Origin of the sequence: Bradyrhizobium sp. 149, from assembly GCF_023073915.1 — a bacterium.
Lineage (GTDB): Bacteria > Pseudomonadota > Alphaproteobacteria > Rhizobiales > Xanthobacteraceae > Bradyrhizobium.
In genome coordinates this window covers 1-115,343 of sequence record NZ_JADPKK010000013.1, presented here as the reverse complement: position 1 = coordinate 115,343, position 115,343 = coordinate 1, and the positions used below count along the sequence as shown (strand labels likewise).

The window sequence follows — 115,343 nt, the reverse complement described above, 5'->3', positions numbered from 1 at the left end:
GATACCATCGGCATCAACCCCTACGATCCGGAGAAGGCCAAGAAGCTCCTCGCCGAGGCCGGCGTTACCACCCCGCTCGAGCTGTCGCTCAAGCTGCCGCCGCCCTCCTATGCGCGGCAGGGCGGCGAGATCCTTGCGGCCCAGCTCGCCAAGGTCGGCATCATCGCCAAGATCGAGAACGTCGAATGGGCACAATGGCTGTCGCAGGTGTTCGCCGGCAACGGTCCGCACAATTTCGATCTCACCATCATCAGCCACGTCGAGCCGTTCGATCTCGTCAAGATCACCGAGCCGGACTACTATCTCGGCTACAACAACGAAGCGTTCAACGCGCTCTACAAGCAGATCGTATCGACGCCAGACGAAGCTGCCCGTGCAAAACTTCTCGGGGATGCCCAGCGCATGTTGGCCACCGACGCCGTCTCCGCCTACCTTTACCAGCCGCAGCTGATCACCATCACCAACAAGAAGCTGAAGGGCGTCTGGAAGGACGTGCCCCAGTACGAGAACGATTTCTCGACGTGGTATTGGGAGTAGGGTCGCGCAGGACGACTGCGAGCTTTCGGTGGCCATCTCTCCCGACGAAAGAGATGGTCACGACGCTGGTCAAAAACAAAACCTGAAAAACAACCCCATGCACAGTAGCCGGGGCTAGTCATTTCAATGGCTTGCGCGTGGCGCGATTGAATGGCTAGCCCGTTGCGGATGCGGTTGACCCGTCGGGCAAAACACTGGAATGATGGCATCATCGAAGGAGGCCGCGCCCGCTCGGCTTGGCGCCGCCCCGACGCTCCCTCGACCTTGAACGTTCGGAACCCTCATGCGTTAGCTCAGCGCAGGATGGCCGCATGCCGTGCGATCCGGCGCGAAGGTGCGGAGTTCGGCTCTTGCTTAAACTGTACAGGTGGCCATCCGACGACTGGCAGAAGATCGGCGCGGAAATGCCGTCCGAGATCATTTGGGCTGATCTCTTGGACGCGACCGCGGAGGAAAAGCAGTTCGTCGAACGGTTGCTCAGGATACGTATTCCGTCCGAGGATTCGCTCAGCGAGATCGAAGCGTCGAGCCGCCTGATCCTCGACAACGGCACGCTCTATCTCAGCTCGCCGGCGGTCCGGCTCAACGAGGACAACGAGGCCGAGATCACGCCCGTGGGTTTCGTCATCGGCCCGCACGTGCTGGTGACGGTGCGCTTCGCGGAGCTGCCGATCTTCGACGAGATCGGCAAGCGTATAGGTTCGGATGACAGCCTGGAGAACGGCATGTGCGTGTTCACCAGCCTGGTCGAGGCCATGGTCGATCGCGGGGCCGATATTCTCGAGCATCTCGGTGCGAAGGTCGACAGGCTCTCGCGGGGCGTCTTCAAGGGCGGGCTCGTTCGCACCAAGCGGCCGGTCCGCTCCAGCCGCAGGATGCGCGAGGCGCTGGAGAACATCGGGGAGCTGGCCGATCGGCTCGCCAAGGCGCGCGATGTCCTGCTTGGCGTCGGCCGCGTGGCCTCGTTTGCCGGCGATGTCGGAAGTGAATGGATTACGGCCGCGTCGAAGAAGCGCCTCGAGGCCGTCTCGAAAGATGTCGCTTCGCTCGGTGACTACGAGACGCGATTGTCCGACAAGATCCAGCTTCTGCTCGATGCCGTGCTCGGCTTCATCAACATCCAGCAGAACGAGCTGTTCAAGATCCTGACGATCGTCTCGGTCGTCGGTGTGCCGCCCACGATTTTGGTCGGAATCTGGGGCATGAACTTCAAGCACATGCCGGAGCTGGACTGGACGTTCGGCTATCCGCTGGCGTGGCTTGCCATCATTGCCAGCGGCGTGCTGCCGCTGATCTGGTTCAAGCGGCGCGGCTGGTTCGAGTGAAGCGGCGGCGCACCGTCCGAAAACGATGCGCCGCTTTTCCGGATCAGGCCGCTTCCGCGGCGGCGTTGCCGATCCAGTCGCGGGCGAGCGTCACGTCGGCTTGCGACAATTGATGGCCCGCCGGCAGGACCCTGTGACTCACACTCGCTCCTGACTCCGACAACAGAGCCGCCAGCCGTGCCGAGTTGTTTGGCGGCACGATCGGGTCGGCCTGCCCGGACAACAGCAGAACCGGCTTGCCGTCGAGTTCGGCCTTGGGCGGATCCGACAGCGGCACCATGGCGCGGAGCAGGATCGCGCCCGCCAGCACATCCGGCTTCAGCAGCAACAGCGCGGCTGCGATGTTGGCGCCGTTGGAGAAGCCGACCGCGATCGGCGCGGCGATGCCATAGCGTTGCCGTGCGTCCGCGACGAAGTCGCCGAGCTCGCGCGCACGCCGGCGCACATCTTCCTCGTCGAAGACGCCTTCAGCGAGGCGGCGGAAGAAGCGCGGCATGCCGTGCTCGAGCACGCGGCCGCGCGGCGAGAGCTGGGCCGAGCCGGGCGAGATCATTTTGCCAAGCCCGAGCAGATCGTTCTCGTCGCCACCCGTGCCGTGCAGCAGCAGGAGAGGAGAGGAGCCCGCGCCGGTCGCGGGCTCGAAACGATGGATGAATGAATTCTCGGTCACGATACCCTCTCTTCTAAATTCGGCAGAACATCCTCGATCTCCTTGCGTTGCCCTTCGAGGAAGCTCGGTAGCTTCAGGTCACGCCCCAGCGTCGCGACGGGTTCATCGACGGCGAAGCCGGGGATATCGGTCGCGATCTCGAACAGCACGCCGCCGGGCTCGCGGAAGTAGATCGAGCGGAAGTAGTTGCGGTCCCTCTGTTCGGTCGGGTGCAGGCCGTGATCGCTTACGAGCTTTTGCGCCATCTTGCCCTGCTCGGCATCGTCGGCCGCGCGGAAGGCGATGTGATGCACGGAGCCGCCACCCTGGTGTCCGCGCAAAAAGCCCTTCGCTTCGTAGATATCGACGACGCTGCCTTCGACGTCGCCCGGCGCCTTGAAGCGGATCACGGAGCCTTCGCGCGCCGCCTCCTTGAAGCCGAACACGTCGGTGAGGACGGCCGCCGTCTTCGCCGCGCTGTCGAGCAGCAAGGTCACGCCGTGGAAGCCGCGGATCGCATGCTCGGCCGGCACATCGCCGTTGCTCCAGCCAGGCTCGCTCTCGGCGCCGGGGACACCGACGAGCGCGAGCGCCATGCCATCAGGGTCTGTGAACGGCAGCACGGACTCGCCAAAACGCTTTTCCAGTGCCTCGTACGCGATCCCCTTCTCGGTGAAACGCTGGGTCCAGTAGCCGAGCGAGTGCTGCGGAACACGGAAGGAAGTCTGATGGGTTTCGCCGACGCCGCGGCGCCCCGCCGGCACGCCGGCCCACGGGAAAAAGGTCAGGATGGTGCCCGGGCGGCCGGTCTCGTCGCCGTAATAGAAGTGATAGGTGCCGGGATCATCGAAATTGACCGTCTTCTTGACGAAGCGCAGGCCAAGATTCCGGGTGTAGAAGCCGAAATTCCTGATGGGGTCGCCGGCGATCGCGGTGACATGGTGCAGTCCAGACATTGTCGTCCTCCTGAATTCGGGAGCGGTCTTGCTCTGGCCGGAAATATCGTTCCGCTTTGGATTGGAGACAATCCATGCAAATATGACGTCTATGTCTACGATTTGGAAACAATCGCCCACGTCGGCCCATGGATAAGGTCGCCAGCCTCCGGGCCTTCGTAAAGGTGGTCGAAAGCGGCAGTTTTGCCGAGGCCGGGCGCCAGCTCAGGCTGTCGCGCTCGGCGATCAGCAAATACATCGCCGACCTCGAGGAGAGCCTCGGCGTCCAGCTCCTGAACCGGACCACGCGCCACGCGAGCCCGACCGAGAACGGCCAGCGCTATTTCGACCGCGCGGTCGTGATCCTGTCCGAGATCGAGGCGGCCGATCAGGCCGTGACGCAAGCCCAGTCGGCGCCGCGCGGCATGTTGCGCGTCAATGCGCCGATGTCGTTCGGCACCCTGCGGCTCGGGCCGGTACTCGCCGATTTCATGGCGCGATATCCGGACCTGCAGCTCCAGATCGTGCTCAGCGACGACCTGCTCGACCCCGTCCAGGACGGTTTTGACGTGACGTTGCGCATCGCGGAGCTGGAATCTTCCAGCCTGATCGCGCGCAAGATCATGCCGGTGGCACGCATGATCTGCGCTTCGCCTGATTATCTCGCACGTCACGGCACGCCACAACATCCGCAGGATCTGCGCGAACATGCGTCCCTGACGTACGGTTTCCTGCTTACGGGCAACCAGTGGAAGCTCACCGGCGCCGACGGCGATCACTGGATCCAGCCGGCCTGGTCGCTCTGCGTCAACAATGCCGAAGTGCTGCGCGATGTCGCGATCAAGGGCAGGGGGCTCGCGCTGCTTCCCGAATTCATCGCGGCCGACGCGTTGCGGAAAGGCGAACTACGCACCGTGCTGGACAGCTATTCTGCGCCGCCGCTCGCACTCTATGCGGTCTATCCGCCGACCCGGCATTTGTCCGTGAAAGTGCGGCTGTTCATCGATTTCCTTGTCGAGCGTTTCGGGCGTGAGGACGAATCTGACGCGCGCAAACGCGCTGAGGGATCAACGGCTGCATGACGTGAAGGCGGTGGAGCCTTCGGTGGACAGGACATCGGCCATCGCCCCTGATCGCTTTTGCTGCCGTTGCAGTGGGCAAAAAAGCGCAGTTTGCCTAACTGTTGTGCACTGCAAGCCTGCAAATCAATCAGTCCAATGATTGATTTCAATATGCATTCCTGCACGACTGATTGCACATCTCGCCATTTTCTTTCGAGCCCCTGAAGCCAACACTTCTCGTGCTCACGGCGAAAGGCGCGCAGCGAGACGCGAAGACCACGAGGATGCCGATGCAACAGATCACCGCGGCGATTTCGAATCCAAAGGTGAAGCGCGCCATCGAACTCGCGATAGGGCCGCTGCTGCTGTTCGCGTTGTGGTGGATCGCCTTCAAGGGGCAGCTGGTCAACAAGGATCTGCTGCCGTCGCCAGTCGACACACTGCGCGATACCGCGGCCATCATCTTCGCCGGCAAGATGACCGGCGATTTCGTCCATACCATCGCGCGCGTCGGCTATTCGACCCTGATCGCCGTGGTTGCCGGTGTCCCTATCGGGATCGTGCTCGGTGCCAGGGCTGCGATCTATCGTTCAGTCGAATTCCTGGTGGACTTCTTCCGCTCCACGCCGGCGACCGCAATGTTTCCGTTGTTCCTGCTGCTCTTCGGCCTTGGCGATTTCGCCAAGATTGCAGTTGCCGCTTTCGCCGCCTGGCTCGTCATCATCTTCAACGTCGCCTACGGCGTGATGAATGCTCGTCAGACCCGCATCCTCGCAGCGCGCTCGATGGGCGCGTCGTCGCTCCGCATTTTCAAGGACGTCATCTTCTACGAAACCCTGCCGCAGACCTTCATCGGCCTGCGTACCGCAGTGTCGCTTGCGCTGGTCGTGATCATCGTCGCCGAGATGTTCATAGGCGCGACCGACGGCATCGGTCACCGCATCATCGACGCGCAGATCTCCTATTCGCTCACGGATATGTACGGCTCCATCTTGATCGCAGGCGCGATGGGATATGGGCTCAATTTCATGCTTCTGATGATCGAGCGTTCGCTCATCCACTGGTCCGGAAAATAGTCCGCCTAATCATACGAGAGGCCATTATGCAGATGAAGAGATTCCTTGGAGCATTCGCAGCCTCCACGTTCCTGCTCGGCGCGACCGCCACACACGCGGCCTGCGACAAGACCGAGAAAGTGACGGCGGTCTGGCTGCCGATCATGCAGACCACCGCCTATTACGTTGCTCTCGAAGAGAAGCTGTTCGAAAAGGCCTGCATCGAGATTGTTTCCACCAAGATGGAAGCGCCAAACCAGATCATCGACGCCCTGATCGCGGAGCGCGCGGATTTCGGTCCGCCGGGCGCGGCGGCCGGCATCGCAATGATCGCGGAGGCCAAATTTCCCGGCAAGCTGAAGGTGTTCGGCCTGCAGGGCGGGGGTATCGCGGTCGATCGCATCAATGACGGCCTGATCGTGAAGCCGGACAGCCCGATCAAGAGCTTTGCCGACCTGAAGGGGAAGTCGCTCGGTCATGTTCCGGGCATTCAGTGGCGCACCATCTCCCGCCACATGGTCCGATCGGCGGGCCTCGATCCCGATACCGACGTCAAGCTGGTCGATCTCGCGGTCGCCATGCAGATTCCTGCTGTGGTCGGCGGAACGGTCGATGCAACGTTGTCGCTCGAGCCGGTCGGATCGATTGCCGTCGCGTCGGGCAAAGCGGCCCGTGCCATGACCAATCCGGTCGCGCGCGTGATTGCGGATCCGTTCTATTCCGGGGCTTCGCTGATGACCACGAAGTTCTTGAAAGAGCGGCCTGACGCAGCGCGCAAGGTGGTCGCCGCCCTCGACGAGGCGACCGACCTCGTGAACGCCAATTTCGCAAAGTACAAGCCGATCCTCACCAAATACACACCCACCAAGGAAGATCAGCTCGAATTCCTGGCGCAGCCTTATCTGCGCGGCTTCAAGGACCTCAACGAGACCGATATGAAGTCGTACCAGGCGCTGGTCGAAATCTTCATCAAGGAGGGAGTGATGGCAGGTCCGATCAACGTCAAGGACAAGGTCCTTGCCAAGTCCGATCTCGGAAATTGAGTGGGCATTCCGATGGGGAAAGTGACCGCGATCCGCAGCGTAGAGCGGCCAGAAGCTGAAGGCCCATCACCTGTCCTGGCGCGCAAACCGCGGCAGGCCTACGTCACCGTGCGCGGACTGAGCAAGAGCTTTCAGGGCACGACGATCTACGACGACTTCTCGATCGAACTGCCGATGGGAAAGTTCATCTCGGTGTTCGGCCCGAACGGTTGCGGCAAGAGCACTTTCATCAACATGATCTCCGGCCTGATGCCGATGGATGCGGGTGAGGTGCTTTACGACGGCCAGACCATCCGCGACACCAGGATATCGTACGTCTTTCAGAACTACAGGGAAGCGCTGTTTCCCTGGATGCGTGCGATCGACAACATCCACTATCCCCTCAAAGTGATCGGGGTGGATCGTAAGGAGCGCCGCCGCCGCGTCGAAAAGCTGCTCGCGGATTTCGATGTGCCGTTCGATCTCAACGCGTATCCCTACACGCTGTCGGGAGGGCAGCAGCAGACGGTTTCGATCCTGCGCGCGCTAGTGACCGAGCCCGAGGTGCTGTTTCTCGACGAGCCTTTCTCTGCCCTCGATTACGAGATGACGCTGTTCATGCGCGAACGGCTGCAGCACATCTTCATGAAGCTGAAGACGACGATGCTGCTGGTGTCGCACGATCTTGAGGAGGCCATACAGCTCGCCGACCAGGTCGTGCTGCTGACGCGTCGGCCGACGCGGGTGGCAGAAATCGTTCCGGTGGACCTGCCCTGGCCGCGCGACCTCGACGTCACCACGGGCGAGGGGTTCATCAACCTGAAACGCCATTGCCTCGACCGCTTCTGGCGGGAAGTCAAGCGGGACTAGTCCGATCAATCTTCGAAACATGGAGACCAACATGACGAAGCGCCGTTTCCGCGCTGCCGCCGTCCAGACGCTCGCCCGATTGGGAGACTTTGACCACAACATCGCGCTGGCCAAGCAATACGTCGAGGATGCGGTGAGGCAGGGAGCCGAGTTGGTGGTGTTCCCCGAATGCATGGACACCGGCTATCTCTTCGACTCCGCCGAGCACTGCCGTGAACTCGCCGAGACGATGAAGGACGGCCCGTTCGTGACTGCGTTGTCCGCGCTCGCGAAAAAGCACTGCATCTACATCGCCAGCGGCGTCACCGAGTGGGATCCGGATAAGGAGAAGATCTTCAACACCGGCATCATGTTCGGCCGAAATGGCGAGACCGTCTGTCATTATCACAAACAGTTCCTTGCCACACACGATCAGAATTGGTTCGCGTTCGGCGAGCGCGGCTGCCCGGTGGTGGATACCGACCTCGGAAAGATCGGCCTATTGATCTGCTTTGACGGCCGCATCCCCGAGATCTTCCGCTCGATGGCGATGCAGGGTGCGGAAGTGATCGTCGACATGGCGAACTTCTTCAGCATGGACCAGGCGGACATGTGGGGCCCAGCCCGCAGCTACGAGAACGGCCTGTGGCTCGTGGCCGCCACCAAGGCCGGCTATGAGCGGTCGATCTACTATCCCGGCGGCAGCATGATCGTCGATCCCAAAGGACGCGTGCTGTCGAAGGTGCCATACGATACACACGGTATGGCCGTGGCCGATATCGATCTCGACGCCGCGAGCGACAAATCGATCTACTCGGCAAACGACAAGATCGCCGATCGCCGTCCCGAGACTTACGGCCTGATGGCGCTGCCTTATGAGAAGACGCCGGTCTACCGGATCGCGGAGCAGCCGCTGATCCCGGCGAAATCGGTTGCCAAAGTCGCCGCCGTGCAGATGCACGTCACCAAGGACAGTCCAGCCGGGGACGTGTTCGATATGATCGATCACGCGGCCAAGCTCGGCATCAAGGTCCTCACACTGCCGGAATATGCATTCTGTCCAACCGCCATTCCGAACGGGGCGGAGGCCGCGGCATTGGCCGACCAAACGACGACCCTGCTGGCGAGGATGGCCGCGATCTCGTCCCGCTACCAATGCCTGATCGCGCTCCCCACGGTAGAGCGCGCCGCAGCCGGACTGTTCGTCACGACGTTCCTGATCGGGCCGGATGGGAAGGAGATCGGGAAGTACCGCAAGACCCATCTGACCGCCGAGGAGCGGAAATGGGCGAGGGCGGGCGACGAATATCCGGTGTTCGAGACCCCGTTCGGCCGCATCGGCATCATGTCTGGCTACGACGCAGTATTCCCCGAGGTCTCGCGTTGCCTCGGCATCGCGGCGGCCGATATCATCTTGTGGCCGGCCTCGCTGCGCGAGCCGTTCGAACGCGAACTGCTGGCTGTTCCGAGGGCCGAGGACAATCGCGTGGCGGTGGTGCTGGCGAACCGCGTCGATTCGCCCTATCCGGGCGGCAGCCTCGTGATTCCGCCGACCGGTTTTCCGCTCTGGGACATCAACGTCGTAGCGCCGCGCGTTCTCAAGCTGGGCGCTGTCATGCCCAAGCACATCGATCTCGCGGTCTGCCGGCAGAAGCTGATGATCCCGAAGGTCGACATGTTCGCCAACCGGCTGGTCGAGACCTACGCCCCGATCATCGCCGCCTGACGGTTGCGGTAGCGCCCGATATGCCCGAAAGTAGCGAGTGTTAGATGCCGAAGCTCGCGAACGGGCATATCAGGACGGCCGAGGTGGCAAAGGCTGCGCGAACGCTGCGTTACAATTGGGACGACGTCATCTTCTTCCTGGAGGTCGCGCGCACCCGCAATCTCGTTCGCGCGGGCCAGAAGTTGAAGGTCGACCACACGACTGTCAGCCGGCGGGTGAGGGAGCTCGAACGCAGCCTCAACACCACGCTGTTCAAGCGCAGCAAGGCAGGCTTTGCCCTGACCGAAGCGGGTGTGCGACTGCTCCAGTTTGCCGAAGGCATGGAGAACAACGCCAACGCCATCATCGAGACCGTGGTCGGTTCCGAGAAGGCGGACGCCGCCGGAGCCGTGCGAATTGCCGCCATGGAAGGCATCGGCAGCATGTACCTGACGAGATGCATGGCCGCATTCAGCAAGGCCTGGCCCTCGATCCAGGTCGAATTGATCACCGATACACGCCTCCTCGACATGACGCGCCGCGAGGCCGACATCTTCATCAGCTTCTTCAAACCAAAAGGAAGGCGGCTCTCGGTCAAGAAGATCGGCGAGTTCAGGAGCTTCCTTTACGCCTCCAGTGGCTATCTGCATCGCACGCGGGCACCGTCCGACCTGAAGGACCTCGACAATCACGACTTCGTCGACTTCATTGACGAACACATCCACATCAAGGAGAACCGCTGGCTGTCCGACATCCTGCGGCCGGCACACGTCGTGTTCCGCAGTACCAGCCTGGTGTCACAATACGTGGCCGCATCGAACGGGCTCGGCATCGCCATGCTGCCGTCCTATGTAGCCGCCCACAACAAGGATCTGCGCCCGATCCTGCCCAGCTATTTTTCCGTCCGCGATATCTGGATATCCGTCCACGAGGACCTGCTGCACATCGCCCGCATCAAGGCTGTCATGGGATTCCTCGAGAAACGCGTCGCGGCCGACGTCGATTTCCTGATGTCGGCGAGCCATCACGCCTAGGTATAAGGCTGTTGCGGGAGGTGCTAACTGACCGAACGCCGCTCGGCGGGCCGAAGCAGATCGTCCAGCGCGCTCATCGAGGCCTCTCGAAGCGCCGCAAGTTCGCGGACGCAGCTCTGGCACTTCGCGGGGGGCATCGTGGCTGCCGCCAGCTCGACTTCGCGGCAGCCCTCGAACAGGCGGACGAGGCCGAGCGCGCTCGCGGCGCTGCCGAGTTGATGCGCGTGACGCGCGAGCTGCGTGTATTCGCCAAGCTCAGCTGCCTTGGCGATGTCCTCGATCAGCTTCTCGCTGGTCTCCTCCAGCAGGTGACGGAGCTTTTCGATTTGCGCGGCGCCCAGCAGTTCCTTCTGGTCGTCGAGGAAGTGCCGGTCGATCAATGCGCCTGCGGCGAGTTGCGCCGCGGCCGGCTCGTTCTGGTGATCGTCCTCGATCGCCTCGCGGAGGGCGTTGATCAGGATCGGCTTGCAGACGATCTTGGCGATGCCTGCGCCCGCGAGCCGCTCGCGGGCGCGGCGCGACATGTCGGCGGTTACCGCGATGATGCGCGGCATCATCGGCAGACCGAGCTTGCGGATTCGCGATGCCGCCTCGACGCCGTCCATGTCGGGCATGTGCAGATCCATCAGGATGATGTCGAACGTCTGGTCGCGCGCGCGAGCGATGGCAGACGCGCCGTTCGTGGCGATGGTCGCGTGGTGGCCGAGCCTCTTCAACATCGCTTCGCCGACCTCGCAATTGACGGGGTCGTCGTCGACCAGCAGCACGCGAAGCTGCCGCGATGGCGGCTGAACCGCGCCTTGCGCGATGCCCGTCGCGGCGAGGCCAAGCGGTATTTCAAGCATGAACGAGCTGCCCGCACCTGGGATGCTCGCCACCGTCAACTCGCCGCGCATCAGGCGGGTGAGGCGCCGCGCAATCGCAAGTCCGAGGCCAGTGCCGCCGAAACGCCGTGCGATGCTGTCGTCGGCCTGGACGAAATCCTCGAAAATCCGCTCGTGCATGTCGGGCGCGATGCCGATGCCGGTATCGCGAACGGTGATGCGCAGCAGGACACGATCGTCATGCCGCTCGGCGGCCGCGTTCAAGCCGATGCCGCCGCGCGGGGTGAATTTGATCGCGTTGCCGATCAAATTGAGCAGGATGCGATTGAGCCGCACCGGATCGCCGTGCACGGAGGTATTGACCGTCGCATCGCAGGCGAGGTCGAAGGTCAGGCCCTTGCTAGAGGCCTGCGGACGCATCAGGTCGGCGGCCGTTTCGATGAGCTGGTCGAGGCGGAAATCGCGGGCCTCCAAAGTCTCGGCGCTGGCCTCGAGGCGCGCATATTCGAGGATGCCGTCGACCAGCGCGATCAGCGTTTCGCCCGATGCGGCCGCGGTCGTCAGGTGACGCCGCTGTGCCTCACCGAGGCTGCCGTCGTCGAGCAGTTGCAGCACGCCCATGACGCCGTTCAGCGGCGTGCGCAGCTCGTGGCTGACGACCGCGAGGAAACGTGATTTGGTCTCGTTGGCCGCTACCGCCGCGCTGCGCGCCCGCTCGGCGGCGTCGTGCTCTGCAAGAGCCTGGTCGCGGGTCTTTTCAAGTTCGGAGGTGCGCTCCATCACCTTGTGCTCGAGCGTCGCATAGGATTCGCGCAAGTGAGCGGCCATCCGGTTGAACTGATCGCCAAGCGCCTCCAGTTCGTCGCCGGTCTTGATCGCGAGCCGCAGGCCGAGGTCGCCGCTGCCGATCCGTCGCGCCCCCTGCGTCAGGATCTGGATCGGCACGGTCATGCGCCGGCTCAGAAAGAGAGAGACCAACACCGCGCAGGCCAGCAAGACGACCAGGAGAAATGTCGCGCGTCCGATCGATGCATAGATCGGCGCATAGGCTTCGGTGAGCGGCAGCTCGACGAACACCAGCCAGCCCAGCGAGGGGACCGTCGCATAGGTCGACAGCACGCGTTGACCGGACAGATCCTCCTTCACCACACCGCCCGAGGGCGGCCCCACGCCATCGAGCGTGGCGCGGACGTCGGCATGCGCGGAGAGATCGCTGCGGCGCAGCGCCCGCCACAAATCAGGATGCGCGATCAAGATTCCCATGCGGTCGACCACATAGGCCTTGCCGGTGTTGCCGACCCTGATCCCGGCGACGAGGTCCCAGATGAAGCGAAGATTGACCTCGGCGACAATCACATTCGGCGTGAGGCCAGTTCCGCGCGTGGCAAGCGTCATGAATGGCTCGGTATCACCAAAGAAGTAGACAGGCCCGTAATAGGCGCGGCTTTCATTGGCGCCGCGGAAGGCCGGCGAAGCAGAGAGGTCGGCATTGTCGCCGACCCTGTCCGCGACACGGCGCGACACGCGCACCTGCTCGCGGCCGCGTGCGTCGAGCTCGGCGAGTTCCGCGATGGCGGGCGAGAGGCGCAGGAGGCGGATGGCGTTCAGACGCTGGTCCTCGTTCGTGGACAGCTCCGGGGGCAAGCGTGAGAGCCATCTGATCTGGTTTTCGATCTGGCCAATGAATTGGCCGATCTGGATGGCCGCGGAGGCGGCCTGCTCGCGCTGGGTCGCCGCCAGAAGCTGCTTCTGCTCGCGATAGGAGAACCAGACATCGAAGCCGGTGTTGATGGCGAGCGCGGCAAAAGCGAGCGCGACGATCGAGTAGAGGTATTTGCGAAACAGGCGGCCGGGAGGCGGCCGTAGATCTCCCTGGTCGATCGTCTCGTTCACTCGCGGATCTCGTCGGCGCGCGCGAGCAGCGTGAACGGGATTGTCAAATCCAGCGCGCGGGCGACCGTGCGGTTGATCAGGAGCTCGTATTTCCGCGGGGATTGCACCGGCAGATCGCCGGCCTTGGTGCCGCGCAGGATGAGATCGACATAATCAGCCGAGCGCACTTCGAGCGTCGGCCCGTAGCTCATCAGTCCGCCCGCATCCATGAAATAATAGAACGGGTAAATCGTGGGCACGCGATATTTGGCCGCCGCGGCCACCGCCACCTGGCGGTGGACCACGAGGAAGCTGTCGACCAGCGCAATCATCGCCGCCTTGGGCGCCTTGGAAAAGGGCCTGACGGCTTCGTCGATGTCCGTTGGCGCGCTGACGGGGGCGGGGACCACGGACACGCCGGCAAGTGCTGCCTCTTGCTCGATGGAATCGAGGAAGAAGCGGCCGCCGCGAGGTGTGGTCGCCGGGTTGTACAGGATACCGACGCGCGCAAGATCCGGCACGGCCTCCCGGATGAGCTGAAGCCATTTGCCGCCCATCTCGGCGCTGCTGTTGGTGAAGCCGGTCACGTTGCCGCCGGGATGGACGAGACTTTCGACGAAGCCGTTGCCGACGGGATCGTTGGCGGTCGCGAACACGATCGGAATGGTTTGGGTGGCTTCCAGGACTGCTGCGGTTTCGATCGTCGAGCCGGTCAGGATCACGTCCGGCTTGAGCGCGAGCAATTCCTGAACCGCGGTTTTCAGTCTATCCGGAGCGCCGAAGGTCGAACGGAGCTCGAAGCGGAAATTGACGCCTTCGACCCAACCTCGCTGCCTCAAGCCCACGATGAGACCACCCAGGCGAGAGGTCGGGCTGTCGATCATGCTTCTTCTGGTCAATTCGTCGTCGAGCGGCAATGCCGTCAGCGATGCCACGACCCGCACGCGATCCGATGTTGCGCCGAGCGCCAGCCAGCCAGCAGCGGTTGTGCTCGCAAGGCGAATGAACCCGCGGCGATCGACCGCGAGAGCGGAAGGCCGTTCGGTCATGAAACCCTTTGCATGATGGCTTGCCCTAGACCGATGCTTAGCGCGAACGGCGGGTATCCACAATTGATGAAAAAATGCGTTTATGAATGCTCATTCGCAGCGTTTGGCAGCCGGATACCGTATTCCTACGCCGCCCAAGAGTCGCTGTTTCGAGCCTTGCCTACTTCGTGACACCTTGTAACGCATTGCGGCGTTGCAACATTCTCGGTCACGGTTGTGATGACGGTTCGGGGAAGCCGATTTCGGAGTTGTCGATTTTTGAAGCGTTGTTTCAAGTTTTTTCCGAAGGTTTTCGATGCGCAAAATTTATCTCGTTCCGACCCTCGTTGGCCTGCTCACCTCTGTCGCGGCCGGGCCCCTTGCGGCCCAGGGCGCCGTGCCGAAGCAGAAAGCTGCGCCGGCATCGAAAGCCAATGCTGCCGGTACTGCTCCCGCAGCAGCCGGTACGCCGGTCGCTGCCGGCGCGACGTCGGCAGCCGCCGCGGAGACATCGTCGCCAGATGACAAGTCCAAGGCGATCGACGGCTTCCGCTCCGCCAAGTTCGGGATGAACGAGGCCGACGTGCGCGCGGCGATAGCCAAGGATTTCGGCGCAAAGCCCGACGCCGTCAAGGCACAGGACAATGCGTCCGAGCTGACGCACAGCCTGCTGTATTCAGCGCCCGAGCTGTTGCCGAACGGCGGCACCGCCGAGCTCTCCTATGTGTTCGGCTACAAGTCCAAGTCGCTGATCCAGATCGGCGCAGTCTGGTCGAAGGGCAGCGACGCGGCGATCACGCCGGAGAAGCTGTTCTCCAACGCCAACATCCTGCGGGCCCATTTCCTCAGCGAGGGCTTCAAGCCCGACTCCATCGCGGTCAACATGCCCGTCAACGGCGGCATCGTGATGTTCCGCGGTAGTGACGCCAAGGATCGCTCGGTCATCCTGCTTCTCCAGGGCACATTCGAGAACAGGGACAACAACCAGCGTGTGCTGACGCCGACCAGCCTGCTGCTGTTCTACGTGGCCGACGCCAAGAGCCCGGACATCTTCAAGCTGCCGCCCGGCCAGTTCTGATGCCGGACGCTTCCACGACATTCTCCCACCCGATTGTGGATCGGCGCCAATGCCGCTGATGAGGATCTGAAATGCGCCGACGGCCTGCAAGGCGAGACAATGACGAGCTGACGCTGCGGGGACTTGCGCGTTTCCGTTCGATGTCACTGCTCTGCGCGATGCAGATGGTCTTCCTGCCGGTCTTCAGTGTCCGCCTGCAGGCACAGCCGGCGAACGCGATCACCCCGGATGGCCGCACCGGAACCAGCCTCCAGACGTCCGGCAGCGTAACCAACGTCACGACGTCGACCGTCTCTGGCAACAATGCCTTCAACTCGTTCTCGCAGTTCAGCGTCGGGCAGGGCAACACCGTCAATTTGCAACTGCCGACCGGCACGCAAAATCTCGTCAATATCGTTCGCGACGCGCCGGTCTACATCAACGGCACGCTTAATTCCTATATGAACGGGGCGATCGGCGGTAACGTCTATTTCGCCGATCCTAAGGGTTTCGTGGTCGGCCGCAGCGGCACGGTCAATGTCGGCAGCCTCAACGTCTCGACGCCGACGCGCGAGTTCACCGACAGTCTGATCGGTGCGGGGGGACAGATCAACGGCTCGGCGGTAGGCAATCTGATGGCGGGGTCGTTTCCAGTCTCGCCTGATGGCAATATCCGGATTTACGGCCACGTTAACGCCATAGATGGTGTCCGCCTGACCGGGCAGAACGTCTTCGTTGGCGGTGGCGCCAGCCAGCGCGACATTGCCAATCTCGATCACGCCGCGAAGTTCGCAGCCTCGGTCAATTCCAAGGGGCTGCGGAGCGCCGCCGCGATTACCGTGCGTAACGGCTCGCTCCACATCGGTGCGGTCAACAACGCCAGCGTCAATGGACGGCTCACCGCGCGCAGCAAGGCCACGATGCCGAGCAACATCACGGTTGTGGCCGGCAACAAAGCCGAACTCGGCAAGAATGCGCGGTTGAGCACGGCGAGCAAGACTGCAGATGCCGGCGGCGTCCTCGTCAAGGCCGGCAACGACGTGACCGTGAAGAGCGGCGCAAAGATCAATGCCAGCTCGAAAACCGGCAATGCGGGCCTGGTCGAGCTGAGCGGAAACGGCGTCATTGACGTGGGCAGCGGCGTTACCATCAACCTCGCCGCACCCAACGGCCGGGCCGGCACGCTGCTGATCGACCCGACCGACGTGGTGATCGGCGACAGCAGCCAGGGCGACACCGGCGTAACCCTCGGGAACACTTCCGTCGCCAACGCCATCGCGGCGCTGAGTGCTGGTGGCACCTATCTGGTTCAGGCCGACAATTCGGTCACGCTGGCCGCGCATGCCGTGATCGATGCCCGCAATCTCGACGCCACCAAGACTCATTCCGTCGGCAACGCGATCAATGTCGAGATCGACGCGCCGACCATCAGCATCGTCAACGGAGCGCAAATTCTCGCCCAGGCGATCAATACTGGTGGAACTAGCTACACCAGCGGCAATGTCACGCTGGCCGCGACGGCGAGCCAGACCCTGATGTCCGGCCACGCGCATGCGACCACGGGCATCACCGTTGACGGCACGATCACCGGCGGCGCGATCTCGATCAGCGCGAGCTCCACGGCGGTCGCGAGCTTCACGAGCTCGCTCGCTTCGACTTTCGCGCTTGTCGGCGAGTCGGTCCCCGGCATGATCCTGGGCCTCAACGGAGGTTATGTCGCGGCGAGCGCAACCGCGACCGTGAACATCAACGGCCATGCCAATATCTCCGGCAGCGGCAACGTCTCGATCAGCGCATACGGGTCCGAGAGGGCCGAGGATCCCGTTATCGCCTCGTCGCTCCTCGGCGCATCGCCGGTCGGCGCTGCGGTCGTGGTCGGTAACATTGCCGGCAACGTAACTACCAATGTGGCAAGCAACGCGACGATCAGCGCGGGCGGCAGCCTCGGCATCAAGGCCACAAACGATGCCACGATGAACGTCACTGCCGTATCGATGACCTCGAGCGCGGTTCTCGTGGCGACGGTAGCCTATTCGACGGCGTCGGTGACGACGGCGGCAAACATCGCGACCGGCGCCCACCTGAGCGTAGGGACCGCGAGCGGATCGACGGGTGGATTCGCGCTGCGTGCGCTGAACAACAACAGCTTCTCGACCTCTGCGACCTCCGTGGGACTGGATAATCCGGCCCTCAACGGCGGCGTCGGCGGTGCCGTCGCGATCAGCAACGTCAACACGTCGGCGACCGCGACCCTCGGGTCATCGCTGGGGTCCAGCACGTCGAACCGGATGAACGGCTCGGTGACGGTCGAGGCGACCTCGAACACCACGTCGAACTCGACGACGTCCTCGACCATCACCGGTACGCCGGCTCTGATTGCCGGACTCCAGGGCGCCCTGGTTGTCGGCACGATGAATCCCAACCTGTTCTCCCAGCAGTTCAGCACGCTGTTCACCGCGGACCTGAATCTCAAGGCTTCGGCGGCGCTTTCGATTGCCAACAGCACCCAAAGCGCAACGGCGGCGATCGCGCAAAATCCGAGCGGCGGCGCGCCGTCGATCTATACGTCAGGCAACGTCGCCGTCATCAGCAACGTGATCGACGTGGGCGTGCGCAGCATTGCGACGGCCTCGGCGATCAGCTCGAGCCCTGTCGACGGCCAATCGACGGCTGTCGCCGCGGCGGTCGCATGGGGCGATTTCACGCATAACTCGAACGCCTATATCGGCGCCGGGACCCTGATCAACGCGCCGGAGATCGGTGTCTCGGCGAACACCTATCTGCCGATCACCAACACCTGGTTGCAATGGGCTTCGCTGACGGACGTGCTGAGACATCTGAACGGCAATCTCGGCGTCGGCGGCAGCATCCTGACCAGCTATGCCAATGCGACCGCGGACGCCGGCGACACCGTCGGCATCGCCGGGTCGCTCAACAATTTCATGGTCCACAACAACACCACGGCGTGGGTTGCGACCGGCGCCAGCCTCACGGCGACCTGCACGGTTGCGAGTTGTGGCAATGGCGCGTGGACGGCCGCGCTCGACAGCGGCGCAACACAGGCCTTTGACGCAACGCTTGCCATCACGGCGAGTGCCTATTCGGCTTCGATCGATGCCGCAGGCAATGTCGGCACGCTCGGCCTGCTTCCGGGCAACACGTCGGGTGGCTCGTCGCTGGGCGGCGCGCTCAACCTTGTGCAGTTCTGGAGCAACACGATCGCGGGCGTGGCGTCGGGCGCTTCGATCGGCGCGACCGACAACATCTCGATCACGGCAACGACGACCGACCAGTTCTTCGGCGTCGCGCCGACGTCCGGCAAGGCGGCCGGCGCGCTGGCGCTGAACGGCATCACGTCGATCGCACTCGTGAACAACACGACGCATGCTTCGATCGGCATCGGCGCCACCGTGTCGGCTCCGACGGTGAATGTGCTCGCCCAGCAGGATCTGTCGATGCTGTCGGTCGCCGGTGCGGTCTCGGCGGGCGGCAACTCGGCCGTCGGTCTTGCAGTCGCCTATCTCGGTGCGACCACGGATACCGCGGCCTATGTCGGTGACAATCGCAACGATGTCCGGCAGGGAGCATTCAATGCGGACGATCCGTTCTCAGGGAACGGCAGTGGTAACGGGTCGGTCACGGCCGACCATCTGGCGATTTCCGCGACCACTGCGGGCCGGATCACCGCGGCGTCGATTGCGGCGGCGATCTCCGAGCCCTCGGTATCGGACTTCGGCACCAAGGCCGGCGCCGTCGGCGCGGCCGCCACCGGCGGAGGCGGCGGAATTTCGACTGCGCTGGCAAAGATCGGCTCGTCGTCGGGCGCCTCCGGCGACGGCTTCACGATCGATCTGGCCGGCAGCTCGTCCATTAGCGACGTGAGCCTTGGTACAACGGCCTCGATCACCGGCGTCACGATCAACCGCTATTCGCCGAGTCCAACGGCCACGTTGGTGGTCCAGGCGCTCAACAACACGATCCTGAGCAACGGCTCAGGTGGCGCCGCCGCCAACCTCGCGGGCGGCGCCGGCTCGTCGAGCGTGGCCATTGACGGCACCATCGCTGCGGCGATCTCGAACAATGCCACCCAGGCGTTCATCTCCAACTCCACGGTCAACAACCAGCAATCCGTAACCGTGCAGGCCATGAACGGCGGATCGGAAATGGTCGTCGCCATCGGCTTGGCTGCGGCAACACAATCCAACGCTGCCTCGATCGCATTGTCCGTCGGCATCATCACCGACAGCGCGCATGCCTACATCGAAAATTCGACGATCGCCGGCGGGAGCACAGGCGTCCAGCGGGCTCTCGAGGTCGATGCCTACCAAACCAGCAACATCGCGATCGGCGGCGGTTCGCTCTATGTTTCCGGCGGACAGGGCGGCTTTGGCGTCGCCATGACCTATGCCTCGATCGGCGATCCCTCGGGCGGCAAGGCAACCGATGCGCATATCAAGTCCACGTCGATCAGCAATTACGACACGCTTCTGGTGCTGGCGGACAATGCCAGCGTCATTGCGGCCGGCGCCGCGTCGGCCGGGGTAGGGTCCAACGGTCTATCGGGTTCGATCGTCGTCGACGAAATCACCTCGACGACGACGGCCTATATCAGCAGCAACTCGACCGTGAACATCAACGTCGGGCGTGTGACCGTGCTGGCGGATAGCGGCGCTGTGTCGGACCTCGACACGGCGCTCGGAAATCTCGTCAGAAAGTCGAACAACAATCATCTCGCATCGGACACGTGCACGGCCGCGAGCGGCAATGGCACGCAAAACTGCATTGATTTCAGCGCGGCGGCGCTCAACGACGGTACGGCGAACGGTCCGGGTGCCAGCATCATCTCTGTTGCGGGCATCATCCAGGCCGGCAAGAACAATGTCGGCGCCTCGATGGTGTACGATACCATCGCGACGACGCGTTCGGCCTATATCGCCAACGTGCTGCTGACCGCGGGTGTTAACGGCGATGTCAGGGTGAGTGCGCTGGATACCACGAAGATCCAGTCGGTCACGATCGGGTTCGGCCTGGCGACCGGTCAGTTTGCCGGCGTCGGCGGCATGACGATCAGCTCGATCGCCAATATCGTTTCGGCGGCTATCGGCAACAACCTGTCCAGCGCGTCACAATCCGCTATCACGGCCAAAAATATTTCGGTCACCGCGACCGACAATTCCAGCATCACCGGCGCCGCCGCCGTCGCTGGCGCTTCGACGCAAGGCAGCGCCGCGGGCCTGGCACTCGTCTACAGCAGCATTGCCAACGATGTCAGCGCCGGTGTCACCGGCTCCAAGCTGACCGCCTCGGGCAACGTCGCCGTCAACGCGAACTCGGACGCCAGCATCTCCACGGTTGCCGTCGGTATCGCGATTTCTTCGCAGATCGGCCTTGCAGGTTCGGTCGCCACCAACCTGATGGGAACCAACGTCACCGCCAGCGTCGCCGGCGGGGCCGACGTCACCGCGAACAACAATGTTGCCGTGATTGCCGGCAATAATGACAAGGCGGGCGTTTTCGCCGGCGCGGTGTCCATCAGCAAAGGCGCGGCCGGCGGCGCGGGCTCGATGGTCACGAACAAGATCACCGGCACCACCGCCGCCTATATCAGCGGGACGACGACGAAAGTGGATGCGCTCGGAACGAGCACGAGCGACGTGCTTTCGGTCAACAGCGGCACGCTCGCGCACGCGATCGATCTTGGCGGCTTCAGCGCGCCAACCGACACCACGCCCGATCTGAGTGAGACCCAGGATAGTGTACGCGGCCTCGCCGTCGTCGCCAGCTCGCATCAGGCCGTCGTCACCAACGTCGCCACCCTGTCTGCGGGCTCGGGCATCTCGATCATGATCAATCCGATCACCAATGTGATGAGCGGATTCACCAAGGCCTATATCGACGGCGCGGCGATCGACACGCGACTGGCAAGTTCGACGCTGTACCCGCAGATCGACGTGGCCGCCAGCAGCTTCTCGTATTCGGGCGCGTTCGGCGCCGGCGTGGTGCCGCCAACCGGAAACGGGGGCGGCGGTGCGACCATTCTCAGCACGACGATGTCTCGTGACACCGAGGCCTACATCACCAATGCGAGCGTTGGTGGCGTGCAGTCGGCGAGCGCAACAGTGGGCGCCGTCACCGTGAAAGCCAATGCCGAGCAGGACGCGTCATCCATCGCGGTCGGCTTCGGCACCGGCTCGGTCGGGCTGAACGTCTTCGTTGCAACCACCGAGGCCTATGTCGACGGCGGCTCTCTCACGGCGTCGTCGCTCGCGGTCGACGCCTACGACGCCACCGGCATCGCGTCTGCTAACGGTTCCGGCGCCTATGGCAGCCAGGCCGCGATCGGCGCGGCGTTCCTGGTCCAGGTCTCGGCAAACCGGACCGAGGCCTATGTCGGCGACGAGTTCCACTATCAGGGCAATGGCGCGGCGCATACGACCGCGGTCAATCTGAGCGGCGCGCTCGACGTCGAGGCAACGACGAAGAACCGCTTCCAGGCCTATTCGATCGGCGGCGCGCTTTCGACCGGCACGGCGGCAATCGCCGGGATGGCCAACATCGAGATCGCCAACAACACCACCATTGCCGGCGTCTACGACACCACGTTGCAATCGCCCACGGGCGGCGCGGCCGGAGCCGTCACCATCAACGCGACCGAGGACGTGGCGATCAAGGAGATCGCCGGCGCGCTTTCGATTGCCGCCAGCGGGTCCGGCGTCGGCGTCGGCGCGGCGGCGAACGTCATCGTCTTCAAGAGCCAGACCATTGCGGAAAGCCGGAACAGCAACCTCAATTCGTCCGGCGCAATCGATGTCGGCGCGCTCAGCACCAAGGAAGTCCTGTCATACGCCGTCACCGCCGGCATCGGCGGCAGCGTCGGCATCGGTGCGAGCGTCGGCGTTATCATCATCGGCACCAACACCGCTGATCCGGATACGCAAGGCGAGCAGACCGGCCAGCTCAATCAGGGCAACAACGGCACCATCGCCTCGGTGAACGCGGGCACCAATTCCTCGCACGGCAGCGACGCGGTCGCGAGCGGCACCTCGGGCAATCCGAGCAACGCCAGCGCAACCTCCACCTACGACGTCAGCACGGTTCTGACGGGCGGCAATGACGGCGTCACCGCCCAGATCGCGGGCGGCAATGTTACCGGCACGCAGGTCAATGTCGCCGCCACCAGCGCCAACGCGACCAAGATGTTCCTGCTCGGCGCCGGATTTGCCAAGAATGTCGGTATCGGTGCCGGCATCGGTTACACCAGTGTCAACAGCAGCGTGCTCGCCAATCTGAGCGCGATCGTTGCAGCGCCTTCCGTGACGGTCGCGGCGCGGGTCAAGGACGCCGACACCGGACCCTATTCGGGCAAGACCGTCGACAGCGAGGCGATCGCCGGCGGTGCAGCGCTCTACTTCGGCGCGGATGCGGCGGTGGCGGTCGGCGACGTTGCCAATACCGTCACGGCGCAGCTCGGCGGCTCCGTGACCGGCACGGGCGGCACCGGCGTCGCCGTCATGGCGATGGACAGCTCGACCCAGAGCGTGACGGCGGGCGGCGGCACCGGCGGCCTTGCGGCCATCGGGGTGTCGATCGCCACCACGGGACGATCCAGTTCGGTTGCCGCAAAGGTGCTGTCAAACGCCACGGTGAATAGCTCGACACTTGCGGTTGGTGCAGCCGAGGCCGGCGCAATGTCCGCCTCGGCGACTGCGGTCGCCGGCGGCATCGTCGCCGGCGACGGCGCAGTCGCGACGGCAAAGGAAAATTCGACTGTTCTGGCCGAGATCGGTTCCAGCTCATCGATCACCACGTCCGCGACCGGCGCCGGCACGCTGGTGTCGGCATCGATTACACCCAACCTTTCGAGCAGAGCGATCGGCGTCGCGGTCGGCGGCGGCGCCATCGGCGTGTCCGTCGCGGAATCGACGGTGACCGCCACCGTCACCGCCGATGTCGGCGACAACAGTACCTTCTCGGGCGGTGCGCTCGGCGTGACCGCCATGGCGCTGGTTCCGACGGGCGGCACGACGACTTATGCCTGGTCGCTCGCGGGCGGCGGCGGCTCGTTGATCGGTGCGCAGGGCAGCTACGCAAAGGCTTCGGAGAACGCGACCGTCAGCGCCTATGGCGGGACAGGAATCCACCTTCCCAACGCCGACGTCGTCATTGCAGCTGAGAACGACAGCAGCCAGTACGCCGAGTCGACCGGTCTCTCGACCGGGTTCCTGGCCATTGGCGCGACCATCGCGCAGGTCTCATCGAGCGCCCACACCCATGCCTATCTGGGGGCTGACGCGGTCACAACAGCGTCCAATACGGGCGTTCTCCAGATCACGGCCACGGGCACGGACACCAATGTCGCCAGCGCGATCGTCGGTGCCGGCGGCACCTATGCCGGCGCCGCGGCGGTCGCGACGACGAGCACCACCGCGGTCACCGACGCCATGCTCTATGGCGAGGCGACCGACAACACGCTTTATTTCGGCGGCCTCAACATCAAGGCCAAGCATACGACGAACTATGCCGGCAGCGGTGACGCCTATCAGGCCTCCGCGGCGGGCGCCTCCGGCGGCAGCGCGCAGAACGACGTCACCTCGACGACCACGGCTGAAATCGGCACGCATCTGATCGTCAACTCGGCCGGCGGCGACATGGTTGTGATTGCGAACGACGTGGTCAACCAGGCTGGTGGCGGCGCACGCTCCGGTTCCGGCGGCGTGTTTGCCGGCGCCGCCGCGCTCAGCAAGTCCAGGGTGACCCAGACCGTCACGACCAACATCGACGCTGGTACGATCCTGAGCCTTAATGCCGATCCGAAGACGACGACGGGCGCGATCAACATCGAGGCCTACAACACGCTGAGCACGACCGACACGGTCAACCTGAGCGCTGCGGGGCTGTTCGCCGGCGGCGGCGCCCAATCCGACATGACGGCGAACGCCACGCTCGCGGTCAACATCCAGGCCAGAGAGCTGTTCAGCGCCGGCAACATCTATATCGGCTCGGCCTCGCGGATGGCGGCAAACAATTACGCCAATGCCAGCCTCTATGGCGCCGTCGGCGGAGTCGGTGCGAGCACCAACGCATGGGTGCATGCAAGACAGACCGTCAATGTCGGCGGCAGCTCGACCGTGGAGGCCTGGGGCAAGATCAACATCGCTGCGGGCCTGGCCGGCGACGGCAGCATCTACAGCAGCGTTGCCGCGAACGCGACGACCGTGGTTTACAACAACACCGTCGTTCCCATCTCCGGGCTCTACCGCGGCACCGCCAATGCCGACGACGATACCAGCCTGACGCTCGCGATCGGCTCGAAGGTGCTCGGCGCCAAGGACATCTCGCTCACCGCGACCCCGGGCCAGGTCACGGCCTCCGGCCTCGGCAGCAACTACAATCCGTACCTTGAGATCTTCAGCGCCAAGAACAGCGACAACCACAGCAACGACAATAGCGGTGGAACCGGCAATGTCGCGCTCAACGGCCTCGTGGTGGCCGGCATCCACAATGACGAGACGATCACGATCGCACTCGGTGCGACCACGCCGACCCTGTCCACCACCAGCACCTACGATCCGCTCTCGCTCGAATACGTCTCCGACGTCAATCATTTCAATCCGGTGATGAGCTGGAACCACCAGAAGATCCAGTACACCATCGTCGGCGGCTTCAATCCCTACCAGACGATCCTCGCCCAACTCGTATCTCTGAGCGGCCTGACGACGACGCAAGTGCAGACCGCGCTTGCGGCCCCGCAGCCCTCGATCACGTTTGGCGGCACCGATCCGACCGGCGATGTCCAGCGTCAGATCAACACCCTGATCCAGCAGGCGCCGTTCGCCGCCAATGCCTCCGGCAACGCCTTCGCCTTCGGCGATATACTGGTGTCGGCCGGCAACGTTTCGATCCTGGCGCAGAGCCTGTCCGGGGCAGGCGGCGCGGGTCTCGTCGCGCCGTCGGTGATCGCGCGCTCTTCGCCCATGATCAAGATCGAGAACCAGGGCCTTGATTTCGTCGCACTGTCGAACCTCACGATCACCAATGTGACGGGGGGGCTGGTCACGCACCCTCAGGTCGACCCGGGATCGTCATCGAACGTGACTTTCACGTCGAACAACAGCGCGACGCCGATCATCGACATTTCGGCGGTGTATAACCGCAAGGACCCCAACACGGGTCTCGGTGTCGACCAGAACGGCAACACGCTGACGCGCACGCCCGACATCTACTTCGACGGCGTCGTCACCAACGAGAACGGCCTGCTCAAGATCACCAATAATCTCGGCAACGTCGTCGCGTCGCAGACGTTCGATGCCGCGACAATCCAGATGGTGGTGCCCAACGGCTCGTTCACCTTCAACGGCGGCGTCGGCAGCATCTTCAGCTCCAATCACGACGTGGCCTCGCAATGGGCCAATACCGAGTACAAGCCGGCCGACAACGACACATTGACGGCGGTGATGGCGGCGACGACCTATCTCGGTGCCTATGGTGCCTACGACAGTGGCGTGCACATCGCATCCGGCGGGAATCACCCGTATTTCTATTATTGCTGCGCCTCCGGCAGCGAGGGCGTCGCCGGTACGGCGAGCAACAGCACCATCTTCACGGCGCGGCTGCTCGATCTATTTTATGACGGCGTTTCGCTCTATTCGGCGATCTTCCTGCCGATGGGCTCGGGTGCGCCGGGCAACGGCAACCCCAACGCCGGCAGCACCCCCAGCGCGTCCACGCTCGCGACGATCGAGGGGCCGACCACGCAGGCCATCACCACCGCCCCATGGGAGCGACACACCTATGACGGCCAGGGCGTCTATAGTGGCTCCAGCCCGTTCAACTGCGCGGGCTGCTCGGCCTACTTCCAGGTCATCAACACCCAGGCCGATGTGATCACGCCGAAGACGGCGAACACGGCGACCAATCCGCCGGCGAATGCGCCCTTCATCATCGGCAAGGCCATCATCCTGTCGGCATCGGTTCTCAACATCAACGGCACGATCCAGAGCGGCTCGAGCAGCAACTATTCGGTCAATATCGGCACCGGCGCGCTGAACGCCATCAACGCTCTCAAGGCCGACAGCACGGCCTTTGGCCAGGCCCAGACCAACGCTCAGCACGGCAGCTATGTGGATTTGACGCAGTATCTGTCCAAGGTGAGCGGCAGCGACGTCCAGGTCGGCGCGAGGTACAATGCCGCCACCGACCAGATCCTTCTCAACGGCGTGGTGCAGGGTTCGGGCGGCTATGTCTATCTGAACGGCAAGATCATCTCGACCTCGACGGACGGCACGCCGCAGGGCAACATCGTCGTCAACGGTGGCGCCGGCACGATCACGGTGAACAATTCCACCGGCATTCAGCTCGTCACCAACACCATCAATACAGGCGTCAGCGCAGCCAGCGTGATCGAGATCGTCGATCAGCTCAAGGCGCAGACGACGTGGTACGTCTACAATCCGGCCGCGCCGGGCGGCCAGCAGGTATCGACGTATCGGACCAACAGCGTCAATGCGAGCCAGTACGACGCCTCGATGCTTGCCGGAACCAGCGGCACGGCCGGCCTGCAGTACGCGACGCGAGCCAACATGTACTACCAGTGGGTCGACACGGCGACATTGGATCGTCCGACGACGAGCACGCAGTTCGACTATGGCTGGCACTACACCTCGCGGGATCCGAACAGCGGCAGCTCCTTCGTCCGCACCACCAGCCTGGTCTCGGACGTGCAGCAGGTCGTCAACGGCGCCACCACGGGCCAATTGCAGAGCACGAACTACCAGGAGGTAGTCACCGCGACCGGTTCGGCGCACGGCGGCGGCGGCAACACGCATCCTGAGAAGTGCTGCGGCGCGGACGGCCAATACAACTGGTACCAGGAGATCTTCGATCATCTAACCTTGACGCTGACCAACACGGTCAAGGCATCCAACCCGATCAACATCCAGTTCAACGGCGGCGGCACCAGCACGGTCGCGGTCACCTCGAACTCCGGCATCGTCGTCAACGGCCCCATCAACAACCTCCAGGGCACGACCTCGGTGGTGGCCACCGGCGCCAGTTCGGCCATTACGGTCGGCGCGAACGCCAACAACCCGGTGATATCAGGCACCAGCGTGACGCTCTCGGCGGCGGGTGGCATCGGCAGCATCGGTGCCGGCGGGGCCCCGGTTTCCGTGCAGGTCTATGGCGGCAGCCTCACCGCCAATTCGATCGACCATGATATCGCGATCGCGGCCGTGGGCTCGCTGTCGATCAACCAGGTCAAGGCGAATTCGACCGTAGCCGGCAACGCGCCGCAGGGCAGCGTCTTCATCTCGGCGACCGGCGACATCAACTCGGCGTCCGCCTACAGCGTCGCCAATCCCGTCGTCGTCGGCAAGAACATCGAGATCAGGTCCACCGGCGGTGCGATTGGCGCAGTGACCGGCGTCAGCAACGGCGCTACCGTGCTCACCAACGTCAATCCGCTGGTGATACAGGCGACGGGTACGAGGCTGGTCGACGGCAGCGTCGACGGCGGTATCCTCAACAGCTATTCGACGACCGGAACCTACATCGTGCAGTCCAAGGGCGATCTGCGGCTCGGCACGGTCGAGTCGAAGAGCGGCCCGGTCTTCCTGGAGGCCGCGGCCTCCGATGGGGCGCAGGCCAGAATATTGAACGGCCTGTCGTCCGGCGGCCTCACCGCCGAACAGAGCGCGCATCTGGCCGACGTCTGGACCAGCCTCGACCTCCTCAGCGGCAACGGCGCAACCGCAGCCGTCAACAGTTACCAGACGATGGTGACTGCGGCCTATAACGACTACTTCCAGCTCAAGAACATCGCCTTCGCGAACGGCAACGCCTATAGCCCGAATTCGGTCGGCCTGACCGTTCTGCGGGCGCAGGTGGCGGCCAAGCTCGGCATCGATCCTTCCGCGGTCTCGACGACGGACATGAAGAACGAGGCCACGACGCGCTTCTTGCAGGACCAGTTCCTGCTCGGCATGATCGACACGGTTCAGGTCAAGGCCTCGCTGACGACATTGCTCGGCACCGCGCCCTCGGACCCGCTGGCGACGCTGTTCGGCAGCACGCTGTCGTCGAACCTGTTCGCCAAATTGTTCGACGGCGTGGCAACTGGCCAGCAGCTCATGCCGAGCAACACCGCCCTGCAGACGGCGCTTGCGACCTACAGCTCGAGCTATGCCTATACGCTCGCTTCGACCGAGAAGCTCTACGGCATGATTACGGCGGGCTCGCAATGGACTCAGAGCCAGCTCGCCTACACGGTCTCGTCTTCAGCCGTCGGTGCACCGCCGCCGCCGATCAGCGAGGACGTCGCGGCCAACATCAAGGCCAGCCAGGTCATGCTGTACACGCCGAACGGCTCGGTCGGCCAGCTGGCGGCGCCGCAGACGTTCACCTTCACGAGTGCCAATGCCTCTTCGCTGACGGCCGCCCAGAAGGGACTGCTCGCCTCGGCCGGTCCCGGACAGCTCGTCGTCAACGCGTCCACCGACGCGACGACCGGCGTCGTCACCTACAACGTCACGCTGTCGCAGCAGAGCCTCGTCATCCTCGACGACCCGGCCGCGGTCACCGCCAAGGCGCTGTCGGAGGTCTATCTCGGCAGCAAGAACAGCCTCGTGCTCGGCGGCATTGCGGCCGCGACCTACGGTCCGATCGCCGCCGCGCAGGCCAACGGCATCCAGATAACCGGTCGCGGTGACGTCAAGCTCGATGCGGTCAGCAGCATCTCCGCGGGCGTGAGCGGCGTGCCGGTGATCTCCGGCGACATTCCGAACCTCTCCCTGATTGCCGAGCACGGCAACATCGGCGGCGCCGGCGCGGCCGGAAGCAACCCGGCGGCCAACGCGAACGCGATCCAGATCGCCTTCACCAACCCGGCCACCGATCACCTCGATCAGGTGTCGTCCGGACTGGGCGTCTATGTGAAGCAGACCACCGGCGACCTCGTTCTCGGTAACGTCTCGGCGACCGGCGCCATCCAGTTGGCCGCGACCGGCAGCATCTATGCCGAGGGTGGAACCAGCTTCGCCGATCGCACGGCCGTGCATATCGTCGGCGCGGATCTCGATCTGCGCGCCGGCGGCGATATCAGCTTCAACGGCTCGACGTTCCAGCCGCTGCAGGTGCAGCTCTCCGGCGCGCTCACCGGCTCCGCCGTCGGCGACCTCAGCATCCTGGCCGCGGCGCACGATCTCGCTGTCGGTGCGACCGGCACCTATGGGATGCTCACGGCGGGCGGCACGCTGACGCTCAACGTGCCGCATGGTGCGATCAGCCTTAACGCGGATGTCAGCAGCGTCGGGCTGATGCAGTTGCTTGCCAATGGCACCGTGACGTTTGCCGCTGGCACCAGCGCGGCGCCGGTGGTGGCCAGCAGCTCCTCGGGCGGTGTGACGCTGGTCGCCGCCTCACTGTCCATGGGCGCCTATGCGGCTGTTGACGCGGCAGGCGTGATCTCCGTGACCACCACGGCCGACGCGACCATCGGCCAGCTCAACTCGTCGCTGTCCTATGCGGCGGCCTCGAACGCGCCATCGGTCGTCGTTACCGCCGGCGGCGTCGCTTCGCTGGGAGCGATCATCGACAACGGCGATGGCCAGACGAAGATCGTCGCGTCCGGCGCGGGCGCCGAAATCGCGCTCGGCGCATCGAACGGCATCGGCAGCGCGGCGGGTCGGTTCGTTCTCAGCGCGGCTCGGCTATCGGCGAGCACGAGCGCCGGCGTCATCTACCTGAACGCTCTCAGCGACACCGAGGCGAGCCTGCTGTCCGCAGTGAAGGGCAGCGTGAACATCATGGGCACTGATGGCCTGACGCTCGACCAGGTGCTGGCGGGTACCGGCACCGGTGCGAGCGGCAGCTTCAGCGCCGTCGCCAACAATGGCAGCATTGTCATCGGAACGGCGGACAGCAGCGGCTCGCAAACGGTCCACGCCAGCCAGAACGTGACATTCAAGTCGCTCGCGGCCACCGGCAACAGCGGTGACATCGGCAACATCACTGTCACGGCTGACAACGGCTTCATCCTGGCGCAGACGGTGGCGTCGGGCGGCGCGACGACACTGGGCTCGGTCTCGGCCAACGGCTCAGCCACGCTGCTTGCCGCCACGACCGTCACCGGCAACACGCTCGCAGCCACCACTGGTGCGGGCCTGTTGACCGCCGGCGGGCCGATCAACTGGAGCGTCCTCAACGCCGGCACGACGCTGGGCGCGACCGCAGGCCAGGGCAGCATCGACTTCAAGACTGCGCAGAGCGGCGGCACACAGACCATCCACGCCCACGATAACGTCACCTTCAACGCACTGACGGCCACCGGCATCAACGGCGATGCCGGCAGCATCAACGTCAATGCCGATAGCGGCTTCATCCTGGCGCAGACGGTGACTTCGGGCGGCGTGCCGACGCTGGGTTCGGTCTCGGCCAACGGCTCGGCAAGGCTGATCGCGGCGGGCACCAACACCGGTCACAATCTCACGGCAACGACTGGCAATGCCGTCTTGAGCGGCACTGTCGTTCATTGGGATAATCTCACGGCCCGCGACACGCTCGGCGTCACCGCGACTGTCGGGGTGATCACCGTTGGCACCGCCATCAGCGGCGGCACACAGACCCTGCATGCCGTCGACGACATCGTCTTCAGCCAGCTCACCACGATGGGCATCCCGGGTGATGCCGGCGACATCGACCTGCGCTCCGATGCCGGTTCGATCCGGGGCGGATCGATCTCCGCCAACGGCGACACGCACTTCGCTTCAGCGGGCTCGGTCTCGCTCGACCGGATCAGGGGCAACACGGTCAAGTTATCCTCGCCAGGTGACCTGACGATCGGCTTCGTCAGCGTGGTCAAGGAGCTCGACCTCGCGGCTGATACGATCAACGTCAACGGCGAGCAGATCCGCTCGACGCCGTCGATCCCGCTGATCATGAACGTGACGGGCTACAACGGCGGCACCGCGACCTCCGCCAACGTCTCGATCGATCCCGACAGCATCATCATCAACCAGTTCAGGGTGGTGGATGCGAACTTCTGGACCGACGCCCACGCCGTCTCGATCCTGAATGGCTATGCGCCGGGTCAGCTCATGCTCACCACGGCAACCCAGCAGGTGCTGCTCAACAACCGTACGCCGGCTCCGTCCAGCTGGCCGACGCTCCAGCTCTACCAGCCGGGCGGCGTGTTCACGATGAGCCAGGTCGGCAGCGCCAATGTCAGCAACGCCTATGTGGTGTTCTACACCGGCGACGTCTCGGCAACCGTGACCAATTACGGGCCGACCCACACCTGCTGCAACGACTTCACCGGCGCCAGCATGATCCGCAACATCTCCGTGGACGGCGAGGGCAGCGAGAGCATCGAGACCTGGCTCGCGAAGAAGGACGGCGGGACGTTCTACCTGCTCGGCCTGTCCGGCCAGGCGCGGCTCGATGCGCTGCTGACGCCGCGGCCGGTCGAGACCGTCGGGACCGGCCCCGCCGTCAACATCGAGGGACTGATCGACATGCGCAAGCTGCGCCGTCAGGGGCAGCACATCGGTCGCCCGGGTTGGAAGGACGCTTCTGTCGAGATGGCGAAGCCGGCCGTCGGCCGTCTTGCACAAGCATGGTAACGGAATTCGGGATGCGAATTTGGGGGGCAGCGTTGGGGGTCGGGCTGGCAGCGTCCTGCCTTGCCTCTGCGCACGGCCAGTCGATCAATCCCGGCGTGATCCAGAACGACGTCGACCGGCAGCGCCGCCAGCTCGAGCAGCAGAGCGCGCCGCCAAAACTCAACGGGCCGGCGGTGATCGGTGGTGAGCGGGAAAAATCCCAGCTCCTCAAGCCGGGCGGGCCGAAATTCCGTTTGCGCAAGGTCGAGTTCGACGCCTCCAAGTTCATCACGCCGGCCGAGCTCGAGGAGATCGCGAAGAAGTACGTCGGCAAGAATGTCGACATCGCCTCGCTGCTGCAGCTCGTCGCCGACATCAACGCCATCTATACCGAGCGCGGCATCGTCACGGGCATAGCGACGCTGCCTGACCAGGATGCCAAGGGCGGCATCGTCCGTGTCAAGCTGACCGAAGGCCGGCTCCAGAAGACGACCGTCGAGGGCAACAAGCAGACCCGCACCGAGTACATCCTTCAGCGTGTGAAGGAGTCCGAAGGTGAGGTCCTCGACGTTCCAAAGCTCAATCGCGATGTGATCTGGTTCAACCGAACCAACGACGTGCAGATCAAGGCGCTGCTGCAGCCCGGCACGAGCTTCGGCCTGACCGATCTCCAGTTCGCCGTGATCGAGCCGCCGGTCGACACCTTGCAGCTCTTTACCGACAATCAAGGTGTTGAGAACACCGGCCGGTGGGAGGGCGGAGCTTTCTACAAGCGCCACGGCCTGTTCGGCGTCGACGACCGCCTGACTTTCTACGGCGTTCGCTCCGACGGCAACCTCAACGGCAATGTTGCCTACAGCATCCCGGTCAATCCCTGGGGCGGCCGCGCCGGCGTCAGCTATACCGAAGGCAAGATCAAGATCATCCAGGGACCGTTCGTCGCGCTCGACGTCACCGGACGCTCGAGCCAGGCTGCGGTCAATTTCAGCCAGCCGATCTGGGTCACGCAGAACTGGCTGGTGCTGCTCAACGCCGCCGAGACCGAAGGCAAGACGGTGAGCCGCTTCGCCACGGTCTCGGTCACCGACGATCACTACGACAAGGCCACGGCCGGCGTCTCCGTGACCAATTCCGGCAATGCCTATTCGATCACGGTCTCGCCCGCCGTCAACTACATCACATGGCAAGACCACGTGCTCGGCAATAACCGCACGTTCAACACCTGTACCGGCTCGTTGTTCGCGACCAGCGCCGCGGGCCCCGCGAATTTCAGCACCAATGTGCTGGCGAGCTGGCAGTACACACAGGAAAAGCTGCTGCCGGGCGACCAGATATTCTCGATCGGCGGTCCGACCACCGTGCGCGGTTATCCCTCCAACTCGGCGGCCGGCGACAGCGGCTATTATTTCAACGCCGAGCTGCACTACAATTGGTCGTCATGGCTCAAGGGCTTTGACACCTACATCTTCACTGACTGGGGCGCGGTGTATTCGACGTTTCCCGGGATCACCGAGCTGGGCTCCATCGGCGTCGGTTTCTCCTGGACCTACGCGTCGTTCATGACGTTCGAGGCAAATTACGCGACACCGCTGAAGATGGCGGTCTCGACCCAGCACCACTACGAGGCCTATGGCCGGGTCATTTTCCGGCCGTTGCTGATGTTCCAGAAACAGGAAATCCCCGCGCCTGTGGCGGCAGTGGCTGGCAGGAGCAAGTCGTAGCTAAAGCTTGCGCCGCCTCTCTCTCCGTCGTCATTGCGAGGAGCTCTTGCGACGAAGCAATCCAGACTTGCTTCCGCGGCAAGATTTCTGGACTGCTTCGCTGCGCCCGCAATGATTGAGAATGGATCTGGAGCCGAAGCTGACTAGCGCCGCAGCGTGAACTCATCCGCGCCGCGCCGGTGCTCCCACTTCGCCTGTTCCAGCTCAGGCTGGTCGCATTCGACTTCCGGATAGCCGATGCAGAGATAGGCGATGAATTTCCAGGTGTCCGGCACGTCGAGAATGGCGTGGATCCGATCCGGACGGAGGATCGATACCCAGCCAAGCCCGATGCCCTCGGCGCGCGCGGCGAGCCACATCGCGGTGATCGCCGCGACCACGGAATATTCCGTCGTCTCCGGCATCGTCGCGCGGCCGAGGCCGTGACCGACGTCGCTGGCCTTGTCGGCGAACACGGCGAGGTGGCCGGGGGCCTGTTCGAGACCCGACAATTTCAGCGTGGCGTAGCGCGCGGCGCGCTCACCGGCATAGGCATTCAGCGCGTCGGCGTTGCACGCCTTGAAGTCGTCGATCACGGCGCGGCGCCGTGCGGCCTCATCGACTGTGACGAAGCGCCAGGGCTGGCTGAGGCCGACCGAGGGGGAGAGACAAGCCGTCTCGATCAGGCGATCGATGGCGCCGTCCGGCAGCGGCTCGCTGCGAAAGCGGCGCACGTCGCGGCGCCACACGAACAGCTCGCGCAAGTGTTGGCGGAACGTATCGTCGAACTCGATCATGATCTCAGCGTCCGATCTGGAAGGCCGCGGCAACCAGCAGGATCAGGATCTCGCCTAGCTGTTCGAACGCGCCGAGGATGTCGCCGGTCTGCCCGCCGATCTGGCGGATGGCAAGTCGTGCCAGTATCAGGCCGGCGAGGGAGAGCAGGATCACGCTGACGAGCGCCTTGCCCGGTCCGAGCGTAAGGGCGAGCGCGAGCGTTCCAACAGCGATGGCGATGGCGACGCTACGGCCCGGCGGTGATCCGGCACTGGCCGACAGGCCGTCAGGTCGCGCGGGGGTGACCAGCGACATGAAGGCCGGCACGCCCGCGCGGGCAGCAGTGTGCGCAGCGCACAGGGCGAGCGCGACCGCCCATGGATTGGCGATCGCCGCGAGCGCGCTCCAGCGCAGGCCGAACGACAGGATCAGCGCACAGACGCCATAGCTGCCGATCCGGCTGTCGCGCATGATCTCGAGCTTGCGCTCGCGCGTGCGGCCGCCACCGAGCCCGTCAACGGTATCGGCGAGGCCGTCCTCATGCAGCGCGCCCGTGATGAGGGCGGTCGCGGCCAAAGCGAGCAGGGCGGCGAGGTTCGGTGTCAATCCGAACCGGCTGGCGATCTTGTAGACAAAGGCCCCGGCGATGCCGACCAGCAGGCCCGCGACTGGGAGGGCCCAGGTCGCGCGCGCGATGGCGCCGTCAGCAGCGGGCTTCGGCGAAGCGACCGGGAGGATCGTCACGAACGATGCCGCCATCCTGAGATCGGCGACGATGTCTCGCAAGAATTCGTTGTGCGGCATCATTTCAGTTTCATCGGCAGGCCCACGACCACAAACTCGACCTCGTCGGCGGCATCAGCGATGATCTGGTTCATGATCCCGGCAGCGTCGCGAAAGCTGCGCGCCAGCGCGTTGTCCGGCACGATACCGAGACCGACCTCGTTGGTGACGAAGACGACGGGGCTGCTCAAGCGGGGCAGGGCGCCGGCAAGCTCCGTCATCTCGCGCTCCCAGTCGCGCTCCGCATGCATGAGGTTGGAGAGCCACAGTGTCAGGCAATCGACCAGCCGCGCGCCGCCACCGTCGGTTGCGAGCAGCGCGGGCACGAGATCGAGCGGTACCTCGCGCTCGATCCAGTCGGTTCCGCGCCGCGCGCGATGCCTGGCGATGCGCGCCTCCATTTCAGCATCGAGGGCCTCGGCCGTTGCGACATAGACCGGCTGCCCGGGAAAGGCGCGCGTGCGAATTTCTGCACGCTTGCTCTTGCCCGACCGTGCTCCGCCGGTGATCAAAATGACGGCCATATAGTCTCCTGTCCGGCCAGCACTAATCACCAAACGCCGCCGAAGACAAAGCCGAAATCCGCCAGCCGGGGGCTTGCGCTCTGGCCGTGGTTTGCGCAACAGGGGCGGGACAGGAGGCAGCTGTGGGCTTTGCGGGCGCGATGGTGGTGGCGATGGCGGTGGATGCCCTGTTGGGCTGGCCATCACGGCTGTTCGCGCGGATCGGCCATCCCGTCACCTGGCTCGGCCGGCTGATCTCTGCCATCGACACCGGCTGGAATCGGCCGTCCGATCCGCCGGCATTTCGCCGCGCCGCTGGTCTCGCCGGTGCGCTCGTGGTGACCGCGTTCTCGGTCGCGCTCGGCTGGGCGCTTCAATCCTTGCTTCCCCCGGGCTGGATCCAAATCGTGCTGGTCGGCGTCCTGGCTTGGCCGCTGGTCGCCTTGCGCTCGTTGCACGACCACGTTGCTGCCGTCGCAAACCCGATGCGGGCCGGTGACATCGCCGCCGCACGCGACGCGGTCTCGCGCATCGTTGGCCGCGATCCCCTGGCGCTGGACGAGGCCGGCATCGCGCGCGCGGCGATCGAGAGCCTCGCCGAGAATGCATCCGACGGCATCGTCGCGCCCGTGTTCTGGGGCGCGGTGTTCGGTCTGCCCGGCATTTTGGGCTACAAGGCGATCAACACGCTGGACTCCATGATCGGCCATCGCTCCGAACGCCACGAAGCCTTCGGCTGGGCCGCAGCGCGCATCGACGATGTCGCCAATTTCGTTCCGGCGCGGCTGACCGGATTCTTGTTCGTGCTGCTGGCCCCACGGCGATCAGATGCGTTGTCTTGCATGACGCGGGATGCACGCCGGCACCGTTCGCCCAATGCCGGCTGGCCGGAGGCGGCCATGGCGGGTGCGCTTGGTGTGCGGCTCAGCGGTCCGCGGAACTATCACGGCAGTACCACGAACGAGCCATGGCTGAATGAAGGTGCGCGCGATCCGCTTGCTGCCGACATCGATCGGGGATTGACGGTTTACCGCCGCGCCATGCTGCTGCTTGCCGGAATCCTTGCGATCCTGGTCTTCGCGTGAAAGAACAGCGCATGCGCGAGCACGGTGGAAATCTCGATCTGGCCCAGCAGCGTTTCGGCGGACGCGCTGAGGACTGGATTGATCTGTCGACCGGGATCAACCGCCTGCCTTATCCCGTAGGCGAGGTGAGCTTGCGCGCGTGGAGTGCGTTGCCGTCGCGCGCCGAGATCGAGTCGCTGCATCAGGCGGCCCGCCACGCCTACCGCACGAGCGCGCCGGTCGTCGCGCTTGGCGGTGCACAAGCTGCAATTCAGCTGCTGCCGCAACTGGCATCGCCCGGCCAGGCGCGCATCCTCGCGCCGACCTACAACGAATATGCCGGCGTCCTCTCGGCCGCGGGCTGGGAAGTAGAAGAGGTCAACGCGCTCGACGCGCTGGCTGGCGCGGACCTCGCCATTGTCGTCAATCCCAACAATCCTGACGGCCGTTGCCATCCGCCAAAGGATTTGCTGGCGCTACTGCCGCGCGTCGGCCGTCTCGTCATCGACGAGAGTTTTGCCGATGTGACCCCGCAGCTGTCGCTTGCATCTGAGCATCGGCCGGGGCTGCTGATCCTGCGCTCCTTCGGAAAGTTTTACGGCCTTGCCGGCCTGCGGCTCGGCTTCGCGCTCGGCAATTCGTCCGACATCGCCAGGCTCGCCGGGATGTCGGGGCCATGGCCGGTCTCCGGAGCGGCGATCGCGATCGGCTGCCGCGCTCTGCGTGACGATGCCTGGGCCGAGGCCGCCTCCGCGCGGCTTGCGCGAGACTGCGTTCGTCTCGACGGAATGGTGCAGTCGCAAGGCTGGACGCTCGTTGGCGGGACGCCGCTGTTTCGTCTCTACGGGATGCTGGACGCGCTTGCCGCACAGGAGAAGCTGGCGCGTAGCCAGATCTGGTCGCGCGCGTTCGCGCGAGAGCCGACTTGGCTGCGCCTCGGGCTTCCGGGCGGCGAATCCGAATGGACGCGCCTGGCCGCGGCTCTAGCGCGCTAGCGCGAGCAGGCCGTCGACGTTGAGATGTTGCTCGATGTGATCGGCGAGGGATTCGAGCGCGCTCTCGACCCTGGCGTGATAGGGCTCGGCACCTGCGGGAATGTCGAGCTTTGTCAAAAATGCCTTGCGGAAATCATCCGACGTGAACAGGCCGTGCAGATAGCTGCCTTGCACGCGTCCGTCGCGTGAGATGGCGCCTTCCGGTTCGCCGTTCAGCTTTGCGAATGGCCGCGCGCGATCCGGCCCATCGGTGCGGCCGATGTGGATTTCATAGGCTTCGATCGGCTGATCCGTCGCGGCATGCACGGCCGCGACGCGCGTCAGCGTCTTCTGCGGGCTCATCACTGTTTCCACATCCAGAAGTCCGAGGCCAGGTGTGTCGCCCGCAGGACCTTCGATGCCATCAGGATCGGTGACGCTGCGTCCGAGCATCTGATAGCCGCCGCAGAGGCCGAGCACATGGCCGCCTCTGCGGTGATGCGCCAGCAGATCAATGTCCCAGCCCTGGGCGCGCAGGAAGGCGAGATCGCCGCGGGTGGATTTCGAGCCGGGGATGATGACGAGGCGCACGTCGCCGGGGATCGCCTCGCCCGGCCGCACCATCACGAGATCGACGCCAGGCTCGAGCTTGAGCGGATCGAGATCGTCGAAATTGGCGATCCGCGACAGCGCGAGACAGGCGATCTTGCATTGGCCGGGCTTGCGCGCATCGCTCAGGCCGAGCGCGTCCTCGGCGGGCAGCTCGCCGGCGCGCGCGAACCAGGGCAGCACGCCAAAGCCGCGCCATGTGGTCTTTTCTTCGACCAGCTTGTAGCCGTCGTCGAACAAGGTGGGATCGCCGCGGAACTTGTTGATGACAAATCCCTGGATCATCGCGGCATCGTCCGGGTCGATCACCGTTTTGATGCCGACCAGTTGCGCGATGACGCCGCCGCGGTCGATGTCGCCGACCAGCACGACCGGCACGCCAGCCTTGCGTGCAAAGCCCATATTGGCGATGTCGGCCTTGCGCAGGTTCACCTCGGCCGGGCTGCCGGCGCCTTCCACCAGCACGAGGTCGGCGCGTGCCTTCAGCCGCTCAAAGCTCTCCAGCACGGCGCCCATCAGCGACGGCTTCATCGCCGCATATTCACGCGCACGGGCAGTCGCGATGCGTTTTCCCTGCACGATTACCTGCGCGCCGACATCGGTTTCAGGCTTCAGCAGCACGGGGTTCATGTCCGTGTGCGGCTCGACGCCGGCGGCGAGCGCCTGGAGCGCCTGGGCGCGGCCGATCTCGCCGCCGTCAACGGTAACGGCCGCGTTGTTCGACATGTTCTGCGGCTTGAACGGGAGCACGCACAGGCCGCGTTTCGTAAAGGCGCGCGCGAGGCCGGCGACGATGAGCGATTTGCCCACGTCCGAGCCGGCCCCCTGGATCATCAATGCGCGCGCCATGGTGCTTTCAGAACTTGGCGTCTTTAGAACTCGACGCCGGCTTGCGCCTTGATGCCGGAGCGGAAGGGATGTTTGACCAGCGTCATCTCGGTGACGAGATCGGCGATCTCGATCAGCTCGTCCTTGGCGTTGCGTCCGGTGAGCACGACATGCATCATCGGCGGCTTCTGCGTCGCCAGGAAATCGACCACCTCGGCGATGTCGAGATAGTCGTAGCGCAGCGCGATGTTGATCTCGTCGAGCACGACCATGCGGAGGTTCGAATCAAGGATCAGCTCCTTCGCCTTCTCCCAGCCGGCGCGCGCGGCGGCGATGTCGCGGGCGCGATCCTGCGTCTCCCAGGTAAAGCCTTCGCCCATGGCGTGGAATTGGCAGAGGTCGCCGAAATGGCCGGTGAGCATGCGGCGCTCGCCGGTGTCCCAGGCGCCCTTGATGAACTGCACGACCGCGCAGGGGAAGCCATGGGCGACGCAGCGGACGATCATCCCGAAAGCGGAGGAGGACTTGCCCTTGCCGGCGCCGGTGTGGACGATGATGAGGCCTTTTTCGCCGCTCTTGGTCGCCATGATCTTGTCGCGGGCGGCCTTCTTCTTCGCCATTTTCGAGGCGTGGCGGGCGTCGTTTTCCTCGGCCGTTTGGGTATCCGGTTCAGGCGTCATCGGATGGGGTCCTTCGGCTTGACAAGAGGCGGCCGGGGGCAAATGGTGGCGCGGCGTTGGTTCCTGTCCTACGACAGGCGAAGAGGGAATGCGATAGGGTCCGAATCAGCAAGATTCGGTTCCAAAATGCAGCCGCCCCCGCGACCGTGACCGGAGAGATGCCCGATGCCACTGATCCCCTTGGGATCGGGAAGGCGGGGATCAAAGGGTGCAAACCCTGCTCCGCAAGCCGGGAGACCTGCCAGCGCGGACGATTTTGGACCGGCGGACGGGGTGTTCCGCGACGGGGAAACGGGCCTTCGCAAGAACGGTTCGTGGGCCTCTTCGCTTCCCGCTGTTTATTCTGGAAGAAGCGATGACCGTCACACTTCATGTCTGCATCACCTGCCGCGCCGGCCAGACGCTTGGCGAGGGCGAGACGACACCCGGCAAGCGCCTGCATGGTGCGATCCTCGAGGCCGGCGTGCCCGACGGTGTCAGCGTGGTTCCCGTCGAATGCCTGTCGGCATGCAACCAGGGTTGCTCGGTCGCACTCAGTGCGCCCGGCCGCTGGTCCTATGTCTATGGCCGGCTGTCGGATGCGAATGCGCACGATGTGGTCGCGGGCGCCGCGGCCTATGCGGCCGCGCCGGACGGCCTCGTACCCTGGCGCAGCCGTCCCGAGATTTTCCGCAAGCAATCGCTTGCCCGCATTCCCCCCATGGCCGTCGTGCCGGAGGCCGCCGAATGAATTCGCTCGCAAAAGTTCCGGTCACGGTCGTCACGGGCTTTCTCGGCTCCGGCAAGACCACGCTGATCCAGCATCTGCTCGCCAACGCGGGCGGCAGGAAGCTCGCGGTGCTCGTCAATGAGTTCGGCAGCGAGGGCGTGGATGGCGAGATTCTGAAATCCTGCACCGATGCGGATTGCCCGGAAGAAAACATCATCGAGCTCGCCAATGGCTGCATCTGCTGCACCGTCGCCGACGATTTCATTCCGACCATGGAGAAGTTGCTGTCCCGGCCGGTAAGGCCCGACCACATCCTGATCGAGACCTCGGGCTTGGCGCTGCCCAAGCCGTTGCTGAAGGCGTTCGACTGGCCGGCGATCCGTTCGCGCATCACGGTCGATGGTGTGATCGCGCTGGCCGACGCCGAGGCTGTCGCCGCCGGTCGTTTCGCGCCCGACCCTGACGCCGTCGAGGCGCAGCGCGCGGCGGACGGAAATCTCGATCACGAGACGCCGCTGTCGGAAGTGTTCGAGGACCAGATCGCCTGCGCCGACATCGTGCTGCTGACCAAGGCGGATCTTGCGGGTGCGACGGGCCTCGAAGCAGCCAAGGCGGCGATCACCAAGGAGATGCCGCGCCGCGTGCCGATGCTGGCGATCACCGACGGTGCAATCGACGCGCGCCTCATCCTCGGTCTCGGTGCTGCCGCGGAGAACGATCTCGCCGCGCGCCCCTCGCATCACGACGGCGAGGAGGATCACGAGCACGACGATTTTGCCTCCGTCGTGATTGATCTCCCTGAGGTCACCGATATCGACGCGCTGGTTGCATCGGTCCAGCGTCTGGCGCGCGAGCAGAACGTGTTGCGCGTCAAGGGCTATATCGCGGTCGCAGGCAAGCCGATGCGCCTCTTGCTGCAAGCGGTCGGTGAGCGCGTGCGCCACCAGTTCGACAAGCCCTGGGGCGCGGGCGCGCGGCAATCAAAGCTCGTCGTGATCGGCGAGCACGGCGATATCGACGAGGCCGCAATTAGAGCAGGACTCGGTATCTGATGCACGTCGTCTTCCGCGAGAGCCGCGGTCTCGAGGAGACCGCGATACCAAGGGACATCGGCCAGGACCCGGCCGATCTCGTGGTGCTCTCGTATTCGGATTCCGATCTTGCCGCGTTCGCGGCCGGCTGGCGCCGCGGCCGCGACACTCTGCCGTCGCTGCGGCTCGTCAATCTCGCAGAACTGCGTCATCCGCTCTCGGTCGACACCTATATCGAGCGCACTCTTGCGCAGGCGCGCGGCATCCTGGTGCGGCTGATCGGCGGTGAATCTTATTGGCCGTATGGGCTCGCGGCCCTGCAGCAACTGGCGAAGGACCGCGGCATCGTGATGGCGGTGCTGCCGGCCGATGGCCGCGACGACACGCGGCTGGATGCATATTCGACCCTGCCGGTCTCGACACTGCGGCGGCTCAAGGTGCTCTGCGACACCGGCGGCCCTGTCGCATCGCAAGCCGCGATCGCGCAGCTTGCGTTGGCCTCCGGTCTCTATGCCGGCCCCGTTATCGGCGAGATGAACGTTCCCGAGATGGGCTTTTACGATCCCGCGCGCGGCGTCATCGCAATGCCGCAGGCCTGCGAAGGCAAGCCGCGAGCGCTGGTGACGTTCTATCGCTCCTATCTCACCGCCGCGGACACCGGTCCGATCGATGCCTTGATTGCCGCGCTGCGTGAGCGCGGGTTTGACGCGCATGGTGTGTTCGTCACCTCGCTGAAGGCTCCGGCCGTTGTGGATTGGCTGCGGACGCAGCTTGCGCAAAACCCTCCGGCCGCGATCGTCAATGCGACGGCGTTCTCGGCGATGGGCGACGACGGGACGACCCCGTTCGATGCCGCATCCTGCCCGGTGTTCCAGGTCGCGCTCTCCACGGCCCGGCGCGAGGACTGGGCCATCTCGCTCCGCGGCCTGTCGCCCGGCGACCTCGCGATGCATGTGGTGCTGCCCGAGGTCGACGGCCGCCTGTTTGCGGGTGTGGTGAGCTTCAAGTCTGCCGCGATGCGCGATCCCGATTTGCAGTTTTCGCATCTGGCACACAGGCCCGATGAGGAGCGCGTGCAGGCCGTCGCTGCGCGCGTTGCGGCCTGGCGGCGTCTTGCGGAGAAGCCGGCCGCCGAAAAGCGGATGGCGCTCGTGCTCTCGAACTATCCGGGCCGCCCGCACCAGATCGCGCATGCCGTTGGTCTCGATGCGCTGGCCTCAGTCGAGGCTTTGGTGCCCGACCTTGCGGAGGCCGGCTTCGAGGTCGCGCCGGTCCATGCGCTCGGCGAGGCGCTGCTCAAGCAGAATTTGAGCTGGAGCGTCGCCGATTACCGCGCGGCGCTCGCGCGCCTTCCGCAATCCTTGCAGGATGATCTCGCGCAAGCCTGGGGCGCGCCGGAGAACGATCCGGGCTGTCGCGATGGCGCGTTCCATTTCGCTGCGATTCAATGCGGCCGGTCGATTATCGCGGTTCAGCCGGAGCGTGGCGATGCGACCACGCGCGATGCCGACTATCACGATCTCGCTCGCACGCCACGCCACGCCTATGTCGCGTTCTATCTCTGGCTCCGGAGGCAGGGCTGCGATGCCGTCGTGCATATGGGCGCGCATGGCACGTTGGAATGGCTGCCCGGAAAATCCGTGGCGCTGTCGCAGGCGTGCTGGCCGGAAGCCCTGATTGGCGATTTGCCGGTCATCTATCCCTTCATTGTCAACGACCCCGGCGAGGCCGCGCAGGCCAAGCGGCGCATCGGTGCAGTCACGATCGGCCATCTGCCGCCGCCGCTGGCAGCATCAGCGGTGCCGGACGGGTTGCGCAGGCTCGAGCAGCTCCTTGACGAGTACTCGACGGCCGATGGCCTCGATCCCGCCCGGCGCCAGCGTCTGATCGCCGCGATCCGCGACGAGGCGCGCGCGGCAGGCCTCGAAGATGATCTTGGCCTCGATGCATCGGCCGCGCCGGCCGAAGCGATCCCGCGGATCGACCGCTTCGTCTGCGATCTCAAGGAAAGCCAGTTCGGCGACGGACTGCACGTGTTCGGCCGCGGCGCCTGCGGTGACGCCGAGCGGGACGCGTTGCGTGCCGCGCTTGCCGGCCGGCGCATCGCGCCGGGGCCGTCAGGCTCACCCTATCGCGGCCGCCAGGACGTGCTGCCGACCGGGCGCAATCTCTTTGCGATCGATCCGCGTGCCGTGCCGTCGCCGTCGGCGCATGCGCAAGGCATCAAGCTCGCCGAAGAGCTGCTGCGCCGCCACTTGCAGGATCACGGCGACTGGCCGAAGGGCCTTGTCGTCGATCTCTGGGGCTCGGCGACGATGCGCACCGCGGGCGAAGAGTTTGCCATGGCGCTGCATCTGGCCGGCCTCGCACCGCGCTGGGATCACGCTTCCGGCCGTGTGACTGGCTACGACATCATCGCGCTCGCCGAGCTCGGCCGGCCCCGCATCGACGTCACGCTACGTGTCTCCGGCCTGTTTCGCGATGTCTTCTCGGGCCTTGCGCAATTGTTCGAGGCGGCAGCCGAGGCGCTGTCGGCGCGCGAGGACGAGGGCGAGGAAAATCCATATCGCCATCGCACATCGCGCGTGTTCGCGCCGCGTCCCGGACAATACGGCGTGGGCCTCTCGGCAATCCCGGACGCCTTCACGCCCGAGACGCGCGAAGCCGCCGGCGAAGCGTGGCTCTCGGCATCGTCGTGGGCGTTCTCGGCCGATGGCGAGATCAAGCTCGATCGTGCCGGTATCGAGAAGCGGCTCGCATCCGCCGATGCTTTCGTGCACGTCCAGGACTTGCCGGAAACCGATCTTCTGCTCGCGGCCGACTATGCCGCGCATGAAGCCGGCATTGCGGCGGCCGCAGCCCATCTCGGCGCAACAGGACCATCGCTCTATCATCTCGACGCAACGCGCCCCGAGCAGCCGCATGCGCGTACGCTGACCGAGGAAATCTCTCGCGTTGTCCGCGCGCGCGCGGCCAATCCGGCCTGGATCGCCGGCATGATGCGCCACGGTTTTCGCGGGGCGGCCGAGATCACGGCAACGCTCGAGCACATGGCCGCCTTCGCGCATCTGGCCGGCGCCGTGCCGCCGCATCTGTTCGACCTCTACTACGATGCGACGCTCGGCGATGACGACGTCCGCGCCTTCATGGCCCGCGAAAATCCGGCGGCACTGGCGGCGATGGAGACGTGCTTCACGCGTCTGCATGAGGCCTCGCTCTGGCGAACGCGCCGCAATTCGATTGCGGCTGCGCTGCGGGAGGCGTCATGAGCGCTACCGTGGTCAAGGGCTGGTGTCCCGGCGCGCTGCGCCCGATGCAATCGGGCGACGGGCTCGTGGTCCGTGTGCGTCCGTTCGGCGGACGCCTCGACGCTGCACAAATCTCCGGACTGGCCCATCTCGCCGAACGCCATGGCAACGGCCTGATCGACGTGACCAGCCGAGCCAATCTCCAGATCAGGGGCGTCAACGAGACCAGCCACAAACTGCTGCTCGACGGCCTTGCGCAACTGGCGCTGCTCGATCCGGATGCTGAGACTGAATCCCGTCGCAACATCCTTGTGACGCCGTTCTGGCGTGCTGGAGACGCGACACAATCGCTCGCCGCCGAGCTCGAGGAGGCGCTCGCTGACAGCAACCTCGAGCTTCCAACCAAGTTCGGCTTCGCGATCGATGACGGCACCTCGCGCGTGCTTGCGGGCGATTCCGCGGACGTGCGAATCGAGCGCGATCGTTCCGGCGGACTGCTGGTGCGGGCTGACGGCGACAAACTCGGCCGCTCCGTCGCGCGTGGCGAGGCCGTGACCACGGCGCTGGCATTCGCCGATTGGTTCGTGATCTCGGGCGGCGCCAGAGGCGGGCGAGGGCGGATGGCCGCGCATCTCGCCACTGGCGCAATCTTGCCGGCGGCATTGCGCGGCGAGGCCGAGCCGGCGCCGATCATGGCTGCGGCCCGTCCCGGCCTCTATTCGCAAGGTGCGATGGTCGGCATCGCCTTCGGACAGATGGCGCATGCGACGCTGAACCAGTTCGCCGGTTGCGGACATGCGCTGCGCATGACGCCATGGCGGATGGTCTTGAGCGAAGGCAAGCGCGCGATGCCGAACGCGACTGGCCTGATCACCGAGGCCTACGACCCTGCGCTGCGCGTCATCGCCTGCAGCGGTGCGCCACGCTGTCGCGAGGCGCATGCCGATACCCGCGGCCTGGCCGCGGCCCTGGCCCCGAACATCGGCGCGGCCGCACGGCTCCACGTCTCCGGCTGCGCCAAGGGCTGCGCCCATTCCGGTGCGGCCGCCATCACCCTTGTCGCAACCGACGCAGGCTTCGATCTCGTGCGCGGTGGGTCGACACGCGATGAGCCCATCCTGCGGGGGCTGAACCGCGACGATATCATTAGAGATCCCTCCATCCTGATGGGGGGCCACTGATGCCGCACGCGTACGAGACCGACGGCGCGGCGATCTACCGGCAGTCCTTTGCGACCATCCGAACCGAAGCCGATCTTGCGCGCTTTTCGCCGGACGAGGAGCAGGTGGTCGTGCGGATGATCCATGCCGCCGGCATGGTCGGCCTGGAGGCGCATATCCGCTTCACGCCCGGCATGGTGACAACCGCGCGCGCAGCCTTGCAGAAGGGCGCGCCGATCCTGTGCGACGCGCGTATGGTCTCCGAAGGAATTACGCGCGCGCGGCTTCCCACAGCCAATGCTGTCATCTGCACGCTGGGCGACGAGACCGTTCCCGCGCTCGCGCAGTCCATGCGCAACACCCGTTCGGCTGCAGCCCTGGAGCTATGGCGGCCGCATCTCGACGGCGCGATCGTGGCTATCGGCAATGCGCCGACCGCGTTGTTTCATCTCCTCAACATGCTGGAGGACCCTCACTGCCCGCGGCCCGCGGCGATCATTGGCTGTCCTGTCGGCTTTGTCGGCGCCGCCGAATCCAAGGCCGCGCTGATGGCCGATTCGCCGGTGCCGGCGTTGACCGTCGAGGGCCGCCTCGGCGGGTCCGCGATCACGGTCGCCGCGGTGAACGCGCTGGCGAGCCGGAGCGAATAGCGATGGGACGCATCATCTGCTGCGGCCTCGGCCCCGGCGATCCCGATATGATGAGCGTGCGTGCCGACCGCACGGTGCGCGGCGCAAGGCATGTCGCCTATTTCCGCAAGAAGGGCCGGCCCGGCCAGGCGCGCCGCATCGTCGAGGGCATGTTGGCTGCCGACGTCACCGAATATCCCATGGAATACCCGGTCACCACGGAGATAGCCTTCGACACGCCTGAATATGTCCAGGTGCTTGCCGGCTTCTACGATGAATGGGCGGAACGCCTGGCGCGGCTGGCGCGCGCGGTCGATGTCGTCGTGCTCTGCGAGGGCGATCCTTACTTCTACGGCTCCTTCATGCATCTGCACACGCGCCTGCAGGGCCGCGTCGAGATCGAGGTGATCGCCGGCATTCCCGGCATGGTCGGCTGCTGGAACGGCGTCGGACAGCCGATCGCGCTCGGTGATGACGTGACGACGGTGCTGATGGGCACGCTCGCCGAGGCCGAGCTCGAACGCCGCATGCGCGATTCCGACGCGCTCGTGATCATGAAGACCGGGCGCAACCTCGCAAAGGTGCGCCGCGCGCTCGCGTCCGCCGGCCGGCTGGACGATGCCTGGCTGGTCGAGCGCGGTACCATGCCGGGAGAGCGCGTGGTGCGGCTCGCGGAGATCGACGCCGCCGACTGTCCTTACTTTGCGATCGTGCTCGTGCACGGCAAGGGCCGGCATCTGGACGCCGCCGAATGAATGGCACGCTGACCATCGCGGGCCTCGGGCCGGGCAGCGACGCGCTGGTGACGCCCGAGGTCTCCGCTGCGTTAGCCTCCGCGACCGACATTCTGGGCTACGCGCCCTATGTTGCGCGCGTGCCGCCGCGGGCAGGGCTGACTTTGCATCCCTCCGACAATCGCGAAGAGCTGCAGCGCGCGAGCGAGGCGCTGCGGCTCGCGGCCGAGGGCGGGCAGGTCGTCATCGTATCCTCCGGCGACCCCGGCGTCTTCGCGATGGCCTCCGCCGTGTTCGAGGCGCTCGAACAGGCGCCGCAATGGCGGGAGCTGCCGATCCGTGTGTTGCCCGGTATCACCGCGATGCTGGCGGCCGCCGCACGCGCCGGTGCGCCGCTCGGTCATGATTTCTGTGCGATCAACCTGTCGGACAATCTCAAGCCGTGGGCGCTGATCGAGAAGCGCCTGCGGCTCGCCGCGGAAGCCGATTTTGCGATTGCGATGTACAACCCGCGCTCGGCGAGCCGGCCGGAAGGGTTTGGCCGTGCGCTTGCGGTGCTGAAGGAGGCCGGCTGCGGCGAACGCCTCGTGATCTTCGCGCGCGCGATCAGCTCTGCTGACGAAAAGATCGGGACCGTCAGGCTGAACGAAGCGAAGCCCGACATGGCCGACATGCGCACGCTGGTGATCGTCGGTAATTCGCAGACCCGCCGGGTCGGCCGCTGGGTCTATGCACCGAGGCAGGTCCGATGACTGAGCCACTGCATGATCTCGTCCACGCTCTCGGCCCGCAATCGTTCCGGCAGTTGCGGCCGCGAGATCATGACCACGGGCAGGCCGAGCCTGCGGGCTGCGTCGATCTTGGCGCGCGCGCCGTCGCCGCCGGAATTGCGGGCGACGATCCAAGTGATGCCCCGAGCGCGCATCATCTCCAGCTCGCCCTCAAGCGTGAACGGGCCACGCGACACGATCACGTCCGCGGCGAAGGGCAGCGGCGCATCGGGCGGATCGACGAATCTCAGTGTGTAGGCGTGCTGCGGCTTGGTCGCGAACGGCGCGATGTGCTGGCGGCCGATGGCCAGGAACACATTTTCCGCCGCCTCGGGCAGTGCGGCGACCGCGGCGCTGACGTCGGCAATTTCGATCCAGTTGTCACCGGGCTCCTTCGCCCATGGCGCGCGCTCCAGCGCGATCAGCGGCGTTCCGGTTTCCGCGCATGCCACGACCGCATTGCGACTCATCTCGGCGGCAAAGGGATGCGTCGCGTCGATCACATGCGTGACGTTCTCGCGGCGGATGTAATCGGCAAGACCGCTCACGCCGCCAAAACCGCCGATGCGAGTCGGCAGCGGCTGGTCGGCGGGCGCGCGGGTGCGGCCGCCGTAGGAATACACGGCGTCAATGCCTGCGCGTGCGATCTCCGCCGCAAGCAGGCTCGCGTCGGCCGTTCCGCCCAGAATGAGGGCGCGCGTCATGGCTGATCCCTGGCTGACCATCATCGGTATCGGCGAAGATGGCCTTGTGGGGCTGTCCGAAGCAAGCCGAAAGGCGCTCGATACTGCCGAAAGCGTCTTTGGCGGTGAACGGCATCTTGCACTTGCCGGAGTAACCGGGCGCGGCCGCGCGTGGCCGGTGCCGTTCGATGCAGATGTCGTGCTGAGCTGCCGCGGTCGCCCGACGGCGGTGCTCGCCTCCGGGGATCCGTTCTGGTATGGCGCCGGCGCGGGCCTCGCCGAAAAGCTGGACGCCGGCGACTGGATCGCGCATTCCGCGCCGTCCAGCTTCTCGCTCGCCGCCGCGCGACTAGGCTGGCGCGTCGAAGCAATTGCCTGCCTCGGTCTCCACGCCGCGCCGTTCGAGCGTCTCGTGCCGCACCTGGCGCGAGATGCGCGCATCATTTGCCTCGTACGCGACGGCAAGGCGGCCGGCGATCTCGCGAAGTGGCTGACGGCGCGCGGTTGGGGTGCCTCGTCATTCTGGACGCTCACCGCGCTCGGCGGGCCGCTCGAAAGTATCAACGAGCATCGCGCCGGTAGTTTTGCGGGTGATCTTGCTGGAAATCTGGTCGCGGTAGCCGTTGAAGCGGCGGGCGCGCAAGGCATTCCCCGCAGCTCGGGACTATCGGACAATCTCTTTGTCCATGACGGCCAGATCACCAAGCGTCCGGTTCGTGCGCTCGCGCTTTCGGCGCTGGCGCCGCGTCCCGGCGAACGGCTGTGGGACATCGGCGCTGGCTCGGGCTCGATCTCGGTCGAGTGGGCGTTGTGCGGCGGGATGGCGATCGCAATCGAGGCGCGCGAGGATCGCACCGCGAACATTGGCAACAATGCGTCGGCGTTCGGGTTGGCACATCGGATCACAGTCATCACGGGAAAGGCGCCCGAAGCTCTGGTTGCGCTGGAAGCGCCGGATGCCGTCTTCATCGGCGGCGGTCTCGACATCGCGATGTTCGACGCCGTCTGGTTGCGGCTCGCATCCGGAACGCGACTCGTAGCGCATGCGGTGACGCTGGAGACGGAAGCGCTGCTGGGCGAGCTGCACCAGCGCCATGGCGGCGAATTGATGCGGGTCGAGATTGCGCATGCCACTCCGCTCGGCCGCTACCGATCCTGGGAGGCGGTGCGGCCCGTGGTGCAATGGAGCGTGGTTCGATGAAGGTCGCCGGGCTCGGATTCAAAAAGGACGTTACGCTGGCCTCGCTGCGTGAGGCGCTTCTGGCGGCCGGCGGTCCCGAAGGCCTCGCAGCGGTGGCGACGGTCAGCGACAAGGCCGACGCGGAGGCGCTGCAGCAGCTTGCGCGCGAGTGCGGCGTGCCGATAAAGGCAATCGGCGCCGAAATGCTGGCCGGCATCGACACGCCGACACAGTCAAAACTCGTCGCGGAAAAGTTCGGGACGGGATCAGTCGCCGAGGCAGCAGCGCTCGCGGCAGCCGGACCTCGCGCGCGGTTGATTGCGACGCGGGTGGTCTCGGAGGATCGCACGGCGACAGCGGCCATCGCGGAAGGAGACGGCGCATGACGGTGCATTTCATCGGCGCCGGACCGGGGGCTCCTGACCTGCTGACCTTGCGCGGCCGCGATCTCATCGCCGCCTGTCCGGTCTGCCTTTATGCGGGCTCGCTGGTGCCCGAAGGCGCCTTGGCGCATTGCCCGCCGAGCGCGCGGATCGTCAACACCGCGCCGCTGTCGCTCGACGAAATCATCGCTGAGATCGCCGCCGCGCATGCCGACGGCAAGGACGTTGCGCGGCTGCATTCCGGCGATCTCTCGATCTGGTCGGCGATGGGCGAACAGCTCCGCCGCCTGCGCGCGCTCGACATTCCCTACACGGTCACGCCCGGTGTTCCGTCCTTCTCGGCCGCCGCGGCTGCGCTGGAGGCCGAGTTGACGCTGCCGGGTCTTGCGCAGTCCGTGGTGTTGACGCGCACGCCGGGCCGCGCCAGCGCGATGCCGGACGGTGAGAAGCTCGCCGCGTTCGCGGCGACCGGCGCGGTGCTCGCCATCCATCTGTCGATCCACCTGCTCGACAAGGTCATTGCCGAGCTGACGCCGCATTATGGTGCGGATTGCCCGGTCGCGATCGTCTGGCGTGCGAGCTGGCCCGACCAGCGCATCGTCCGCGCCACGCTCGCAACACTCGATGCAGCTGTCGGCAGCGAGATGGAGCGTACCGCGCTTATCCTGGTCGGCAAGACGCTGGGCTCGGCGGATTTTTCCGAGAGCCGTCTCTATGCTGCCGACTATGACCGCCGCTACCGGCCGGTCGGCGCCGAGCCGCGCTTTCCGGAGGCGTCGTGATGGCGGCTGGGCTCGTCATCTCCGCGCCGGCCTCCGGCGTCGGCAAGACGACACTGACGCTGGCGCTTGCCCGCGCCTGGCGCAATAGCGGATTGCGGGTGCAGTGCTTCAAGAGCGGCCCCGACTATATCGACCCGGCGTTCCACGCCGCCGCCACGGGAAGGGCTTCTGTCAACGTGGATAGCTGGGCGATGGATCGCGGGACGATCTCGCATCTCGTCAGCCGCGGCACTGACGCCGATGTCGTGCTGGCCGAGGGCTCGATGGGCCTGTTCGACGGCGTGGCCGCGCGCGGCGTCTGCGGCACCGGGGCGACCGGCGACATTGCGGAGATGCTGGACTGGCCGGTGCTGCTGGTGGTCGATCCCTCCGGACAGGCGCAGACGGCGGCAGCGATCGCCGCAGGACTTCGCGACTATCGCGCCGGCGTCCGCCTTGCGGGCGTCGTGCTCAATCGCGTTGCCAGCCCGCGCCATGAAGCCCTCGTGCGGCGTGCGCTGCTGGATGCCGGCATTGCCGTGTTCGGTGCGCTGCCACGCCATGCCGAAATCAGCCTGCCGAAGCGACATCTCGGGCTGGTCCAGGCCGAAGAGCAGGCGGAAATCGGCAAGCTGATCGACGAGGCCGCACGCTTCGTCGCCGAGCATGTCGATCTCGAAGCGGTGCTGCGTTCGGCTGCCACTTGGTCGCCGCAACCTGCCGCAAGCGGCGTGAACGTGACGCCGCCGGGCCAGCGCATTGCGCTCGCCCGTGACGCCGCGTTCTCCTTCGTCTATCCGCATATGCTGGAAGCGTGGCGCGCGGCGGGCGCAGAGATATCGACATTCTCGCCGCTCGCCGACGAAGGTCCTGACGCGAGTGCAGACGTGTGCTGGCTGCCTGGCGGCTATCCCGAGCTGCAGGCCGGCAAGATCGCGGCCAATGCGCGCTTTCGCAGCGGATTGCGCGCCTTCGCCGAAACGCGCCCGGTGCACGGCGAGTGCGGAGGCTATATGGTGCTGGGCACCGCCTTGACCGACGCCGATGGCATCAGCCACGAGATGACGGGCCTGCTCGGTCTGGAGACCAGCTTTGCCAAACGCCGCATGCATCTTGGTTATCGTCTGGCCGAGCTCGCCGCGCCGATGCCGGGTCATCAGGCGGGTGCACGCCTGCGTGGCCACGAATTCCACTATTCGACGATCCTCGCGCAGCCCGACACGCCGCTGGCGGTCGTGCGCGACGCGACAGGCGCAGTCATCGCCGAAACCGGTTCGCGGCGGGGACAAGCCACCGGCACGTTCTTTCATCTGATCGCGGAGGACCGGTGAGCGGTTTTGTCTCCTTCGTCTCCGCCGGCCCCGGCGATCCCGAGCTCCTCACGCTCAAGGGTGCCGCGCGGCTGCGCGAGGCCGACGTCGTGCTCTATGACGATCTTGCTTCGGGCGCGATCCTCGATCTCGCCCGTCCCGGCGCCAATCTCGTCGCGGTCGGAAAGCGGGCAGGGCGGCCCTCGACCAAGCAGCACCACGTCAACCGCTTGCTGGTCGACTATGCCGCAACAGGCGCGCGCGTGGTGCGATTGAAGTCGGGCGATGCTGGCATCTTTGGCCGGCTTGAGGAGGAGCTCGAGACGCTGCGCGACGCCGGCATCGGCTACGAGATCATTCCGGGCGTCACCTCGGCCTGTGTCGCCGCGGCCCAGGCCGGAATTCCCTTGACCCGGCGCCACACCGCGCGCCGCGTGCAGTTCGTGACCGGGGCGGACGTCACCGGCGAGCTGCCGCAAAATCTCAATTGGGCCGCGTTGGCCGATCCGGAGGCGACGACCGTGGTCTATATGGGCCGCCGCACGTTTCCTGCGCTTGTCGTAAAATTGATCGAGCACGGCCTTTCCCCAACCACTCCGGCGTTGTTCGCCGAATCGCTCGGCCGTCCCGATGAGCGGCTGGTCCGCACCACCATTTCCGAGCTTGGCGAGCAGCTTGCGCGGGGCGGGGCGGCTTCGACCGCCGCGGTCATCCTGTTCGGCGCGATGGCGGGGGATTATCCGTCATGACGGCCTCGGCCGCCCTTCGCCCCTTGACGCCCGGCCGGCGAAAGGGGCACACAGGAGAGGCATGGTGCTCGACGCGGCGCAAAGCGCCGGAGCATAATCGGGAATGGGGGTGGGCGGACCCAGTTGCGGCGCCCAAAACCCCAGCCGCCCCCGCGACTGTAAGCGGTGAGGGACTTCGATCAGCCACTGGCCCGCAAGGTTCGGGAAGGCCGGAGACTCCCAGTGAACCGCGAGCCAGGAGACCGGCCGTGCACGTTTTGAGGCCAAGGCCGTCGGGTGTGACGGCAAGAAGGATCTGAGCCATGCATATCGAACCCGGACTAGTCTCGGACGCCAAGCTCGTGTTGAGTTACGCAACCGGCATCGCCGTCGGCGGCGTTGCCCTGAAGCTCGCGGTCGAGACCGTGCGCCAGCAGGGCATCACGTCGTTCGCGGCGCGGACGCTCGCCACCACGAGCCTCGTGTTCGTCTTCTTCGAGATCCTGCCGCACTTCCCGGTCGGCGTCTCCGAAGTGCACTTCATCCTCGGCTCGACCTTGTTTCTCCTGTTTGGAGCTGCGCCTGCGGCGTTCGGCCTCGCTTTCGGCCTGCTGTTCCAGGGCATCTTCTTCGAGCCGCCCGACCTGCCGCAATATGGCATGAACGTCACAACCCTGCTGGTGCCGCTGTTCGCGATCCAGGCGATCGCCACGCGGATCATTTCGCGCAACACGGCCTATGTCGATCTGAAGTACCGCCAGGCACTGGCGCTTTCGACCACGTATCAGTCCGGCGTCATCGCCTGGGTGGCGTTCTGGGCGATTTATGGATCAGGCTTTGGCGCCACCAACCTCGCCAGCATCGCGACGTTCGCGGCGTCCTACGCGCTGGTCATCGTGATCGAGCCGCTCGCCGATCTCGGCGTGCTGGCGCTGGCAAAGTCGTTGCGCGGCGTCACCGCGCCCGGCCTCGTCACCCCGCGTTTGCACAACGCAGCTTAAGAGACAAGCGAACGGGCGGCCGATGTGCGGCCGCCCTTCGCAGGTAAGATGTTCACGCTCTCCTTGATAGGCATCGGTTGCGGCAACCCTGATCAGCTGACGCGCGCCGCGATCGGTGCGATCAACGCGGCCGATCTCGTCCTGATCCCGCGCAAGGGGCCTGCAAAATCCGATCTCGCCGATCTCAGGCGGACGATCTGCGCGGATGTGCTCACCAGCGACAAGACGCGCATCGCCGAGTTCGATCTTCCCGTACGCGACGCGGCTAAAGCCGATTACCGCAAGGGCGTGGACGATTGGCACGATGCCGTAGCCGCGACCTGGTCGCAGACGATTGCGAGTCATCTCGAAGGTCATGGCAAGGTCGCGCTGTTGATCTGGGGCGATCCCTCGCTTTATGATTCTTCGCTGCGTATTGCGCGGCGGCTCAATCCCTTGCCTGACATCGAGGTCGTGCCCGGCATCACCTCGATCCAGGCGCTGTGCGCAGCGCATGCGCTGCCGCTCAACGATATCGGCGAGCCATTCCTGGTGACGACGGGACGCCGCTTGCGCGATGGCGGCTGGCCGCAAGGTGTCGATACCGTGGTGGTGATGCTCGACGGCGGCACGGCGTTCCAGTCGCTTGATCCGGCGGGCCTGCACATCTGGTGGGGCGCCTATCTCGGCATGCCGGATCAGATCATCATGTGCGGCGCGCTTGCGGAGATCGGCCCGCGCATCGTCGCCGTGCGACAGGAGGCGCGCGAGCGGTATGGCTGGATCATGGACAGTTACATGCTCAAGCGCAGGCCGTGAGGCAAGCGAGGCAGCATGCTCCCCGAATGGGTCTACCAACAGTGCCCCGATATCTCGGCAGTCCATCGCGAGGCGGCGGTGGCCCGGCAGGCGCAACTGACGAAACCGACCGGCGCGCTCGGCCGGCTCGAGCAGCTCGCGATCGAGCTTGCGGGCCTGCAAGCAACTGAGCAGCCGCGCGCGGCGCGGGTGCCGATCATCATCTTCGCCGGCGATCACGGCATCGTCGCGCAGCGCGTCTCGGCCTATCCGCAACAAGTGACCATCGCGATGCTGGCGAATTTTGCCTCCGGCGGTGCCGCGATCTCGGTGCTCGCGAGTGAGCTGGGCTCTAGCCTGGAGGTCGTCGATGCTGGCACGCTGGCGCAGGAGGAGATGGCTGGAATCGTTATCGACAAGCCACGTAGCGGCACGCGGGACTTCAGTGTCGAAGCGGCGCTCACGCTCACAGAGCTGGCATTTGCGTTCGAAGCCGGCCGACGTGCGGTGACGCGTGCGCAGGCCGGGCACCCCGATCTGCTGATCTTCGGCGAGATGGGCATCGGCAATACCACCACATCGGCGGCGATTGCGGCGAGCCTGCTCGGCATGGGCGCCGAGGAGATCGCGGGCAGCGGTACCGGCGTCGACGCGGCCGGCCGTGCGCACAAGGCGCGGGTGATCGACGCTGCGATTGCACACCATGGCGTTGCGGGCGCTTCGCCAGAAAAGATACTGTGCGCCGTCGGCGGTCTCGAAATCGCAGCCATTTGCGGCGCGATCATCGCCGCCGCGCAACGCCGGATTCCCGTGTTGATCGACGGCTTCATCGTGTCGGTGGCGGCGCTGGCGGCGGTGCGGCTGAACCCGTCGTGCCAACCGTTTCTGCTGCCATCGCACCAATCGGCGGAGCAGGGCCATCGGCTGGTGCTTCGCGCGCTGAATGTGCAACCGCTGATCAGCCTCGATCTCAGGCTCGGCGAAGGATCGGGCGCGGCCATCGCGCTGCCGCTGGTGCGGTCGGCCTGCACGCTTCACAACGGGATGGCGACCTTTGCGCAGGCCAATGTGCCCGATCGTCCGGCCTGATCAGATCATCCGCTGATTGACGCGGACGACGCGCCAGCCGCTCGCGAGCCGGTCGATCCGGGTCAGCGACAGCGGATCGATCACAAAGCGCAGGGCTGCTTGCGGCGTCAGATCCAGCGCGATGCACAGCGCCGCGCGGATCGTGCCGGAATGCACGACCAGCGTCGCGGCCCCGGCGTCGATCCCTGACAGACCCAGCCGGACGCGCGCGACCTGATCCTCAAAGCTTTCGCCGCCCGGCGGCCGTCCGCGCGCCGGATCGCTCCAGAACTTTGCATAGGCCTCGCCACCGGTCGCGGCGAGTTCGTCGTGCCGACGGCCGGTCCAGTCACCAAAGTCTTGCTCGCTGAATTCGCGCACCTGCAGCGGCTCGAGCCCCAGCGCGCGGGCCGTTTCGACCGTGCGCCGCGAGGGACTCGCATAGCTACCGGCGTCCCGCGGGAGGCGCTGCCGCAGCGCCTCCAACGCCGCCCGATCGCGGAGATCGGCCGGTGCGTCGGCTGCATGGATGGTCCCGGCGATCCCGTCGACGGGCGCGTGCCGTATCAGCCAGAGGAAGGTCTCGCCTTCCATGCTTTTCTCCAGGGAAATTGGTCGCTGTGGCACTAACGCCGCAACTGGTACATTGACTCTGTCTGGATCGTAATCCTAGATGCTCGTGACGGTTTCCCCGAGAGGGGATGAAAAGGGAATGCGGTGCGGGGACTTTGTCCCCAATGCCGTGGCTGCCCCCGCAACTGTAAGCGGCGAATCTTGCGTCACGAGCCACTGGGTATCTCGGTCCCGGGAAGGCGACGCAAGGTAGTGACCCGCGAGCCAGGAGACCTGCCGTCAGCCGTGGTCACACGCGAAGATGTCGGTCGGGGAGTACAGACATTCGGCTTCATCGGAAGGCTGACAAGCCAAGGTGAGACCTCGTTCGCTGTGACGTGCCACTGACGTCATACCGAGGTCTGAACGATGTTTTCCGTCCAAGCCACCCGGCCGCGCAAATTCCTGCTTGCGTCCGCTGCGCTCACATCCTTTGCCGTCCTTGATCTGCCCGCCGCACTGGCGCAGCAGGCTCGCGAACCTCTGCCGCCCGTCGAGGTATCGCCCTCCCAATCCCGCAAGCAGGCCAGGCCGGCCGGCCGGGACGCGCAGAGCCAACGCCGCGCAGCAGCGCGCCGGACAGCGACGGCATCCGCTGCGTCCAAGCCAATCGCGCCGACCGCAGCGGCGCAAACGCCGCTCAACACCAATGCAGTCGCCGAAAGCGCCTCGCGTCTCGGTCTCACCGTGCGGGAGATCCCCGCGACCGTTGAAGTAATCTCGGCCGAGACCATGCGCGAGCAGGGCTATCGCACCGTCTCCGAGGTCGCCCAGGGCGCCGTCGGCGTCACCTCCGGCGATAACCCGGCCGAGCCCGCGGCGTTCTCGATGCGCGGCTTCACCAACAGCCAGATCAACACGCTCTACAACGGCATCAAGATCGGCCCGCAGAACATGACCTCGCGGGTCATGGACACGGCTAATCTGGAGGCGGTGGAATTCCTCAAAGGCCCGGCCTCGCTGATCTCGGGCGAGGGGGCCGCCGGCGGCGCGATCAACTTCGTCACCAAGCAGCCGCACACCGGAGCGATCCGCAACGAGGCGGATTTCTCCTGGGATTCCCTCAACTCGTTCCGCGCGCATTACGGCTCGGGCGGCAGCACCAACGTCCAGGGACTCGATTACCGCTTCGACGTGAGCCGCTCCTCGCTCAACGGCTTTGCCGACGACACCAACACCAAAACGCTCGACGTATCGGGCCAGCTCAACTATCGCATCTCGGACAGTCTCAAGATCTGGGGCGCGATCGAGTATCGGGAAGATCGCTCGAAGGCTTATTGGGGCGTGCCGTTGGTGCCGATCGCCTTCAGCGGCTCGCACGCGACGACGGGGATCGTTTCCGGGAACTACGTCTCGAACTACAACAAGACGAATCTCGGCGCGGTCACGATCGACGACCGCACCTTCAACACCAACTACAACGTCCTGGACAATCGCAACGTCGCACAGGAGGTGTGGCTGCGCGGTGGCTTCGAGCTGAAGCTGGCGCCCGACCTGACGTTGAAAAGCCAGGCCTATGGCTATGGCGCGGAGCGCAGTTGGTTCAATAACGAGGTCGAGGCGTTTAATTCCGGTACGAACATGGTCGACCGTGAGCGCTTCTATGTCGCGCACAGCCAACGCTTGGTCGGCAACATCACCGACCTGATCTGGGACGCAAGCATCGCCGGTTTCGACAACCGCCTGGTTACGACGCTTTCGTCGAGCTACCTCGATTTTATCAGGCCGGGTGCCGCAAACTTTCCCGGCGATAGCGTTCCGCTAGTCGATCCGCCGCGCGGCTATTACGGCCTGCTCACGACCAAGCAGCAGACCGCCCGCATCGACAACGAGGCGCTATCGTTCGAGGATCGGCTGAAGCTCACGCGAAGCTTCGCGCTGGTCGGCGGCCTCCGCGTCGAGCATATCGGGCTAGACCGCAACTCTACTGACAAGGCCGGACTGGAGAACGCGAATTTTCCCTTCTCGAAATCCTGGGTCCCGACAACGGGGCGTATCGGTTACACGTGGGACGCCGTTCCGGGCCTGACCTTCTTCAGCCAGTATGCCACCGGCGCCGACATCGCCGCCAACAACATCTTCCTGCTCAATCCGACCGATCCGCTCAACCTGACCAGCGCGCGCACCTATGAGACCGGCGTCAAGCACCTGTTCTGGGACAACCGGGCTGAATGGTCGTTCTCGGCCTACGACATCCTGCGCAAGAACGTCTATGCCGCGGCCGGCGGCATGCAGCTCAACCTCGCGGGGCGGCAGGAATCCAAGGGCGTGGAACTCGCCGCGTCCGTGCGGCCGATCGAGCCGCTGCGTCTCTGGGGCAACATCGCCTATGTCGATGCGCGCTACGCCGATTACAATTTCGTCGGCGGCTCGTTCTCCGGCAATACGCCGCCGAACGTGCCGCGCATCGTCGCGAACGCCGGTGCGTCGTACCGGTTCTTCACGCCCTGGGCGGTCGAGCTCGGCATCACCGGCCGCCATGTCGGCGACCGCTACAACACTGACGCCAACGTCGTGACGCTGAAGGCCTACACGTTGGCTGATGTCTATGCCTTCGTCGACATCCCCAAAACGGTGTTCAATGCGGTCGACCAGGCCCGCCTGACCTTCCGGGTGCGCAATATCGCCGACAAGCGTTATGCGATCTGGGGCGATCCGTTCTATCCGGACCAGATCCTGCTGGGTGCGCCGCGGACCTATGAGATCTCGGCCGCGTTCAAATGGTAGGACGCTGATCGATGATGCGCGCGATCGTCCTGCTGCATCGATGGCTCGGGGTCGCGTTCTGCCTGCTGTTCGCGATGTGGTTCGCGACGGGGATCGTGATGCACTTCGTTCCGTTTCCGTCCTTGACGGAAGCGGAACGCTTCGCCGGTCTCATGCCGCTGGATGGTGCTGAGACGGGCATCGCGGTCGCCGATGCCGTTGCCGCGAGCGGCATCGCGGATGCGACGCGCGTCCGCTTGATCCAGCGCAGCGACGGACCGGTCTATGTCGTCTCGGGGCGGTCGCGTGCAGGCGCAGTCCGCGCCTCCGACGGCGGCGGCGCGTCGGTTGCGTCTTCCGACGTCGCGCTGGCCATCGCGCGAGATCACGCACGCAGCCGCGGACTTGATGCTGCGCGGCCCGCGGTCGTTGCGCGCTCGGACTATGACCAATGGAGCGTGCCGAATGGCTTTGACCGCCACCGACCCTTGTTTCGGGTTGCCCTCGGCGACCATGGCGGAACCGAGGTCTATGTCTCCTCGCTCACCGGCGAGATCGTCCTGGATACCACAAGAAGCGAGCGCGGCTGGAATCTCGTCGGCAGTGTGCTGCACTGGATCTATCCAACGGTCCTGCGAAGCAACTGGTCGCTATGGGATTGCGTGGTCTGGACCTTGTCGCTGCTGGCCCTGATCGCGGCTTTGCTTGGCGCCGTGCTCGGCCTTGTGCGGATCAAGCTTCGCGGAGGTCTGATCGGCTCACCCTATCGCGGCTGGCATGCCCTGCATCATCTCATCGGCCTCGCAGCGACGGTCTTCGTGCTGACGTGGATTTTCAGTGGCTGGCTCTCCATGGATCACGGGCGGCTGTTCTCGCGTGGGCAATTGACCTCGGCTGAATCCAGCGTGATGAACGCTGGACCGAACTGGACGACTGCCTCATCGCTCGATCGGCAGCCGGTACCGCCGTCGGCCCGTGAGATCGAATGGTTCGCCTTCAACGGCAGTCTTTATCGGCGGGATCGGATGGGCCTGGCCGGTCAGACATTGTTCAAAGCAGGCGATGCGCCCCTCGATAGGGCAACGGGATTTCTCGATGTGCACGAGGTTCAAAGGCTAATCGCGCGCCTCGCGGTCGGCTGCGGCGCACCGTCCGGACTTGCCGGCAACGACAACTATCCCGCGCAGTCCACCGTCCCGGGTGCCCCGGTCTACCGCTCGTACTGCGGCGGCCTCTGGTTCGACATCGACGGCGCCGACGGCAATTTGCTGCAAAGGCTGGATTCGTCGCGGCGGGCTTATCGCTGGTTCTACGGCGCGCTGCACACGCTGGATTTTCCAGCGCTCATCGCGCATCCGTGGCTGCGCGACGGCTTGGTCGTCGGGCTCTGCGCCCTCGGCTTTCTGTTCTCCACCACGGGCATCGTCATCGGCTGGCGCCGCCTGCGTCGGTCCTTCGCGGGCTGAGAGCCGGAGCGAGGTCGCGATGCGTCGAGCGGGCAAAACCACCTCTTACTGATCGTACAATAAAGAGAGGCTGAGCCGCCCACCATGCATAGCTCATAGGCAATCGGATGCGCGGCAGTGCCGGTCGATCGCCTGCAAATTAGACAGCCAGTGCGGGGCGCGCGGATTGCAGTGCAGCGGATGCCACGTTTCGCGCGGAGAAAACCGTGGTGCGCTGCACTTTTCTGGCGTGAAACGATCCAGGTCGACGTGCTCTCGATGCGGGCAGCGCTGCACCAAAATGTGCCGCGGCGCGCCGCACCGGTCGCACGCCGATCCTGCGCGTTGCGACAACGCTGGCTCTATCCCGAGCCCATCGCTCTGTCGCACGCTCGCAAGCGGTGGCATGACAGGGGATGATGATGAGCGCTCTCGGTTTGGCATTGAACTGGCGATGGACGGGAAGGACCCGGCGTCCGGTTCGGACGTCGTCCGTAGCTGATCCCCCCACATGAGCACTGACGAAAACCACTGGGAAGTCGGCACCGATATCGGCGGTACCTTCACCGACATCATCGCCATCCGGCGCTTCCCCGCGGAGGCACGGATCGCGAAAGTGCCATCGCGACCGCAGGCTCCGGTTCAGGCGATGCTTGAGGCGATCGAGGCGGTCGGACTGCGCAAGAGCGAGGTCAAGCGCTTCGTCCACGGCACCACGCGCGTGACCAACGCGATCGTCGAAGGACGGCTGCCGAAAGTGGCGCTGGTCGCGACCGAAGGATTTGCCGACGTGCTGGAGATCGCGCGCTATCGCCGCCGCGATCTCTATCGTCTCGACATCCCGCCGAAATCGCCGCCCCTGGTGCCGCCTGAACGATGCTTCGGGCTTGCCGAGCGCCTCGATCACGAGGGGCAGGTGCTGAAGGCGCTGGACGAAGCGGAGATCGAGCGTCTGGTGGCATGGCTGAAAACGACGGGCGTTCAGAGCGTCGCGGTCGCACTGCTTCACGCCTATGCCAATCCCGTGCACGAGAAAATGCTCGGCGAGCGCCTCAAGGGCGTCATTGCCCACGTCTCGCTGTCGCACGAAGTCAATCCCGAGGCGCGCGAATACGAGCGGACCTCGGCGACCGTGTTCAACGCGGCCGCGATGCCGATCGCGGTAGAGTATCTCAGCGAGCTGGAGCAGTGGCTGCCGATCGGCCCCGGGCTGCAGGTGTTTCATTCGGCAGGCGCCATGATCCCGATCTCGGCCGTGAAGCGGCGGCCGCTGGTGATGGCGATGTCGGGCCCGGCGGCCGGCGTCTCGGCGTCGGTCAGCATCGCGCGTCAGCTCGGCACCTCGCGGATGCTGACGTTCGACATGGGCGGCACCACGACCGACGTGTGCCTGATCGTGGACGGCCAGGCCGAGATGACCGACGGCCGCATGCTTGGCGACAAGCCGCTGCGCCAGCCGATGCTCGCGGTTCATTCGATCGGGGCGGGTGGTGGATCGATCGTGCGCAACGGCCCGGGTGGCTTGACGGTTGGGCCGGAGAGCGCTGGCTCCGAGCCGGGACCGGCCTGCTACGGCCGCGGCGGTACCGAGCCGACCATCACCGACGCCAACGCCGTGCTCGGCTATCTCAATCCTGAAACCAGGCTCGGCGACCGGATCGGAATCGACATCAAGGCAGCGATCGATGTCATCGCGCCGATCCCGCGCAGCTTGGGGCTGAGCCTGACCGAAACCGCGCTCGGCATCATCAAGGTCGCGAATGCGACGATGGCCCGCGCGCTCCGCCGTGTCACCGTCGAGCGCGGCATCGACGGGCGCGACTGCACGCTGCTCGCCTTTGGCGGAGGTGGCCCGATGCACGCCGCGGGCCTTGCCGATCTCTACGGGATCGCGGAGGTCGTGGTTCCCAGCGCATCAAGCGCGTTTTCAGCGCTGGGCTGTCTCACAGCCGACTTCAGCTTCCTCGAGCAGCAGACCCTGCGCGCTGCGCTTGATCGCATCGATCTCGCCCGTGTGTCCGAGCGGATCGGAGCGCTGATTGACGATGCTTCGGCCCCGCTCATCGCCAACGGCGTTGCCACAGCTGAAATTCAGGTCGAGTTGGTGGCCCTGATGCGCTACGCGGCGCAGAACGACGCTATTCCGGTGCCGTTCGCGCGGCCGCTCGACGTCATCAGGCTGAAAAAGGATTTTCTGACGCGACACCACGAGCTGTTCGGTTATGCGACAAGCGAGAGCTGCGTCATCGAATCCGTGCGGGTGCAGGCTCGCCGCCCGTCGAGCACCGTCGTGAGCCGGCTGGCCACAGCGGCCAGGACGATATCCACCGGCAAGCGCATCTGCTCGTTCGACGGTTTCCACGAGATCGAAACGGCGATCATCGACCGTGCCTCGCTGACCGAAACCGTCAGCGGCCCAGCCATCATCGAAGATGCTTGGTCAACGGTCGTGGTCCCGCCCGGCTGGCAGGCGAGGCCGGATGCTTCAGGCAATCTGTTCCTGACGCGGGGGGTCGCATGAAGCTCGATCCGTTCGTCGTCGAAGTCATCCGGCACGGGCTCTCGGCCGCGGCCGAGGAGATGAGCCTGGTGATGACGCGGTCGGCGCGCTCGCCGCTGCTGCGTGAGGCCGGCGATCTGTCGTCGGCGATCACGGATGGCCGCGGCGATCTGGTCGGCCAGGGCCGCGACATCCCGATTCATCTCGGCGCGATGGCCTATACGGTCCCCGAATTGCTGAAAGTGGTGCCGCGCGACGGCCTGAACGAGGGCGACGCACTGATCTACAATGTCGGCCCGCTCGGCGGCAATCATCTCAATGACGTCAAGGTCGTGCGCCCCGTCTTCGTCGACGGCGAGATCGTGGCGTTCGCGGTCAGCCTCGCACACTGGCCCGATATCGGCGGCACATGGCCCGGCAGCTATTTTGCCAAAGCGATCGACACCTTCCAGGAGGCGATGCGCATTCCGCCGGTTCTGATCGCCACAGCGGCCGGCGTCAATACGCCGATCGTGCAGCTGCTCAAGGCCAATGTTCGCGATCCCCAATCCTGCGAAGGCGATCTTCTCGCCCAGATCGCGGCAACGAAAGCCGGCGAGCGGCGCATCGTCGAGCTTTGCCGCGAGCACGGCAAGGCGGTCTTCACGGCGGCGCAGTCGCGCCTGCACGATCTCTCCGAGATCGAGATGCGCGATGCGTTGCGCGATCTGCCCGACGGTGTCTACGAGGGCGAGGATTATCTGGACGACGGCGGCGTCAACGACGCGCCTGCGCGCATTCATGTCAAGATCACCATTGCAGGCGACGAAGCGACCTTCGATCTTTCGGGAAGCTGCGACCGCGTGTCGAATTTCTGCAACACGACGCCCTTCATGGCGCGCTCGGCGGTGGCCTATGCCGCGCGCATCATGAGCGGGCGCGACATGCACCAGAACGCCGGCGCGCTGCGGCCGCTGACCATCATCACGCGTCCGGGTTCGATCCTGGAGCCGGGCTGGAACGCATCTGTCGCTGCCGGCAACCACGAGACCTCCATGCGCATCGTCGATGCGATTTTTCGCGCGATGCAGGACACTATTCCCGAACGATTGTCGGCCGGTGGGGCGACCACAGCGGGCGTCCTGTTCTTTGCCGAGCCGCGGCAAAACGGATCATGGAAGATGCTCTACGAGGTTCACGGTGGTGGCGAAGGCGCACGGCATGATCGGGCCGGCATCTCGGCGACTCGGGTGCATCTGTCCAACACCTCGAACACGCCGATCGAAGTAATTGAGGCGAGCTACGCGATCCGCGTCGAGCAACAGGCCATTCGCTGGCAGTCCGGCGGCGCGGGCGCGCATCGCGGTGGTGATGGCGTTATTCGTAGCTATCGCATCCTGGCACCGTCGATGCACCTGACCACCTGTATCGAGCGCATGGTGATTGCGCCGTTCGGGATGCAGGGCGGCGAATCCGGCAAGACCTGCCGCATCTCATTGATCCGGCAGGGCGCTAACATCGCGATCGACGGCAAGTCGAATTTGGTGCTGCAGCAAGGCGATCTCGTCACGATCGAGACCTGCGGCGGCGGCGGCTACGGCGTCGGGGCCGCGGAATGAAGGGATTGCAATGAGCAGATTGTTGCGAACCGGGCTGAATGCCGGCGACGGCGCGCCGATGGCCGTGGTCGGCGGCGAGGGCGTCTATTTCCATCTGTCAGATGGTCGCAAGCTCATCGACGGCAGCAACACCGGCGGCGGTCTCGGACATCGTCATCCCGCGATGGTGGAGGCGATCCGCCGCGCCGCCGATACGCCGGTCGTGAACGAGGGGTGGACCTGGGTCGGCCGCGAGCAGGCTGCCGACGATTTGATGGCGACCGCGTTCAGTGGCGAAGAGGATTGGGTTGGCGCGGTGCGCTTCTGCATCAGCGGCAGCGAGGCCAACGACATGGCGCTGTCGCTGTGCCAGGCGCTGACGCAACGCTCCGCGCTGGCGACGCGCGAGCGCGCCTATCACGGCATCACGGGCCTGTCGCGCAGCATGACGGTGCAGCCGCAATGGCATGGCGGCCTTGCGGTGCATGCCGGCGGCTCGCAGCGGCCGGCGTCGATGGCGCCGGTGCGAATCTTGCCGGCACCGGACGGCGCGATCTATGGCGCGCCGGTCAACAATGTTCCCCCGAGCGAGTATCTGGCCGATGCCACGCACCTGCTTTCGGATACCGCGGCGACGATCATCGACTACACGCAGGGCGGCATCTATTACGACGGCGCCTATCAAGACGAGGTAGCCCGTTGCGCTCGCCAAGCCGGCTCCTACTGGATCGCCGACGAAGTGGTTACTGGTGCGGGCCGCGCCGGGCGCTGGTTTGCGTTCCAGGGAGCCGAGAGCCGGCCCGACATCGTGACGCTCGGAAAATCGCTCGGCGGCGGCGCGGCTGCGGTCGCCGCGGTCGTCGTGTCGAAAGACGTCGTCGAGCGGCTCAAGGGCGCGAGCTGGCAGAATTACGGCACGCTGCGCGGGCATCCCATCAGCATGGCCGCCGTCAGCGCCTATCTGAAGGTCGTCAACGAAGACAACATTCTGGAACACGTGAAGAGCCTCGAAAAGCTGTTCACCCGACGCCTGCTCGCCATCGCGCAAAAGCATCCGAGCGTGCAGCGCGTGGCGGGACAGGGGTTGCACTGGACGGTGGAACTGCACGGCCCGGATTGGCGCAACTGGCATGCCGACACCACCGAAGTGCCGATCGCCTCGCGGGTGGCGGACCGGGCGCTGGAGGCTGGCGCCGTGATCGGGACCAGCGGCGAGCAGACCTCGCTGTTCCTGGCACCGCCACTCGTGATCTCCGAGCATGAGGCCGAGCAGCTTCTGGCTGCACTCGACTATGGCCTCGATGTCGCCGATGCGGAGCAGAAATGAGCGTGGATCATGTAACGCACACCATGCCGATGGGCTGGCACCGACTGGAATGTCCGCGCGATGCTGCGTTATGCTGCGCGCGCCGGCACGTGATTGAAACTGCAGCTTCATCCAAGACATCACCAGGAATTCGCTGATGCGTATCGTCAATGTGGCCGCCGCCCAGATGGGCCCGATCCAGAAAGCCGACAGCCGCGAGGCGGTGGTCAAGCGCATGATTGCGCTGATGGACGAGGCCAAAGGCAGGGGCGCCGACCTGATCGTCTATCCGGAACTGGCTCTCACGACCTTCTTCCCGCGCTGGTACGTGGAGGACCGGGCCGAGTTCGACATCTGGTTCGAGCGCGAGATGCCCAACGCGGCGACAAAGCCGCTGTTCGAGCGCGCGTCGCAGCATCAGATGGCGATGAATTTTGGCTATGCGGAGCTGACGCCGGACGGGCATCATTTCAACACTGCAATCCTCACCGATAAATCCGGCAAGATCGTCGGAAAATATCGCAAGATCCATTTGCCCGGCCATATGGAATGCGACACCAAGCGCTCGCACCAGCATCTGGAGAAGCGCTATTTCGAGCCGGGCGATCTCGGCTTCAAGGTCTGGCGCGAACTGGGCGGTATCATCGGCATGGCCGTCTGCAACGACCGGCGCTGGCCCGAAACCTATCGCGTGATGGGCTTGCAGGGCGTCGAGATGGTGCTGATCGGCTACAACACGCCGTCCGTCAACGCGGAGAAGAGCGAGGAGGGCGTCGAGAAACGCCTGTTTCACAACCGCCTCTCGGTGCAGGCCGGCGCCTATCAGAACGCGACCTGGGTCGTCGCGGTGGCCAAGGCCGGCGTCGAGGATGGACATCCGCTGTTTGGTGGCAGCCTGATCGTCGATCCCAATGGCGAAATTGTCGCCGAAGCGAAGACGGAGGAGGACGAATTGCTGGTCCATCCTTGCGACCTCGACGCCACCACATTCGGCAAGTCCACGATCTTCAATTTCGCGCAGCACCGCCGCATCGAGCACTATGGCCTGATCACCAGCCAAACCGGCGCAGTGCCGCCGCCGGAGAAGTGACGCCAATGCCGGACAAGGGCAAATTGGGCATTTCTTTGCGCGAGCTCGATCCGCGCGATCGCTACAAGCTGCTTTGCGGCGTGGTGGTGCCACGGCCGATCGCGCTGGTGACAACGCTCGATGCGAACGGGGCCGTCAACGCCGCGCCGTTCAGCTTCTTCAACGTGTTCTCGGAGAGTCCGGCGCTGATCGTGCTCGGGCTTCAGCACAAGCCGGATCACAGCCCGAAGGACACCACCCGCAACATCCATCGTGACGGGGAGTTCGTCGTTCACATGGTGGACGAGGCGCTGTCGGCGGTGATGAATGATTGCGCGGTCGATTTTCCCTCCGGTGACAGCGAGGTTGCGGCAACGGGACTCGCCACGCTCGCGTCGGTCGACGTGAAGGTGCCGCGCCTCGCTGCAGCCCCCTTCGCGCTCGAATGCCGGCGCCACGTCGTGCTGACCTTCTCGCCTGATCGCGAACTGCTGGTCGGCGAAGTCCTCAGGGTTCACGCTCGCGAGGGTCTCGTCGACGAGGCGAACATGTATGTCGACCTCGACGCCTACCGGCCGATCGGCCGCATGTTCGGCAATCTCTATACGACGCAGCGGGATACGTTCGCGCTTTCGCGCGAGAACCACGCACAGTGGCTCGCGCGGCAGAATGCCAAAGAGCTGAAGGACGCCTAGTGATTAGAGAACTGCACCGTACCCAGCGCCATGGTGACGGCCGCCTGTGTCGGGTCGATCACGGCAATGCCGAGCGCGTCTTCCAGGGGACGGCGATGGCGCGCCATGCCGGCGCAGCCCATCACAATGGCGCGGGCGCCGTCCTCGTCGCGCAGCGCGCGGCCGATGTCGATCATTTTGGCCAGGGTGCCTTCACCCGAGGCGGTTTCCGCGACGCTCATGTTGAGCGGCCGCTCGCCGGCGAGGCGTTCGGTCAGTCCCATCTGCCTGAGATAGCGCATGTGACGCGGGATCGAGCGTTGGGCGATCGCGATGACGCCAAAGGTTTCGGCGCGGGCCAGTGCGGTCAGCACGCCGCACTCGGCGATGCCGAACACGGGGCGATCGGTGCCTTCGCGGCAGACCTTAAGCCCGGGATCGCTGTAGCAGGCGATGACAAAGGCGGCCGAGCTGTTGTCGCCTTCGACCAGCCGGCGCAGCGGCATCGCGACGCTATCGACATCGGCCTGGCTTTCAATGCCGAACGGACCTTCGGCCAGCGTCTGGCAGACCAGTTCCGGCCCGCCCTCGAAACCGAGCGGCTTCAGCGCCTCCTCCAGCCCCTGCGTGACAGCAGGGTTGGAATTTGGGTTGATGACGAGAATGCGCGGTCGGGACATGCTGGTCTTCCTGCAAAATTGCGATCACTTGCCCAAAGCCTATCATGGAGTGCCTTATGACTGAACCCGCTTACGACCTGATCATTCGCGGTGGGCGCGTTGCGACGACAACCGACGTCTTTGAAGCGGACGTCGCCATCTCCGGCGAGACCATCGCCGCTATCGGTCGCGGGCTTCCGCCGGCGAAGCGCGAGATCGACGCGCGCGGGAAGCTCGTTCTGCCCGGCGGCGTCGACAGTCATGCGCATATCGAGCAACTGTCCGCTGCCGGCATCATGAACGCCGACACCTTTGAAAGCGCGACCATATCCGCGGCTTTTGGCGGCACCACCACGGTGATTCCGTTCGCCGCCCAGCATGTCGGCATGAAGCTGCCGCAAGTGGTGGAGGATTATCACGCGCTGGCAAAGAAGGGCGCCGTGATCGACTACGCCTTTCACATGATCATTGCTGATGCCACCAAGGAAACGGTCGAGGAGCATATTCCAGCGCTGGTGAAGCAGGGCCATGCCTCGATCAAGATCTTCATGACCTACGATCGGCTCAAGGTGGACGACGAGCCGCTGCTGGACATCCTCCTCGCCGCGCGCCAATCCGGCGCGATGTTGTGCGCCCATGCCGAGAATCACGGCATCATTGCCTGGATGGTGAAGCGGCTGCTCGCGCGCGGCTACACGATGCCGAAATACCACGCCGTCAGCCACGCCCGTGTGTCTGAAGCGGAAGCCTTCACCCGGCTGATCGGCATGGCGGCGCTGATCGACCAGCCCATCATGATCTTCCACGTCTCCACCGCCGAGGGGGCCAAGGTCATTCGCGACGCGCGCGGGCAGGGACTGAAGGTATTTGCCGAGACCTGTCCGCAGTACCTGTTCCTGACTGCAGCCGATCTCGACAAGCCCGGCGCGGAAGGCGCCAAATGGATGTGCAGCCCGCCGCCGCGTACGCATTCGGATCAGGAGGCGCTGTGGCAGGCGCTGTCGCTCGGCGATCTCCAGACCATTTCGTCGGACCATGCGCCCTATCGTTACGATGAGACCGGCAAGCTGCGCGCCGGTCCCAATCCCAACTTCAAGCAGGTCGCCAACGGCCTGCCGGGGCTGGAGTTGCGGCTGCCGCTGCTGTTCGACGCGATGGTGTCGAAGGGGCGGCTCGGCCTGGAGAAGTTCGTCGAACTGACCGCGACCGCGCCAGCGAAGATCTACAATCTGCATCCGCGCAAGGGCTCGATCGCGGTCGGCGCCGATGCCGATATCGCGATCTGGGATCCCGAACGCGAGGTCGAGATTGCCGATGAGATGATGCACGATCTGACCGGCTACACGCCGTTTGCCGGCCGCAAGCTGAAGGGATGGCCGGTCACCGTGCTCTCGCGCGGCCGCGTCATCGTCGACGGCAACAAGTGTCTCGCGAACCCCGGCAGCGGCAAGTTCCTCGCACGCAGCGGCGGCGAGGCGGCGAAGCCCACCGGCCGGCTCGTCGCCGACATGGATCCCGAGCGAAATTTTGGAGCAAAACTGCTGTGAGGGTGGATCGCGCGCGATGAGGATCGTCATCTTCGGCGGCACGGGCTTTGTCGGCCTCAATCTCGCGGAGGCGCTGCTCGCGCGCGGGCATGAGGTGACGCTGTATGATCGCACGGAACTGCCGCCATCCGCGCGGCGGTCTCTTGCCGAGTACGGCGCGCGGCTCAAGGCCGTGCAGGGCGATATCACCGATGCGGATGCCATCGATGCCCTCGTCGCCGAGGGCGTCGATGCGATCGTGCTGGGCGCGGCGATCACCGCCGGTGATGAACTGGAGAGGGCATCGCCCGCGCGCGTTCTCGAGATCAACGTGATGGCGCAGATCCCGATCCTGCGCTCCGCGATCCGCCATGGCGTGCGCCGCGTCGTCAATCTCTCCTCGGCATCGGCCTACGGCGCCGCGGGTGCGCGGGTCGAGATTCTGGACGAGGACACGCCTTGCGATCCGGTCTCGTTCTACGCCATCAGCAAGTTCACATCTGAACGATCTGTCGCGCGCCATGCCGAGCTCTTTGGCGGCGATTTCCTGAGCGTGCGGCTGAGCGCCCTGTTCGGACCGTGGGAGCGACCGAGTTCCGTACGCGACACGCCAAGCCTCCAGTACCAAATTCGGGCCGCGTTCGCGCGCGGCGAGCCGGCGATCATGCCTGAAGCGGGCATGAGGGACTGGATCTACGCGCCGGATGCGGCCGAGGCCGTCGCACTGCTGATCGAAGCCGAGCGGCCGCGCCACGGGCTCTACAACATCTCCCGCGGAGGGCTTTGGCCAGCGCTGCAATGGGGCGAGGCCTTTGCGGCGTTGCATCCGGGCCTGGAGTGCCGCCTCGCGGCGCCCGGCGAGAAAACCGCCATCAAGCTGCATGGGCGCTATCGCGCGCCGCTGTCGGTGACGCGGATGGCGGATGAATTCGGCTGGCGCGCGCGGTTCGGGAGCGCCGAGTCCGCCGCCGCGATGAGCGCTTGGTTGACACAGCACAAGGAGTGGATCTGAGATGCGGCTCCAGGGGCGCACGGCCATCATCACGGGAGCAGCTTCCGGCATCGGCCGTGCCAGCGCAAAGCTGTTTGCAGACGAGGGCGCGCGTCTCGCTCTGGTCGATTGCGATGCCGCAGGGCTTCAGGAGACGCTGGGCCTGGTGGGCGAGGCGATGACGCATGTTGGCGATGTCGGCGATGCCGTTTTCGCAGAGACCGTTGTCGGCGCGGTGATCGCGCGGCACGGCCGGCTCGATATCCTGATGACGGCCGCAGGCTTTTCCTGCGGCGGCACGGTGCTGACGACGGACCCCGCCGATTGGGACGCGGTGTTCCGCACCAATGTCGGCGGCACCTGGCTGTGGGCGCGCGCCGCCGTGCCGCACATGCAGCGACAGAAGAGCGGTTCGATCATCACGCTGGCCTCGCAGCTCGCCCTGGCCGGCGGCAAGGGCAACAGCGCCTATATCGCCGCCAAGGGCGCGATCGTCAGCCTGACCCGGACGATGGCGGTGGATTTCGCGACCGACGGCATCCGCGTCAACGCGATTGCACCCGGTGCGATCGACACGCCGATGCTTCGCCGCAGCTTTGCCCGTCACGCCAATGCGGACGAGGTGCGCGAAGCCTCCCGCAATCGCCATGCCATGAAGCGGTTCGGCGAGGCCGAGGAGATCGCGCAGACGGCGCTGCATCTCGCCAGCGATGCGTCGTCCTTCACGACCGGCACCGTGATGGCGGTCGACGGAGGCTGGCTCGCGGCATGAGTGATGCGCTGACAGAGCTGGAAGTGAACGTTCGCGCCGATCTCGCGCGGATCGCGCATCCCGGTGCCGCCTGGCTCGAACCGAAGACGGGACCGGATGGCAAGCCGGCGCTGGATGTGCTCGTGATCGGCGCCGGCCAATCTGGCATCGCCATCGGCTTCGGCCTGATGCGCTCCCGCGTCGGCAACATTCTGCTGCTGGACAAGGCCGAGGAGGGGATGGAAGGCCCTTGGCTCACCTATGCCCGCATGCCGACGCTGCGCAGCCCGAAGGATTATACCGGCCCGGACCTCGATATCCCGAGCTTGACCTATCAGTCCTGGCACGAAGCCCGCTTCGGCAAAGAGGGCTGGCAGACACTCGATCTGATTCCGCGCGGGCACTGGGCCGAGTATCTGCTCTGGTTGCGGCGCACGATCGACTTGCCCGTGCGCAACGGGAGCGAGCTTCTGGAAATCCTGCCGGCGGCAGAAGGTTTGCTGGCCGCACGCGTGAAACGTGGCGATGGCGTCGAGACGCTCCATGCGCGCAAGATCGTGCTCGCGACGGGGCAGGAGGGAATGGGCGGCTGGATAGTCCCGGGGCCGTTGCGCCATCTGCCGGCCAGCTCTGTGGTGACTGTCGCCGAGGACATCGATTTCGAACGCCTCCGCGGCAAGCGCGTCGCCGTGATCGGCGCCGGCGCGTCGGCCTTCGACAATGCGGCCACCGCACTGGAAGCGGGCGCGGCGGAAGTGCACCTGCTGTGTCGCCGGGCGCAGATCCAGGTGATCCAGCCCTATCGCTGGCTGACCTTCCGCGGTTTCCTGCGGCATCTCAGCGATCTCGATGATGCCTGGCGCTGGCGCTTCATGCGCACCATCCTCGAGATGCGCGAAGGCTTCCCGCAACCAACTTACGATCGCTGCGCACGTCACGCCAATTTCGAATTGCACGAGGGCGCGCCGATCGAGGCGGCCCGCGAGACCGATCGCGGCGTCGAATTGCAGACGCCGCGCGGCGCCATCACTGCGGATTTCGTCATCTGCGGCACCGGCATCGACATGAATTTTGCCGGGCGCGGCGAACTGCGCGCGTTTGCCGGCAATATCGCGACCTGGGCCGACCGCTACCAGCCGCCGGAGAGCGAGCGCAACGCGCGGCTCGGCCGCTTTCCCTATCTCGCCGACGATTACGCCTTCACAGAACGTGTCGCGGGCGAGACGCCGTGGATCGCTGACATCCATCTCTTCGCCATCGCCTCCACCATGAGCTTTGGTCCGTCTGGATCCTCGATCAACGCAATGACGACCGCGGTGCCGAAGCTGGTCAATGGCCTGACACGCGGCCTGTTCCGCGCCGATGTCGCGCAGCACTGGGCTTCGCTCTGCGCCTATGACGTGCCGCAGGCCGTGGTCACGCGGCCGCAGCGAGATATGGGGGAATCACGATGATTATCCATGCGCCGCCGCGACGAAGCGTCCGCAGGAGCGCACCATGTGACTGGCGCGCGACTTGCTTCTTTCTTGACCTGCCTTGCTGGCGTTCTAGTCGAAATTTTGGGGAAAACCAATGCGTTTTGTGTCTTTCAGGCCGGCATCCTGCGTGCTCGCCACCGCTGCGCTTCTGCTGGTCGCCGCCGCGCCTGCGCAGGCGCAAACCAGAGCGGAGACGTTGCGCTACGTCACCGGCGCATCCGTCAACACGCTCGATCCCAACATCCCCGGTTCGACGCGCGAGTCCTTCGCGCTGAGCATGAGCACATATGATCGGCTGGTGGCGTTCGGCCGCAAGCAGCTCAACGGCAAATGGGTGTTCGATCTCGACAAGATCACCGGCGAGCTCGCTGAATCCTACGACGTCAGCCCCGATGGACTGAAGCTGACGTTCCGCCTGCGCAAGGATGCCAAGTTCCAGGACGGCTCGCCTGTCACCGCCGAGGACGTCAAATGGTCGCTCGATCGCTGCGTCAGCGCGCCGATCCTCGGCAAGGCACAATTGCTGACGGGATCACTGACGTCCGCCGACCAGTTCAAGGTGATCGATCCCCTCACGATCGAAGTGACGCTGCCAAAACCCGATAAGCTCGCGCTGCCGAATCTCGCCACGGTCTACCCGCTGATCATCAACTCGAAAGTCGCCAAGGAGCATGCGACCCCGGAGGATCCCTGGGCCACCGCCTGGCTGAAGGAGCACACTGCCGGCAGCGGTGCTTATGTGATCGAGAGCTTCAAGCCCGGCGAGCAGGTCATCGTCAAGCGCAACGAGGACTGGAACCGTGGCTCGCCCGACAAGCCGGCGTTTTTCAAGCGCGTGATCGTGCAGTCTGTGCCTGAGCCCGCGACCCGCGCCAATCTGGTCGAGCGCGGCGACGCCGATCTCGTCGTCGATCTCCAGGCCAGCGACGTGCAGTCGCTGGAGGCCAAGGGCAAGCTCAAGGTGATCTCGACACCGCAGTACAATTCGATCACCTTCGTCTCGATGAACAACCAGATCCCACCGTTCGACAATGTCAACGTCCGCCGTGCGGTTGCCTTCGCTCTGCCCTACGAGGACATGTTCAAGGCGGCGCTGTTCGGTCGCGGCGCGCCGCTGTTCGGTGCGAATTGGCCGGACGGCAAGCCGCTGAACGGCATCTATCCGTTCCAGGCGCCGCTGAAGACCGATCTCGACAAGGCGAGGGAGTATCTGAAGGCCGCAGGACTCTCCGAGGGTTTTTCGACCACCTTCAGCTTCAACGTCGGCCAGGCCTCGACCGCGGAGCCGATGGCCGCCCTCGTGAAGGAATCGCTTGCCAAGATCGGGATCAAGGTGGACATCCAGAAGCTGCCGGATGCGCAGATGTCGACACAGATCAACGAGAAGAAGCTGCCCTTGTTCACTGAAGGCATCGTCGCCTGGCTGCCCTCGACCGATTACTTCTACCGCAACTTCTACACCGGCAATCAGCGCTGGAATTACAGCTCGATCAACAATCCCGAACTGGCTACGATCGCGCAGGAAGCGCGCTTCGAGCCCGACAAGGCCAAGTATGAGGAGGCCGGTCGCAAGCTCAACGCGATCCATTTCAGCGAAATGCCGCAGATCCCGCTATGGCAGCCGAACCAGGACGCCGTGATGGCGTCGTCGATCGAGGGCTATACCTACGAGTTCCACCGCCAGGTCGACTACCGCGACGTCAGTCGCAAATGACACCCGCAAATTCGAGGAGCTCTGAAAGGTGATGACCGGACTTGGTGCAACAATGGCGCGGGCGGGCAGGCGGCTTCTGTCGTCGCTGCCGGCGCTGTTCGGTGTGCTGGTCTTCACCTTTCTCCTGATGCGGGTCCTGCCCGGAGACCCCGCCGTGTTCTTCGCTTCGGGGCCCAACGCCGGCAAGGAGGAGATCGAGCAGATCCGCAAGCAGATGGGGCTCGATAAGTCCGTGCCGGAGCAACTCGTGTTCTATCTGTCCGATATCGGCCGCGGCAATCTCGGCCGCTCCATGATGACCGGCCAGCCGGTCCTGAAGGACCTTCGCGAACGGCTGCCGGCCTCGCTCGAACTCACCTTCACGGCGCTCCTGATCGCGCTGATCGCGGCGGTGCCGCTCGGCGTGGTGGCGGCGCTGCGACCGGGATCGCTGGTCGATCACGGCGTGCGGTTGTTCTGCGCGCTCGGTGTCTGCGTGCCGACCTTCGTCTCGGGCCTCTTGTTGATCTATGTCTTCTACTATCTGCTCGGTTTTGCGCCTGACCCGACCGGGCGGATCGACGTCTTTACGTCGTTGCCGCCGCAGCGCACCGGATTCCTGTCGATCGATTTCCTGCTCGCGGGCGACATCGAGGGCTGGTGGACGGCCTGCAAGCAGTTGATCCTGCCGGCGCTGAGCATGGCTCTGTTCGTCATCGCGCCGCTGGCGCGGATCACGCGTGCTTCGATGCTGGTCTCGCTCGGCAGCGATTTCGTGCGCACCGCGCGCTCGGTCGGATTGTCCTGGCAAAAGGTCGTCGTTACCTATGCGCTGCGCAACGCGATCCTTCCTGTCATCACCATTGCCGGCATCGTGTTCTCGACCATGCTTGGTGCGAATGTCCTGGTGGAGAAGGTGTTCTCCTGGCCGGGCGTCGCCTCCTACGCGCTCGATGCTCTGCTGTCGTCCGACTATGCGCCGGTGCAGGGATTTGTGCTGCTGATGGCTGGCATCTTCGTGATGGTCAATCTCGTCGTCGATATCTGCTACGGCATCGCCGATCCCCGGGTGTCGATCGGATGACCAGCGCAACCCTCCGCCATTCGGTCTGGATTTTGCGCGGCAACCCGCTGACCGGTGTCGCCGCGGCCGGTGTCCTGCTGTTTGTCCTGATCGCGATCTTCGGGCCGTGGCTCGTGCCCTATGATCCCGTCGTCTCCAATGTCTCGGAGGCGCTACAGCCGCCGAGCGCGGCGCATCTCGCTGGCACGGACCAGCTCGGGCGCGACGTGTTCAGCCGCCTCGTCGTTGCGGCCCGGCTCGATCTTGCCATCGCGGTCTCGGCGGTCGGCATCTCCTTCGTGATCGGCGCCGTCGTAGGCTCCTTCTGCGGCTATGCCGGCGGCAGGCTCGACCGCGCGGTCGGCCGCTTCGTCGACGTCATGATGGCCTTTCCGCTGTTCGTGCTGGCGATGGCGATGGTCGCGGCTCTCGGCAACCGGATCGAGAACATCGTAATCGCGACCGCGATCATCAATCTTCCCTTCTACATCCGTTTCGCGCGCGCCGAGGTCAATGTCCGGCGCAATGTCGGCTGGGTGGAGGCGGCGCGCGCCTGCGGCGAGAGCCATTTCTCGGTGGTGCTGCGCTTCCTGCTCCCGAACATCCTGCCGGCGATGGCAGTGCAGATCTCGCTCAATCTCGGCTGGGCTATTCTCAACGCAGCCGGCCTGTCCTTCATCGGTCTTGGCGTCAAGCCGCCGACGCCGGAATGGGGCATCATGGTCGCGGAAGGCGCGCGCTTCATCTCGACCGGGCGGTGGTGGCTGGTGGCCTTTCCCGGCCTCGCGTTGATGATGGCCGTGCTGTGCTTCAACCTTCTCGGTGACGGGATGCGGGACATTCTCGACCCGCGCATGCGCACATGAGCGAGGAACTCCTAGGGATCGAGGATCTCCACGTCTCGTTCTCGACGCGGCGCGGGATAGTCGAGGCCGTGCGCGGGGTCACGATCACTGTCAAGGCCGGCGAGATGCTCGGCCTCGTCGGCGAGAGCGGTTCCGGCAAATCGGTCACCGGCTTTGCCACGACGCGGCTGCTCGACGCAGCCGGGCGCATCACCGGCGGCAAGATCCTGTTTCGCGGGCAGGATGTGACGAAGCTCAGGGGTGACGACCTTCGTCACCTCCAGGGCGCCGCGATGTCGATGATCTTCCAGAACCCGCGGGCAGCGCTCAATCCGATCCGCGCGATCGGCCTGCAGATCGCGGACGCAATCCTCACTCACAAGCGGATATCGAAAGACGCCGCGCGCGCCGAGGCGCTGGAGCTGTTGCGCGCCGTTCAGATCCGAGACCCTGAAACGCGGATGAACGCCTATCCGCACGAGCTCTCGGGCGGCATGTGCCAGCGCGTCATGATCGCGATCGCGATTTCCTGCAATCCCGCGCTGTTGATCGCCGACGAGCCGACGACGGGGCTCGACGTCACCACGCAGAAGGTGGTGATGGACCTGCTGGCGGAGATTGCCGCCGCCCGCGGCATGGCGACGATCCTGATCACGCACGATCTCGGGTTAGCGGCGCGATATTGTGGCCGTATCGCGGTGATGGAGCGCGGCCGCATCGTCGAGGAGGCGAGCCCGAGGACGCTCTTCAGCGCGCCGCAGCACGCCTATACCAGGCGCCTAGTCGCGGCATCGCCCACGGCAACGTCCCGCATCGAAGACCTCGTGACGGAAGAGGAGAGGGAAGGCTACGCGGCGGTTGTCAACAGGCCGAGGCAAGAGCCCGCCCATGGGACTCCGCCGCTGCTGGAGGCGCGCAATCTCGCAAAACGCTTCGACCAGGGCGCCGCGGCGGTGGCGGACTTCTCCATGACGATGGCCGGCGGCGAGAGCGTCGGGCTCGTCGGCGAATCCGGGTCCGGCAAGAGCACGACGTCGCGGATGATCTGCCGCCTGATCGATCCGAGCGAAGGCGACATCGTGTTCGACGGGCAGTCGATCGGCCATGTGGCGTCGCGCGACTTTCACCGCTCGCGCTTCCGCAAAGACATCCAGATGGTCTTCCAGGACCCGAACGAGAGCCTCAACCCGCGCTTCACCGCCTTCGACTGCATCGCCCATCCCTTGATGCGGCTGGATAGCATGCGTGCGGGGGACGCGCTGCGCCAGCGCGTCGAGGAATGCGCCGAGCGTGTGGGGCTGCCGCTGGATCTGTTGCCGCGCTTTCCGCATCAGCTCTCCGGCGGCCAGAAGGCCCGCGTCGGGATTGCCCGCGCCATTGCGTGCCGGCCGCGACTTCTGGTGCTGGACGAACCGACCGCCGCGCTCGACGTCTCGGTGCAGGCGGTGGTGCTGCAACTGCTCGATCGCCTCAGGCGCGAGAACGACATCGCGCTGCTGTTCGTCAGCCACGATCTCAACGTGGTGCGTATGCTCTGCGACCGCACCATCGTGCTGCGCAATGGCGCCATCGTGGAGCAGGGCGAGAGCCGGGCGCTGTTCGATAATCCGAAGACGGACTACACGCGCAAATTGGTCGAGGCGATCCCGCATATCGAGGCCAAACCGATGCTGGCAACCGTTCTTTGAGGTCCAAACCGGCGAAGATGACGACGAGATCCCGCTGGCGAAGGTCCGGTTAGTGGCATACCATTTGCACGCCAATGAGCTCTGGTTTCACCTGTTCTTGGCCAACGATGGCCGGCATCACGGCACTATTGGGAGGATTTCATGGATCGCAGGACCGTATTGAAGGGACTGGCCGGCGCGGGCGGTCTGGCACTGAGCGGCCTCTCGGCGCCGGCGATCGCACAAGGCGCCTCCGCGCGCACCCTGCGCTTCGTGCCGCAAGCGAACCTTGCGAATTTCGACCCGATCTGGGGCACGCAATATGTCGTGCGCAATGCCGCCGCGCTGGTTTGGGATACGCTCTACGGCGTTGATTCCTCGCTCCAGCCGCAGCGGCAGATGGTCGAGTCCGAGGAAGTGACCGACGATGGCACCATTTGGACATTCAAATTGCGGTCGGGGCTCAAATTCCACGACGGCGAGCCGGTGCTGAGCAAGGACGTGGTTGCGAGCCTCAACCGCTGGGCTGCGCGCGATCCCATGGGCCTGATGCTCAAGGCGAACCAGCAGGAGCTCACGGCCGTCGACGACCGCACCTTCAAATGGGTGCTGAAGCAGCCGTTCCCGAAAATGCTTTACGCGCTTGGCAAGAACAATTCGCCTTGCGCCTTCATCATGCCGGAACGCATTGCGCAGACCGACCCGTTCAAGCAGATCGGTGATTATGTCGGCTCAGGCCCGATGAAGTTCGCCAAGGGCGAATGGGTGCCCGGCGCGAAAGCCGTGTTCGAGAAGTTCGCCGACTATGTGCCGCGGCAGGAGAAGGCGTCGTGGCTCGCCGGCGGCAAGCAGATGCTGATCGACCGCGTCGAATGGATCGTGATGCCCGATCCGGCGACCGCCGCGGCCGCGTTGCAGAACGGCGAGATCGACTGGTGGGAGAACCCGATCGCGGACCTCGTCCCAGTCCTGAAGAAGAACAAGAACATCAGCGTCGATATCGGCGATCCGCTCGGCAATGTCGGTTCGTTCCGCATGAACTTCCTGTATCCGCCCTTCAACGACGTGCGGGCGCGGCGCGCGGTGCTGATGGCCATGAGCCAGGAAGACTATATGCGCGCGCTCGTCGGCGACGACAATTCGCTGTGGAAGCCGCTGCCCGGCTACTTCACACCGGACACGCCGCTCTACACCGAAGCGGGCGGCGAGGTCCTGAAGGGCAAGCGCGATCTCGACGCTGCAAAGAAGCTGCTCGCCGAGAGCGGTTATTCCGGCCAGCCCGTGACATGCCTGGTGGCGCAGGACCAGCCGATCACCAAGGCCTTCGGCGATGTGACCGCGGATCTGCTGAAGAAGCTCGGCATGAATGTCGACTTCGTCGCGACCGATTGGGGTACGGTCGGCTCGCGCCGAGCGCAGAAGACGCCGCCCGGACAGGGTGGCTGGAACATGTTCCACACCTGGCATGCGGGTTCGGACTGCATCAATCCGGCGCCCTACACCGCCATTCGCGCCAACGGCGACAAGGCCTGGTTCGGCTGGCCGAACAGCCCCGGCACCGAAAAGGAGGTCACGTCCTGGTTCGAGGCCAAGGGCCTCGAAGAGGAGAAGGCCGCGGTCGCTCGCCTCAACAAGGTCGCGCTCGAGGACGTCGTCTACGCGCCGACCGGGTTCTTCCTCAGCTACACCGCCTGGCGCAAGAACGTCACCGGCATCACGAAAGGGCCGCTGCCGTTCTTCTGGGGCGTGTCGAAATCCGCATGACCCTGCGCTGAAGCCAGATGCTCTCCTACATCCTCCGGCGTATCGCCTCGACCCTGCCAGTGATGGCGATCGTCGCGCTGTTCGTGTTCAGTCTGCTCTACATCGCGCCGGGGGATCCCGCCGTGGTGATCGCAGGCGACCAGGCAAGCCCGGAGGATGTGGAGCGCATCCGTCAGAGCCTCGGCCTCGATCGGCCCTTCCTGATCCAGTTCGGAAGCTGGGTCTGGCGCATTCTGCATGGCGATCTCGGCACCTCGATCTTCACCAATCTGCCTGTTTCGACGATGATCGGGCAGCGTTTGGGGCCGACGCTGTCGCTCATGATCATCACGCTTCTGCTCACGATCGTGGTCGCGGTGCCGCTCGGCGTGGTAGCGGCGTGGAAGGCCGGCAGCTTCATCGACCGCGCCATCATGGCGTTCGCCGTGTTCGGGTTCTCGCTGCCCGTCTTCGTCGTGGGTTATGTCCTCGCCTACGTCTTCGCGCTGGAGCTCGAATGGCTTCCCGTGCAGGGCTATACGCCACTTTCCCAGGGCGTCTGGCCCTGGCTGCAAAACCTGATCCTGCCGGCGGTCGCACTCGGCTGTGTCTACATCGCGCTCGTCGCGCGCATCACGCGCGCCACCATGCTCGAAGTGTTGCAGCAGGATTATATCCGCACCGCGCGCGCCAAGGGCCTCGGGCAGGGCGGCGTCCTGTTCATCCACGCGCTGAAGAACGCGGCGGTGCCGATCGTCACCGTGATCGGGATCGGCATTGCGCTCCTGATCGGCGGCGCGGTCGTCACGGAAAGCGTGTTCGCCATTCCCGGCCTCGGCCGGCTCACCATCGACGCGATCCTACGCCGCGATTATCCCGTCATCCAGGGCATCGTGCTGCTGTTCAGCTTCGTCTACGTCCTCGTCAATCTGATGATCGACGTCATCTATACGCTCGTTGACCCGAGGATCCGCTATTGACCGACACGACCGTCAATCCGCAAACGCTGCCAACGGGTTTCGTCCTCGCGCCGCAGCTGCCCGAAATCCTCCGGCCGGTCGCGATCCGGCGCGGCTTCATCGGACTGCTGCGCGGCCATCCCACCGTTGCGATCGGCGGCACGTTGTTGCTGACGCTCGTCCTGATCGCGATCTTTGCGCCTTATCTCGGAACGGTGGATCCGACCGCACTCGCGCCGGCCAAGCGGACCCGCGCACCGTCTGAGCTTTACTGGTTCGGCACCGACGTCCTCGGCCGCGACATCTATTCGCGCGTGCTGTTTGGCGCGCGCGTCTCGCTCACGGTCGGGCTCTCCGTTGCGATATTCGCCTCCGCGGCCGGTCTCGCCATCGGCATCGTCTCCGGCTTCATCCGCTGGGCCGACGGCATCTTGATGCGCTTCATGGACGGCCTGATGTCGATCCCGCCGATCCTGCTGGCGATCGCATTGATGGCGCTGACGCGCGGCAGCGTCGGCAACGTCATTCTCGCGATCACTATTGCTGAGATTCCGCGCGTCTCGCGCCTCGTGCGCAGCGTCGTGCTGTCGTTGCGCGAGCAGCCTTACGTGGATGCGGCGGTGGCTTGCGGCACGCGCACACCGATGATCATCCTGCGCCACATCCTGCCCAACACGGTGGCGCCGATGCTGGTGCAGGCGACTTACATTTGCGCCAGTGCGATGATCACGGAGGCGATCCTGTCCTTCATCGGCGCGGGCACGCCGCCGACCATTCCGTCCTGGGGCAATATCATGGCCGAGGGCCGCGCGCTGTGGCAGGTCAAGCCCTACATCGTGTTCTTTCCGGCGGCCTTTCTGTCCGTCACTGTGCTCGCCGTGAACCTGCTCGGCGATGGCCTTCGCGATGCGCTCGACCCGCGCATGGCCAAGAGCCTCTGATGTCTAGGGGCTGATCGCGATGGCATTGCTCGAAGTCGAGAATTTGCAAACCCACTTCCGCACGCCCAGCGGCATCAACCGCGCGGTGGAAGGCGTGTCGTTCCATGTCAACGAGGGCGAGACGCTCGCCATCGTCGGCGAGTCCGGCTGCGGCAAGTCGGTGACCTCGATGTCGCTGATGCGGCTGATCCCCGAGCCGCCCGGCAGGATCGCCGGCAGCATCCGCTTCGCGGGCAGGGACCTGCTGCAACTGTCCGATCGCGAGATGCGCGCGATCCGCGGCAACGACATCTCGATGATTTTTCAGGAGCCGATGACCAGCCTCAATCCGGTCCTGACCGTCGGCCGTCAGATCCGCGAGACGCTGATGATCCACCAGGGCCTCGACAAGCAGGCCGCCGAGGCGCAGGCGATCGAGATGCTGATCCTCGTCGGCATTCCCGAGCCGAAGCGTCGCGTACGCGAATATCCGCATCAGCTTTCCGGCGGCATGCGCCAGCGCGTCATGATCGCCATTGCACTCGCCTGCAACCCAAAACTTCTCATTGCCGACGAGCCGACCACCGCGCTCGACGTGACGATCCAGGCGCAGATCCTGAAATTGATGCTTGATCTCAAGCACCGGGTTGGTGCTGCGATCATCCTGATCACCCACGATCTCGGCGTCGTCGCCGAGATCGCCGAACGCGTCATGGTCATGTATGCCGGCCGCAAGGTCGAGGAGGCCCCGGTGGCGGAACTATTCCGTTCGCCGCGTCATCCCTATACGCAGGGCCTGCTCGGCGCAGTGCCGCGGCTCGGCTCGTCGCTGACCGGCACCACGAGACGGCTGGCCGAAATCCCCGGGCAGGTACCTGATCTGCGCAAGCCCATCGTCGGCTGCGTCTTCGCCGGTCGCTGCGCGCTCGCGACCGATCTCTGCCGGCAGTACGCGCCGGGGCTCGAAGAGAAGGGGCCACGTCACGTCGCGGCCTGCCACTATGCGGCCAAGGGAGCGGTCGCGGCATGAGTCCCCCGCTGCTCCAGGTCAACGACCTCAAAAAGCACTTCCCGGTCAAAAAGGGCCTGTTCAGCCGCAGATCCGAATGGGTCTATGCGGTGGACGGCGTGTCGTTCGAGATCGCGCGCGGCGAGACGCTGTCGCTGGTCGGCGAATCCGGCTGCGGCAAGTCGACGGTCGGCCGCGCCATTTTGCGCCTGTTCGACATCACCTCGGGGCAGGTCATTCTCGACGGCCAGCGTATCGACGACGCGGCGCCGGCCACGATGCGCCAGATGCGCCGCCGCGTGCAGGTGGTGTTCCAGGACCCGTTCTCGAGCCTCAATCCGCGCATGCGTGTGCGCGACATTCTGGCCGAGCCGATCCGCAATTTCGGCCTCGCCAAATCCGCGATCGACCTCGAAACCCGGGTCACGGCGCTGATGGACACCGTGCGCCTGCCGCGCGAGGCTTTGAACCGCAGGCCGCACGAATTCTCCGGCGGCCAACGCCAGCGCATCGGCATCGCGCGGGCGCTGGCCGCCGAGCCCGAGCTGATTGTCTGCGACGAGGCGGTCTCGGCGCTCGACGTCTCGGTCAAGGCACAGATCGTCAATCTCTTGCAGGACCTCCAGAACGAGTTCGGCCTGGCGCTGCTGTTCATCAGCCATGACCTCGCGATCGTCGAGCACATGACCCATCGCGTCGCGGTGATGTATCTCGGCAAGATCGTCGAGGTGGCGCCCCGCCGCGAGATCTTCGCCGCGCCAAAGCATCCCTACACCAAGGCGCTGCTCTCGGCGGTGCCGCTGCCCGAGCCCGGCGCTGAGCGCAATCCCATCATCCTCAAGGGAGACGTGCCGAGCCCGATCAATCCGCCCAGCGGGTGCCGCTTCCACACCCGTTGCCCCTACGTATTCGATCGCTGCCGGGCCGAGGAGCCGACATTGCGCGCGGCCGGAAGCGAGCAGTGGGTAGCTTGTCATCTTGAGGATGGTGCGACGGTGACGAGCGGCTAGCCGTTTGGGCGGCGCCAAAGCTCTGGATCGAGGCGCAGGGGCGGCCATCGGCGATGATGGCACTTTGCTCCTGTTTTGCCCGACGAGTCAAACAGCGTTGCGGTTTGCATCGGCCGCTTTGCCTTCCGAGCTAAGTCGTTGATTGCGCTATCGCCGGCTACTGTGCATGGGGTTGTTTTCGCGCTTTTGGTTTTGGCCGGCGTCAGCCTTGGCGGCGCAGGAAGCCCGTGATCGCGACCTTTTCCCAGATGCCCGCCGCGGCGAAGGGATCGGCTTTGTTGAACGCTTCGACCTCGCTGCGGCCCGGCGCCTCGATCAGGAACAGGCTGCCGATCATCGTCTGATTGTCGTCGGAGACCAGCGGTCCCGACATCACGATCTTGACGCCGAAGCGCGAGGTGTCGCTCAGGAAAGCCTTGTGGGCGTCGTAATTGGCGAGCCGGGTCGGCAACGCCCCGGCGCGGTCGAGGGCGTGGATGGCGAACAGCATGATGGTCTCCGTTTATGTGTCCGTTTCTTGGGACGGCCGCGGCTGCGGCCGTCCGGGCTTGTCGTGATGGGTGCGCTGACTTACTTGCCGCCGAGCTTGCTGGCTTCTTCGAAAGTCGGGCAGCTCTGTTGCTCCAGCGGCACGTCGAACGGCTGGTAATTGTCCTTGGTGATGACGGTGGGCTTCAGCACGATCTCGGCAATGACGGGCTGGTTGCGCAAGGAGCGGATCGCCATCATGGTGCCAAGGCATCCCTGAAAGAACCCGTTATAGTCGCCGCTGGCGAGCAGCTTGCCGGACTTGATCGCGTCGATCGCCTCCTTGGTGCCGTTGATGCCGATCACCTGGGCCTTGCGGTTGGCGCCGTCGAGCGCTTCGATCGCGCCGACCGCCATGGCGTCGTTGGCGGCGAGGACGCCATGGATCTGCGCGTTCGATTGCATCAGATTTTCCATCACCTGGAGCGCCTGGAGCCGCTGGTAATTGCCGGGTTGCGAGGCCAGCAGTTTTGCGCCGGCGTTTTCCTTCAATGCGTCATTGAAACCGCGGACGCGGTCGACATTGGTCAGCGAGCCCTTGACACCCTCAATGATGACGATATTGCCCTTGCCGCCGAGCGTCTTGAGCAGGAAGCGCGCGGTCTCGAGCCCGAGGCTGTAATCATCGGCGCCGACGAAGGACAGGAACTTGCCGCCGGCGGAGCGATCGGTGATGTTGACGACGGGGATCTTGGCTTCGTTGATCTTTTCGACGCCCGGCACCATCGCCTTGTAGTCGACCGGCGTGAAGACGATCGCGCTGGGCTTCTTCACCACGACGTCCTCGATCTGGCTGAGCTGTTCGGGGATGCTGTCGGGCTTGGTCGGGATGTACTGCAGCGTTTTCGCGTTCAGCGTTTTTGCCATGTTGTCGGCGCCGACCCGCACTGTCTGGAAGAACGGGTTGGTCTGGTTCTTGGTGAAGACGGCGATGGTCTCGCCGTCGGCTCGCGCTGGCGTGGTGAACGCGGCCGCCATCAGCAGCGGCAGCGCCAAATAACCCAGTGTCTGTTTCATGTTGCCTCCATCCCTCGTTTTGCTTGTTGGTAGTTCAAGAACTCATTGCGCGCGGCGGCGGGTCTTCATGTCGAGCCAGACCGCCAGAATGACGATGATGCCGGTGACGAGCGGCTGCCAGTTGGCGCTGACCGACAAGAGGTTCATGCCGTTCAGCACCAGCGTCAGGATCAATGCGCCGATGAAAGTGCCGAACACAGTGCCTACGCCGCCGAACAGCGAGGTGCCGCCAATCAGCACGGCGGCGATCGCGGGCAGCGTCAGGCTTTCGCCGATGTCGGCCTCGGCCGAATTGAGCCGCGACAGGAAGATGATCGAGGCGAGCCCCGCCATGGTGCCGGAGACGGCGTAGACGAGCAGCAGGCGCCGTGCGACCGGAATGCCGGAGAGGCGCGCTGCGACTGGATTGGCGCCGATCGCATAGATCTCCTGGCCCCAGATCGTTCGCTGCGCAAACAGCGTTCCGATCCCGAGGAACACCAGCAGCAGATAGACCGGGATAGGCAGGCCGAATAGATAGCCGCTGCCGATCTGGCGAAAGCCTGCCGGGAAGCCGTGAAGGGTTTCGCCCGCCATGTACCAATAGGTGAGGCCGTTCAGCACCCAGAGCATGCCGTAGGTGGCGATGAACGAGGGGATGCGCAGCGCGGTGACCATGATGCCGTTGAGGAGGCCAACGATGCCGCCGCAGGCGAGCCCGGTGAGGATGCCGAGCGCCGGCGAGCCGGTCTTGTGGATCACGGTCCCGGCGATACAGGCCGACAGCGCGACATTGGCGCCGACGGAGAGATCGAGGCCCGCGGTCAGCACCACCAGGGTCAGGCCCGAGGCGATGAAGAAGGTCAGGCTCGCCTGCCTGAGCACATTGAGGATGTTGCCGAGGCTCAGGAAGGAATCGCTGAGCACGGCGAGCACCGCACAGATCAGCAGCGCCGCGAGCAGGCGATAGAACGCCTGGATCGCGTCCTGCGACAGGAACGAGCGGGGCGGCGCGATGGCGTCTTTGCTGATGTCGGTCATGCGCGGCTCCGCAGGCCGTCTAGGAAGAGGGCAACGATGACCAGGACGCCGACACTTGCGACTTGCACCGAGGACGGCAGCGAGATCAGGTTCAGCCCGTTGCGCAGCACGCCGACCGAGATCACGCCGAGCAATGTGCCGAGCAGCCAGCCATTGCCGCGCTCGAACGAGGTGCCGCCGACGGCGACGGCCGCGATCGCATCGAATTCGAGACCGAGGCCGGCAGTTGGATGCCCGGAATTCATCCGCGCTGTCATCAGCAGGCCGGCGATGCCGGCCATGGCGCCGCCGATCGCATAGACGACGATCAAGAGCCGGTTCGGCGAGAGGCCGGCATAGCGCAGCGCCTCCCGGTTGCCTCCGAGCGCGAAGATGTAGGTGCCGAAGCGGGTATGATAGAGCAGGCCGTGAAACGCCGCATAGGTCACCAGCGCCATCACGATCGGCACGGGAATACCCAGCAGCGTCGCCGAATAGATGTCGCGCACGCTGTGGGGAATGCCGACCACGCTCTGGCCGTCGCTGACGATCAGCGACAGGCCCTGCGCCATGCCGAGCGTGCCCAGCGTCGCGACGAAGGGCGGTATCCCAAGGATTGCAACCAGCCAGCCGTTGACGGTGCCGAAGGCCGCGCCGACGAGAAGCCCGGCGCCGAGGCCCAGCAGCATCGATTGGGTCGCGAGCGATACGATCGCGACGCAGAGCGAGGTCAGCGTCAGCACCGCGCCCATCGACAGGTCCAGCCCCTCGGTCATGATGATCAGCGTCATCGGCAGCGCGAGCATGGTCAGGATGGTCGACTGCACCAGCACGTTGGAGAGGTTGGCGACGGACAGGAATCCGGGCGCGATGGCGCCGAACACCGCGACCAGCAGCACCAGCACGATGGCGACGCCGGGAATGCGTTGCAGCGGATTGGATGGTGAAACGACCGCGGCCTCACGCATGATGCATCCCCAGTCGCACGATGTTCTCCTCTGTCAGCTCGCTGCGCGCCAGGTGCCCGGCAATGCGCCCCTCGCGCATGACATAAGCACGGTCGCAGACATGGCAGATCTCGACCTGTTCGGATGAAATCATCAGCGCCGCCGCGCCTTCCGCGACAAGGCGGTCGATCAGGGCGAAGATTTCAGACTTGGCGCCGACGTCGATGCCTCGGGTGGGCTCGTCGAAGATGAAAAGCTTTGAACCGGCGGCGAGCCATTTGCCGATCACGACCTTCTGCTGATTGCCGCCCGAAAGCAGGCCGACGATCTGGCGCGCGCCCGGCGTCGCAATGCGCAACTGCCGGATCAGGCCCTCGGACGTGCGCTGCGCACGGCGCTGGTCGAACAGACCGCTCGGGAACAGCTTTCGCAGCGCCGACACGACGAGATTGTCGCCGACCGACCGCAACAGCGCGAGGCCCTCGCTCTTGCGGCTCTCCGGGATCAGCGCGATGCCGCGGCGGGCGGCGAGGTCCGGTTCGCCGGACATGGCCTTTCCGTCGAAGATGATCTCGCCTGCACTCACGGGATCGGCACCGAAGATGGCGCGGGCGACCTCGCTGCGGCCGGAGCCAACCAGCCCACACAGGCCGACGATCTCGCCCCTGCGCACCTCGATGTTGATGTCCGAGATGCCGGTGGAGGCGCTTAGGCCCTTGACCTCCAGCAGCACTTCGCCGGGCTCGTCGGCAAAATTGCGCGGATAGGTCATGTCCACGTTGCGGCCGACCATCATGCGGACGAGCTGGTCCGGCGTGACGTCTGCCGGGCGAACGCCGTCGATGCGGCGGCCGTCGCGCAGCACGGTGATGCGGTCGCCGAGCGCGAACACCTCGGCCATGCGGTGCGAAATGTAGACGATCGAGACGCCGTCGGCCTTCAGCCGCGCGATCAGTGCGAACAGCAGCTCGGTCTCGCGATCGGACAGCGCCGCGCTCGGTTCGTCCATCACGAGGATGCGGGCGTTCTGGCTGATCGCTTTCGCGATCTCGACCATCTGCTGCTGCGCCACACCCAACTTGTCAACAATGGTGGAGGGATCGATCTCGAACCCAATCATACCGAGCACGCGCGTTGCGTCAGCCAAGATCTTGCGGCGGTCGATCGTGCCGGGGATGCGGCCCTTTGGCTCGCGGCCGAGGAAGATGTTCTGGGCGATATCGAGATGGGGTACGAGCGAGAACTCCTGGAAGATCACGGCAATGCCGAGCTTCTGCGCATCCGCGGTCGAATTGATAGCGACCTTCTCGCCCTCATGGTAGAACTCGCCGGCATCGGCGCGGTAGGCTCCGCACAGCACCTTCATCAGGCTCGACTTGCCGGCGCCGTTCTCCCCTAACAGCATGTGGACTTCGCCGGGGAAGACGGCAAAGGACACGTCGTCCAGCGCCTTGACGCCGGGGAACTCCTTGCTGATGCCGCGCAGCTCCAGCAACGGAACAGGGGAGGAGGTGTCGGCAGTTAATGCGGCGGTGCTCATGCGCGCGCTCCGCTTGCAAAGATCTTTCCGGGGTTCATCAGTCCGCCAGGATCGAGCGCGGTCTTGATCGACCGCATCACGTCGACAGCTTCGCCGAGCTCGTCGGTGAGATAGTCGATCTTGCCGAGCCCGATGCCGTGCTCGCCGGTGCAGGTGCCGTCCATGGCAATGGCACGGGCGACCATGCGGGCCTGCAGCGACTTGGCGCCTTCGACTTCCTCCGATCTTGCGGGATCGATCAGGATCAGCATGTGGAAATTGCCGTCGCCGACATGGCCGACGATCGGGGCGACAAAACCATGCTCGTCCGCGTCACGCCGGGTCTCGGTGAGGCATTCCGCAAGCCGCGAGATCGGCACGCAGACATCGGTGATCACGGCGCGCGCGCCGGGGCGCAAGCCGAGGCCCGCATAGAGCGTGTTGTCGCGGGCGTGCCAGAGCCGGCTGCGATCCTCCGGCGCCTTCGCCCAGGCGAAGCCGTGACCGCCATGATCGGAGGCAATGGCCTGCGCGGCCTCGGCCTGCTCGGCAACGGACGTCTCGGAACCGTGGAATTCGAAGAACAGGGTCGGGGCTTCGCGATAGCCGAGCTTCGCATAGGCGTTGATACCGCGCATCATGACGTCGTCGAGCAGCTCGATGCGTGCGACGGGGATCGCCGACTGGATCACGGAAATCGCGGTGTCGACGGCATTTTTCAGTGTGTCGAAGCTGCACACCGAGGCCGAGATCGCCTGCGGGACGGGATGCACCTTCAGCGTGATCTCGGTGATGATTCCGAGCGTGCCCTCGGCGCCGACGAACATGCGCGTCAGGTCGTAACCGGCGGCCGACTTGCGCGCGCGTCTGGCGGTGCGGATGACGCGGCCGTCGGCCAGCACCACCTCCAGCGCCATGACGTTGTCCTTCATGGTGCCGTAGCGCACCGCCATCGTGCCGGAGGCACGCGTGGACGTCATTCCGCCGATCGAGGCGTCGGCGCCGGGATCGATCGGAAAGAAAAGTCCGGTGCCGCGCAGCTCCGCATTGAGCTGCTTTCGCGTGATGCCGGGCTGCACCACGACGTCCATGTCGCTGTCGTGCACGGTCAGCACCTTGTTCATGCGCGCGAAGTCGAAGCAGACCCCGCCGGCGACCGAGGCCGCATTGCCTTCGAGCGAGGTCCCGGCGCCGAACGGCACGATGGGCATATTCGCGCCGGCGCACAGCTCGACGATCTCGGCGACTTCCTGTGTCGTCTCGGGGAAGACGACGATGTCGGGCGGCAGAATGCGATAATGCGACTCGCTCTGCCCATGCTGGTCGAGCACGCCGCGCGCGACGCTCGCGCGCGGTCCGATCATGCCTGTGAGGCGATCGGCCAATATGCTCGTGCTGACCCGCGGTTCCATCCTTGCTCCCTGTCTAGCCCCTGTTGTCGGACTCTTGTCTGGTCCGCCGTCGTTCAGCTTAAGCGGCTCTTGCGCTGCTCGCGACCTGCTTCAGGCCGAAATCATAGTTGAGATGAAAATACTCGCTGTCTGCCATGCGACCATCCGGCGCACGGCCGGGCGGGCAGCGCACAAAGTCGCGGATCAGGCTGTCCTTGACCCCGAACACCACGTCAGAGTCGAGATACTGGTCGCCGGCGACGAACACATGGGTCACGAGCTGCTCGAAGCCGGGCGTCGAGATCATGAAATGCACATGCGCCGGGCGCCAGGGATGGCGGCCCTGGACTTCCAGCATGTCGCCGACCGGGCCGTCATGCGGGATCGGATAGGCGGCCGGCTTGACGACCAGAAGTTGAAGCGGCCGTTCTGGTCGGTGTGGAAGCGCGCGCGCATCGCGAGATCGCCGATCTTGTCGAGCTGCTGCACATCGTAATAGCCGTCATCGTCGGAATGCCAGACGTCCACGACGGCGCCGGCGAGCGGCCGTCCGTCGACGGATGACACCGAGCCGGTGACGAGCATCGGATCGCCCTCCATGGGACCGGAGATGTCCTCGCCGTTGCTTTTCTCGGGCGATGCCTGCACGAAGAACGGACCGAGCACCGTGGTTTCGGTTGCGCCTTCCGGCACCGGATGGTTGATCGCGTCGACCAGCATGGAGACGCCGAGCGCGTCCGAGAGCAGGATGAACTCCTGGCGCTTGTCATCGCACATGTGGCCGGTGCGGGTCAGGAAGTCGATGCCGTAGTCCCATTCCTTCTGGGACGGTCGCACCTCGCGGACGAAGGCATGAAGGTGGCGCACCAGCGCTTCGCTGACCTCTTTGATCCGCGGATCGCTCGCGCCCGCGATCCGCTCCAGCACCGCGTCCGTGATCGTGTTCTCGTTGAAATTGCGCATAGTTGGCTCCGTGAATCAGAGTTTGGGCTCGCCGAGGCCGGACAGCCGCTCGATGTGCTTGACCGTCGCGATGAAATCGGCGTCGCCGTCGCCCCGGGCGACCAGCGAGCCATAGGTCTCGCGCACTTGGGCTGCGAGCTGAAGCGGCACGCCGACGGCGTGGCCGGCGCCGAGGATCAAGTCGAGATCCTTGGCCATCTGCTTGCAGGAGAAGGTCGAGTCGAAATTGCGGTGACGCAGCGGTGCGGTCTTGTACTTCACCATCGGTGAGGCCACAGCGCTGTCGTCGAGAACTCTCAGAATGTCCTGCCAGCCGATGCCGCCCTTGCGCGCCAGCGCTAGGCTCTCCGCCATCATTGCCGCCGACACCGCGATCATCAGATTGACCGCAAGTTTCGCATATCGGGCCTCCTCGCCAGGCCCGAGATAGGTCTGGGCGCGTGTAAAGGCGGCGAACAGCGGCTTTGCGTTTTCGTAGGCCTCCTTCGGACCCGAGACAAAGCAGCTCAGCGCGCCGGTGTGGACGATGCTGGCATTGCCCGAAACCGGCGCACGCAGGTAGAAGACACCGCGCGCCTGTGCGGCTGCGTCGACTTCAGCAGACGCCTCGACGCTCACGGTGCTGGTCTCGATCAAAACGGTTTTGGGCGCCATCGCGGCGATGGTGCCGGTGGAGCCGAGCAACGCGCCGCGCAAGGCGGCGTCATCGGGCAAGGACGTGACGATCGCGGCCTTGCCGCCCACGGCCTCGGCCGGTGAAGCGGCAATCGAAATGCCTTGCGCGCGCGCCTCGTTGAGCCGCGCGTCGTTCCGGTCGAACGCGGTCACGGCGAAACCGGCCTTGGCGACGAGCGCCGACATCGGCAGGCCCATCTTGCCGATCCCGATGAATGCGATGTTCTTCGTAGCGTCTGTCATTGTCGTTGTCCTTGACACCCTCAGGCGGCGTGTCCCTGTCGTTCGATGTCGTGCACCAGGCGCCGACCGGATTGCACGAGCAGTTGCTTTTTCGCCTCCAGACCGTCGGCCAGCAGCCGTCCATTCCGCTTCTTCCACACGCCGCCGATCATCACGGCCTCGATATTGGCGAGGCTCGTCTGCATCACCACGGTGGAGACGGGATCGTGCACCGGGACGAGGTTGAGATCGCTGGCATCGATGATGACGAGGTCGGCGAGCTTGCCCGGCGTCAGCGCGCCGATCTGGTCCTCGCGGCCGAGCATGCGGGCGCCTTCCGTCGTGATCCAGCGCAGCGCCTCGCGGACGGGGATCGTGGTCGTCGCCGGAATGGTGCCGCTGGCCTTGCGCGCCTCCGCATTGTCGAGCGACCGCTGCATCGACAGCGCAACGCGCGCGGCGGAGAAGAGATCGCCGGCGAGCACGGATTCCAGATCGATGCCGATGGTCGGCCGCACGCCGCGCTTGAGCAGCCGTCCGGTGATGGGAAAGCCGTGGCCCTGGATCATCTCGTTCTCCGGCGTCACCGAGAAGGAGATGCCGAGATCGACCATCCGGTCCAGAAGATCGTCCGGCAGATCGTTGCCATGGACGATATTGATTCCGGCGCCGACCAGGCCCGCCTCGATCAGCTTCTCCCAGCCATCAGGCGTCTTGGCCGGGCCGCCGCCCTGATGCATCGATGCGATCAGCTTGAGCTCGCGCGCCAGGCGGAAATCGTGCATGGCGACGTCGAGCGTCGAATAGTGCGGGCCGAGGATGGCGAGCCCAAGCGTGACGAGGCCGTCGCGGTCGGCGAGGGGCCCGGCCAGCAGCCGCTCGACCTCACGGCGTGGATGCGGGATCTCCGAGAAATGCGGCTCGCCCGGTTTCGGCTCGGGTTTTGGCGAGCCGTGGAAGAAGGCCGCGCGGATGCCGCTCTCGATCAGGCCGCGCACGGCGGCGTCGGTATGATCGGGCGTCGGATTGTTGTGGCACCAGTCCACCAGCGTGGTGGTCCCTTGATTGATCTGGTTCAGCGCGCCGACCAAGGTCGCGATATGGATGTCCTCGGGCCGGAAGACCGTTGCGAGCCCGGCATGCATGCGGCGGAAATATTCCAGCAGCGTCCAGTTGGCGGCATAGCCGCGCAGGCCCGTCTGCCAAGTGTGCATATGCGCGTTGATCAGGCCTGGGATGACGATGCGCCCGGTGCCGTTCACGATCTCCGTTTCGGCCGCGCCGCCGCCGATGTCGATCGATGGACGCACGTCAACGATGCGGCTCCCCTCGATCAGCACGTCGCCGCCAGGTAAATCGCCGATCGAATCATCCATGCTGATGATGACGGCGGATTTGATGAGCGTGCGCCGCATCGAATCAAGCCGTCACTTTGTTGGCGCCGGGCGGCTCGCCGGCCCAGGCGCGCGCGATCAGGTCGCGGATGGCGTCGCGTTCGAGCGGGCGCGGATTCCAGTAGGCATTGGTGACGGCGAGGTCGGCAGCCTTGTCGATGCCGCCTTCGGGCATGCCGATGTCGCGCAGTGCGGCCTTTGCACCCAGCCGCTTCGCGAGCTCGAAAAGTCCTTGCGATGCATCGGCGGCGCCGATCGCGCGTGAGATGCGCGCCATCGCATCGGGCACGGCGGGCGTTGTAGGCCAGCGCGTGCGGCAGCACGATGGTGTGGGTCTCGGCATGCGGCAAGTCGAAGGTGCCGCCGAGCGTGTGGCAGAGTTTGTGATGCAGCGCCATGCCGACGGTGCCGAGGCAGACGCCGCACAGCCAGGCGCCGTAGAGCGCTTCGGTGCGGGCCCCGCGGTCGTCGCTCTTGGCGGCGATGGCGGGCAGGGCACGTGCCAGCGCGCGAATGCCTTCTTCCGCCATCAGCGACGTCACGGGATTGGTGTCGCGCGCGTAGAGCGCTTCGACCGCATGCGCGATCGCGTTGATGCCGGAGGTAGCAGCCAGGCTCGCCGGCAGAGTCAAAGTGAGATCGACATCGTAGATCACGGTCTCCGGCAGGATGGCGGCGTCGCGTACCGTGGTCTTCAGGCCATTCTCGGTCTGGCCGACGATCGGCGTCATCTCCGAGCCGGCATAGGTTGTGGGAATGCAGAGCTGGTTGATTCCGGTGCTCAAGGCGAGCGCCTTGCCGAGGCCGGTCGTGGATCCGCCACCGAGGGAAATGACGCAGTCGGCCTCGCACGCCTTCATCGCCGCGAGCGCCCGCGCCGTGACCTCCACCGGCGTATGCATGGTCGCGCCCGGAAAGATGCCGGCGTAGAGCGGACCGAGCGCCGCGCCCAGGCTCTTGCCTTGCGCCTCCTGTTGCGGCGTCGTCAGCACCAGCGCGCGCTTGCCGCCGAGCCGCTCGACCTCGGCCTTCGCCAAGGCAAGCGTTCCGCTGCCGAACACGACGCGGCAGGGCAGGTTTTCGAAGGTGAACGTACCGATCATGCGCCGGTCTCTTTGATGGGATAATCGACCTGGAAGCGCCCGATCCGCAAGTCGCCCAGCGCCTCGCGTACGCGCAAATGTTCCGGGTGGGTGGCGTAGGCCGCAAGTGCAGCGTGGTCGGTGAATTCGGAGAACAGAACGACATCGCAGGCGTAGTCGACATCGCTGACATCGAGGCCGACTTCGATGTGGGTGAGGCCGTCGATCCGGCCGCGCAGGCCCTCGAACAGGGTCTTGACCTTGACCCGGGCGGCGGAACGCTCCGCTGGCGTCTCCCCGCGCAGTCGCCACATCACGATGTGTCTGATCGGGCCCGACATTCCCTGTTTCCTCGCCTGCTATCTTGCTTGTGTTCTGGCCATTTTGGCTTGCGGAATGCGGAAATAAAGGTCAATAATCGCAACTCTCTTTTCCTGTTTGCGAAAAAATGGACCGCCTGCTCCAATTGGAAGTGTTCTCCAAGACAGCCGAGCTCGGCAGCCTGTCCAAAGCTGCCGAAGCCCTGCGCATGTCGAATGCTGCCGCCAGTCGCCATCTCAGCGCGCTCGAGGAGCGGCTTGCCGTCCGGCTGATCGAGCGCAACACCCGCCGGCTGTGGTTGACGGAGGCGGGGCAGGAGCTGCTGGAGTGCTCCAGCCGGGTGTTGAGCGAGCTGGCCGAGGCCGAGGACATCGTCAGTGATCGCGCGCTGTCGCCGCAGGGCACGCTGCGGGTCACGAGCTCGCTGTCCTTTGCAGTGATCTATCTGGCGCCGATGCTGCCGGCCTTCCGCGCGCGTTATCCGAAGCTCAACATGCAGATCACCACCGCCAATCGGTACTCCGATTTCATCGAGGCCGGCATCGACGTGGCGATCAGGACGCGCGAGCAGGAGCCGGATTCGAACATCATCGTCCGCCGCATCGGCCAGATGCGGCGCGTGCTCGCGGCCGCACCGTCATATCTCGCAAGCTGCGGCGAGCCGGAACAGCCCGCCGATCTCACGCGCCACAACATGCTGGTCTACAATCTCGCCAACGATCCCTATTCGCTGCGCCTGCGCAAAGGTCAGGGCGCGCAGACTGTCCGTGTCTCGCCGACGCTCGACAGCAATGACGGCCAGGTCATCCGCGGCGCCGCACTGGCGGGGCTCGGCATTCTCATCCAGCCGCTCTACATCGTGCAAAGCGATATCGCGGCGGGCCGTCTCGTCCCGGTCCTGTTGGACTGGGAGCTGCCACTGCTCACGATGAACATCGCCTACCAGAACCGTGCCGGACTGCCCGCCAAGATCAGGGTCTTTTCCGACTTCCTGGTCACACACATTCGCGAGCATTCGCAGCCGGGGATCTGGATCGACGCGGCGAAGTGAGCGACATTTTCGAACTCAGGCGGCTTTGCAGAAGGCACATCCATTGAAAGCCAGGACATCCGGCACCGCATGGCGGCATGCCAACATCGGTCGGCTGCTCAACAACGCGGTGCGGCGCTTCGAAGGTCGTGTGCTCGAACTGATGACCGAGAAGGGGCATGACGAAACGCGGATCGCGCATGTCGGCCTCACACGCAATCTCGACGTGGAGGGGACCAGACTCACGGAACTCGCGCGCCGCGCCTCCATGAGCAAGCAAGCGATGGGCGAGCTCGTCGACCAGTGCGCCGAGCTCGGCCTGGTCGATCGCATCGCCGATCCCACCGATCGGCGCGCGCGCATCGTCATGTTCACGCCGGCCGGGCGCAAATGGCTCGACGCGTTCCGCGATGCGGTCGACGTCGCCGAGCAGGAGATGCGCGCCGAGCTCGGCAAGGCCACGATGGATGCGATCCTGAAGGGACTGGCAGTCTATGGCGCGACGTTCGATACGCTCGACGACGCCAGGTAGTCAGGCTACTTGACGATATCGTCAGGCAACCTTACCATGCAGAATAGTGCTGGTAGGGAGAAGCGTCTTGGAAACATGTCTGACGGCCTCGGTGCTCATCGTGGGCGGGGGGCCCTGCGGGCTGATGCTCGCCAACGAGCTCGGCCGGCGCGGCGTGTCCGCGATCTTGGTCGATGAAAAGCCGGGCACGGCATTCAATCCGCAAGCCAATGCGACGCAAGCGCGTTCGATGGAGCACTACCGGCGGCTGGGTTTTGCCGACGAGATCCGACGCGAAGGTCTGCCTGCGGATTATCCGACCGACGTTGCGTATTTCACGCGCTACACCGGTTACGAGCTGGCCCGATTTCAGTTGCCGTCATCGTCACGCGCGAGCGAGCTCGTCAAGGGCATGTCGGGCTCGTGGAGCGCGGCCGAGCTGCCGCATCGCGTCTCGCAAAAATACGTCGAGGCGGTGCTGCGCCGCCATGCCGAACGAATCCCCGGAGTAAAGCTCAACTATGGCCACCGGCTGGTCGGCTATGTCGAGAGCGACGAGGGCATCGTCGCCGACGTCGAATGTCTCGATGATGGCAGCCGCTTTCAGGTCCGGGCCGACTTTCTGGTCGGGGCGGACGGGCCGCGCTCGATGGTCCGCCAGTCGCTGGGGATCTCCTACGGCGGCGAAACCGGAACGCAGCGCGACTTCATGGGCGGCCGCATGCTGGCGGTCTATCTCCGTTCGCCCGGCTTCTACGCGAGCATCCCGCACGCCAAGGCGTGGATGTACAATTGCTTCAACAGCGACCGCCGCGCCTTCATGGCATCCGTGAACGGTCGCGACGAGTTTGCGTTTCACACGCAGCTTCGGCCCGGCGAAGACGAGAGTGCGATCACGATCGACGAGGCCAAGGTCGCGTTCCAGCGTGCCTGTGGCGCACCGATCGACTGCGAGGTGCTGTCGTTCCTGACCTGGACCGCCGGTCACGCGTTGGTCGCGAATGGAATGCAGCGGGGGCGGGTGTTCCTCGGCGGCGACGCCGCGCATCTGTTCACGCCGACCGGCGGGCTTGGCTACAACACCGCGATCGAGGATGCGGTCAATCTAGGCTGGAAGCTAGCAAGCGTCGTCAAGGGTGTGAGCCCGGCGGGGCTGCTCGATAGCTATGAGGTCGAGCGGCGTCCGGTGGCGCTGCGCAACACCGATTATGCGCGCCGTTTCGCCGACTCCCTCGGTCTGTTCGCTCCCGCGCCTGAGATCGAGGACGCCACCGACGCCGGCAGCGAGGCGCGGCGAACCGCGGGCCTCTATCTCGAGCAGCACGCGCGCGCCGAATTCAACATCCCCGGCATCACCTTTGGCGGGCGCTACGACGGCTCGCCGATCATCGTCTCCGATGGCAGCCGGCCGCCGCCCGACGCTGCGAACGTCTACGTTCCGAGCGCCTGTCCCGGCGGCCGCGCACCGCATGCGTGGTTGGACGACGGCGTCTCGTTGTACGACCTGTTCGGGTTCGAGTGGACGCTGCTCCAGTTCGGCGAGGTCATGTCCGCTCAGGCGTCATTCGCCGAGACCATCCGCGCGATCGGGGTCGATGTGAAACCCGTCACGCTGCCGAAATCCCTGCGCGATCTCTACGAGGCGGATCTCGCCTTGATACGTCCCGACCAGATCGTCGCGTGGCGCGGCAGCGCGTCGCAGGCCGGGATGATCGGACGCGTCCTCGCCCGCGCACTCGGACACAGCGCGAGCGACGGCGCGCGCCTGGCAAGCTGATCGGCTCTCGCCGTCGCATCCGATCAGCGGCTGCGCGGCCAACAATAAAAAACAACAATCACACCGGAGGAGGAAACCGTGACAACAAGAGCATTGGAGCACTACGACGATCATGCCGCCATCGCCGCCACTGCCGGGCAAACGGCGAGCAGCCGCCGGCGTATCCTGATCGCCGGCACCATCGGCACCGCGATCGAATGGTACGACTTCTTCATCTACGGCCTGATCGGGCCGCTGGTGTTCGATCAGCTGTTCTTTCCGAAGTTCGACCCGGTCACGGCGAGCATTGCGGTGTTCGCGACATTCGCCGTCGGATTTTTGGCGCGTCCGCTCGGCGGACTTGTGTTCGGACATTTCGGCGACCGCCTCGGCCGAAAGTCCGTCTTGCTGTGTACGCTGCTCATGATGGGACTTGCGACCATGTCGATCGGACTGTTGCCGACCTACGCCAGTGTGGGTGTGGCCGCGACCGTCGCGCTGGTCATGCTGCGCTTCCTCCAGGGTTTTGCGCTCGGCGGCGAGTCGACCGCGGCGATCCTCATGGCGATCGAGACGGCGCCCGGCCATCAGCGCGGCTTCTCGGCCGCAGTGATCCAGGCCGCGGGACCCGTCGGCGTCGTGCTCGCCTCGTTTGCGGCGCTCACGATCTCGCGGCTGCCGGAGGCGGACCTGCTGTCATGGGGCTGGCGCGTTCCGTTCCTGATCAGCGCGGTGCTGGTCGCGCTCGGCGTCTACATGCGCCTGCGCATCGAGGAGAGCGCGACATTCCGCGAGGCGAAGGTGACTGAAGCAGCGCCTGTGGTCGAGGCGCTGAGGGAGCACTGGCGACCGATCCTGATCGTGTTCTTCGCCGAGATGGCGCAGACATCCTATTTCTATCTGACCGCCATCTTCACCATCTCCTTCGCGACCCGTCAGCTCGGCGTCCAGAAGGACGTCATCACGCAGGCCGTGCTGTTCGCCAATCTCGTCGGGCTCGTTGCGATGCCCCTCATCGGCGCCTGGTCCGACCGCATCGGACGAAAGCGTCTGTTCCTGGCGGGCGTCGTGCTCGCAGCCATTTCGATGTTTGCGTTCTACGGTGTGGTCGCGAGCCGTGACACGATGCTGGTGACGGGCGCGGTGATCCTCGCCGCAGGGGTGATCCATCCACTGATGTTCGGCAGCGAAGGGAGCTATTTCCCGGAACTGTTTCCGACCCGCATTCGCTTCACCGGCGTCTCGATCGGAAAGCAGCTCGGGACGGTGCTGGGCGGCGGCATCGCGCCGTTGGTCGCCACCAGCCTGTTTGCGCAGACAGGCTCCACTTACGCGATCACCGCGTACTACGTCGCGCTCGCACTCGCGGCGATCATCGCGCTCGGCTTCGCGCGTGAAACCAGCAAATCGCGCCTGCTCGGCTAGGCCGGGCGCCATCACTTACATCAGGGAGGTTTTCATGGACGTCAGTCTTCTCATCAACGGCCGGGATCAGGCCGCTTCCAGCGGCAAGGTGTTCGAGCGGCGCAATCCGCTGTCGCAAGAGGTCGCAAGCCGTGCGGCCGCCGCGACCGCTTCCGAGGCCGACGCTGCGGTGGCGGCGGCCTCCGCCGCGTTTGCCGCATGGTCGGCGTTCGGCCCGAACGCGAGGCGCGCTCTGTTGCTGAAGGCCGCAGATGCGCTCGAGGCCAAGCGCGACGCCTTCGTCAAGATCATGATGGCCGAGATCGGCACGACCGAGATCTGGTCGGCCTTCAACGTAAAGCTCGCGACCGGCATGCTGCGCGAGGCGGCGTCACTCACCACGCAAATCGCGGGCGAGGTGATCCCGTCGGACAAGCCGGGATGTCTCGCGATGTCCGTTCGCCAGCCGGCCGGCGTCTGCCTCGGCATCGCGCCTTGGAATGCGCCGATCATTCTCGGCGTTCGCGCCGTGGCGACGGCGCTCGCCTGCGGCAATACGGTCGTGCTCAAGGCATCCGAGATTTGTCCGGGAACGCACCGGCTGATCGGCGAGGTCTTCAAGGACGCAGGCTTTCCGCCCGGCGTCGTGAATGTCCTGACCAATGCACCGGCCGATGCGCCCAATCTGGTCGAGCGCCTTATCGCCAATCCTGCCGTGCGGCGAATCAACTTCACCGGCTCGACCCGCGTCGGCCGGGTCATCGCCGAACTCGCCGGGCGCCACCTCAAGCCGGTGCTGCTCGAGCTTGGTGGCAAGGCGCCTCTGGTCGTGCTCGACGATGCCGACCTCGATGCCGCCGTCGCGGCTGTGGCGTTCGGCGCCTTCATCAATCAGGGCCAGGTCTGCATGTCGACCGAGCGGGTGATCGTCGACGAGGCGGTGGCGGCGTCCTTTGTCGAGAAGCTCGCGAAAAAGACAGCTGCGCTTCCGGCCGGGGACCCGCGCTCCGGTCCGGTGGTCGTCGGCTCCATGATCGACGAAGTGCCGGCCAGGCATGTCGTTGCACTGATCGACGATGCGATCGGCAAGGGCGCCGTCAAGCTCGCGGGCGGCGACCGGGTTGGCACGGTCGTCCCCGCGACTGTGCTCGACCGGGTGGCGCCCGGCATGCGCATCTACACCGAGGAGAGCTTTGGTCCCGTCGTCTCGGTGATCCGCGCACGTGGCGTGGATGACGCGGTCCGACTGGCGAACGACACCGAGTACGGCCTCTCGGCCGCGGTGTTCGGCCGCGACGTCGCGAGGGCGCTGACGGTGGCACAACGCATCGAGAGCGGCATCTGCCACGTCAACGGCCCGACCGTGCATGACGAGGCGCAGATGCCGTTCGGCGGCGTGAAAGGATCGGGCTACGGCCGCTTCGGCGGCCAGGCCGGGATCGCCGAGTTCACCGATCTGCGCTGGATCACCATCGAGACGCAGCCGCAGCACTATCCCTTCTAACCGCGCCGCAAGCCAAGCCCACCAGGACGCCAGTTCATGAATTCGAAAGTTCTCACGGTTCGGGAAGCGACCCTCGGTGTGCTTCGCTCCTTTGGCGTCGATCGCGTTTTCGGCAATCCCGGCTCGACCGAGCTTGCCTTTCTCGGCGACTGGCCCGATGACATCGACTACGTGCTCGGTTTGCAGGAAGCCTGCGTCGTCGGCATGGCGGACGGCTATGCGCAGGCCACCGGACGACCGGCCTTCGTCAATTTGCACTCGGCGGCCGGACTCGGTCATGCGCTTGGCAATCTCTTTACTGCGTTCCGCAACAAGACGCCGATGGTCGTGACAGCCGGGCAGCAGGCGCGCAGCCTGTTGCGGATGCGACCGTATCTCTTCGCCGAGGACGCCGCACAATTTCCAAAGCCCTATGTGAAATGGAGCGCGGAACCGGCGCGCGCCGAAGATGTTCCAGCGGCGATCGCGCAAGCCTTCCTCACCGCCACGCAGCACCCGCGCGGTCCGACATTCGTGTCGGTACCTTCGGATGATTGGGCGCGGCCCGCAGTCGCTCCGCCGGTCCGCCACATCGCGACGGAGTTTGCGCCGGATCCGGCGGCGATCGTTCGGCTTGGCGCGGCGATCGGAGCCGCCAAAAGGCCTGCTTTCGTTGTCGGCCCCGAGATCGATCGTAGCGGCTGTGTCGATGCGATGGTGGCTGTGGCTGAACAGGCGAGGGCGGCGGTTTGGACAAGCCCGATGTCGAGCCGTTCGAGCTTTCCGGAATTGCATCCGCTGTTCGCCGGCTTCCTTCCGGCCGCGCCGGCAGGGCTCGCCCGCGCCCTGCGCGGCGCCGATCTGATCGTCGTGGTCGGCGCGCCGGTGTTTACTTTCCATGTCGAAGGACAATGCGATTTGCTCGTCGACGGAACGCCGGTCTGGCAGATCACGGATGATCCGGTGGAAGCCGCATCGGCTTCGGTCGGTGAAACCATCATCAGCACGCTCCCAAAAGCGCTGGCTGTGCTGTCCTCGGTGCTGCCCGAAATCGCGGAGCGCGAGATGCCGGCCGCGGGGACGCGGTCTGCCGCGCCTGCCGCGCAAAATCCGATTCCGCCGGCTTATGCGCTCGCCCGGCTCTCGGCCTTGACGCCGAGCGATGCGATCGTGGTCGAGGAGGCGCCGTCGCATCGTCCCGCCATTCAACAATTCCTGCCGCGGCCGGGCGCGGACAGCTTCTACACGATGGCGAGCGGTGGACTTGGTTACAGCCTGCCGGCCTCCATCGGCGTGGCGCTGGCGCGGCCCGGCCGCCGCATCGTTGCCCTGATCGGTGACGGATCGGCGATGTACTGTATCCAGGCGATCTGGACTGCGGCGCAACGCCACTTGCCGATCACCTTCGTGGTCATGAACAATTCAGGCTATGGCGCGATGCGCGCCTTCAGCCAACTCATGCGGGCGCATCGCCCGCCCGGAATCGACTTGCCCGGGCTCGACTTCGTGGCGCTCGCCAGGGGAATGGGTTGCCCGGGGCAGCGCGTGACCGATGCCGGCGATGTCGACCGCATCTTGGCCGAAGCCTTGGCCTCATGCGGTCCGGCGCTGGTCGATATCGCCGTTGACGACGCCACGACGGACCTGTTCAGCCATCCGCGCTAGCTGGCGGTATAGGGAATGGTTCGCGGCGCCAAGAGAGCCGATGGAAGTTTGCTGGCAAAGGCGCGGGTCTTGGGTTGGACACGCGATCCGTCGATCACCTCGAGCAGCCCGCACCGGTTCAGGGTGTGCAACTTCCTGCCGGGCCATGCCGGTCCGGGTTTGAGAGAGTGGCGGACGATCTGCTTGAACGTCATCGGCGACAGGTCGACGATTTCCGCCAGGGCGAGCCCTGCGCCGTATCCGTCGGCACAATCCTGGACCGGTCGCCACAGTTTGTCATTGATGGTGACGAAATTCCCCGCCGGCCGCGCGCTCGCGCGGTCGATCAGGACCGGGTAGCTGGCATGCGGCAACCAGGGGCCCATGAGATGCTCGGCGTGATAGATCGCCAGCGAATCCGAATACCCGCCGGTGCCGTCGCGCCAGGCTCCGAACAGATAGTTCAAGCCGTTGTGCCGCGTGATCGTGGCATCGGCCAGCTCGAAGCCCGAAAGCAGCGTCGCATGCCGCTCCCATTTGTCCGGAAACCGAACGCATTTATAGATGGCGACGTCCCCATTGAGCGAGCTCTCCGGGATCATCCACAACGCACCATCGTCCTCGATCAGGAATGGATAGGAAAGGTGCCACGGCTCGTCCAGCACGGGCACGACCTCTCCGACCGGGCCCCTGTCGTCGAACTCGATCGCGGAAATGATTCCTTTCCCAACCCGGTGATCGAGATCTTCAAAGAAGACGAATGTTCGCCCCTGCCAGGTGATGGGGAAAGGATCGGCGTAGAAATGGTTTCCGGGATCTGCAAGGACGTTCCAGCGGGGCCCTGACAGATCTCCGGTCTGCCAGACGCCTGCGCCCTTGTTGATGCGCCATCCGACATGCCAATGCGGGGCATAGCAGCAGAGGCGATAGATCTCCTTGGCGATCGATACCGCGAGGCCGCGCGCGACGTACGCCGCTGGACGCCGGGCGATGCCGTGTCTGGCGGAACGCGTCAGCTGCGGCAGAATTCTTGGCCGTCCCGACAGGATGGCCGCCACCATGGTCAGCGTTCGCGCCATGATCGTTTCGAGCGCGCCACTCAAGCCGGCTGCGATTTCGGCGGAGGGGTGGCCGCGATCGAGGACTGCACCGTCGACCTCGTTGACGATTTCGATCACCGGCAGATCGCCGGCGAGAATGGCGGCAAGTGCGGCGTTTTCGCCTGCGGTTCCATTGAACAGTGGGCGGAGATACTGCCGGGCGGAGCAGTTCGGATCCCGCGCGGCACCGGTGAAATCGACGATCACCTCAGTCGTGCCGGCGCGAGCCTGGATCCGGTCCGGACTGATCTTCAGCCTGTCGCTGCCGCTGTGCTTGCCCTTGTGCAACACCAAGCGTTCGAGTTCGAACAGCATGTCGAGACCTGCCGGCCGCGGCTCCGCCGTTGCCGTCCATGCGATCTGGACCGGTACATCCCGGCCGTCGATCGACAGCGTCTCGCGGCCCATCCACCGCCGCGCATGCTCAATTTCACAGCGAAACTCGATGATCATGTCGAGCCAATCCGTTTCAATGCGTTCCGATCACATGACCTGGCCGAGAATTCGAACGTATTCCTCCACCATGGCATCCACTGAATAGCGCAGCTTCAGGCCCTTGGCGTTTTGTCGCAGTTCGTCGCTCAGTTGCTGGTCTGTCAGGAGCCTGGAGACGGCGGCCGACAGCTTGGTATGATCGGAGGCATCGACGAACAGCGCAGTCGGCTTTCCTTCGACGGACAATACCTCGCGCAACACCGGAAGATCGGTGACGACCGAGGGAACGCCGGCATTTGCGGCCTCCACGGCGGCCAGACCGAAGGTCTCCGCCTGTGTCGGAAATACGAACAGGTCGAGAGCGGCGAGAAACTCCGCCATCTGGCGCGGGGTGATTTCGCCGAGCAGATGCAGCCTGTCCGATACTTTCAAATCATCCGCCAGCTGCCTCAGCCGGGCCTCGTCGGCTCCCTGGCCGGCCAGTGCGAGGTGCCAGGATGAATGATCCGGCAACAGACGTATGGCCGCATCAAGTCGCTTGTGCGGGTGCAATCTTGCTGCGCAGCCGAGCAGGATGCGATCCGGCGGCAGATCGAACTTCTGTCGCGCAGCTTGCTTCGACAGCGTGAGGGCCTTGTCGTCGAAGCCGTGCGGGACATGCACCATGCGCGAGCGATAGGCTTTCGGGTAGCGCGAATACTCGCGCTGCATGTCCAGCGAGTTGAGCGTGATGCGGTCGAAGAAGCCGAGACTGCCCATGACGATGTCGGCGGTGCGGACCGGCCAGCTCATCGACAGCGCGGATGAAACCTGATTGGCGATGACGGGCGCGCGGCAAACGAGGCGCGCCACGCCGGCGCCGATGACATTGCCGAAGTGCTGGAATGTCAGAACGGCGTCGGCTCTGGTCGCCCTGATGTGGCGGCGGAGCGTCCACAGCATTTGCAGCAGCGCCCGCGGATTTTCGGGCCGGCTTGAGGCGCAATAGATCGTATCGGGCGGCTCATCGAAGGAATCCGACTTGCGGAAGAAGAACAGATTGGTGACCTGATAGCCGCGGGCGGTCAGCCCGGCGCCAAGCAGCCGCGAGATCTCCTGCGCACCGGCGTTCTCGGCCTGGGTCTGTACGAGTAGCACGTGCAGCTTTCGTCCGCCGCCGTTGGGCGGCGGGAGTGCCGTCGCAGTCGTCTCGCCCAACGCCTTGTTTGGCTGGTAATGGAGCACGAATCCCGACCCGCTGAAGAAACGAAATTTTCACCTTCTTAACTCCTTAGCTACCATGCGGACATCGCGCGGACACCGACTAGCAGCAAACGGAGTTAATGCGCGCCTTGCCGCACGGGCATCGTTCGCGAGAGAATTCTGCTGCTTCCCGAAGAAGTGAAGCGGGCGCGTTAACCAATTGGTCATGGTTGCGCCTGGCGCGGGTAACCGCCGATTAACCATAGATATTTACGTTGGAGCAGGCCACTGAACAGTGTTCGCCAGTTGAATCCGAGTAAAATCCATGACGTTCGGTCGCCGCGCAGACCCGACAAGTTCCGGATCGACCGGTGCCGCCGCGTCGTGGCAGACCCAAAATGCGTCGAACGGCGAGGTTCGCGAATCCGCCGCACGCTCCGGCGGTGCGCTCACAGCCGCGGGTGCTCTTTCTTTCATGCGGGACAACGCTCGCCGCATCCTGACGCTCGCTCTCGCGATTTTCGCCGTTGGCATCGTCGTTCTGTTGGTGATTCCGGTTCGATTTGCAGCGACCGCGCTGGTCGTGGTCGATCCTCGCGAGCAACGCGTGACCACGGAGCAGGACGTTCTGCCGGGCATAGGGCAGGACAGCGCCGCGCTGCAAGGCCTGGTCGAAGTGGCGAAGTCCGACGGCTTCCTGAAGCCGCTGATCGAGCAGCTCAAGCTTCGGGATGACGAAGACATTGCCGGCGGACATACCGACCCCGCGCGGCTGCTCGAGAGATTCCGCAATCGCCTCGACATTTCCCGTCGCGGGCTGACCTATGTCATCGCCATCCGCTTCACCTCGAACCGGCCGGAGCGGGCGGCTTATTATGCCAATGCCATCGCCGAGGCGTTCGTCGCCAGCCAGAGCCGCATCCGCACCGATGCCACGGACGAGGCCGCCGACTGGCTCAGTGGCCGGCTCAAGTCATTGAGCGAGCGGCTGAAGGCGTCCGAGGATGCCGTTGCCACGTTCAAGCTCGAGCACAGGATCGTCAACGCGGGCAAGGATTCCACCACCCAGCAATTGCGGGTCACCGAACTGTCACAGCAGGTTGCCGCTGCGCGCGCCCGGAGCGAGGAGGCGAAGGCCCGCTATGAGCAGGCGCAGCGCGACGCGAAGGCGAATGTCGAGAGCCCAGTAAAGCCGGATCTTCTGAGCGCTTTGCGCGCACAGCGATCGGCGCTCAATGACCAGATTGCGCAGAAGCGAGCGGTGCTCGGCGATCGCCATCCCGACCTCGTCATGTCGTACAGCCAGTTGACCGACCTCAACAGGCAGATCGAGGTCGAGCGGACGAAGGGCATCGACACCGCAAAATCGGAATACGAGGCCCAGCGCGAGCAGCAGAAGGCGCTGGAAGGCCAGATGAAGGCTGCGGAATCGCAGCTTCTGGTCGACGGTCAGGCTCTGGTCAGGCTGCAGGAGCTGCAGCGCGACGCCGAGGCCAACAGAAACATCTACGAGCAGTTCCTCTCGCGCTCCAAGACGACCAACGAGCAGCGCCTCCTGCAGAGCTCCCAAACCAAGATTGCGTCGTCCGCCATTCCGCCGCTGCGCTCGACCCTTCCACCGCTGTCTTTGCTGCTCGCCGCTCTTGCGATCGGTTCGCTGCTGACATCGACGGCGGTGGTTGCCGCCACGGGGCTCGGATCGGGCAAATCAGCTCCTGATATCCGCGACCCCGAACCGGCTCCGCGCCAGCCCGCGACATGGTCACGTCCGCCCGTATGGGCCCGCATTCCCGACCTGACGTCTGGTGAAGTCCCCAGAAACATCTGGCGAGGTCCGGTGTCCGCGACGAACGAACTTGATATCAGCCCCCATCTGCGTCCGGTGCTCGACCGGCTGGAGAAGGTGCCGGGACCTCGTGGCAAGGTCGTCCTCGTGATGTCGGTCGGGAAGCGGGCCGGCGGCAACACCGTCGCGCGGTCGCTGAACCGATGGGCAGTGAACACGGGGAAGCTGAGCGTCCTGATCCGGGTCGAGCCGGACCTCGGCGGTGCCGGGGCTGGCCTCGCCAAGGATCAGGCCAAGGATCAGGCCAAGGGCCAGGCCGACCGCATGACCACCGCGGACTTTCACAGCGTCGATGAGCTCCTGAGCGCCAGCAAGAGGCCCGAGCTGCTTCTCGCGGACGATATTCGTTCGGAGTTCGATCTGATCGTCGTCCACGCCACCTCTCTGGCCTTGCAGCCGGAGGCGGCCGCGCTGGCTGCTCACGCCGATCTTGTCATCCTGGTCGCGCGCGAAGACGCAATCGATTCGGCCGCAATGCGCAGGGCAATTGCTGCGCTCTCCCGGTTTGTCGGTGCGCCGACCGGCATCGTCGTCAATCGTGTGCCGGCCGGCCCGTCGGCCTCGCATCGCGGCGAAGTGCTCGGGCTGGCTGGTTGACGCCACCCGGCAACGGATTGCCGAGCCGTGCAATTGCCTTGATTGAATCGACGGCTATTCGCCGGAGTCCGCGCCCCGGATCGCGTAGGCGCTAGGCTTCGATGCCGACAAGCGCAGAAGGCCCAGAATCGAAGGGTCGACCCCGGTTCGCCGGCGACAGAGGATGTTGAGGACGATGGTCGCGAGCGCCAGCGAAACAGTGGCCGAGATCGCAGCGCCAAGAACGCCGAGCCAGGGAATCAGGACGAGAAATCCGACCAGCCGCAGTGCCACGTTCCCGGCGATGACCGGGACGTACTCGCGCTCATAGCCGGTCAGCTGCAATATCGCCGCAGACGGACCGCCCGCCGCCTGGAACGCAGTCCCGATCGCGAGCACGATCAGGACCCAGTGCTGCGCGGCGAAGTGCGGTCCGAACAGGTTAAGAAGATGGGGACCGCCGATCCAGATCAGGAGAAGTCCGCTGACCACGCACAACGCGGTCACTTCCGCCATGAGCCGCAACGTTCGCTCGAATTCCTCGTGGTTCTTGCTGAAGTACAGTGACGGGAGCCGCCGCGCGCCAAAACTGTACAATGCAGCCGACAGCATGGCGAAGATGTTGGCCAGGCGCGAAGCGGCAAAATAAATTCCGGCGGTTGCCGGGTCCAGCATCCAGTAGACCAGAATGACGTCGAAATACTGGTTCGCGGCTTCGAGGATCGACGCGACCCAGAAATGGAGCGCGCTCGATCTCCAGCGCGACGTCTCGGAACGCACCGCCGTGCCGCGGAAATCCGGCAGAACTCGCGCAATCGCGGTGATCTGTGCGACCAGCCCGACCGACATGGCGATCGTCATCACGCCGATCAATTCGGCGGGATCGAGCTGCCGATGGCCGGACATGATTGCGAGCAGAAACAGCACGACGCTGACGCGCCAGAAGAACTCCCTGTTTCCTTCTCCCATGAGAATGCTGACCAGCGAGCGTGCGATCTGGCTGCCAAGCATCAGTCCCGCATTCACGGCCGTGTAGGCCGACACCGCGAGAACCAGCAGCCACGAGGCGCCTCTGATGTTCGCGCCGATCGCGATTGCGCCGATCGCGATCAGCATCGCGACGGAGGAAATCTTGAAGCTCGATAGCAGCACGCCTTTCGTGAGATCGGGTTGATTCCCCACCCGATACTCGTTCAGAAATCGCACCAGCAGCGATTCCTGGCCGACCAGCCCGACGACCGCTGCCATCTGGGCCACCGAAAGCCAGGTCGCAAAGATGCCGAACCCATCGGGCGACATCGTTCGTGCCGCCAGCGAGAACAACGCAAAGGCAAGCGCACCGCTACCAACCTTGAGAAGGATGGTTCCGGCAACACCGCGCGTCACGTCGCGCCGCATGAACTGGACGATGGATTCGATCATGGAAATTTAGCGGGCAACTCCCCCTGGAGGGACATTTTACGATACCGGCAACAGCCTAGCATGCCGAAAAACTGCGAGTGTTAATGGGCGGCTCCATGATCTTGCCCGCCACCGCGACGTCGCGGCCATGCCTGTTGCTTCACTATGGAACATCGCTGACGCCATTGTCCCAGATAGAGCAAAGTGCAGCCCGATCGCTTGGCGGCGCAGCGCCGCATCGAAGGACCAATGAAGGCGAGATGAGCCGTTTGAATGCGGACCGGCTCGCCGGGGATGGCCGCCGAGTTGTCGGAGACCGGAATTTACCGGGCCTCCCGAGCAAGGCGCGTGCCGGATCTCGTCGAGCCGGGCAGCCCTCTGCTGCATTAACCGAGATATCGAGAAGTGATCGCGTTTGGTCCTGCGATGCGACATCAGGCGAGAGAATTGCACGTGCAACCCTCGTTGACCGTGGGAGCCCAGACCATGACGGCGGATAGCAACGTGACCGAGCCGAGCGCTGGATCAGCGACCGCGACGATCGTCGCCGACATCGCGATCGTTGGCGGCGGCCTTGCCGGCTCGCTCGCGGCGGCGGTGCTTGCGCGGGCAGGGCATCGTGTTGCTCTGATCGACAAGCGCGCGGTTTATCCGGACGAGTTCCGGGTCGAGAAAATCGGCGGCCATCAGCTGGACATGTTGCGCAAGCTGGGCTTCCTCAATGCGCTCGACAATGTGGCCTGCCGATATGATCAGGTGCTCAATATCAGGGAAGGCAAGGTGGTCGATGTCAGCGTCGGCCGTGCTTATGGACTTCCATATGCCGATCTCGTCGCCATGGCGCGCAGCCAGCTGCCTGATCCATCCAGCCTGATCGTCGACGAGGTCACTTCCGTCAACTGCAGTGACGATACCCAGCACATCGAGCTCGCGTCCGGGAGGCGCGTAACTGCACGCCTCGTCGTGCTGGCCACGGGCATGGCGGGCGTTCTCGGCTACAAGCTCGGCATCAAGCGGCGCGTGCTGGCCGAGCGCCATTCGGTTTCGTTCGGCTTCACGATCGCTCGCAGGGATAATGCGCCGTTCGATTTCGAGGCGCTGACCTGTTACGGCGAGCGCACGGTGGACGGCATCGACTATCTCAGCCTGTTTCCCGTGCGTGCCGGCATGCGGGCAAATCTCTTCATGTTCCGCGACCCGACCGATCCGATCATGCGCGAGCTGCGCCGCCAGCCGGAAGCGACGGTTCTGCGCCTGCTGCCGGGATTGCAGCCTTACCTTGGCGATTTCCACGTGACCGACCGGGTGCAGAATTGGGTGATGGACCTGTCCGTCGTGGAAGGACATCTCCAGCCCGGCGTCGTGCTCATCGGCGATGCGTTCCAGACCAATTGCCCGGCCGCGGGCACGGGCGTCGCCCGCCTGCTGGTCGACGTCGAGCGCCTTTGCACCGAATATGCGCCGCGTTGGCTCATGAGCGAGGGCATGAGCAAGGCGAAGATTTCGGAATTCTATTCCGATCCCGACAAGGACGCGGCGGACCAGCAATCGCTGAAGATGGCGCGCTTCCGGCAGGCGCTCACGTCCCGCAATGATATCGGCTGGGACGTGCGGCGGCGGCTGCACTTCTTGCGGCGCAGTATCACTCACCGGGTCGATCAAATGCGGCCGGGCTGGCTCGCGCATGTTCGAAGCGCGCTACGCGCCTGAGAGCCGCACCCAGTCGGCGCCTCGCGCCGGTCAGCGCGTCGGCGTCGAGGTGCGGGTCGGCAGGAGCCTGAACTCCGACATTCGCTTGACAGCCAGTTTCAGCCAGGGCGCCTGTTTCAGTGCGAACAAGGAAATGGCGCCCACGGTGCTGCCGGCCTGCGTGAACGCCCACATCGGCGAAGGCTGCGCGCCGAACAGTTTCTTGTAGGGCTCGTCACCGATGGTGAAATCGAGCATCTGGTCGCCGCGCTCGATGCAATCCCTCGCCACCTGCTCGAACATCAGCGCGCCCAGGGACTGGCTCTTGTATCCGGCAATGTCGAAAGCGCTCATGATGACGAGGAAGCTGCCTTGATGGCAGAGTCCGAGCACGGCGGCGATCACATCGCCGTCCATCTTCATGGCATAGAGCCGGACAAAGGAGCCGAGGCCGCGCTGCGCCACGTCGGAATAGAAGCCGTAATATTCGGGGCGCTGGAGCAGATCTCCGTCGCCTTGTGCCTGAAAGCGCGGACCGCGAAATTTCCTCATGACGTCCAGCGCGTCGAGGGCGGAGGCACTGTCGCTGCAGCATGAGAAACTCAATGCCCCCTTCTTCTGGAGCTGCCGGGATTTTTTTGCGAGCTCTTTCTGGTAGGAACGGTCGATCGCACTGGCGCGCCATTGCTCGAACGGCGCGACGAGAACGGTCGCGTAGGCATTGGAGTCCATCGCTACGCGGCGAGGCGTAGCCAGAAGGTTCTCGATCGGAAGCCGTCCGTCCGGCAGCTTGGTCATTCGGAGCAGATCGAACGGGCGGACGAGGCACCTAATCTCTGCGCACGCACTCTCGTCCTTCAGCAGCTCGTTAAATATTTGTGGGCTGCATACCGGCGCCAGATAGTCGGAGACACGAAGGTCAGCGAATTCGACGGTCCGTATCGGACCGCGCCGCACCCGCAACAAGGGCAGCACCATCGCAAGGGCGCCCGTCGCGTGGTGACGGACCACGACAACCAGAGGAGTTGCGCCTGCATGAGACGCGAGCGTGGTGTAGAGGCTATCCAGCCAGAGCGGATGCTGGAACGCGGTCGCTGCCGAGTTGTCGAACAGCTCGGCGTAGTCCGGCGACAGGAAGTCGAATCCCTGCTCGATGGCGATGTCGAACGTGCTGCTAGATCTGTTCATGCGCAACCAGGGAAACCAGATAGCTCGGGACGGTCGATCGAGCCGGATCTGTGCTTTATAGCAGGGTCGTTACGGGCGAGACACCGGCGGCGTGTGATTTGCATTAATGGCTCGAGCAACGCCCGTATCGTTACCAAGCCGTTAATTTCCCACGGGAGCGGCTTGGCGGCGTGGAGATCGACCTGCGCTAGCAAATTATTAACCGCGCTTAAGGAAGGTCATCTCATGGCCAGCCTGCAGACCGAGGTGGATTCCGGGACACCCGGGAGCGCGATCTGGAAGACGCGCAGCGTCGGCGTTGAGAGGATTGCCCGGGCCGCGATCGGCTGCTCGATCACCATCAACGTGGTCGCATCGATGGGCATCTTCAACGCCGCGCTGCTGCCGGCGGAGCTGAGCTTTCTCCAGCAGGCCGTCGCGCTTCTGATGTGGGCGATCCTCATCTACGCGAGTGCATTCGTGGAACCGCGGCTGCGGTTACAGGTCAACCCCGATCTGGTGGCGCTGGTCGCATTCTACGCCTTCGCAATCGTATCGGTGTTCTGGTCCAGCCTGAGCGTCGCAGCGATCATGAAGAGCGCGGCGCTTGCGATGACGACGTTCGGCGCATTCTGTCTCGTCACGCGCGTCGACCTGGACGAGATCGTGAGAGCCACGGCCCATGGGCTTTTCATATTGGTCGCCGCATCGGCGGTCTGTGCGGTTGCCGTGCCCGACATCGGGATCGACCACAGCTGGATGCACAACGGTCAATGGCAGGGCGTCTACGAATCCAAGCAGACTCTCGGCTTCGTCGGCGCGTATCTGATGTTCCTGGCCTGCTATCGAAAGATGACGGGGCAAGGATGGCTGGCGTTCCTCGTCGTATTCCTGCTGGCGTCAACATGCGTCCTCGCTTCGGAATCGCGCGGCGCCGGCGCTGTCGCCCTGGCTGCTTGCGCAATGCTCGTGACCTCGATGTGGTCGGTCGGCTGCATGAGGCTCTATGCGGTCCTGCCATTCGTCATGTGCATTCTGGCCGGCCTTCTAATCCTGTATTTTTATGCGACGGGATATGACGCCATCCATATCGGCGATGCGCGTATCGATTTCACCGAACGGACCTTCATCTGGCACTACGCGATAAGCCATTTCGACGATGCGCCGCTGCTCGGCTTCGGCATCAACGGCTTCTGGACGGTCCCGTCGATCTACGATTATTTCGAGCAGAACCACGGCTGGGTGCTCGATAACTATCACAGCGGCTACATCGCGATCCTGATCGAAACCGGATTTCTGGGCTACACGCTGTTTGCCGCGAGCGTCTTCCTGTTCTCGCACAAGATCCTCCATTTGATTTCCGCTCGCACGATCGACCGGTCGCACTGTGCCCTCATCATCGGATTCGTCGTCCTCAGCTTTCAGACCAATTTTACGGAGACGACATTCCTTCGTTCGACGATGTTCACATCGGTGCTCCTGGTGGGGCTTTTCTTCGCGACGTGCAGACCGGTGCGACCGACGGAATTCCAGTCTTTACGAATGGAAGCAGTATGACCGCCATACGCGCTCGTCGGCCGAGGAGCTTCAATCTTTCAGCAACGGCGTTTTTCCTGGTGTCGCTGGTCTCCCACGCCCACGCGGCCGAGCAGGCCGCCTCCCGTGACACGCCAAAACTGGGTCGCGGTATCAACATTCTCGGCTACGATGGAATCTGGGAAGGCGGCCAGAACGCGCCATTTCGCCTGGACAATCTGATCGCGATCAAGAAGGCCGGGTTCTCGCACGTCAGGATCAATTTCTTCGGCTTCAAGTTCATGGGCCCGGGGAATGTCCTGGACGAGATCGTCCTGAGGCGGCTCGACGCCGTCATCGAGGACGTTCTCGCGAGGAAACTCGTCCCCATCGTCGATGAGCACGACACCCACCTTTGCCAGCGCGACGTTTCCGAATGCGCCGAGAAGCTCAAGGCGTTCTGGCGACAGATCGCCGAGCGCTATGCCGGCAAATATCCGGCACTTGTCTTCGAGGTGTTGAACGAGCCCGGTGGCGAAATGACGTCCGCCGGCTGGAATTCGCTCCTCAATGAATGTCTCGGCATCATCCGCCGTACCAATCCCGAACGGCCGGTCATTGCCGCCGTTCTCAACACCGATGAGATCCCGGTCGACGAGCTGGTTCTGCCGGCCGACGACAGGCATCTCATCGTCACGTTTCATTATTACGCGCCGATACAGTTCACCCATCAGGGCGCGCCGTGGTCTCCGACGTTTGCGCGGATCGGGCCCCTGGATTGGGGCAGCCCGGACGACGAAGCGAAGGCTGCCGCCGATTTCAAGAAGATGAGCGCCTGGGCGGAGAAAGAGAAGCGCCCGGTTTATCTCGGCGAGTTCGGCGTGTACGAGCGTGCGCCATCCGACGGTCGCCAGCGATACCTGTCGTTCGTGGCGAGAAGTGCCGACAGACTGGGCTGGGCATGGGCTTACTGGCAGTTCGATCACGACTTCGCGGCCTTCGACAGCGCACGCCAGGCCTGGAAGCCGGACATCCTGCGCGCCCTGATGCCGCCGTCGCGTTGAAGCGGCGCCCCCGACTCCACTCGCTTCTCGGGAGGAGTGTCGGGCCGAGACCCGTCGGGCAAAACACCCACCGCTCCGTCAACCCCTCTCGTCAAAAATATTTCACTTTACCGAAATTCGGAATTGGCGTATGTGTCGCCCATCCCGGCTCACCCAAGAGGGGCGATCGTACGTCGTCACGATATGCGAGCCGGGCTTGCGGTGGACGCGGCAGCGTCGGGCGCGAGGCTAAGGGCAGGGCGGATTGCTCTCCGTGAGCCCAAGGCGTCGCGCGGACGGACGGCGCTGTCAGGTTCGTCTCGTCACCAGGTCGACGGCAACGTGCACAAAGTCGTCGAAACCGGTGGTGAAATGGCGGGCCGTGCGTACGGCAAAACCGTGTGGTCCTGGCCGTCGTTGCTACGGTCAAGCTCTTGCGGAGCGGCATTCGCGTCAACCGGCGCGGTGTCCGTGACTTTCGCGAGGGCGAGGGAGGCCAGAACGAACTCGGCTCCCGGGAGAGCACGGCATAAGCCGTAAAGCCACTGCGCAGGGAAGGCCGAGTGATTGGCTACACCTGTATGCTGCTGTGCGGTTTTCCTGCGTGTGCTTTTCGCGCAGCGGACCGCGGGTGCCAGCCGGCACCCGGCCTTCCCTGCGCC

Annotated in this window: 83 protein-coding genes, 2 pseudogenes and 3 riboswitches (1 of these 88 running past the window's edge); of the genes and pseudogenes, 58 read left to right on the top strand and 27 right to left on the bottom strand. The window is 64.9% G+C overall.

What is annotated here, in order from left to right:
• Window positions 1–537 carry the 3' portion of an ABC transporter substrate-binding protein gene (locus IVA88_RS05980; protein WP_247496364.1) on the top strand. The gene continues 960 nt to the left of window position 1, outside the view, so 537 of the gene's 1,497 nt are visible here — the last part of the coding sequence; its start codon lies off the left edge, out of view; it ends in the stop codon at window positions 535–537.
• 350 nt (window positions 538–887) lie between these two features.
• Window positions 888–1,862: a magnesium transporter CorA family protein gene (locus IVA88_RS05975; RefSeq protein WP_247496363.1), complete on the top strand. Its 975-nt coding sequence runs from the start codon at window positions 888–890 to the stop codon at window positions 1,860–1,862.
• 43 nt (window positions 1,863–1,905) lie between these two features.
• Here the strand turns inward: IVA88_RS05975 and IVA88_RS05970 are convergent, their stop codons facing one another.
• On the bottom strand, window positions 1,906–2,532 hold the full coding sequence (locus tag IVA88_RS05970; RefSeq protein WP_247496362.1) for an alpha/beta hydrolase: 627 nt from the start codon (window positions 2,530–2,532) through the stop codon (window positions 1,906–1,908).
• Window positions 2,529–3,467, bottom strand: a complete 939-nt coding sequence (locus IVA88_RS05965; RefSeq protein ID WP_247496361.1) for a ring-cleaving dioxygenase — start codon at window positions 3,465–3,467, stop codon at window positions 2,529–2,531. Before IVA88_RS05965 ends, IVA88_RS05970 begins: the two co-directional genes overlap by 4 nt.
• A gap of 128 nt (window positions 3,468–3,595) precedes the next feature.
• Here IVA88_RS05965 and IVA88_RS05960 point away from each other — a divergent pair, with 128 nt between their 5' ends.
• The 6 genes from IVA88_RS05960 to IVA88_RS05935 all read left to right on the top strand — a co-directional run bounded on the left by IVA88_RS05960 (window position 3,596) and on the right by IVA88_RS05935 (window position 10,172).
• Window positions 3,596–4,528 carry a LysR family transcriptional regulator gene (locus IVA88_RS05960; RefSeq protein WP_247496360.1) on the top strand — a complete coding sequence of 311 codons (933 nt, stop codon included), beginning with the start codon at window positions 3,596–3,598 and terminating at the stop codon, window positions 4,526–4,528.
• A gap of 269 nt (window positions 4,529–4,797) precedes the next feature.
• Window positions 4,798–5,583 (top strand): ABC transporter permease subunit, encoded by a 786-nt coding sequence (locus IVA88_RS05955; RefSeq protein ID WP_247496359.1) that lies wholly within the window; start codon window positions 4,798–4,800, stop codon window positions 5,581–5,583.
• A 32-nt stretch (window positions 5,584–5,615) separates the two neighbouring features.
• Window positions 5,616–6,605: an ABC transporter substrate-binding protein gene (locus IVA88_RS05950; RefSeq protein ID WP_247496358.1), complete on the top strand. Its 990-nt coding sequence runs from the start codon at window positions 5,616–5,618 to the stop codon at window positions 6,603–6,605.
• A gap of 12 nt (window positions 6,606–6,617) precedes the next feature.
• Window positions 6,618–7,454: an ABC transporter ATP-binding protein gene (locus tag IVA88_RS05945; RefSeq protein WP_247496357.1), complete on the top strand. Its 837-nt coding sequence runs from the start codon at window positions 6,618–6,620 to the stop codon at window positions 7,452–7,454.
• Window positions 7,455–7,485: 31 nt separating this feature from the next.
• A complete protein-coding gene (locus IVA88_RS05940) occupies window positions 7,486–9,159 on the top strand; it encodes a carbon-nitrogen hydrolase family protein (protein WP_247496356.1) in 1,674 nt (557 codons plus the stop codon).
• A 44-nt stretch (window positions 9,160–9,203) separates the two neighbouring features.
• The gene (locus IVA88_RS05935; RefSeq protein WP_247496355.1) at window positions 9,204–10,172 is read left to right on the top strand and encodes a LysR family transcriptional regulator; all 969 of its coding nucleotides are present in this window, start codon (window positions 9,204–9,206) and stop codon (window positions 10,170–10,172) included.
• Between the two features lie 23 nt (window positions 10,173–10,195).
• On the opposite strand, the gene IVA88_RS05930 is transcribed toward IVA88_RS05935, so the two are convergent.
• Window positions 10,196–12,889, bottom strand: coding sequence for a hybrid sensor histidine kinase/response regulator (locus tag IVA88_RS05930; protein WP_247496354.1), 2,694 nt, complete (start codon window positions 12,887–12,889; stop codon window positions 10,196–10,198).
• Window positions 12,886–13,917, bottom strand: a complete 1,032-nt coding sequence (locus IVA88_RS05925) for an ABC transporter substrate-binding protein (protein WP_247496353.1) — start codon at window positions 13,915–13,917, stop codon at window positions 12,886–12,888. Before IVA88_RS05925 ends, IVA88_RS05930 begins: the two co-directional genes overlap by 4 nt.
• 295 nt (window positions 13,918–14,212) lie before the next feature.
• Between IVA88_RS05925 and IVA88_RS05920 the strand changes: the two genes are divergently transcribed.
• The 3 genes from IVA88_RS05920 (at window position 14,213) to IVA88_RS05910 (ending at window position 33,269) form a co-directional block, all read left to right on the top strand.
• Window positions 14,213–14,974: a hypothetical protein gene (locus IVA88_RS05920; RefSeq protein WP_247496352.1), complete on the top strand. Its 762-nt coding sequence runs from the start codon at window positions 14,213–14,215 to the stop codon at window positions 14,972–14,974.
• A 71-nt stretch (window positions 14,975–15,045) separates the two neighbouring features.
• Window positions 15,046–31,569 carry a leukotoxin LktA family filamentous adhesin gene (locus tag IVA88_RS05915; protein WP_247496351.1) on the top strand — a complete coding sequence of 5,508 codons (16,524 nt, stop codon included), beginning with the start codon at window positions 15,046–15,048 and terminating at the stop codon, window positions 31,567–31,569.
• A gap of 11 nt (window positions 31,570–31,580) precedes the next feature.
• Window positions 31,581–33,269 carry a ShlB/FhaC/HecB family hemolysin secretion/activation protein gene (locus IVA88_RS05910; protein WP_247496350.1) on the top strand — a complete coding sequence of 563 codons (1,689 nt, stop codon included), beginning with the start codon at window positions 31,581–31,583 and terminating at the stop codon, window positions 33,267–33,269.
• 143 nt (window positions 33,270–33,412) lie between these two features.
• Here IVA88_RS05910 and bluB read toward each other — a convergent pair whose 3' ends face one another.
• The 3 genes from bluB to cobU are packed head-to-tail and all read right to left on the bottom strand — an operon-like array spanning window position 33,413 to window position 35,332.
• Complete coding sequence (bluB, locus tag IVA88_RS05905; RefSeq protein ID WP_247496349.1) at window positions 33,413–34,045, bottom strand: 5,6-dimethylbenzimidazole synthase; 633 nt, start codon at window positions 34,043–34,045, stop codon at window positions 33,413–33,415.
• 4 nt (window positions 34,046–34,049) lie between these two features.
• Entirely contained in the window at window positions 34,050–34,832 is a 783-nt protein-coding gene (cobS, locus tag IVA88_RS05900; RefSeq protein ID WP_247496348.1) for an adenosylcobinamide-GDP ribazoletransferase, read from the bottom strand.
• Window positions 34,829–35,332 (bottom strand): bifunctional adenosylcobinamide kinase/adenosylcobinamide-phosphate guanylyltransferase, encoded by a 504-nt coding sequence (gene cobU / locus IVA88_RS05895; RefSeq protein ID WP_247496347.1) that lies wholly within the window; start codon window positions 35,330–35,332, stop codon window positions 34,829–34,831. Before cobU ends, cobS begins: the two co-directional genes overlap by 4 nt.
• A gap of 122 nt (window positions 35,333–35,454) precedes the next feature.
• Between cobU and cbiB the strand changes: the two genes are divergently transcribed.
• The gene (cbiB, locus tag IVA88_RS05890; protein WP_247496346.1) at window positions 35,455–36,396 is read left to right on the top strand and encodes an adenosylcobinamide-phosphate synthase CbiB; all 942 of its coding nucleotides are present in this window, start codon (window positions 35,455–35,457) and stop codon (window positions 36,394–36,396) included.
• An 11-nt stretch (window positions 36,397–36,407) separates the two neighbouring features.
• Window positions 36,408–37,370: a threonine-phosphate decarboxylase CobD gene (cobD, locus tag IVA88_RS05885; protein ID WP_247496345.1), complete on the top strand. Its 963-nt coding sequence runs from the start codon at window positions 36,408–36,410 to the stop codon at window positions 37,368–37,370.
• Here cobD and IVA88_RS05880 read toward each other — a convergent pair.
• Both IVA88_RS05880 and cobO read right to left on the bottom strand, forming a co-directional pair.
• Window positions 37,359–38,807, bottom strand: coding sequence for a cobyric acid synthase (locus tag IVA88_RS05880; RefSeq protein ID WP_247496344.1), 1,449 nt, complete (start codon window positions 38,805–38,807; stop codon window positions 37,359–37,361). The genes cobD and IVA88_RS05880 overlap by 12 nt on opposite strands.
• Window positions 38,808–38,830: 23 nt before the next feature.
• Window positions 38,831–39,466: a cob(I)yrinic acid a,c-diamide adenosyltransferase gene (gene cobO / locus IVA88_RS05875; protein ID WP_247496343.1), complete on the bottom strand. Its 636-nt coding sequence runs from the start codon at window positions 39,464–39,466 to the stop codon at window positions 38,831–38,833.
• Window positions 39,467–39,506: 40 nt separating this feature from the next.
• Window positions 39,507–39,727, top strand: a riboswitch (cobalamin riboswitch).
• A 94-nt stretch (window positions 39,728–39,821) separates the two neighbouring features.
• Between cobO and IVA88_RS05870 the strand changes: the two genes are divergently transcribed.
• The 7 genes from IVA88_RS05870 to cobJ are packed head-to-tail and all read left to right on the top strand — an operon-like array spanning window position 39,822 to window position 47,729.
• Window positions 39,822–40,196: a DUF1636 domain-containing protein gene (locus tag IVA88_RS05870; protein WP_247496342.1), complete on the top strand. Its 375-nt coding sequence runs from the start codon at window positions 39,822–39,824 to the stop codon at window positions 40,194–40,196.
• Window positions 40,193–41,227: a cobalamin biosynthesis protein CobW gene (gene cobW, locus IVA88_RS05865; protein WP_247496341.1), complete on the top strand. Its 1,035-nt coding sequence runs from the start codon at window positions 40,193–40,195 to the stop codon at window positions 41,225–41,227. The genes IVA88_RS05870 and cobW overlap by 4 nt, the downstream gene beginning before the upstream one ends.
• Window positions 41,227–44,475, top strand: a complete 3,249-nt coding sequence (gene cobN, locus IVA88_RS05860) for a cobaltochelatase subunit CobN (protein WP_247496340.1) — start codon at window positions 41,227–41,229, stop codon at window positions 44,473–44,475. Before cobW ends, cobN begins: the two co-directional genes overlap by 1 nt.
• The gene (gene cobG / locus IVA88_RS05855) at window positions 44,472–45,635 is read left to right on the top strand and encodes a precorrin-3B synthase (RefSeq protein WP_247496339.1); all 1,164 of its coding nucleotides are present in this window, start codon (window positions 44,472–44,474) and stop codon (window positions 45,633–45,635) included. The genes cobN and cobG overlap by 4 nt, the downstream gene beginning before the upstream one ends.
• Window positions 45,635–46,264: a precorrin-8X methylmutase gene (locus IVA88_RS05850; protein WP_247496338.1), complete on the top strand. Its 630-nt coding sequence runs from the start codon at window positions 45,635–45,637 to the stop codon at window positions 46,262–46,264. The genes cobG and IVA88_RS05850 overlap by 1 nt, the downstream gene beginning before the upstream one ends.
• Before the next feature lie 2 nt (window positions 46,265–46,266).
• Window positions 46,267–46,998 (top strand): precorrin-2 C(20)-methyltransferase, encoded by a 732-nt coding sequence (locus IVA88_RS05845; RefSeq protein WP_247496337.1) that lies wholly within the window; start codon window positions 46,267–46,269, stop codon window positions 46,996–46,998.
• The gene (gene cobJ, locus IVA88_RS05840; protein WP_247496336.1) at window positions 46,995–47,729 is read left to right on the top strand and encodes a precorrin-3B C(17)-methyltransferase; all 735 of its coding nucleotides are present in this window, start codon (window positions 46,995–46,997) and stop codon (window positions 47,727–47,729) included. Before IVA88_RS05845 ends, cobJ begins: the two co-directional genes overlap by 4 nt.
• On the opposite strand, the gene IVA88_RS05835 is transcribed toward cobJ, so the two are convergent.
• On the bottom strand, window positions 47,705–48,451 hold the full coding sequence (locus IVA88_RS05835) for a cobalt-precorrin-6A reductase (RefSeq protein WP_247496335.1): 747 nt from the start codon (window positions 48,449–48,451) through the stop codon (window positions 47,705–47,707). The two genes, cobJ and IVA88_RS05835, sit on opposite strands and share 25 nt — an antisense overlap.
• Between IVA88_RS05835 and cbiT the strand changes: the two genes are divergently transcribed.
• The 8 genes from cbiT (at window position 48,450) to cobT (ending at window position 55,659) form a co-directional block, all read left to right on the top strand.
• Window positions 48,450–49,631, top strand: coding sequence for a precorrin-6Y C5,15-methyltransferase (decarboxylating) subunit CbiT (gene cbiT, locus IVA88_RS05830; RefSeq protein ID WP_247496334.1), 1,182 nt, complete (start codon window positions 48,450–48,452; stop codon window positions 49,629–49,631). The two genes, IVA88_RS05835 and cbiT, sit on opposite strands and share 2 nt — an antisense overlap.
• The gene (locus tag IVA88_RS05825) at window positions 49,628–49,996 is read left to right on the top strand and encodes a cobalamin biosynthesis protein (protein ID WP_247496333.1); all 369 of its coding nucleotides are present in this window, start codon (window positions 49,628–49,630) and stop codon (window positions 49,994–49,996) included. The genes cbiT and IVA88_RS05825 overlap by 4 nt, the downstream gene beginning before the upstream one ends.
• Window positions 49,993–50,775, top strand: a complete 783-nt coding sequence (gene cobM, locus IVA88_RS05820; protein ID WP_247496332.1) for a precorrin-4 C(11)-methyltransferase — start codon at window positions 49,993–49,995, stop codon at window positions 50,773–50,775. The genes IVA88_RS05825 and cobM overlap by 4 nt, the downstream gene beginning before the upstream one ends.
• Window positions 50,775–52,085 (top strand): cobyrinate a,c-diamide synthase, encoded by a 1,311-nt coding sequence (locus IVA88_RS05815; protein ID WP_247496331.1) that lies wholly within the window; start codon window positions 50,775–50,777, stop codon window positions 52,083–52,085. The genes cobM and IVA88_RS05815 overlap by 1 nt, the downstream gene beginning before the upstream one ends.
• Complete coding sequence (gene cobA, locus IVA88_RS05810) at window positions 52,082–52,813, top strand: uroporphyrinogen-III C-methyltransferase (protein ID WP_247496330.1); 732 nt, start codon at window positions 52,082–52,084, stop codon at window positions 52,811–52,813. Before IVA88_RS05815 ends, cobA begins: the two co-directional genes overlap by 4 nt.
• A gap of 45 nt (window positions 52,814–52,858) precedes the next feature.
• Window positions 52,859–53,079: riboswitch (cobalamin riboswitch) on the top strand.
• Between the two features lie 36 nt (window positions 53,080–53,115).
• Window positions 53,116–53,793 (top strand): energy-coupling factor ABC transporter permease, encoded by a 678-nt coding sequence (locus tag IVA88_RS05805; RefSeq protein WP_247496329.1) that lies wholly within the window; start codon window positions 53,116–53,118, stop codon window positions 53,791–53,793.
• A gap of 48 nt (window positions 53,794–53,841) precedes the next feature.
• Window positions 53,842–54,591, top strand: coding sequence for a precorrin-6A synthase (deacetylating) (gene cobF, locus IVA88_RS05800; protein ID WP_247496328.1), 750 nt, complete (start codon window positions 53,842–53,844; stop codon window positions 54,589–54,591).
• Between the two features lie 15 nt (window positions 54,592–54,606).
• Window positions 54,607–55,659: a nicotinate-nucleotide--dimethylbenzimidazole phosphoribosyltransferase gene (gene cobT / locus IVA88_RS05795; protein WP_247496327.1), complete on the top strand. Its 1,053-nt coding sequence runs from the start codon at window positions 54,607–54,609 to the stop codon at window positions 55,657–55,659.
• On the opposite strand, the gene IVA88_RS05790 is transcribed toward cobT, so the two are convergent.
• Window positions 55,660–56,232 carry a histidine phosphatase family protein gene (locus IVA88_RS05790; RefSeq protein ID WP_247496326.1) on the bottom strand — a complete coding sequence of 191 codons (573 nt, stop codon included), beginning with the start codon at window positions 56,230–56,232 and terminating at the stop codon, window positions 55,660–55,662.
• A gap of 72 nt (window positions 56,233–56,304) precedes the next feature.
• Window positions 56,305–56,507, top strand: a riboswitch (cobalamin riboswitch).
• 112 nt (window positions 56,508–56,619) lie between these two features.
• On the opposite strand from IVA88_RS05790, the gene IVA88_RS05785 reads away from it, so the two are divergent.
• The 7 genes from IVA88_RS05785 to IVA88_RS05755 all read left to right on the top strand — a co-directional run bounded on the left by IVA88_RS05785 (window position 56,620) and on the right by IVA88_RS05755 (window position 67,548).
• Window positions 56,620–58,977, top strand: a complete 2,358-nt coding sequence (locus tag IVA88_RS05785) for a TonB-dependent receptor (RefSeq protein ID WP_247496325.1) — start codon at window positions 56,620–56,622, stop codon at window positions 58,975–58,977.
• Between the two features lie 11 nt (window positions 58,978–58,988).
• Window positions 58,989–60,422, top strand: a complete 1,434-nt coding sequence (locus tag IVA88_RS05780; RefSeq protein ID WP_247496324.1) for a PepSY domain-containing protein — start codon at window positions 58,989–58,991, stop codon at window positions 60,420–60,422.
• 490 nt (window positions 60,423–60,912) lie between these two features.
• A complete protein-coding gene (locus tag IVA88_RS05775) occupies window positions 60,913–62,922 on the top strand; it encodes a hydantoinase/oxoprolinase family protein (RefSeq protein ID WP_247496323.1) in 2,010 nt (669 codons plus the stop codon).
• A complete protein-coding gene (locus tag IVA88_RS05770; protein ID WP_247496322.1) occupies window positions 62,919–64,499 on the top strand; it encodes a hydantoinase B/oxoprolinase family protein in 1,581 nt (526 codons plus the stop codon). The genes IVA88_RS05775 and IVA88_RS05770 overlap by 4 nt, the downstream gene beginning before the upstream one ends.
• Before the next feature lie 10 nt (window positions 64,500–64,509).
• Window positions 64,510–65,805, top strand: coding sequence for an aminotransferase class III-fold pyridoxal phosphate-dependent enzyme (locus IVA88_RS05765; protein WP_247496321.1), 1,296 nt, complete (start codon window positions 64,510–64,512; stop codon window positions 65,803–65,805).
• Window positions 65,806–65,941: 136 nt separating this feature from the next.
• Window positions 65,942–66,874: an N-carbamoyl-D-amino-acid hydrolase gene (locus IVA88_RS05760; RefSeq protein ID WP_247496320.1), complete on the top strand. Its 933-nt coding sequence runs from the start codon at window positions 65,942–65,944 to the stop codon at window positions 66,872–66,874.
• A gap of 5 nt (window positions 66,875–66,879) precedes the next feature.
• A complete protein-coding gene (locus IVA88_RS05755) occupies window positions 66,880–67,548 on the top strand; it encodes a flavin reductase family protein (protein WP_247496319.1) in 669 nt (222 codons plus the stop codon).
• Here the strand turns inward: IVA88_RS05755 and IVA88_RS05750 are convergent.
• Window positions 67,545–68,207: an aspartate/glutamate racemase family protein gene (locus IVA88_RS05750; protein ID WP_247496318.1), complete on the bottom strand. Its 663-nt coding sequence runs from the start codon at window positions 68,205–68,207 to the stop codon at window positions 67,545–67,547. The genes IVA88_RS05755 and IVA88_RS05750 overlap by 4 nt on opposite strands.
• Window positions 68,208–68,263: 56 nt before the next feature.
• Here IVA88_RS05750 and hydA point away from each other — a divergent pair, with 56 nt between their 5' ends.
• The 13 genes from hydA (at window position 68,264) to IVA88_RS05685 (ending at window position 83,841) form a co-directional block, all read left to right on the top strand.
• Entirely contained in the window at window positions 68,264–69,733 is a 1,470-nt protein-coding gene (gene hydA, locus IVA88_RS05745; RefSeq protein WP_247496317.1) for a dihydropyrimidinase, read from the top strand.
• A gap of 16 nt (window positions 69,734–69,749) precedes the next feature.
• A complete protein-coding gene (locus IVA88_RS05740; RefSeq protein WP_247496316.1) occupies window positions 69,750–70,724 on the top strand; it encodes an NAD(P)-dependent oxidoreductase in 975 nt (324 codons plus the stop codon).
• A 1-nt stretch (window position 70,725) separates the two neighbouring features.
• Entirely contained in the window at window positions 70,726–71,475 is a 750-nt protein-coding gene (locus IVA88_RS05735) for an SDR family oxidoreductase (protein ID WP_247496315.1), read from the top strand.
• Window positions 71,472–72,908 carry an NAD(P)/FAD-dependent oxidoreductase gene (locus IVA88_RS05730; protein ID WP_247496314.1) on the top strand — a complete coding sequence of 479 codons (1,437 nt, stop codon included), beginning with the start codon at window positions 71,472–71,474 and terminating at the stop codon, window positions 72,906–72,908. Before IVA88_RS05735 ends, IVA88_RS05730 begins: the two co-directional genes overlap by 4 nt.
• A gap of 118 nt (window positions 72,909–73,026) precedes the next feature.
• Window positions 73,027–74,646 carry an ABC transporter substrate-binding protein gene (locus tag IVA88_RS05725; protein WP_247496313.1) on the top strand — a complete coding sequence of 540 codons (1,620 nt, stop codon included), beginning with the start codon at window positions 73,027–73,029 and terminating at the stop codon, window positions 74,644–74,646.
• 31 nt (window positions 74,647–74,677) lie between these two features.
• The gene (locus tag IVA88_RS05720) at window positions 74,678–75,709 is read left to right on the top strand and encodes an ABC transporter permease (protein ID WP_247496312.1); all 1,032 of its coding nucleotides are present in this window, start codon (window positions 74,678–74,680) and stop codon (window positions 75,707–75,709) included.
• A complete protein-coding gene (locus IVA88_RS05715; protein ID WP_247496311.1) occupies window positions 75,706–76,554 on the top strand; it encodes an ABC transporter permease in 849 nt (282 codons plus the stop codon). The genes IVA88_RS05720 and IVA88_RS05715 overlap by 4 nt, the downstream gene beginning before the upstream one ends.
• Window positions 76,551–78,221, top strand: a complete 1,671-nt coding sequence (locus IVA88_RS05710) for an ABC transporter ATP-binding protein (protein WP_247496310.1) — start codon at window positions 76,551–76,553, stop codon at window positions 78,219–78,221. The genes IVA88_RS05715 and IVA88_RS05710 overlap by 4 nt, the downstream gene beginning before the upstream one ends.
• Before the next feature lie 141 nt (window positions 78,222–78,362).
• A complete protein-coding gene (locus tag IVA88_RS05705) occupies window positions 78,363–79,964 on the top strand; it encodes an ABC transporter substrate-binding protein (RefSeq protein ID WP_247496309.1) in 1,602 nt (533 codons plus the stop codon).
• 17 nt (window positions 79,965–79,981) lie between these two features.
• Window positions 79,982–80,923, top strand: coding sequence for an ABC transporter permease (locus IVA88_RS05700; RefSeq protein WP_247496308.1), 942 nt, complete (start codon window positions 79,982–79,984; stop codon window positions 80,921–80,923).
• Window positions 80,920–81,843 carry an ABC transporter permease gene (locus tag IVA88_RS05695; RefSeq protein ID WP_247496307.1) on the top strand — a complete coding sequence of 308 codons (924 nt, stop codon included), beginning with the start codon at window positions 80,920–80,922 and terminating at the stop codon, window positions 81,841–81,843. Before IVA88_RS05700 ends, IVA88_RS05695 begins: the two co-directional genes overlap by 4 nt.
• Before the next feature lie 19 nt (window positions 81,844–81,862).
• Window positions 81,863–82,852 carry an ABC transporter ATP-binding protein gene (locus IVA88_RS05690; protein WP_247496306.1) on the top strand — a complete coding sequence of 330 codons (990 nt, stop codon included), beginning with the start codon at window positions 81,863–81,865 and terminating at the stop codon, window positions 82,850–82,852.
• The gene (locus IVA88_RS05685) at window positions 82,849–83,841 is read left to right on the top strand and encodes an oligopeptide/dipeptide ABC transporter ATP-binding protein (RefSeq protein ID WP_247496305.1); all 993 of its coding nucleotides are present in this window, start codon (window positions 82,849–82,851) and stop codon (window positions 83,839–83,841) included. The genes IVA88_RS05690 and IVA88_RS05685 overlap by 4 nt, the downstream gene beginning before the upstream one ends.
• Before the next feature lie 202 nt (window positions 83,842–84,043).
• On the opposite strand, the gene IVA88_RS05680 is transcribed toward IVA88_RS05685, so the two are convergent.
• From IVA88_RS05680 to IVA88_RS05630, 11 genes and pseudogenes are all read right to left on the bottom strand, one after another.
• Window positions 84,044–84,331, bottom strand: a complete 288-nt coding sequence (locus IVA88_RS05680; RefSeq protein WP_247496304.1) for a YciI family protein — start codon at window positions 84,329–84,331, stop codon at window positions 84,044–84,046.
• Between the two features lie 80 nt (window positions 84,332–84,411).
• Window positions 84,412–85,386, bottom strand: coding sequence for a sugar ABC transporter substrate-binding protein (locus tag IVA88_RS05675; RefSeq protein ID WP_247496303.1), 975 nt, complete (start codon window positions 85,384–85,386; stop codon window positions 84,412–84,414).
• Window positions 85,387–85,428: 42 nt separating this feature from the next.
• On the bottom strand, window positions 85,429–86,406 hold the full coding sequence (locus IVA88_RS05670) for an ABC transporter permease (RefSeq protein ID WP_247496302.1): 978 nt from the start codon (window positions 86,404–86,406) through the stop codon (window positions 85,429–85,431).
• Window positions 86,403–87,353, bottom strand: coding sequence for an ABC transporter permease (locus tag IVA88_RS05665; RefSeq protein WP_247496301.1), 951 nt, complete (start codon window positions 87,351–87,353; stop codon window positions 86,403–86,405). The genes IVA88_RS05670 and IVA88_RS05665 overlap by 4 nt, the downstream gene beginning before the upstream one ends.
• The gene (locus IVA88_RS05660) at window positions 87,346–88,872 is read right to left on the bottom strand and encodes a sugar ABC transporter ATP-binding protein (protein WP_247496300.1); all 1,527 of its coding nucleotides are present in this window, start codon (window positions 88,870–88,872) and stop codon (window positions 87,346–87,348) included. Before IVA88_RS05660 ends, IVA88_RS05665 begins: the two co-directional genes overlap by 8 nt.
• Window positions 88,869–90,263: an FAD-linked oxidase C-terminal domain-containing protein gene (locus IVA88_RS05655; RefSeq protein WP_247496299.1), complete on the bottom strand. Its 1,395-nt coding sequence runs from the start codon at window positions 90,261–90,263 to the stop codon at window positions 88,869–88,871. The genes IVA88_RS05660 and IVA88_RS05655 overlap by 4 nt, the downstream gene beginning before the upstream one ends.
• A 58-nt stretch (window positions 90,264–90,321) precedes the next feature.
• Window positions 90,322–91,205: pseudogene (locus tag IVA88_RS05650) on the bottom strand (intradiol ring-cleavage dioxygenase).
• Between the two features lie 15 nt (window positions 91,206–91,220).
• A complete protein-coding gene (locus IVA88_RS05645; protein WP_247496298.1) occupies window positions 91,221–92,123 on the bottom strand; it encodes an NAD(P)-dependent oxidoreductase in 903 nt (300 codons plus the stop codon).
• 20 nt (window positions 92,124–92,143) lie between these two features.
• Entirely contained in the window at window positions 92,144–93,517 is a 1,374-nt protein-coding gene (locus IVA88_RS05640) for an amidohydrolase family protein (RefSeq protein ID WP_247496297.1), read from the bottom strand.
• Between the two features lie 4 nt (window positions 93,518–93,521).
• Window positions 93,522–94,599 (bottom strand): annotated as a pseudogene (locus IVA88_RS05635) (maleylacetate reductase).
• The gene (locus IVA88_RS05630; RefSeq protein WP_018458706.1) at window positions 94,596–94,919 is read right to left on the bottom strand and encodes a Dabb family protein; all 324 of its coding nucleotides are present in this window, start codon (window positions 94,917–94,919) and stop codon (window positions 94,596–94,598) included. The pseudogene IVA88_RS05635 and the gene IVA88_RS05630 overlap by 4 nt, the downstream one beginning before the upstream one ends.
• 107 nt (window positions 94,920–95,026) lie before the next feature.
• On the opposite strand from IVA88_RS05630, the gene IVA88_RS05625 reads away from it, so the two are divergent.
• The 6 genes from IVA88_RS05625 (at window position 95,027) to mdlC (ending at window position 102,748) form a co-directional block, all read left to right on the top strand.
• Window positions 95,027–95,950 (top strand): LysR family transcriptional regulator, encoded by a 924-nt coding sequence (locus IVA88_RS05625; protein ID WP_247496296.1) that lies wholly within the window; start codon window positions 95,027–95,029, stop codon window positions 95,948–95,950.
• A 43-nt stretch (window positions 95,951–95,993) separates the two neighbouring features.
• Complete coding sequence (locus IVA88_RS05620) at window positions 95,994–96,461, top strand: MarR family transcriptional regulator (RefSeq protein WP_247496295.1); 468 nt, start codon at window positions 95,994–95,996, stop codon at window positions 96,459–96,461.
• A gap of 67 nt (window positions 96,462–96,528) precedes the next feature.
• The gene (locus tag IVA88_RS05615) at window positions 96,529–98,217 is read left to right on the top strand and encodes an FAD-dependent oxidoreductase (protein WP_247496294.1); all 1,689 of its coding nucleotides are present in this window, start codon (window positions 96,529–96,531) and stop codon (window positions 98,215–98,217) included.
• 78 nt (window positions 98,218–98,295) lie between these two features.
• Window positions 98,296–99,621 carry an MFS transporter gene (locus tag IVA88_RS05610; RefSeq protein WP_247496293.1) on the top strand — a complete coding sequence of 442 codons (1,326 nt, stop codon included), beginning with the start codon at window positions 98,296–98,298 and terminating at the stop codon, window positions 99,619–99,621.
• 34 nt (window positions 99,622–99,655) lie between these two features.
• Window positions 99,656–101,104, top strand: coding sequence for an aldehyde dehydrogenase (locus tag IVA88_RS05605; protein WP_247496292.1), 1,449 nt, complete (start codon window positions 99,656–99,658; stop codon window positions 101,102–101,104).
• Window positions 101,105–101,140: 36 nt separating this feature from the next.
• Window positions 101,141–102,748, top strand: a complete 1,608-nt coding sequence (mdlC, locus tag IVA88_RS05600; RefSeq protein WP_247496291.1) for a benzoylformate decarboxylase — start codon at window positions 101,141–101,143, stop codon at window positions 102,746–102,748.
• Here mdlC and IVA88_RS05595 read toward each other — a convergent pair.
• Complete coding sequence (locus IVA88_RS05595) at window positions 102,745–104,280, bottom strand: hypothetical protein (protein WP_247496290.1); 1,536 nt, start codon at window positions 104,278–104,280, stop codon at window positions 102,745–102,747. The genes mdlC and IVA88_RS05595 overlap by 4 nt on opposite strands.
• Window positions 104,281–104,310: 30 nt before the next feature.
• Window positions 104,311–105,486, bottom strand: coding sequence for a glycosyltransferase family 4 protein (locus IVA88_RS05590; protein WP_247496289.1), 1,176 nt, complete (start codon window positions 105,484–105,486; stop codon window positions 104,311–104,313).
• A 283-nt stretch (window positions 105,487–105,769) separates the two neighbouring features.
• On the opposite strand from IVA88_RS05590, the gene IVA88_RS05585 reads away from it, so the two are divergent.
• Window positions 105,770–107,887, top strand: coding sequence for a GumC family protein (locus IVA88_RS05585; RefSeq protein ID WP_247496288.1), 2,118 nt, complete (start codon window positions 105,770–105,772; stop codon window positions 107,885–107,887).
• Between the two features lie 54 nt (window positions 107,888–107,941).
• Here the strand turns inward: IVA88_RS05585 and IVA88_RS05580 are convergent, their stop codons facing one another.
• Window positions 107,942–109,288 carry a polysaccharide biosynthesis C-terminal domain-containing protein gene (locus IVA88_RS05580; RefSeq protein WP_247496287.1) on the bottom strand — a complete coding sequence of 449 codons (1,347 nt, stop codon included), beginning with the start codon at window positions 109,286–109,288 and terminating at the stop codon, window positions 107,942–107,944.
• Between the two features lie 465 nt (window positions 109,289–109,753).
• Between IVA88_RS05580 and IVA88_RS05575 the strand changes: the two genes are divergently transcribed.
• Entirely contained in the window at window positions 109,754–110,977 is a 1,224-nt protein-coding gene (locus IVA88_RS05575) for an NAD(P)/FAD-dependent oxidoreductase (RefSeq protein ID WP_247496286.1), read from the top strand.
• A 30-nt stretch (window positions 110,978–111,007) separates the two neighbouring features.
• Here IVA88_RS05575 and IVA88_RS05570 read toward each other — a convergent pair whose 3' ends face one another.
• A complete protein-coding gene (locus tag IVA88_RS05570; RefSeq protein ID WP_346657557.1) occupies window positions 111,008–112,144 on the bottom strand; it encodes a GNAT family N-acetyltransferase in 1,137 nt (378 codons plus the stop codon).
• Between the two features lie 225 nt (window positions 112,145–112,369).
• Between IVA88_RS05570 and IVA88_RS05565 the strand changes: the two genes are divergently transcribed.
• On the top strand, window positions 112,370–113,680 hold the full coding sequence (locus tag IVA88_RS05565) for an O-antigen ligase family protein (RefSeq protein ID WP_247496920.1): 1,311 nt from the start codon (window positions 112,370–112,372) through the stop codon (window positions 113,678–113,680).
• On the top strand, window positions 113,677–114,702 hold the full coding sequence (locus IVA88_RS05560) for a cellulase family glycosylhydrolase (RefSeq protein ID WP_247496284.1): 1,026 nt from the start codon (window positions 113,677–113,679) through the stop codon (window positions 114,700–114,702). The genes IVA88_RS05565 and IVA88_RS05560 overlap by 4 nt, the downstream gene beginning before the upstream one ends.
• Window positions 114,703–115,343: the final 641 nt, after the last annotated feature.

Excerpts from the sequence above, each read along its gene's own strand:
- IVA88_RS05965 (WP_247496361.1), bottom strand. The coding sequence starts at position 3,467 with ATGTCTGGACTGCACCATGTCACCGCGATCGCCGGCGACCCCATCAGG.
- IVA88_RS05960 (WP_247496360.1), top strand. The coding sequence starts at position 3,596 with ATGGATAAGGTCGCCAGCCTCCGGGCCTTCGTAAAGGTGGTCGAAAGC.
- IVA88_RS05955 (WP_247496359.1), top strand. The coding sequence starts at position 4,798 with ATGCAACAGATCACCGCGGCGATTTCGAATCCAAAGGTGAAGCGCGCC.
- IVA88_RS05950 (WP_247496358.1), top strand. The coding sequence starts at position 5,616 with ATGAAGAGATTCCTTGGAGCATTCGCAGCCTCCACGTTCCTGCTCGGC.
- IVA88_RS05945 (WP_247496357.1), top strand. The coding sequence starts at position 6,618 with ATGGGGAAAGTGACCGCGATCCGCAGCGTAGAGCGGCCAGAAGCTGAA.
- IVA88_RS05940 (WP_247496356.1), top strand. The coding sequence starts at position 7,486 with ATGACGAAGCGCCGTTTCCGCGCTGCCGCCGTCCAGACGCTCGCCCGA.
- IVA88_RS05935 (WP_247496355.1), top strand. The coding sequence starts at position 9,204 with ATGCCGAAGCTCGCGAACGGGCATATCAGGACGGCCGAGGTGGCAAAG.
- IVA88_RS05925 (WP_247496353.1), bottom strand. The coding sequence starts at position 13,917 with ATGACCGAACGGCCTTCCGCTCTCGCGGTCGATCGCCGCGGGTTCATT.
- IVA88_RS05920 (WP_247496352.1), top strand. The coding sequence starts at position 14,213 with ATGCGCAAAATTTATCTCGTTCCGACCCTCGTTGGCCTGCTCACCTCT.
- IVA88_RS05915 (WP_247496351.1), top strand. The coding sequence starts at position 15,046 with ATGCGCCGACGGCCTGCAAGGCGAGACAATGACGAGCTGACGCTGCGG.
- IVA88_RS05910 (WP_247496350.1), top strand. The coding sequence starts at position 31,581 with ATGCGAATTTGGGGGGCAGCGTTGGGGGTCGGGCTGGCAGCGTCCTGC.
- bluB (WP_247496349.1), bottom strand. The coding sequence starts at position 34,045 with ATGATCGAGTTCGACGATACGTTCCGCCAACACTTGCGCGAGCTGTTC.
- cobS (WP_247496348.1), bottom strand. The coding sequence starts at position 34,832 with ATGATGCCGCACAACGAATTCTTGCGAGACATCGTCGCCGATCTCAGG.
- cobU (WP_247496347.1), bottom strand. The coding sequence starts at position 35,332 with ATGGCCGTCATTTTGATCACCGGCGGAGCACGGTCGGGCAAGAGCAAG.
- cobD (WP_247496345.1), top strand. The coding sequence starts at position 36,408 with ATGCGCGAGCACGGTGGAAATCTCGATCTGGCCCAGCAGCGTTTCGGC.
- IVA88_RS05880 (WP_247496344.1), bottom strand. The coding sequence starts at position 38,807 with ATGGCGCGCGCATTGATGATCCAGGGGGCCGGCTCGGACGTGGGCAAA.
- cobO (WP_247496343.1), bottom strand. The coding sequence starts at position 39,466 with ATGACGCCTGAACCGGATACCCAAACGGCCGAGGAAAACGACGCCCGC.
- IVA88_RS05870 (WP_247496342.1), top strand. The coding sequence starts at position 39,822 with ATGACCGTCACACTTCATGTCTGCATCACCTGCCGCGCCGGCCAGACG.
- cobW (WP_247496341.1), top strand. The coding sequence starts at position 40,193 with ATGAATTCGCTCGCAAAAGTTCCGGTCACGGTCGTCACGGGCTTTCTC.
- cobN (WP_247496340.1), top strand. The coding sequence starts at position 41,227 with ATGCACGTCGTCTTCCGCGAGAGCCGCGGTCTCGAGGAGACCGCGATA.
- cobG (WP_247496339.1), top strand. The coding sequence starts at position 44,472 with ATGAGCGCTACCGTGGTCAAGGGCTGGTGTCCCGGCGCGCTGCGCCCG.
- IVA88_RS05850 (WP_247496338.1), top strand. The coding sequence starts at position 45,635 with ATGCCGCACGCGTACGAGACCGACGGCGCGGCGATCTACCGGCAGTCC.
- IVA88_RS05845 (WP_247496337.1), top strand. The coding sequence starts at position 46,267 with ATGGGACGCATCATCTGCTGCGGCCTCGGCCCCGGCGATCCCGATATG.
- cobJ (WP_247496336.1), top strand. The coding sequence starts at position 46,995 with ATGAATGGCACGCTGACCATCGCGGGCCTCGGGCCGGGCAGCGACGCG.
- cbiT (WP_247496334.1), top strand. The coding sequence starts at position 48,450 with ATGGCTGATCCCTGGCTGACCATCATCGGTATCGGCGAAGATGGCCTT.
- IVA88_RS05835 (WP_247496335.1), bottom strand. The coding sequence starts at position 48,451 with ATGACGCGCGCCCTCATTCTGGGCGGAACGGCCGACGCGAGCCTGCTT.
- IVA88_RS05825 (WP_247496333.1), top strand. The coding sequence starts at position 49,628 with ATGAAGGTCGCCGGGCTCGGATTCAAAAAGGACGTTACGCTGGCCTCG.
- cobM (WP_247496332.1), top strand. The coding sequence starts at position 49,993 with ATGACGGTGCATTTCATCGGCGCCGGACCGGGGGCTCCTGACCTGCTG.
- IVA88_RS05815 (WP_247496331.1), top strand. The coding sequence starts at position 50,775 with ATGGCGGCTGGGCTCGTCATCTCCGCGCCGGCCTCCGGCGTCGGCAAG.
- IVA88_RS05805 (WP_247496329.1), top strand. The coding sequence starts at position 53,116 with ATGCATATCGAACCCGGACTAGTCTCGGACGCCAAGCTCGTGTTGAGT.
- cobF (WP_247496328.1), top strand. The coding sequence starts at position 53,842 with ATGTTCACGCTCTCCTTGATAGGCATCGGTTGCGGCAACCCTGATCAG.
- cobT (WP_247496327.1), top strand. The coding sequence starts at position 54,607 with ATGCTCCCCGAATGGGTCTACCAACAGTGCCCCGATATCTCGGCAGTC.
- IVA88_RS05790 (WP_247496326.1), bottom strand. The coding sequence starts at position 56,232 with ATGGAAGGCGAGACCTTCCTCTGGCTGATACGGCACGCGCCCGTCGAC.
- IVA88_RS05785 (WP_247496325.1), top strand. The coding sequence starts at position 56,620 with ATGTTTTCCGTCCAAGCCACCCGGCCGCGCAAATTCCTGCTTGCGTCC.
- IVA88_RS05780 (WP_247496324.1), top strand. The coding sequence starts at position 58,989 with ATGATGCGCGCGATCGTCCTGCTGCATCGATGGCTCGGGGTCGCGTTC.
- IVA88_RS05775 (WP_247496323.1), top strand. The coding sequence starts at position 60,913 with ATGAGCACTGACGAAAACCACTGGGAAGTCGGCACCGATATCGGCGGT.
- IVA88_RS05770 (WP_247496322.1), top strand. The coding sequence starts at position 62,919 with ATGAAGCTCGATCCGTTCGTCGTCGAAGTCATCCGGCACGGGCTCTCG.
- IVA88_RS05765 (WP_247496321.1), top strand. The coding sequence starts at position 64,510 with ATGAGCAGATTGTTGCGAACCGGGCTGAATGCCGGCGACGGCGCGCCG.
- IVA88_RS05760 (WP_247496320.1), top strand. The coding sequence starts at position 65,942 with ATGCGTATCGTCAATGTGGCCGCCGCCCAGATGGGCCCGATCCAGAAA.
- IVA88_RS05755 (WP_247496319.1), top strand. The coding sequence starts at position 66,880 with ATGCCGGACAAGGGCAAATTGGGCATTTCTTTGCGCGAGCTCGATCCG.
- IVA88_RS05750 (WP_247496318.1), bottom strand. The coding sequence starts at position 68,207 with ATGTCCCGACCGCGCATTCTCGTCATCAACCCAAATTCCAACCCTGCT.
- hydA (WP_247496317.1), top strand. The coding sequence starts at position 68,264 with ATGACTGAACCCGCTTACGACCTGATCATTCGCGGTGGGCGCGTTGCG.
- IVA88_RS05740 (WP_247496316.1), top strand. The coding sequence starts at position 69,750 with ATGAGGATCGTCATCTTCGGCGGCACGGGCTTTGTCGGCCTCAATCTC.
- IVA88_RS05735 (WP_247496315.1), top strand. The coding sequence starts at position 70,726 with ATGCGGCTCCAGGGGCGCACGGCCATCATCACGGGAGCAGCTTCCGGC.
- IVA88_RS05730 (WP_247496314.1), top strand. The coding sequence starts at position 71,472 with ATGAGTGATGCGCTGACAGAGCTGGAAGTGAACGTTCGCGCCGATCTC.
- IVA88_RS05725 (WP_247496313.1), top strand. The coding sequence starts at position 73,027 with ATGCGTTTTGTGTCTTTCAGGCCGGCATCCTGCGTGCTCGCCACCGCT.
- IVA88_RS05720 (WP_247496312.1), top strand. The coding sequence starts at position 74,678 with ATGACCGGACTTGGTGCAACAATGGCGCGGGCGGGCAGGCGGCTTCTG.
- IVA88_RS05715 (WP_247496311.1), top strand. The coding sequence starts at position 75,706 with ATGACCAGCGCAACCCTCCGCCATTCGGTCTGGATTTTGCGCGGCAAC.
- IVA88_RS05710 (WP_247496310.1), top strand. The coding sequence starts at position 76,551 with ATGAGCGAGGAACTCCTAGGGATCGAGGATCTCCACGTCTCGTTCTCG.
- IVA88_RS05705 (WP_247496309.1), top strand. The coding sequence starts at position 78,363 with ATGGATCGCAGGACCGTATTGAAGGGACTGGCCGGCGCGGGCGGTCTG.
- IVA88_RS05700 (WP_247496308.1), top strand. The coding sequence starts at position 79,982 with ATGCTCTCCTACATCCTCCGGCGTATCGCCTCGACCCTGCCAGTGATG.
- IVA88_RS05690 (WP_247496306.1), top strand. The coding sequence starts at position 81,863 with ATGGCATTGCTCGAAGTCGAGAATTTGCAAACCCACTTCCGCACGCCC.
- IVA88_RS05685 (WP_247496305.1), top strand. The coding sequence starts at position 82,849 with ATGAGTCCCCCGCTGCTCCAGGTCAACGACCTCAAAAAGCACTTCCCG.
- IVA88_RS05680 (WP_247496304.1), bottom strand. The coding sequence starts at position 84,331 with ATGCTGTTCGCCATCCACGCCCTCGACCGCGCCGGGGCGTTGCCGACC.
- IVA88_RS05675 (WP_247496303.1), bottom strand. The coding sequence starts at position 85,386 with ATGAAACAGACACTGGGTTATTTGGCGCTGCCGCTGCTGATGGCGGCC.
- IVA88_RS05670 (WP_247496302.1), bottom strand. The coding sequence starts at position 86,406 with ATGACCGACATCAGCAAAGACGCCATCGCGCCGCCCCGCTCGTTCCTG.
- IVA88_RS05665 (WP_247496301.1), bottom strand. The coding sequence starts at position 87,353 with ATGCGTGAGGCCGCGGTCGTTTCACCATCCAATCCGCTGCAACGCATT.
- IVA88_RS05660 (WP_247496300.1), bottom strand. The coding sequence starts at position 88,872 with ATGAGCACCGCCGCATTAACTGCCGACACCTCCTCCCCTGTTCCGTTG.
- IVA88_RS05655 (WP_247496299.1), bottom strand. The coding sequence starts at position 90,263 with ATGGAACCGCGGGTCAGCACGAGCATATTGGCCGATCGCCTCACAGGC.
- IVA88_RS05645 (WP_247496298.1), bottom strand. The coding sequence starts at position 92,123 with ATGACAGACGCTACGAAGAACATCGCATTCATCGGGATCGGCAAGATG.
- IVA88_RS05640 (WP_247496297.1), bottom strand. The coding sequence starts at position 93,517 with ATGCGGCGCACGCTCATCAAATCCGCCGTCATCATCAGCATGGATGAT.
- IVA88_RS05630 (WP_018458706.1), bottom strand. The coding sequence starts at position 94,919 with ATGTCGGGCCCGATCAGACACATCGTGATGTGGCGACTGCGCGGGGAG.
- IVA88_RS05625 (WP_247496296.1), top strand. The coding sequence starts at position 95,027 with ATGGACCGCCTGCTCCAATTGGAAGTGTTCTCCAAGACAGCCGAGCTC.
- IVA88_RS05605 (WP_247496292.1), top strand. The coding sequence starts at position 99,656 with ATGGACGTCAGTCTTCTCATCAACGGCCGGGATCAGGCCGCTTCCAGC.
- mdlC (WP_247496291.1), top strand. The coding sequence starts at position 101,141 with ATGAATTCGAAAGTTCTCACGGTTCGGGAAGCGACCCTCGGTGTGCTT.
- IVA88_RS05595 (WP_247496290.1), bottom strand. The coding sequence starts at position 104,280 with ATGATCATCGAGTTTCGCTGTGAAATTGAGCATGCGCGGCGGTGGATG.
- IVA88_RS05585 (WP_247496288.1), top strand. The coding sequence starts at position 105,770 with ATGACGTTCGGTCGCCGCGCAGACCCGACAAGTTCCGGATCGACCGGT.
- IVA88_RS05580 (WP_247496287.1), bottom strand. The coding sequence starts at position 109,288 with ATGATCGAATCCATCGTCCAGTTCATGCGGCGCGACGTGACGCGCGGT.
- IVA88_RS05575 (WP_247496286.1), top strand. The coding sequence starts at position 109,754 with ATGACGGCGGATAGCAACGTGACCGAGCCGAGCGCTGGATCAGCGACC.
- IVA88_RS05570 (WP_346657557.1), bottom strand. The coding sequence starts at position 112,144 with ATGAACAGATCTAGCAGCACGTTCGACATCGCCATCGAGCAGGGATTC.
- IVA88_RS05565 (WP_247496920.1), top strand. The coding sequence starts at position 112,370 with ATGGCCAGCCTGCAGACCGAGGTGGATTCCGGGACACCCGGGAGCGCG.
- IVA88_RS05560 (WP_247496284.1), top strand. The coding sequence starts at position 113,677 with ATGACCGCCATACGCGCTCGTCGGCCGAGGAGCTTCAATCTTTCAGCA.